General features: G+C 71.1%; 102 protein-coding genes, 2 tRNA genes and 4 pseudogenes (1 of these 108 only partly in view). 41 read left to right on the top strand and 67 right to left on the bottom strand.

Annotated features, from left to right (window positions below):
- On the bottom strand, positions 1-927 hold the 5' portion of the coding sequence (locus tag QMG73_RS18675; protein ID WP_281897291.1) for an NCS2 family permease. Its footprint begins 486 nt before the window's first position; only the first 927 of its 1,413 coding nucleotides appear in the window; it begins with the start codon at positions 925-927; the stop codon falls past the left edge of the window.
- Positions 928-1,075: 148 nt separating this feature from the next.
- Here QMG73_RS18675 and QMG73_RS18670 point away from each other — a divergent pair, with 148 nt between their 5' ends.
- Positions 1,076-1,282, top strand: coding sequence for a DUF2530 domain-containing protein (locus tag QMG73_RS18670; RefSeq protein ID WP_281897347.1), 207 nt, complete (start codon positions 1,076-1,078; stop codon positions 1,280-1,282).
- Between the two features lie 56 nt (positions 1,283-1,338).
- Here QMG73_RS18670 and QMG73_RS18665 read toward each other — a convergent pair whose 3' ends face one another.
- Entirely contained in the window at positions 1,339-2,157 is an 819-nt protein-coding gene (locus QMG73_RS18665) for a DUF3027 domain-containing protein (RefSeq protein WP_281897290.1), read from the bottom strand.
- A gap of 32 nt (positions 2,158-2,189) precedes the next feature.
- On the opposite strand from QMG73_RS18665, the gene QMG73_RS18660 reads away from it, so the two are divergent.
- A complete protein-coding gene (locus tag QMG73_RS18660) occupies positions 2,190-3,707 on the top strand; it encodes an MFS transporter (RefSeq protein WP_281897288.1) in 1,518 nt (505 codons plus the stop codon).
- Complete coding sequence (locus tag QMG73_RS18655; RefSeq protein ID WP_281897286.1) at positions 3,704-4,339, top strand: futalosine hydrolase; 636 nt, start codon at positions 3,704-3,706, stop codon at positions 4,337-4,339. The genes QMG73_RS18660 and QMG73_RS18655 overlap by 4 nt, the downstream gene beginning before the upstream one ends.
- Positions 4,340-4,786: 447 nt before the next feature.
- Here the strand turns inward: QMG73_RS18655 and QMG73_RS18650 are convergent, their stop codons facing one another.
- Together QMG73_RS18650 and QMG73_RS18645 are read right to left on the bottom strand one after the other, a co-directional pair.
- The gene (locus tag QMG73_RS18650; RefSeq protein ID WP_281897284.1) at positions 4,787-6,160 is read right to left on the bottom strand and encodes a cystathionine beta-synthase; all 1,374 of its coding nucleotides are present in this window, start codon (positions 6,158-6,160) and stop codon (positions 4,787-4,789) included.
- A gap of 4 nt (positions 6,161-6,164) precedes the next feature.
- Positions 6,165-6,518: a YkvA family protein gene (locus tag QMG73_RS18645; protein WP_281897282.1), complete on the bottom strand. Its 354-nt coding sequence runs from the start codon at positions 6,516-6,518 to the stop codon at positions 6,165-6,167.
- Between the two features lie 81 nt (positions 6,519-6,599).
- On the opposite strand from QMG73_RS18645, the gene QMG73_RS18640 reads away from it, so the two are divergent.
- From QMG73_RS18640 to QMG73_RS18630, 3 genes are read left to right on the top strand one after another with little or no spacing between them, the layout of a single operon-like run.
- The gene (locus tag QMG73_RS18640; protein ID WP_309299493.1) at positions 6,600-7,610 is read left to right on the top strand and encodes an SGNH/GDSL hydrolase family protein; all 1,011 of its coding nucleotides are present in this window, start codon (positions 6,600-6,602) and stop codon (positions 7,608-7,610) included.
- A 10-nt stretch (positions 7,611-7,620) separates the two neighbouring features.
- The gene (locus tag QMG73_RS18635; protein ID WP_281897280.1) at positions 7,621-8,409 is read left to right on the top strand and encodes an SGNH/GDSL hydrolase family protein; all 789 of its coding nucleotides are present in this window, start codon (positions 7,621-7,623) and stop codon (positions 8,407-8,409) included.
- Between the two features lie 26 nt (positions 8,410-8,435).
- Positions 8,436-9,680, top strand: a complete 1,245-nt coding sequence (locus QMG73_RS18630) for an acetyl-CoA C-acetyltransferase (protein ID WP_281897279.1) — start codon at positions 8,436-8,438, stop codon at positions 9,678-9,680.
- Here the strand turns inward: QMG73_RS18630 and QMG73_RS18625 are convergent.
- From QMG73_RS18625 to QMG73_RS18615, 3 genes are all read right to left on the bottom strand, one after another.
- Positions 9,675-9,995 (bottom strand): hypothetical protein, encoded by a 321-nt coding sequence (locus QMG73_RS18625; RefSeq protein ID WP_281897278.1) that lies wholly within the window; start codon positions 9,993-9,995, stop codon positions 9,675-9,677. The genes QMG73_RS18630 and QMG73_RS18625 overlap by 6 nt on opposite strands.
- Before the next feature lie 74 nt (positions 9,996-10,069).
- Positions 10,070-10,891 carry a Bax inhibitor-1/YccA family protein gene (locus tag QMG73_RS18620; RefSeq protein WP_281897276.1) on the bottom strand — a complete coding sequence of 274 codons (822 nt, stop codon included), beginning with the start codon at positions 10,889-10,891 and terminating at the stop codon, positions 10,070-10,072.
- A gap of 107 nt (positions 10,892-10,998) precedes the next feature.
- A tRNA-Leu gene (locus QMG73_RS18615) sits at positions 10,999-11,079 on the bottom strand.
- A gap of 90 nt (positions 11,080-11,169) precedes the next feature.
- Between QMG73_RS18615 and QMG73_RS18610 the strand changes: the two genes are divergently transcribed.
- Positions 11,170-13,011 carry a hypothetical protein gene (locus QMG73_RS18610; protein ID WP_281897274.1) on the top strand — a complete coding sequence of 614 codons (1,842 nt, stop codon included), beginning with the start codon at positions 11,170-11,172 and terminating at the stop codon, positions 13,009-13,011.
- On the opposite strand, the gene QMG73_RS18605 is transcribed toward QMG73_RS18610, so the two are convergent.
- From QMG73_RS18605 to QMG73_RS18565, 9 genes and pseudogenes are all read right to left on the bottom strand, one after another.
- Positions 13,008-14,333, bottom strand: a complete 1,326-nt coding sequence (locus QMG73_RS18605; RefSeq protein ID WP_281897273.1) for an NAD(P)/FAD-dependent oxidoreductase — start codon at positions 14,331-14,333, stop codon at positions 13,008-13,010. The two genes, QMG73_RS18610 and QMG73_RS18605, sit on opposite strands and share 4 nt — an antisense overlap.
- A gap of 78 nt (positions 14,334-14,411) precedes the next feature.
- A complete protein-coding gene (locus QMG73_RS18600) occupies positions 14,412-14,963 on the bottom strand; it encodes a hypothetical protein (protein WP_281897271.1) in 552 nt (183 codons plus the stop codon).
- Positions 14,960-16,324 (bottom strand): DUF58 domain-containing protein, encoded by a 1,365-nt coding sequence (locus QMG73_RS18595; protein WP_281897270.1) that lies wholly within the window; start codon positions 16,322-16,324, stop codon positions 14,960-14,962. The genes QMG73_RS18600 and QMG73_RS18595 overlap by 4 nt, the downstream gene beginning before the upstream one ends.
- A gap of 124 nt (positions 16,325-16,448) precedes the next feature.
- A pseudogene (locus QMG73_RS18590) lies at positions 16,449-17,432 on the bottom strand (AAA family ATPase); the annotation flags it as partial.
- Positions 17,429-18,019 carry a hypothetical protein gene (locus tag QMG73_RS18585; protein ID WP_281897268.1) on the bottom strand — a complete coding sequence of 197 codons (591 nt, stop codon included), beginning with the start codon at positions 18,017-18,019 and terminating at the stop codon, positions 17,429-17,431. The gene QMG73_RS18585 and the pseudogene QMG73_RS18590, both read right to left, overlap by 4 nt.
- The gene (locus QMG73_RS18580) at positions 18,012-18,710 is read right to left on the bottom strand and encodes a DUF4129 domain-containing protein (RefSeq protein ID WP_281897266.1); all 699 of its coding nucleotides are present in this window, start codon (positions 18,708-18,710) and stop codon (positions 18,012-18,014) included. Before QMG73_RS18580 ends, QMG73_RS18585 begins: the two co-directional genes overlap by 8 nt.
- A gap of 60 nt (positions 18,711-18,770) precedes the next feature.
- Positions 18,771-19,484 carry a uracil-DNA glycosylase gene (locus tag QMG73_RS18575; RefSeq protein ID WP_281897344.1) on the bottom strand — a complete coding sequence of 238 codons (714 nt, stop codon included), beginning with the start codon at positions 19,482-19,484 and terminating at the stop codon, positions 18,771-18,773.
- Positions 19,485-19,503: 19 nt separating this feature from the next.
- On the bottom strand, positions 19,504-20,196 hold the full coding sequence (locus QMG73_RS18570) for a dienelactone hydrolase family protein (RefSeq protein WP_281897263.1): 693 nt from the start codon (positions 20,194-20,196) through the stop codon (positions 19,504-19,506).
- A gap of 161 nt (positions 20,197-20,357) precedes the next feature.
- Positions 20,358-20,882, bottom strand: coding sequence for an LppU/SCO3897 family protein (locus QMG73_RS18565; protein WP_281897261.1), 525 nt, complete (start codon positions 20,880-20,882; stop codon positions 20,358-20,360).
- A 176-nt stretch (positions 20,883-21,058) separates the two neighbouring features.
- Between QMG73_RS18565 and QMG73_RS18560 the strand changes: the two genes are divergently transcribed.
- Entirely contained in the window at positions 21,059-21,490 is a 432-nt protein-coding gene (locus QMG73_RS18560; protein WP_281897259.1) for a hypothetical protein, read from the top strand.
- 61 nt (positions 21,491-21,551) lie between these two features.
- Here the strand turns inward: QMG73_RS18560 and QMG73_RS18555 are convergent, their stop codons facing one another.
- The 5 genes from QMG73_RS18555 to eno are packed head-to-tail and all read right to left on the bottom strand — an operon-like array spanning position 21,552 to position 25,383.
- Positions 21,552-22,454, bottom strand: a complete 903-nt coding sequence (locus QMG73_RS18555; RefSeq protein ID WP_281897341.1) for a Ppx/GppA phosphatase family protein — start codon at positions 22,452-22,454, stop codon at positions 21,552-21,554.
- A 19-nt stretch (positions 22,455-22,473) separates the two neighbouring features.
- Positions 22,474-22,980, bottom strand: coding sequence for an amino-acid N-acetyltransferase (locus QMG73_RS18550; protein ID WP_281897258.1), 507 nt, complete (start codon positions 22,978-22,980; stop codon positions 22,474-22,476).
- Positions 22,965-23,519, bottom strand: a complete 555-nt coding sequence (locus QMG73_RS18545; protein ID WP_281897256.1) for a DUF501 domain-containing protein — start codon at positions 23,517-23,519, stop codon at positions 22,965-22,967. The genes QMG73_RS18550 and QMG73_RS18545 overlap by 16 nt, the downstream gene beginning before the upstream one ends.
- On the bottom strand, positions 23,474-24,064 hold the full coding sequence (locus QMG73_RS18540) for an FtsB family cell division protein (protein WP_281897254.1): 591 nt from the start codon (positions 24,062-24,064) through the stop codon (positions 23,474-23,476). The genes QMG73_RS18545 and QMG73_RS18540 overlap by 46 nt, the downstream gene beginning before the upstream one ends.
- 32 nt (positions 24,065-24,096) lie before the next feature.
- Positions 24,097-25,383, bottom strand: coding sequence for a phosphopyruvate hydratase (gene eno, locus QMG73_RS18535; protein WP_281897252.1), 1,287 nt, complete (start codon positions 25,381-25,383; stop codon positions 24,097-24,099).
- A gap of 135 nt (positions 25,384-25,518) precedes the next feature.
- Here eno and QMG73_RS18530 point away from each other — a divergent pair, with 135 nt between their 5' ends.
- Both QMG73_RS18530 and nudC read left to right on the top strand, forming a co-directional pair.
- The gene (locus QMG73_RS18530; protein ID WP_281897250.1) at positions 25,519-26,211 is read left to right on the top strand and encodes a hypothetical protein; all 693 of its coding nucleotides are present in this window, start codon (positions 25,519-25,521) and stop codon (positions 26,209-26,211) included.
- A complete protein-coding gene (nudC, locus tag QMG73_RS18525) occupies positions 26,208-27,011 on the top strand; it encodes an NAD(+) diphosphatase (protein ID WP_281897248.1) in 804 nt (267 codons plus the stop codon). The genes QMG73_RS18530 and nudC overlap by 4 nt, the downstream gene beginning before the upstream one ends.
- On the opposite strand, the gene QMG73_RS18520 is transcribed toward nudC, so the two are convergent.
- Positions 26,979-28,598 carry a DUF885 domain-containing protein gene (locus QMG73_RS18520; RefSeq protein WP_281897246.1) on the bottom strand — a complete coding sequence of 540 codons (1,620 nt, stop codon included), beginning with the start codon at positions 28,596-28,598 and terminating at the stop codon, positions 26,979-26,981. The genes nudC and QMG73_RS18520 overlap by 33 nt on opposite strands.
- 128 nt (positions 28,599-28,726) lie before the next feature.
- On the opposite strand from QMG73_RS18520, the pseudogene QMG73_RS18515 reads away from it, so the two are divergent.
- Positions 28,727-29,533 (top strand): annotated as a pseudogene (locus tag QMG73_RS18515) (DMT family transporter); the annotation flags it as partial.
- 29 nt (positions 29,534-29,562) lie between these two features.
- Here QMG73_RS18515 and QMG73_RS18510 read toward each other — a convergent pair.
- Genes QMG73_RS18510 through mfd form a run of 3 tightly spaced genes read right to left on the bottom strand, consistent with a single transcriptional unit; the run spans position 29,563 to position 34,885 of the window.
- Complete coding sequence (locus QMG73_RS18510; protein ID WP_281897244.1) at positions 29,563-30,522, bottom strand: nucleoside triphosphate pyrophosphohydrolase; 960 nt, start codon at positions 30,520-30,522, stop codon at positions 29,563-29,565.
- Between the two features lie 15 nt (positions 30,523-30,537).
- A complete protein-coding gene (locus QMG73_RS18505; RefSeq protein WP_281897242.1) occupies positions 30,538-31,254 on the bottom strand; it encodes a hypothetical protein in 717 nt (238 codons plus the stop codon).
- Between the two features lie 13 nt (positions 31,255-31,267).
- On the bottom strand, positions 31,268-34,885 hold the full coding sequence (mfd, locus tag QMG73_RS18500; protein WP_281897240.1) for a transcription-repair coupling factor: 3,618 nt from the start codon (positions 34,883-34,885) through the stop codon (positions 31,268-31,270).
- Positions 34,886-35,120: 235 nt separating this feature from the next.
- Here mfd and ppc point away from each other — a divergent pair, with 235 nt between their 5' ends.
- A complete protein-coding gene (ppc, locus tag QMG73_RS18495) occupies positions 35,121-37,907 on the top strand; it encodes a phosphoenolpyruvate carboxylase (RefSeq protein ID WP_281897238.1) in 2,787 nt (928 codons plus the stop codon).
- 8 nt (positions 37,908-37,915) lie between these two features.
- Here ppc and QMG73_RS18490 read toward each other — a convergent pair whose 3' ends face one another.
- The 5 genes from QMG73_RS18490 to QMG73_RS18470 all read right to left on the bottom strand — a co-directional run bounded on the left by QMG73_RS18490 (position 37,916) and on the right by QMG73_RS18470 (position 42,069).
- Entirely contained in the window at positions 37,916-38,632 is a 717-nt protein-coding gene (locus tag QMG73_RS18490) for an ABC transporter permease subunit (RefSeq protein ID WP_281897236.1), read from the bottom strand.
- A 2-nt stretch (positions 38,633-38,634) separates the two neighbouring features.
- Positions 38,635-39,546, bottom strand: coding sequence for an ABC transporter ATP-binding protein (locus QMG73_RS18485; protein WP_281897233.1), 912 nt, complete (start codon positions 39,544-39,546; stop codon positions 38,635-38,637).
- Complete coding sequence (locus tag QMG73_RS18480; protein ID WP_281897231.1) at positions 39,543-40,406, bottom strand: ABC transporter permease; 864 nt, start codon at positions 40,404-40,406, stop codon at positions 39,543-39,545. The genes QMG73_RS18485 and QMG73_RS18480 overlap by 4 nt, the downstream gene beginning before the upstream one ends.
- Positions 40,399-41,313, bottom strand: coding sequence for an ABC transporter ATP-binding protein (locus QMG73_RS18475; RefSeq protein WP_281897228.1), 915 nt, complete (start codon positions 41,311-41,313; stop codon positions 40,399-40,401). The genes QMG73_RS18480 and QMG73_RS18475 overlap by 8 nt, the downstream gene beginning before the upstream one ends.
- 66 nt (positions 41,314-41,379) lie before the next feature.
- Positions 41,380-42,069 (bottom strand): B3/B4 domain-containing protein, encoded by a 690-nt coding sequence (locus QMG73_RS18470; protein ID WP_281897226.1) that lies wholly within the window; start codon positions 42,067-42,069, stop codon positions 41,380-41,382.
- Between the two features lie 121 nt (positions 42,070-42,190).
- On the opposite strand from QMG73_RS18470, the gene cysC reads away from it, so the two are divergent.
- Positions 42,191-43,720: an adenylyl-sulfate kinase gene (gene cysC, locus QMG73_RS18465; protein WP_281897225.1), complete on the top strand. Its 1,530-nt coding sequence runs from the start codon at positions 42,191-42,193 to the stop codon at positions 43,718-43,720.
- Here the strand turns inward: cysC and QMG73_RS18460 are convergent.
- Positions 43,677-45,623 carry a CBM96 family carbohydrate-binding protein gene (locus QMG73_RS18460; RefSeq protein ID WP_281897222.1) on the bottom strand — a complete coding sequence of 649 codons (1,947 nt, stop codon included), beginning with the start codon at positions 45,621-45,623 and terminating at the stop codon, positions 43,677-43,679. The genes cysC and QMG73_RS18460 overlap by 44 nt on opposite strands.
- A gap of 185 nt (positions 45,624-45,808) precedes the next feature.
- Between QMG73_RS18460 and QMG73_RS18455 the strand changes: the two genes are divergently transcribed.
- The 6 genes from QMG73_RS18455 (at position 45,809) to QMG73_RS18430 (ending at position 53,384) form a co-directional block, all read left to right on the top strand.
- On the top strand, positions 45,809-47,470 hold the full coding sequence (locus QMG73_RS18455; protein ID WP_281897220.1) for a Wzz/FepE/Etk N-terminal domain-containing protein: 1,662 nt from the start codon (positions 45,809-45,811) through the stop codon (positions 47,468-47,470).
- The gene (locus QMG73_RS18450; protein ID WP_281897218.1) at positions 47,467-48,801 is read left to right on the top strand and encodes an O-antigen ligase family protein; all 1,335 of its coding nucleotides are present in this window, start codon (positions 47,467-47,469) and stop codon (positions 48,799-48,801) included. Before QMG73_RS18455 ends, QMG73_RS18450 begins: the two co-directional genes overlap by 4 nt.
- On the top strand, positions 48,798-50,036 hold the full coding sequence (locus QMG73_RS18445; protein ID WP_281897215.1) for a hypothetical protein: 1,239 nt from the start codon (positions 48,798-48,800) through the stop codon (positions 50,034-50,036). Before QMG73_RS18450 ends, QMG73_RS18445 begins: the two co-directional genes overlap by 4 nt.
- Positions 50,033-50,914 (top strand): sulfotransferase domain-containing protein, encoded by an 882-nt coding sequence (locus tag QMG73_RS18440; RefSeq protein ID WP_407676821.1) that lies wholly within the window; start codon positions 50,033-50,035, stop codon positions 50,912-50,914. The genes QMG73_RS18445 and QMG73_RS18440 overlap by 4 nt, the downstream gene beginning before the upstream one ends.
- A 77-nt stretch (positions 50,915-50,991) precedes the next feature.
- A complete protein-coding gene (locus QMG73_RS18435; RefSeq protein ID WP_281897213.1) occupies positions 50,992-52,416 on the top strand; it encodes a lipopolysaccharide biosynthesis protein in 1,425 nt (474 codons plus the stop codon).
- On the top strand, positions 52,413-53,384 hold the full coding sequence (locus QMG73_RS18430; protein WP_281897211.1) for a glycosyl hydrolase: 972 nt from the start codon (positions 52,413-52,415) through the stop codon (positions 53,382-53,384). Before QMG73_RS18435 ends, QMG73_RS18430 begins: the two co-directional genes overlap by 4 nt.
- Positions 53,385-54,173: 789 nt before the next feature.
- Here the strand turns inward: QMG73_RS18430 and QMG73_RS18425 are convergent.
- Positions 54,174-54,944 (bottom strand): WecB/TagA/CpsF family glycosyltransferase, encoded by a 771-nt coding sequence (locus QMG73_RS18425; RefSeq protein WP_281897210.1) that lies wholly within the window; start codon positions 54,942-54,944, stop codon positions 54,174-54,176.
- Positions 54,945-55,002: 58 nt separating this feature from the next.
- Between QMG73_RS18425 and QMG73_RS18420 the strand changes: the two genes are divergently transcribed.
- Positions 55,003-55,938: a sulfotransferase gene (locus QMG73_RS18420; protein WP_281897209.1), complete on the top strand. Its 936-nt coding sequence runs from the start codon at positions 55,003-55,005 to the stop codon at positions 55,936-55,938.
- Complete coding sequence (locus QMG73_RS18415) at positions 55,935-56,840, top strand: glycosyltransferase family 2 protein (protein WP_281897208.1); 906 nt, start codon at positions 55,935-55,937, stop codon at positions 56,838-56,840. Before QMG73_RS18420 ends, QMG73_RS18415 begins: the two co-directional genes overlap by 4 nt.
- Here QMG73_RS18415 and QMG73_RS18410 read toward each other — a convergent pair.
- Both QMG73_RS18410 and QMG73_RS18405 read right to left on the bottom strand, forming a co-directional pair.
- Positions 56,837-57,853 carry an S-adenosylmethionine:tRNA ribosyltransferase-isomerase gene (locus QMG73_RS18410; RefSeq protein ID WP_281897206.1) on the bottom strand — a complete coding sequence of 339 codons (1,017 nt, stop codon included), beginning with the start codon at positions 57,851-57,853 and terminating at the stop codon, positions 56,837-56,839. The two genes, QMG73_RS18415 and QMG73_RS18410, sit on opposite strands and share 4 nt — an antisense overlap.
- A complete protein-coding gene (locus QMG73_RS18405) occupies positions 57,850-58,542 on the bottom strand; it encodes an SDR family NAD(P)-dependent oxidoreductase (RefSeq protein ID WP_281897203.1) in 693 nt (230 codons plus the stop codon). Before QMG73_RS18405 ends, QMG73_RS18410 begins: the two co-directional genes overlap by 4 nt.
- A gap of 115 nt (positions 58,543-58,657) precedes the next feature.
- On the opposite strand from QMG73_RS18405, the gene QMG73_RS18400 reads away from it, so the two are divergent.
- From QMG73_RS18400 to QMG73_RS18370, 7 genes are read left to right on the top strand one after another with little or no spacing between them, the layout of a single operon-like run.
- Positions 58,658-59,785, top strand: a complete 1,128-nt coding sequence (locus tag QMG73_RS18400) for a GAF domain-containing sensor histidine kinase (protein WP_281897201.1) — start codon at positions 58,658-58,660, stop codon at positions 59,783-59,785.
- Complete coding sequence (locus tag QMG73_RS18395) at positions 59,778-60,404, top strand: response regulator (RefSeq protein ID WP_281897198.1); 627 nt, start codon at positions 59,778-59,780, stop codon at positions 60,402-60,404. The genes QMG73_RS18400 and QMG73_RS18395 overlap by 8 nt, the downstream gene beginning before the upstream one ends.
- Positions 60,405-60,464: 60 nt before the next feature.
- A complete protein-coding gene (locus QMG73_RS18390; RefSeq protein WP_281897196.1) occupies positions 60,465-62,432 on the top strand; it encodes a beta-galactosidase in 1,968 nt (655 codons plus the stop codon).
- Positions 62,432-63,202, top strand: coding sequence for a DeoR/GlpR family DNA-binding transcription regulator (locus QMG73_RS18385; RefSeq protein WP_281897194.1), 771 nt, complete (start codon positions 62,432-62,434; stop codon positions 63,200-63,202). Before QMG73_RS18390 ends, QMG73_RS18385 begins: the two co-directional genes overlap by 1 nt.
- Positions 63,199-64,263 (top strand): galactose-1-phosphate uridylyltransferase, encoded by a 1,065-nt coding sequence (galT, locus tag QMG73_RS18380; RefSeq protein ID WP_281897193.1) that lies wholly within the window; start codon positions 63,199-63,201, stop codon positions 64,261-64,263. The genes QMG73_RS18385 and galT overlap by 4 nt, the downstream gene beginning before the upstream one ends.
- A 10-nt stretch (positions 64,264-64,273) precedes the next feature.
- Positions 64,274-65,107 carry an alpha/beta fold hydrolase gene (locus tag QMG73_RS18375; RefSeq protein ID WP_281897190.1) on the top strand — a complete coding sequence of 278 codons (834 nt, stop codon included), beginning with the start codon at positions 64,274-64,276 and terminating at the stop codon, positions 65,105-65,107.
- Positions 65,104-66,333, top strand: a complete 1,230-nt coding sequence (locus tag QMG73_RS18370; RefSeq protein WP_281897187.1) for a CysS/YqeB C-terminal domain-containing protein — start codon at positions 65,104-65,106, stop codon at positions 66,331-66,333. The genes QMG73_RS18375 and QMG73_RS18370 overlap by 4 nt, the downstream gene beginning before the upstream one ends.
- Positions 66,334-66,451: 118 nt before the next feature.
- On the opposite strand, the gene QMG73_RS18365 is transcribed toward QMG73_RS18370, so the two are convergent.
- On the bottom strand, positions 66,452-67,927 hold the full coding sequence (locus QMG73_RS18365; protein WP_281897185.1) for a BTAD domain-containing putative transcriptional regulator: 1,476 nt from the start codon (positions 67,925-67,927) through the stop codon (positions 66,452-66,454).
- A 122-nt stretch (positions 67,928-68,049) separates the two neighbouring features.
- Here QMG73_RS18365 and QMG73_RS18360 point away from each other — a divergent pair, with 122 nt between their 5' ends.
- The gene (locus tag QMG73_RS18360; protein WP_281897184.1) at positions 68,050-68,661 is read left to right on the top strand and encodes a DUF4352 domain-containing protein; all 612 of its coding nucleotides are present in this window, start codon (positions 68,050-68,052) and stop codon (positions 68,659-68,661) included.
- A 48-nt stretch (positions 68,662-68,709) separates the two neighbouring features.
- Positions 68,710-69,462, top strand: a pseudogene (locus QMG73_RS18355) (1,4-dihydroxy-6-naphthoate synthase); the annotation flags it as partial.
- Here the strand turns inward: QMG73_RS18355 and QMG73_RS18350 are convergent.
- Together QMG73_RS18350 and QMG73_RS18345 are read right to left on the bottom strand one after the other, a co-directional pair.
- Positions 69,461-69,847, bottom strand: a complete 387-nt coding sequence (locus QMG73_RS18350) for a cold-shock protein (RefSeq protein WP_281897179.1) — start codon at positions 69,845-69,847, stop codon at positions 69,461-69,463. The pseudogene QMG73_RS18355 and the gene QMG73_RS18350 sit on opposite strands and share 2 nt — an antisense overlap.
- A gap of 34 nt (positions 69,848-69,881) precedes the next feature.
- Complete coding sequence (locus QMG73_RS18345; protein ID WP_281897177.1) at positions 69,882-70,502, bottom strand: HAD family hydrolase; 621 nt, start codon at positions 70,500-70,502, stop codon at positions 69,882-69,884.
- Positions 70,503-70,564: 62 nt separating this feature from the next.
- Between QMG73_RS18345 and QMG73_RS18340 the strand changes: the two genes are divergently transcribed.
- Entirely contained in the window at positions 70,565-72,904 is a 2,340-nt protein-coding gene (locus QMG73_RS18340; RefSeq protein ID WP_281897174.1) for a helicase-associated domain-containing protein, read from the top strand.
- Between the two features lie 4 nt (positions 72,905-72,908).
- On the opposite strand, the gene QMG73_RS18335 is transcribed toward QMG73_RS18340, so the two are convergent.
- Positions 72,909-73,754 (bottom strand): L,D-transpeptidase family protein, encoded by an 846-nt coding sequence (locus QMG73_RS18335; protein ID WP_281897171.1) that lies wholly within the window; start codon positions 73,752-73,754, stop codon positions 72,909-72,911.
- Positions 73,755-73,888: 134 nt separating this feature from the next.
- On the opposite strand from QMG73_RS18335, the gene QMG73_RS18330 reads away from it, so the two are divergent.
- On the top strand, positions 73,889-75,529 hold the full coding sequence (locus tag QMG73_RS18330) for a DNA repair helicase XPB (RefSeq protein WP_281897168.1): 1,641 nt from the start codon (positions 73,889-73,891) through the stop codon (positions 75,527-75,529).
- A 246-nt stretch (positions 75,530-75,775) separates the two neighbouring features.
- Complete coding sequence (locus tag QMG73_RS18325) at positions 75,776-76,411, top strand: NYN domain-containing protein (protein WP_281897166.1); 636 nt, start codon at positions 75,776-75,778, stop codon at positions 76,409-76,411.
- Position 76,412: 1 nt separating this feature from the next.
- Here the strand turns inward: QMG73_RS18325 and ligD (QMG73_RS18320) are convergent, their stop codons facing one another.
- Entirely contained in the window at positions 76,413-77,312 is a 900-nt protein-coding gene (gene ligD / locus QMG73_RS18320; RefSeq protein ID WP_281897164.1) for a non-homologous end-joining DNA ligase, read from the bottom strand.
- On the bottom strand, positions 77,302-78,249 hold the full coding sequence (ligD, locus tag QMG73_RS18315; RefSeq protein WP_281897162.1) for a non-homologous end-joining DNA ligase: 948 nt from the start codon (positions 78,247-78,249) through the stop codon (positions 77,302-77,304). The genes ligD (QMG73_RS18320) and ligD (QMG73_RS18315) overlap by 11 nt, the downstream gene beginning before the upstream one ends.
- A 127-nt stretch (positions 78,250-78,376) precedes the next feature.
- Between ligD (QMG73_RS18315) and ku the strand changes: the two genes are divergently transcribed.
- Positions 78,377-79,378, top strand: a complete 1,002-nt coding sequence (ku, locus tag QMG73_RS18310; protein WP_281897160.1) for a non-homologous end joining protein Ku — start codon at positions 78,377-78,379, stop codon at positions 79,376-79,378.
- Between the two features lie 11 nt (positions 79,379-79,389).
- Here ku and QMG73_RS18305 read toward each other — a convergent pair whose 3' ends face one another.
- Positions 79,390-81,021, bottom strand: coding sequence for a fatty acid--CoA ligase (locus QMG73_RS18305; RefSeq protein ID WP_281897158.1), 1,632 nt, complete (start codon positions 81,019-81,021; stop codon positions 79,390-79,392).
- Positions 81,022-81,145: 124 nt separating this feature from the next.
- Between QMG73_RS18305 and QMG73_RS18300 the strand changes: the two genes are divergently transcribed.
- The gene (locus QMG73_RS18300) at positions 81,146-81,571 is read left to right on the top strand and encodes an NUDIX domain-containing protein (protein WP_281897338.1); all 426 of its coding nucleotides are present in this window, start codon (positions 81,146-81,148) and stop codon (positions 81,569-81,571) included.
- A 28-nt stretch (positions 81,572-81,599) separates the two neighbouring features.
- Here the strand turns inward: QMG73_RS18300 and QMG73_RS18295 are convergent, their stop codons facing one another.
- From QMG73_RS18295 to QMG73_RS18275, 5 genes are all read right to left on the bottom strand, one after another.
- A complete protein-coding gene (locus QMG73_RS18295) occupies positions 81,600-81,920 on the bottom strand; it encodes a type II toxin-antitoxin system PemK/MazF family toxin (RefSeq protein ID WP_281897156.1) in 321 nt (106 codons plus the stop codon).
- Positions 81,920-82,240 carry a hypothetical protein gene (locus QMG73_RS18290; protein WP_281897153.1) on the bottom strand — a complete coding sequence of 107 codons (321 nt, stop codon included), beginning with the start codon at positions 82,238-82,240 and terminating at the stop codon, positions 81,920-81,922. The genes QMG73_RS18295 and QMG73_RS18290 overlap by 1 nt, the downstream gene beginning before the upstream one ends.
- Positions 82,241-82,308: 68 nt before the next feature.
- Complete coding sequence (locus QMG73_RS18285; RefSeq protein WP_281897151.1) at positions 82,309-82,857, bottom strand: type 1 glutamine amidotransferase domain-containing protein; 549 nt, start codon at positions 82,855-82,857, stop codon at positions 82,309-82,311.
- A gap of 57 nt (positions 82,858-82,914) precedes the next feature.
- Positions 82,915-83,403 carry a DUF2231 domain-containing protein gene (locus tag QMG73_RS18280; RefSeq protein WP_281897149.1) on the bottom strand — a complete coding sequence of 163 codons (489 nt, stop codon included), beginning with the start codon at positions 83,401-83,403 and terminating at the stop codon, positions 82,915-82,917.
- A 132-nt stretch (positions 83,404-83,535) separates the two neighbouring features.
- A tRNA-Thr gene (locus QMG73_RS18275) sits at positions 83,536-83,612 on the bottom strand.
- Positions 83,613-83,709: 97 nt separating this feature from the next.
- On the opposite strand from QMG73_RS18275, the gene QMG73_RS18270 reads away from it, so the two are divergent.
- Positions 83,710-85,434 (top strand): metallophosphoesterase family protein, encoded by a 1,725-nt coding sequence (locus QMG73_RS18270; RefSeq protein ID WP_281897148.1) that lies wholly within the window; start codon positions 83,710-83,712, stop codon positions 85,432-85,434.
- A 12-nt stretch (positions 85,435-85,446) separates the two neighbouring features.
- On the opposite strand, the gene QMG73_RS18265 is transcribed toward QMG73_RS18270, so the two are convergent.
- A complete protein-coding gene (locus tag QMG73_RS18265) occupies positions 85,447-86,286 on the bottom strand; it encodes a PSP1 domain-containing protein (RefSeq protein ID WP_281897146.1) in 840 nt (279 codons plus the stop codon).
- A 128-nt stretch (positions 86,287-86,414) separates the two neighbouring features.
- Here QMG73_RS18265 and QMG73_RS18260 point away from each other — a divergent pair, with 128 nt between their 5' ends.
- The gene (locus QMG73_RS18260; protein ID WP_281897144.1) at positions 86,415-87,755 is read left to right on the top strand and encodes a hypothetical protein; all 1,341 of its coding nucleotides are present in this window, start codon (positions 86,415-86,417) and stop codon (positions 87,753-87,755) included.
- Positions 87,756-87,972: 217 nt separating this feature from the next.
- Here the strand turns inward: QMG73_RS18260 and QMG73_RS18255 are convergent, their stop codons facing one another.
- From QMG73_RS18255 to tmk, 5 genes are read right to left on the bottom strand one after another with little or no spacing between them, the layout of a single operon-like run.
- Positions 87,973-88,602, bottom strand: a complete 630-nt coding sequence (locus QMG73_RS18255; RefSeq protein ID WP_281897141.1) for a hypothetical protein — start codon at positions 88,600-88,602, stop codon at positions 87,973-87,975.
- On the bottom strand, positions 88,602-88,907 hold the full coding sequence (locus QMG73_RS18250) for a hypothetical protein (protein WP_281897139.1): 306 nt from the start codon (positions 88,905-88,907) through the stop codon (positions 88,602-88,604). Before QMG73_RS18250 ends, QMG73_RS18255 begins: the two co-directional genes overlap by 1 nt.
- 13 nt (positions 88,908-88,920) lie before the next feature.
- Complete coding sequence (locus QMG73_RS18245; RefSeq protein ID WP_407676820.1) at positions 88,921-89,247, bottom strand: YbaB/EbfC family nucleoid-associated protein; 327 nt, start codon at positions 89,245-89,247, stop codon at positions 88,921-88,923.
- 60 nt (positions 89,248-89,307) lie between these two features.
- On the bottom strand, positions 89,308-90,492 hold the full coding sequence (locus tag QMG73_RS18240) for a DNA polymerase III subunit delta' (protein ID WP_281897137.1): 1,185 nt from the start codon (positions 90,490-90,492) through the stop codon (positions 89,308-89,310).
- Positions 90,489-92,549 (bottom strand): dTMP kinase, encoded by a 2,061-nt coding sequence (tmk, locus tag QMG73_RS18235; RefSeq protein WP_281897336.1) that lies wholly within the window; start codon positions 92,547-92,549, stop codon positions 90,489-90,491. Before tmk ends, QMG73_RS18240 begins: the two co-directional genes overlap by 4 nt.
- A 215-nt stretch (positions 92,550-92,764) precedes the next feature.
- On the opposite strand from tmk, the gene QMG73_RS18230 reads away from it, so the two are divergent.
- Positions 92,765-93,967 (top strand): amino acid deaminase/aldolase, encoded by a 1,203-nt coding sequence (locus tag QMG73_RS18230; RefSeq protein ID WP_281897135.1) that lies wholly within the window; start codon positions 92,765-92,767, stop codon positions 93,965-93,967.
- Here the strand turns inward: QMG73_RS18230 and QMG73_RS18225 are convergent.
- Positions 93,962-94,600 (bottom strand): TetR family transcriptional regulator, encoded by a 639-nt coding sequence (locus tag QMG73_RS18225; RefSeq protein ID WP_281897134.1) that lies wholly within the window; start codon positions 94,598-94,600, stop codon positions 93,962-93,964. The two genes, QMG73_RS18230 and QMG73_RS18225, sit on opposite strands and share 6 nt — an antisense overlap.
- 83 nt (positions 94,601-94,683) lie before the next feature.
- Between QMG73_RS18225 and QMG73_RS18220 the strand changes: the two genes are divergently transcribed.
- Complete coding sequence (locus QMG73_RS18220; protein WP_407676819.1) at positions 94,684-96,018, top strand: D-arabinono-1,4-lactone oxidase; 1,335 nt, start codon at positions 94,684-94,686, stop codon at positions 96,016-96,018.
- A gap of 7 nt (positions 96,019-96,025) precedes the next feature.
- On the opposite strand, the gene topA is transcribed toward QMG73_RS18220, so the two are convergent.
- From topA to QMG73_RS18190, 6 genes are all read right to left on the bottom strand, one after another.
- On the bottom strand, positions 96,026-98,848 hold the full coding sequence (gene topA / locus QMG73_RS18215) for a type I DNA topoisomerase (protein WP_281897129.1): 2,823 nt from the start codon (positions 98,846-98,848) through the stop codon (positions 96,026-96,028).
- Positions 98,849-99,045: 197 nt separating this feature from the next.
- Positions 99,046-99,651, bottom strand: coding sequence for a hypothetical protein (locus QMG73_RS18210; RefSeq protein WP_281897127.1), 606 nt, complete (start codon positions 99,649-99,651; stop codon positions 99,046-99,048).
- Positions 99,642-100,172 carry a hypothetical protein gene (locus QMG73_RS18205; RefSeq protein ID WP_407676818.1) on the bottom strand — a complete coding sequence of 177 codons (531 nt, stop codon included), beginning with the start codon at positions 100,170-100,172 and terminating at the stop codon, positions 99,642-99,644. The genes QMG73_RS18210 and QMG73_RS18205 overlap by 10 nt, the downstream gene beginning before the upstream one ends.
- Positions 100,173-100,272: 100 nt before the next feature.
- Complete coding sequence (locus tag QMG73_RS18200) at positions 100,273-102,639, bottom strand: sodium-translocating pyrophosphatase (RefSeq protein WP_281897124.1); 2,367 nt, start codon at positions 102,637-102,639, stop codon at positions 100,273-100,275.
- A gap of 182 nt (positions 102,640-102,821) precedes the next feature.
- A complete protein-coding gene (locus QMG73_RS18195) occupies positions 102,822-103,259 on the bottom strand; it encodes an ATP-binding protein (protein WP_281897122.1) in 438 nt (145 codons plus the stop codon).
- Entirely contained in the window at positions 103,256-103,606 is a 351-nt protein-coding gene (locus tag QMG73_RS18190) for an STAS domain-containing protein (protein ID WP_265250553.1), read from the bottom strand. The genes QMG73_RS18195 and QMG73_RS18190 overlap by 4 nt, the downstream gene beginning before the upstream one ends.
- Positions 103,607-103,673: 67 nt before the next feature.
- On the opposite strand from QMG73_RS18190, the gene QMG73_RS18185 reads away from it, so the two are divergent.
- Positions 103,674-106,163: a DEAD/DEAH box helicase gene (locus QMG73_RS18185; RefSeq protein ID WP_407676817.1), complete on the top strand. Its 2,490-nt coding sequence runs from the start codon at positions 103,674-103,676 to the stop codon at positions 106,161-106,163.
- 191 nt (positions 106,164-106,354) lie between these two features.
- Here QMG73_RS18185 and QMG73_RS18180 read toward each other — a convergent pair whose 3' ends face one another.
- The 7 genes and pseudogenes from QMG73_RS18180 to ssd form a co-directional block, all read right to left on the bottom strand.
- Complete coding sequence (locus tag QMG73_RS18180) at positions 106,355-106,843, bottom strand: Rv3654c family TadE-like protein (protein WP_281897117.1); 489 nt, start codon at positions 106,841-106,843, stop codon at positions 106,355-106,357.
- Complete coding sequence (locus tag QMG73_RS18175; RefSeq protein ID WP_281897332.1) at positions 106,840-107,157, bottom strand: TadE family type IV pilus minor pilin; 318 nt, start codon at positions 107,155-107,157, stop codon at positions 106,840-106,842. Before QMG73_RS18175 ends, QMG73_RS18180 begins: the two co-directional genes overlap by 4 nt.
- A 128-nt stretch (positions 107,158-107,285) precedes the next feature.
- A complete protein-coding gene (locus QMG73_RS18170) occupies positions 107,286-107,414 on the bottom strand; it encodes a DUF4244 domain-containing protein (protein ID WP_407676823.1) in 129 nt (42 codons plus the stop codon).
- A gap of 68 nt (positions 107,415-107,482) precedes the next feature.
- Positions 107,483-108,133, bottom strand: a complete 651-nt coding sequence (locus QMG73_RS18165) for a type II secretion system F family protein (protein ID WP_281897113.1) — start codon at positions 108,131-108,133, stop codon at positions 107,483-107,485.
- A 188-nt stretch (positions 108,134-108,321) separates the two neighbouring features.
- Positions 108,322-109,050 (bottom strand): type II secretion system F family protein, encoded by a 729-nt coding sequence (locus QMG73_RS18160; protein WP_281897111.1) that lies wholly within the window; start codon positions 109,048-109,050, stop codon positions 108,322-108,324.
- Positions 109,047-110,235 (bottom strand): annotated as a pseudogene (locus tag QMG73_RS18155) (TadA family conjugal transfer-associated ATPase). Before QMG73_RS18155 ends, QMG73_RS18160 begins: the two are co-directional and overlap by 4 nt.
- Entirely contained in the window at positions 110,232-111,287 is a 1,056-nt protein-coding gene (gene ssd, locus QMG73_RS18150; RefSeq protein WP_281897110.1) for a septum site-determining protein Ssd, read from the bottom strand. The pseudogene QMG73_RS18155 and the gene ssd overlap by 4 nt, the downstream one beginning before the upstream one ends.
- A gap of 599 nt (positions 111,288-111,886) precedes the next feature.
- Between ssd and QMG73_RS18145 the strand changes: the two genes are divergently transcribed.
- On the top strand, positions 111,887-112,684 hold the full coding sequence (locus QMG73_RS18145) for an HAD family hydrolase (protein ID WP_281897108.1): 798 nt from the start codon (positions 111,887-111,889) through the stop codon (positions 112,682-112,684).
- A 272-nt stretch (positions 112,685-112,956) separates the two neighbouring features.
- On the opposite strand, the gene QMG73_RS18140 is transcribed toward QMG73_RS18145, so the two are convergent.
- The gene (locus QMG73_RS18140) at positions 112,957-113,439 is read right to left on the bottom strand and encodes a PH domain-containing protein (RefSeq protein ID WP_281897105.1); all 483 of its coding nucleotides are present in this window, start codon (positions 113,437-113,439) and stop codon (positions 112,957-112,959) included.
- Between the last annotated feature and the right edge of the window lie 216 nt (positions 113,440-113,655).

The raw sequence follows: 113,655 nt of genomic DNA, 5'->3' as shown, positions 1-113,655 counted from the left end.
AGGCATGCCGCGGTCGTCGAGCATGCCGCCCTCCTGGCCCACCGCGACCATCGTGCCCATCGTGTCGAAGAAGTCGGTGAGCAGCAGGGTGAACACGAACATCAGCGTGACCAGAACGCCGGCCCGGTCCCAGGCACCAAGCACGTTGAAGTTGCCGAGCAGCGACAGGTCGGGGGTCGCGTCCCAGGTCGACGGCCACTCCGGCACGTTGAGCGACCAGCCGTGCGGGTTGCCCTGCGGGCCGCCGGCCGGGCCGACGTTCGCGATCGCCTCCACGATGACGGCGAGCACCGTCGTGCCCAGGATGCCGATGAGGATGGCACCCTTCACCCGGCGTACGACCAGCACCAGCGTGGCGAGCAGACCGATCACGAACACCAGCGACGGCCAGGTCACCAGCAGGCCACCGATGCCGAGGCCCACCGGCGGCGTACCGGCGTTGCCCTTGACGAAGCCCGCGTCGACGAAGCCGATCAGAGCGAGGAACAGGCCGATGCCTACCCCGATCGCGGTCTTGAGCTCCGTCGGCACCGAGCGGAACACGGCGGTACGCAGCCCGGTGAGCACCAGGATCGCGATGATCACACCTTCGATCACCACCAGGCCCATGGCGTCGGCCCACGTCATCTCGGGCGCGATCTCGTACGCCACCAGGGCGTTGACGCCGAGGCCGGCGGCCAGCGCGAGCGGGAAGCGGGCCACGACGCCCATGAGGATCGTCATCACGCCCGCGACCAGCGCGGTCGCGGCGGCCACCGCGGGAATGGCGAGCTTGGCACCGTCGCCGTCAGCCGAACCGAACAGGATGAGCGGGTTCAGCACGACGATGTACGCCATCGTGAAGAAGGTGGCCAATCCGCCACGGATCTCCCGGGTCAGCGTCGAGCCGCGGGCGGATATCTCAAAGAACCGGTCGAAGCGGTCCATGGAACCTCACCTATGATCATGGATACGATTGCGCGCATCGTCCCAGATCACAAGGGCACCGAGGAAGCACCCTCGCGTTACAAAGCCGTACTCTTGGCTGGTGTCTGATCAAGACGAGCCGCGCCGGGTCGCGCCCCTCGACCCACCGATGGTGCCGTTCGCGGTCGCGGGCATCGTCATCTGGGCGCTGGCCGGCCTGGTACTGCTGATCTTCTTCCGCGACTGGCTGGCCGACCACGACCGCACCGATTGGCTGTGGACCTGCCTAGCGGGCTTCCTACTCGGCTTCCTGGGCCTGGCCGTGATGCTCCGCCACGACGCCAACCGCCGGCGCCGCCGTGCCGATCCTTCGTGATCAGGGCGTCCCTGAAGGCGTTAGAGCGACTTGAGGGACGCCCTGATCACGAAGTCTTAGCCGTGGCCGTAGTGCTCGGCGGGCTCGGTGGCCTCGACCGAGCCGGGCGCGCGGCTGACCGCGACCGCCTCGACCTCATTGTCGTCGTACACGGTCGGCAGTTCCTCGACCGGAGCCTCGGGCTCGCGAAGCGCCTCGGAGTGCGCGCCACAGCCGTGATCGACGCTGACGACACGCCCGTCATCAGGCGCGTACAGGTTGCCGCAAGCCCCGAACGACTGCCGGAGCGAACCGGCGAGCGGCAAATAGAACCCGCACGACCCGCACCGCGCCGTCCTCGGCGCCGCCACCGAGATCGGAGCCTCCGGCCCGGCGTCGCCGTCGTACCAGCGCTGCGCCGCGTCGAGCCGGCCCTCCAGGGACATCACCCGGGGACGGCCGAGGCCCAACTCCCAGGAGACCTCTTCGACGGCCGGGTCGTCGGACAGCGTGTATCCCGGTGCGAGCCGATCGTCGTCCGCTGGCGTCGGCAGCAGATCGCCCACGCCCAGGTCGCCCGGCTGCAGCCGCTCGTGCCACGGCACCCAACCCGGGGCCAGCAGCGCATCGGGGCCGGGCAGCAGGACGGTCTCGCACACGGTGACGTGCTTGCTGCGCGGCACCCGGGTCACGGTGACCGCCCACCGCCACCCGCGGTATCCAGCGAGGTGACACTCGAAGAAGTGGGTCACCAACCGGTCGCCCTCGGCCACCGCTTCCAGGTGGTCGCCCACGTCGGAAGGCTCGACTTCGGTGATGGCCCCGCGCGCCAGATCGACGGCATCGGCACATACCTGGTCGAGTCGGGCAGCGCGTGTGGCGGACGTCCTGGTCACTCGGACATTGTTTCATAGGCCAGAATGAAGAGATGCCGCTGTTGCCATCTGCCGGGCGAGCCGTCGGCTCGGCGATCCGGACGACACGGATGGCTGTCCGTGGATCGCTGACCGGCGGCAAATGGGTGACCCGCAAGGTCGGCCAGGTACGCGAAAAGGGTGCCGGTGGTGAGGTCGGCATGACCCGCCTGCTCGACCTGCACGCCGCCTCGTACGCGGGCGACACCCTTATCGCGATCGGGCTGGCCGGCACCATCTTCTTCAGCGTGCCGCTCGGCGAGGCGCGCAGCGGGGTCGCGCTCTACCTGCTGATCACGATGATCCCGTTCGCGCTGCTGGCACCCGTTGCCGGGCCACTACTCGACCATTTCCGGCACGGCCGGCGATACGCCCTCGCCGCCACGATGCTCGGCCGCGCCTTCCTCGCGTGGCTGATGTCCGACTACATCCACGGTTTTGGCCTGTACCCGGCGGCCTTCGGCGTGCTGGCCCTCTCCCGCGCGTACGGCGTGGCCCGCTCCGCGGCCGTGCCCCGGCTGCTTCCTGGCGGCATGGGGCTGTCCCAGGCGGCCGCCCGCGCCGGCGTGTACGGCATGATCGCGGGCGCCGTGGTGACACCGCTGGGGCTCGCAGCATTCAAGATCGGGCCACAGTGGCCACTGCGGGTCGCCTCGGTGATCTTCCTCGTCGGCATGGTGATCGCGCTTCGGCTCCCACCTCGCGCCGACTCCGATCCACCCGAGACCGTCCCGCCACGGTTCTCGATCATGGGCCTGCGGCGCGGCGAACGCGCCCTGACCGGCCGCCTGGTCACGTCGACGCTCGTCGGCAGTGCCGCGCTGCGCGCCATGCACGGATTCCTGTTGCTGTTCCTGGCGTTCGCGATCAAGGCTGGCGCCCTGACCACGGTCTTCCTCGGCCGCGACATCGGCGACGAGGCCGCGCTCGGTCTGGCCGGCGGCGGGCTCGTCATCGGCGGCTTCTTCGCCACCGCCCTCGGCACCCGCATGAACATCCACCGCCCCGCCGCGCTCCAGTCCAGCGGGATGATCGTCGTAGCCGGTGTGGCGGTGTTGACCACCCTCAAGTTCTCGCTCGCGATGGTGGTCCTGCTCTGCCTGGTGACCGGCTTCATGAGCGGCATCTCCAAGCTCGCGGTCGACGCCTCCATCCAGGAACGCATCGCCGACCGGCTGCGCGCCAGCGCCTTCGCGCGCTCCGAAACCGTGCTCATGCTCGCGTGGGTGGCGGGCGGCGCGGCGGGGCTGATCCCGTTCGGCGGCCGGGTCGGCATCGCGATCGCCACGGTGTTCGCGGTCGTGGCGGCGGTGCGGGCCGTGGTGGTGGCGGGCGCGCTGCGCAAGGAAAAGCTCAACGGCCGCTCATCCCACGACGAGCCCGCCGACCCCGAGCCGGAGCCCGCTCCCGCCGCGGCTCCAGCTCCATCTCCGGCGCCGGCCAGCAAGGAGCCCGAGAGCGACACGCCGGTCTCACCCACCCCACCACCGGGCTTCCACGTGTACCGGCCAACGTCCGGCCCGCCGACATGACGCTCCTGATCGTCACCGCCGTCGCCCCCGAAGCCGACGCCATCCGCGCCGCCGCAAACACAGGGTCCACAGTGGAGGCCGTCGGTGTCGGTGCCGCGGCCGCCGCAGCCGGCACGGCGCGGTTGCTCGCGCTGGCCGAGGCCGCCGGCCGTCCATTTCGGGCGGTCCTCAGCGCCGGTATCGGCGGCGGCTTCCCCGGCCAGGCCCCCGTCGGCAGCACCGTGCTCGCCGTCCGCAGCATCGCCGCCGACCTGGGCGCCGACTCCCCCGACGGCTTCATCCCGCTCGACGAGCTGGGCTTCGGCTCCGCGATCGCCACCGCCGACGAAACGCTGCTGGCGGCGCTCCAGGCGGCACTGCCGCACGCCATCGCCGGCGACGTCCTGACGGTCAACACCGTGACCGGCACGGCCGAGGGCGCCCAGGCACTTGTCGCCCGCTACCCGTCGGCCGTGGCCGAGGCCATGGAGGGATACGGCGTCGCCTGCGCCGCCACGGCTGCGGGCCTGCCGTTCGCCGAGCTACGCACGATCTCCAACCCGGTCGGCCCCCGCGACCGCGCCGCCTGGCGCTTGGGAGACGCCTTCGCGGCCTTGACGAAGGCCGCCGCCGCCCTCCCACCTACTCCCTAGACAGATCCATTCCAGAAGATTCCGAGCTACCGCGACGTCCGCGGTTCGATCTCTTCCCCGCGTACGTCCGCCCCCAGGCCAGCCCAGCACGGCGCGTCGCCACGCCCGTTGCGCCGATCAAGGGCGTATGCACGCGGTTTGATCGCATATCCGCGTGCATTCGCCCTTGATCCATGCGAATGGCCTTGATCGGCGCGCAGAGCACGGCGATACGCCGCCGCCAACCCGTCTAACCCGGCGGCTGGCCCTGGCCACGACGGCGCGTCGATCAAGGAGATCTCCATCGATCAAGGGCGAATGCACGCGAAAAGAGATCGAACCACGTGCGTTCGCCCTTGATCGGCGGAGAGAGGGGCGGCGCGCGGCCGGGCGCGGCGCAGGCGGCGCGGCCGGGCGCGAGCGCGGCGCGAGCGCGGCGCGGCGCGGGCAGCGGCGGGGCCAGGTGAGCTACGGGGTGGTGCCTAGGTGGGCTAGCAGGTCTTGGCGGGTTAGCACGCCGGTGGGTTTGCCGTCTACCAGGACCAGGGCGGCGTCGGCCTTTTCGAGCAGGCGGACGGCCTCGCCGACGGGCTGGCCGACGCCGATCATGGGCAGCGCCGGGCCCATGTGGCGCTCGATCGTGTCGTGCAGGTGTGCCCGCCCCGTGAAGAGCGCGTCGAGCAGGTCCTTCTCCGCTATCGAGCCTGCCACCTCACCGGTCACGACGGGCGGCTCCGCCTTCAGCACCGGCAACTGGGAGACGCCGTACTCGCGCATGTAGTCGATCGCATCGCGCACCGTCTCGGTCGGGTGCACGTGCACGAGCGACGGCATCCCGCCCGGCTTGCTCGACAGGGCGTCCGACACGGTCGGCTCGGCGGTGCCGGTCTCGAGGAAGCCGTACCGGGCCATCCACTCGTCGTTGAAGAGCTTCGAGAGGTACCCACGGCCACCGTCGGGCAGCAGGACGACCACCACGTCGTCGGGCGTGCCGCGGCGGGCCACCTCCAGCGCGGCGGCGACCGCCATCCCGCACGAACCGCCGACCAGCAGCCCTTCCTCGCGCGCCAGACGCCGGGTCAGCTCGAACGACGTCTTGTCGGAGACCTCGACGATCTCGTCGCACACCGTCCGGTCGTACGTCTCCGGCCAGAAGTCCTCGCCGACCCCTTCGACGAGGTACGGCCGGCCGGTGCCGCCGGAGTACACCGAGCCCTCCGGGTCGGCGCCGACGATGCGCACCGCGCCTCCGGAGGCCTCCTTCAGGTACCGGCCGACGCCCGAGATCGTGCCGCCGGTGCCGACCCCCGCCACGAAGTGCGTGATCCGGCCGTCGGTCTGCTTCCACAGCTCCGGACCGGTGGTCTCGTAGTGCGAGCGCGGATTGGCCTGGTTGGAGTACTGGTCGGGCTTCCACGCACCGGGGATCTCACGGGCGAGGCGGTCAGAGACGTTGTAGTACGAGCGGGGGTCTTCGGGAGCGACCGCGGTGGGGCAGACCACCACCTCAGCGCCGTACGCCCGGAGCACGTCCTGCTTGTCCTGGCTCACCTTGTCGGGGCAGACGAACACGCAGCGGTACCCGCGCAGCTGCGCGACGAGCGCGAGCCCGACGCCGGTGTTACCGCTGGTGGGCTCGACGATCGTGCCTCCGGGCTTGAGCAGGCCGGCCTGCTCGGCCTCTTCGACCATGCGCAGCGCGATCCGGTCTTTGACGGACCCGCCGGGGTTGAGGTACTCGACCTTGGCCAGCACGGTCGCCGGGATGCCGGCGGTCACGTTGCGCAGCTTGACCAGGGGAGTGTTGCCGATCAGTTCGACGACGTTGTCGTAGTAGTGCACCAGCTCAGAGTACGGTGCCCGGAATGACGCTCTCGCGGCGCGCCTCCCAGGTCAGGAACCGTTCGGTCTCGGCCAGCACGGCACCGGCCAGCCAGGTGATCACGAGAGCGTCGTCGGCGAGGCCGAGCACGAGCAGCAGCGCCTCGGGCACCGCGTCGATCGGGGATGCGACGTAGATCATCGCGGCCGACATGAGCGCCAGCCGGAGCCCACCGTCGTACTCGCCCTTCATCGTCGCTTTGATCATGCGTGGCAGGGCGGCCAGCCGCTTGCCGATCGACGGCCCGCCGCGCGCCCCCGCGGTGATCGCCCGCCCGAGCGCGCTGAACGCCGCGGCTCGCTTCAAGGTCCTACCCATGTCTCCCATGGTGCCCCGGCCGCGCAAGACTCAATCGTGTCGTGGCGTCGCGATAACCTCGTAAGCCACAGGGGGGCACAGATGAGTTGGACCGGTTGGCGGGTCGCCAAGGCGATGGCGGCCACCGCGGGGGTGGCCGTGGTGGCTACGGGAAGCGTGTTGGGGCTGCTCGCGGCGCAGGCGCAGCGCGCACGCCGGATCATTCCGATGGCGGAAGGGCCGCCGCCGCGCGGCGACGGTATCTACGGCGCCAAGCTGCCGGGTCCGCCGATCACACTTGTCGTGCTGGGCGATTCGTCGGCCGCCGGCTACGGCGTGCACCGGTCCCGGGAGACGCCGGGCGTGCTGCTCGCGATGATGATCTCGCGCCGGCTGCACCGGCCGGTGCGGCTGTACCGCTTCGCGGTGGTCGGCGTGACGTCCGCCGGCCTCCCGCCGCAGGTCGAGGCCGCGCTGGAGGTACGGCCAGATCTGGCGATCATCCTGATCGGCGGCAACGACGTCACGCACCGTTCATCGTTCAGCAGCGCTGTGCGCCATCTCGTCAACGCGGTACGCGATCTGCGTGCCAGCGGCGTCGAGGTGGTGGTCGGCACGTGTCCCGACCTGAGCACCATCCAGCCGATCAAGCCGCCGCTCCGGTGGCTGGCCCGGCACTGGAGCCGCCAGTTGGCGAGGGCGCAGACCGTGGCGGTGGTCGAGGCCGGCGCCCGCACGGTGTCGCTCGCCGACCTGCTCGGGCCCAAGTTCAGGGCCGAGCCGACCCGCATGTTCGCCTGGGACAAGTTCCACCCGTCGGCCGCCGGATACGCGGCAGCCGCCGCGGCGCTCCTGCCGACCGCGCTCGCGGCGCTGGGAGCCGGCGAGGCGCGGGCGCTCAGCCGGGATGAGGGCGTGCGCTCGCTGCCGCAGGCGGCTCAAGAGGCGGCCAAGCGCGCCGGCACCGAGGTCACCGGTGCGCGGGTCGCCGGGCGCGACCGCGGGCCAGCTGGGCGCTGGGCTGAGCTGCGCCGGCACACGCGTTGGTTCACCGAGCCCGAGACTTCCCTCGATGCGGCCGTACCCTTGGGTGAAACGCAGCGACAGGGGTGAGGTGACCCGGATGAGTTGGGCCCGGCACGCTGGCCGAGCCGCGGTGCTCACATTCGTCGCCGGCACGGTGGGTGGCGCCGCGGTGCTGGCCACCGAGGCGATCGTCGCCCGCAACCGGCGATACGCGAAGCCGGAGATGAGCCTCGCGCTGCGCACGACCATGGGGCCCGCCAGCGCACCGCCGCTGCGCCTGGTGCTGCTCGGCGACTCGTCGGCGCTCGGCGTCGGTGTGGAGCGGCTCGCCGACACGATCGGCGGGCAGCTCGCGCAGATGCTGGCCGACGGCACCACGAGCCTGTCACCGCGGCACGTCCAGCTCTCCTGTGTCGGTGTGTCCGGTTCCCGGTCGACCGATCTGGCGACGCAGGTGGCCCGGGCGCTGCTGGGTGAGCGTCCCGACGTCGCGGTCGTCCTGATCGGGGCGAACGACGCCACCAGCGTGCGGCGGCCCTCCGATGCCGCGGCATACCTGGGCGCGGCGGTCCGGCGGCTCCGGGACGCCGGTGTGGAGGTCGTGGTGGGCACCTGCCCGGATCTCGGCGCCGTGCGGGCCGTGGCTCCGCCGCTGCGCCAGGTGGTGGGCTGGCTGGGCCGGCAGATGGCCCGCGCTCAGGCTCGCGCGGTGCTCGCCGCGGGCGGCACGGTCGTCGACCTGGCGGCCGAGACGGGCGCGGTCTTCCGAGCAGACGCGGGCACGCTCTGCTACGACGGCTTCCACCCGTCCGCCGACGGCTACCGCGTCTGGGCACACGCCCTCCTACCAGCGGTGATCAGGGCAGCCGTCCCTACTACCCGCTGATATTACTGGCGAGTAGAGTCACGTGTATGCCTGAAGCTGTCATCGTCGCCACCGCCCGGTCCCCCATCGGCCGGGCTCACAAGGGCTCGCTGCGCGAGGTGCGCTCCGACGACCTGGCCGCCACGATCGTGCGGGCGGCGCTCGACAAGGTGCCGCAGCTCGACACCGCCGAGATCGACGACCTGTACCTGGGCTGCGGCCTGCCCGGCGGCGAGCAGGGCTTCAACATGGGCAGGGTGGTCGCCACCCTGCTCGGCCTCGACAAGCTGCCGGCCGCCACGGTCACGCGGTACTGCGCGTCGTCGCTCCAGACCACCCGGATGGCGTTCCACGCGATCAAGGCGGGCGAGGGCGACGTCTTCGTCTCGGCGGGCGTGGAGTGCGTGTCCCGATTCGCCCGGGGCAGCTCGGACGGGCTGCCGCCAGAGGCGCAGGCGGCTGTGGGCGGCGGCTGGCAGAACCCGCGGTTCGCCGAGGCCGAGCAGCGTTCCGCCGAGCGGGCGAAGGGCGGTGCCGACGTCTGGCACGATCCGCGCGCCGACGGCGAGTTGCCCGACATCTACCTGGCGATGGGCCAGACCGCCGAGAACCTCGCTCAGGTCTACGGGGTGACCCGCGAAGACATGGACGAGTTCGGGGTTCGCAGCCAGAACAACGCCGAGAAGGCGATCGCCGACGGCTTCTGGGCCCGCGAGATCACCCCGGTGACCGTGCCGTCTGGCCAGGTGGTCAGCACCGACGACGGCCCGCGTCCCGGGGTCACGATCGAGGGCGTCGCCGGGCTGAAGCCGGTCTTCCGCCCGGACGGCACGATCACCGCCGGCAACTGCTGCCCGCTCAACGACGGCGCCGCCGCAGTGGTGATCATGAGCGACACGCGCGCTCGGGAGCTGGGCATCACGCCGCTGGCCCGGATCGTGTCGACCGGCGTGACCGCGCTGTCCCCCGAGATCATGGGACTGGGCCCGGTCGAGGCGTCTCGCCAGGCGCTCAAGCGGGCCGGCATGACCATCGACGACGTCGACTTGGTGGAGATCAACGAGGCGTTCGCCGCCCAGGTCATCCCGTCGTACCGCGATCTGGACATCCCGGTCGAAAAGCTCAACGTGATGGGCGGCGCGATCGCTGTCGGTCACCCCTTCGGGATGACCGGCGCCCGGATCACCGGCACGCTGCTCAACGTGCTCGACTGGCACGACAAGACGGTTGGGCTGGAGACGATGTGCGTCGGCGGCGGCCAGGGCATGGCCCTGATCGTCGAGCGCCTATAGAGCGCCCTGGACGCTCCGCACGTCGTCGGCGGCGCTCGCCAGTACATCGTCGGCCGGCGCCGCCGCCAGCAGGTCGGCGGAGACCACCCGAAGCTGGTCGAGGAGGCTGGTGTCCACGCTCAGGCGTGGCACCTGCCTGCGGGGCTGGCCCTCGGCGTCGGCGGCACGGTCGGCCATCCGCTGGACGAGGCCGTGTACCACCTCGGCGCGGGTGCCCTCGGCGCCGAACGCCACGACGCCCCAGCGCGGCGCCTCCCAGTGCCCCACATGCCTGCTCAGCCGCTCGACCGCCTGGCTCAACTCCTGCACGCTCATCGCCAGGCAGCCTAGTCGCGAAACGCCCGCCCCCAGGATCGGGAGCGGGCGTTTTTCGCTAGCGGAGACGAGTGTCAGTCGTCGCCCTGGAAGTAGCTCAGCAGGCGCAGGATTTCGATGTACAGCCAGATGAGGCTCACCAGGATGCCGAACGCGGCCGTCCACGAGTACCGCTGGGGGAGCCCGAGCCGGACACCCTCTTCGACCTCGGCGAAGCTCAGGATGAAGCTCAGCGAGGCGACGACGATGCAGATCAGGCTGAACCCGATGCCGAGCGCGCCGTTGTCACGCAGGCCGGTGTGGACGCCGAAGAGCGAGAGCACGAGGTTGATCAGCATGACGGCGAACAAGCCCGCCATCACCGCGATCATGCCGCGAACGAACTTCGGCGTGGCCCGGATGACCCTGGCCTTGTAGAGCATGGCCATCACGAAGAACACGCCGAACGTGGCGACCACGGCTTGGAGGACGATGCCCTCGTAGCCGGCGATGACCTCGAAGAACTTGCTGACCATGCCGACGAAGACGCCCTCGATCACGGCGTACGTGACGACGAGCGCCGGGTTGGCCACCCGGGAGAACGAAATGACCAGACCGAGGACGAGGCCGACGAGCGCCGCACCGATCCACGCCGCACCCATGAGGGAGTCTGGGATGAGGACCCAGGCCGCCGCGGCGGAGGCGCCGACGATGGCCAGCAGCGTCACGGTCTTGACGACGACGTCGTCGACGGTCATGGCCTGCGTGGTGGCTGGGGCGACCGGGTAGCCGGTGGCGGTCTGGTGCGGATCGCCGTAGGCGGGTGCGCCGTATGGACCGGCAGGGGCATACCCGGCGGACCGCTCCCGCTCAGCCGCTTGGCCGAGCCGGCTCAGCACCGGGTTGGAAGTCTTCACGTCAAGCCTCCCTCGAAGGGTTGGGCACGGGTCAGATCTCGTGACCGTGCTCATCAAGGGTAAATGGCCGGAGCGAGATTGTGTGTGCAGGCTGTGCTGGGGATCTGTGCCCGGGGCGGGACTCGAACCCGCATGCCTTTCGGCAGCCGCTTTTAAGGCGGCCGTGTCTGCCGTTCCACCACCCGGGCAGGCGCGCGACCTGCGCGCAGATGCCACGGTAGCGGGTGGGTGCCCACCGGGGCGCACCTGGACGGGGCATCGGCACTAGGGTCAAGGCCGTGACCAGCACTGCCCGCGCCGCTCACTCCGACACCGGTGAGGCCGCCATCGAGGCCCCGGCCAGCACCGCCACCGATACGGCAGCCGGTGCGCCGTCGAGACCCGCGCGGCTCGCCGCTCGGGTCCGGCCGTACGCGCCGGACGCGCTGGTCATCCTGGTGTTTCTCGCGCTCGCCGGCTACGTCACGCACGGGCTCTGGCCCGACCCGGCGAGCCGGGTGATGGGGCTCAACCCCGAAGACCAGGTGCTGTACGAGTGGTTTCTGGCCGCCGATACGAAGTTCCTCTTCGGCGATCTGAGCCTGCTGACCGACCGCCTGAACGCCCCCGAGGGCGTCAACCTGCTCGCCAACACCACGGTCATCGCCCTCGGCACCCTCTTCACACCGGTCACCCTGATCTTCGGCGTACCGGTGACGTTCGCCCTGATCGCCGGCGGCAACCTGGCCGGCACGGCCGTCGCCTGGTACTTCCTCTACACCCGGGTGCTGGGCGCCCGTCGGTTCGCGGCGGCGGTCGGCGGCGGGCTGTGCGGCTTCGGGCCGGGCATCATCTCGCAGAACAACAGCCACCTCCACATGACCGCCCAGTGGCTGGTGCCGGTCATGGTCTGGCTGGTGGTCCGGATGGCGCGGGCGGCCGATCCGGACGACGTCGCGAGCCGGCGCAAGGTGATCACGTCGGGTCTCTGGCTCGCGGTGACGGTCGCCGTGCAGGTCTTCATCGGTGAAGAGGTGCTCTTCCTGACGGCCTTCACCTTGGCGATCATGGCCATCGCGTACGCCGTCACGAGGCGCAAGTGGGCCAGGCGGGTGGCCCCCGGCTTCCTCCGCGGCCTCGGCGTGACGGCGGCCACCGCGGCTGTGCTGCTGGTGTACCCGCTGTGGTTCCAGTTCGCCGGGCCGCAGAGCGTGCCCAACGGCGTGTTCAGCCCGCACTACTTCTCGGCCGACCTGGCCAGTTGGACGGCCATCTCACCGCTGTCCATCGCGGGCTCCGACGCGTCGAAGAAGCTGTCGACGGGCGCGGCGGAATACAACACGTTCCTCGGCTGGCCGCTGCTGCTCGTCGCGGTGGTGTACCTGATCTGGCAGATCCGCCGGCCGGTGGTCATCGCGTGCGCGGTCGCCGGGGTGCTGATGGCGTGGCTGTCGCTCGGGCCCGACCTCGTGCTCAACGGCAAGCGCCACGACATCCACGGTCCGTACTCGGTCCTGGTGGGGCTGCCCATCGTCGACGGCGCCCTGCCCATGCGGTTCGCCCTGGCGCTGCTGCCGCTGGTCGCCACCGTGCTCGTACTGGCGATCGACAAGGCGGTGCGCGACAGCTCCTGGACCATCCGGCTGGTCGTACCCGGAGCGATCCTCGCCGCGCTGCTGCCGATCTTCCCGGCGCCGCTGCCCACCGCCGAGCGCCCGGCCCTGCCGCAGTTCATCTCGGGTGGCCACTGGCGCGAGTGCGTACAGCCCGGCGGGGTGCTCGTGCCCGTACCGCTGCCGACCCCACCCCAGCCGTGGGCGATGCGCTGGGCGGCGGCCGCCGATGCTGAGTTCGGCATGCCCGAGGGCTTCTTCATCGGGCCGTACGGGTCGAGGGGCAAGGCGTCCATGGGCACCTTCAAGCGGCCGACCTCGCGGCTGCTGGAGCAGGTCGCCAAGGACGGCGGCGTGCCCGCGATCGGCCCCGATCAGCTGCGCGAGGCCAAGGAAGACGTCACGTTCTGGGGCGCCTCGTGCGTCGTACTCGTCGACGCCCCCCACCGCGACGACCTGCGCGCCACGCTCAATGCCCTGTACGGGCCGGGCACGCAGGTCGCCGACGCCTGGATCTGGAAGGTCTAAGGTGCGGGCACCTTCGGGGTCACCTCGGTGAACTCCTCACGCGGGTCGTGCAGCTGACCCAGCGCCACGACCTCGCGCTTGAGGAAGAACGCCAGCGTCCAGTCGATCACCACGCGCACCTTGCGGTTGAACGACGGGATCCGGCTCACGTGGTACGTGCGGTGCATGAACCAGGCGAGTGGACCGGTGAGCTTGATCCCGTACACCTGAGCCACGCCCTTGTGCAGGCCAAGGCTCGCGACGCTGCCGACGTGCTTGTGCTTGTACTCCGTGGGCGCCTTGCCCCGGATGACGTCGCGGATGTTGTCGGCCAGCCGCACCGCCTGGCGTACCGCGTGCTGCGCGCTCGGCGAGCAGTAGGCGCCCGGCGGCCCGGTGAGGTCGGGCACCGCGGCGCAGTCACCCGCGCTCCAGGCACCGTCGAGCACCCGGTCACCGTCGACCACCTGGAGGGTGGGCAGGCAGGTGATCCGGCCGCGCGGGTCGCGGGGCAGGTCGGTGTCGTCGAGCATCGGCGACGGCTTCACGCCCGCGGTCCACACGATCGTGTCGGCCGGGAAGCTGTCGCCGTCGGAGAGCTTGACCACGCCGTCGACACACGACTCCAGCCGGGTGTCGAGCCGGATGTCGAGGCTGCGCTTGATCAGCTGCTGCACGGTGTAGGCGCCCATGTCGCGGTCGACCTCGGGCAGCACCCGCTGGGTCGCCTCGACGAGCACCCAGTGCATGTCGGTCTGCTCGAGCTCGGGGTAGTACTTGAGCGCGTCGCGGGCCATGTCTTCCATCTCGGCCAGCGCCTCGATGCCGGCGTATCCGCCGCCGACGAAGACGAACGTCAGCGCCCGCCGCCGGGTCTCGGCGTCTTTCGTGGCGGCCGCCACGTCGAGCCGGTCGAGCACGTGGTTGCGCAGGTAGATGGCCTCACCGATGGTCTTGAACCCGATGCCGTGCTCGCGCAGGCCGGGGATCGGGAGGGTGCGGGAGACCGAGCCGGGCGCCACCACGATGTGGTCGTACTCGATCTCGCGGGCCGGACCGATGATCGGCTGCACGGTCGCGACCTTGCGCGCGTGCTCGATCCGGGTGACCGCGCCGGACACGATGCGACAGCGCCGCAGTTCGCGGCGCAACGGCACGACGGAGTGCCGGGGAGAGATGTTTCCCGCCGCCGCCTCCGGCAGGAACGGTTGGTACGTCATGTGCGGCTGCGGATCGACGACCGTAACCTCGGCCTCACGCCGGCGCACCTTGTCGGACAGCCGCAGGGCCGCGTAAAGCCCTACGTGGCCGGCCCCCACCACAAGAATCCGCTGCGGTTTCACAGCCTCCATCTTCCCCCTGAGACCGCCCTCACACAGTGTCGATGCGCCCAGCTGTGACGCCGGTGACGCTCGCAGTGATCAAGAACGGCGCAGGAGCCACGACAGCAGGGCCGAGGCGCCCACCGCGACCGCGAGGCCCGCGAGCGCCGCCAGGAGGAACGGCCGGTCACCGCCCAGGTCGGCGCCGCCCAGGACGAGCACGGCGAGCACCGCGGAGCCGAGCGCCACGGCGAGCGCCCGGGACATCCATCGGAAAAGCACCTCGGGCGCGACGATGGCGTCGTACGGCAGCGAGGACGCGAGCGCGGCGAGGCTGTGCGTCAGGTACAGGAGCGTCGCCAGGCCCACCAGCCGCCACAGCGCGATCGGCTCGTCGTACCAGATCGTCGAGACGCCCCAGCCGCCCACGGCGATGAGCAGCGCGATCGTGACCCAGGGACTGCGCGGCAGCACGGCCGCCAGGCCGGCCTGGAGGGTCAGGAGGCCGAGCATGTACCCGGTGAGCATCTCCGGCGAGAACGCGGTCACGAACGCCGCCATGGCGCAACCGAGCAGCATCGCGCGCACCAGCATCGGCGCGAACGTCATGCGGCTGACGAGCGTGACGAACCGCGTGATCGCCGCGTTCATCGCAGTACCGCCTTCGGTGCCGACGCCAGCCGGGCCACGTCGCGGAGCACGAGGTCGAGACTGCCCGCACCGGCCCAGCGCACCACGGGGACCCCGTGCTCGCGGAGCTGGCCGATCGTGTTGTCGCGCTCAAGCCGCCACAGCCCGTACGCCACGTCGGTCCAGTTGCTGCGGCGCGACGGCACCGCCCCGGTGGGCAGCGTGTCGACCGCGACCACGAAACGGCCGCCGCGGGCCAGCCGGGCGAGCATGGCCGCTGAGCGCCCGTCGACCAGCGGGGTCAGCACGACGACGAGCGCGTTCGAGGAGAGCAGGTGCGGGCCGAAGACCTGGTCGTACGGCTCGTACGGCGACGGCTCGGCGCGGACGTCGAGCAGCCACTCCAGCACTGTCAGATATTGCCGCCTGCCGGTGGCGGGGCGCAGCCGGCGGGCGGACGTGCCGTACTCCAGCAGCGAGACTCGATCGCCGCGGTGCAGGTAGTGCTCGGAGATCGCGGCAGCCGCCCGGACGGTCGTGTCCAGTACCGACGCGGTGCCCCCGATGCCGCCCGAGCGCCCGGCCTCGGCGAGCACGTCGAGCAGCAGTACGACCTCGGCGTCGCGGTCGGACAGGGTGGCCGCCACGTGGAGCTGGCGGGCGCGCAGCGACACCCGCCAGTCGATGCGGCGCAGCCGGTCGCCGGGGGCGAAGACGCGTACGCCGGCCAGTTCGCCGCCCTCGCCCGGGCGCCGCGACCGGTGGCCGCCCACCAGGCCAGCCGCACGGGGCATCGCCTCGTCGGCGTCGAAGGGCTCGGTGACCGGGTACACCTTGACGTCGTACGGGTCGGCGACCGACAGCCGGCTCGCCAGCAGCCCGTCGCAGGCCACCGCCTGCGCGACCGCCGGACCGAGCCGGTGGCGGCCCCAACGCACCGCCGGGCCCTCCAGCGGGATGTCGTCGACGGCGTCACTGGCCAGGGTCCGCACGTACGGCCGGTCGGCCTTCTCGATGCGCAGCCAGCGCGGCGTCTGCGCGCGAACCACCACGACGTCGTACGCCACCGGGGTCGCATTGCCGATGACGACCGCCGCCGACACGCCGTCGCCCTCGGCGAGCTGGGCGTCGTCCGCGGTGATCGCGATGCGGGGCCGCTCGTTGGGCCGGCGGCGCAGCGCGAAGGCGGTGCCGAGCGCGAACGGGATCGCCAGTACGACCAGGTCGACGCGGCCTAACACGACCCCTGCGATCAGCAGCAGTCCCGTGAGCAGCACGGCCCGCCCGAGCGCCTTGGTGGGCACCCAGTCGGGGCCGATGGGACCGGCGTCAACCGCGGCGACGTCGTCATCCACCGGCACCGCGGACCGCAGAGTGGTCATGCGCCGGCTCCCGCAGCCGCCACCAAGCGCATGCTCATGCGGGCGGTGACCCGTCGCGGTTGCCGACCTGGAGCGGTTGGGTGACCCGGTTGCCGCGCGGCGGCGGCGTTCCGTAGCCCTCACCCGCGTACGTGGGCATCGCGCCGCTGGCCGGGGCGGGCACGTTTTCCAGTACCTCGGCGACCACGAAGGACGGGTCGACCCGGCGCAGCCACATCTCCGGCCGCAGTGTGATCCGGTGCGCCAGCGCGGGTGCCGCGACGTCTTTGACGTCTTCGGGGATCACGTAGTCGCGGCCGGCGAGGGCGGCACGCGCCCGGGCGAGCAGCAGCAGCGCGAGCGAGCCACGGGGCGAGGCGCCGACAAGTACCGAGGCGTGACTGCGGGTGGCGGCGGTCAGCTCGACGATGTACCGGCCGATGGAGTCTTCGACGGCGATGTTCTCCAGCGCCGCCTGCATGCCGCGGAGCGTGCCGGGGTCGACCACCGGCTGGAGGTCGGCCTCTTCCTGGCGGCGGGACATCCGGCGGCGCAGCACCTCCCACTCCTCGTCCTGCGCCGGGTACCCGAAGGAGACGCGCAGCATGAACCGGTCGAGCTGGGCCTCGGGCAGCGGGTACGTGCCCTCGTACTCGATCGGGTTGGCGGTGGCGAGCACGTGGAAGGGTGCGTCGAGCCGGTAGGTGACGCCTTCGACGGAGACCTGCTTTTCCTGCATGGCTTCGAGCAGGGCCGCCTGGGTCTTCGGTGGCGTCCGGTTGATCTCGTCGGCCAGCAGCAGGTTGGTGAAGACCGGGCCGGCCCGGAACGTGAAGTCGGAACTGCGCTGGTCGTACAAGAACGAGCCGGTGACGTCGGCCGGCAGCAGGTCGGGTGTGAACTGGAGCCGCCGGAAGTCGAGCCCGAGCGCCTGCGCGAACGACCGTGCGGTCAGCGTCTTGCCCAGGCCGGGCAGGTCTTCGAGCAGCACGTGGCCGCCAGCGAGGATGCCGGACAGCACCAGCTCCAGCGCGCCACGCTTGCCGACCACCACGGTGCCTACCGTGTCGAGGACGGCATGAGCGAGGCGGCCTACCTCGTAGACCGGTACTGGTTCGACGTCCTTCATAGCTTCTCCAGGTGCGAGACGATTGCCGTCAGGTCGCGGAAATGGGGGGTGCGCTTGGGCGGCTTGGTGAGCAGCGTCCATAGTGGATCACCGAGCAGCGCACGCGCGCGCATAGGGTCACTGGTGGTCGTGAAGCCGTGCCGTTGCCGGAGCCGCTCGTCGACGATCTGCGCCAGCTTGGGCTGCGGCGAGCGGACGAACCGATCGGGCTCGCGGTCGGCCCAGGCGAGCCGGTTTTCCCACCGGCGCACCGCCGCGTTCAGGCCGTCTTCGCCTGCCGCCCAGTTGTAGTTGCCGTCTTCTTCGCCGGCTGGCCGCCGGACGAAGACCTTGACGGCCGCCGGCGCCGCGACCAGCGCGACCGCGCGGCGCAGGACGAGCAGCGCCATGAAGGTACCGAGCGCGAGCGGGATCGACAGGCCGTATCCGAACAGCCGGAACGCGAAGACCGCGACCGCCGCGAGCCCGGTCGCCACGAACGCCGTGCGTACCCACCAGCCGAGGCCGCTGACCTCGCGTTCCGGCTTGGGCGGTGGCTCGTCGTCGTGGCGGAGCAGGTCGTCGATGCTGGTGCTGGCGTCACTCATGGACGGCTCCCGCGGTCAGCTCGGCGCGCAGCCGCTGGAGCGCCTCGCGAGCCTGGGTGCGCATCCGCTCGTCGACGGTGTGCGTGGCGTACCGGGCCTCCCGGTACACGTCGGCGAAGCGGGCCAGCACGTCGGCGCTGATGTGGTGGCCGGCGAGCAGGCGGGTGACCAGGTCGGTCGGCGTGTCGGTGGCCTGTCTGGGCGTACCCGCGGCGGCGGCCGCCTGCTCCAGCCGCAGCCAGCAGGCGATCACCGCGCGGCGCGGGTCGCTGTCGGCGTCGGAGAGGTCGACCAGCCCGGCGTCGAGCGCCGCGACGACGTCCTGCGCGCTGGTCTGACCGGGCCGCGCCCGGCGCGCGGGCATGGCGCGCATGCGTCGCTTCTTGACCAGGTCACGCGCCAGCACCCAGACCATCATGCCGATGAGTACGGCCAGGAGCACGATGCCGATCGCCACGACGAGCTTGACGAGCCAGGACGGCACGGTAACGGACGCCGCGGCGAAGGGTTCGGCCGTTTCGCTGGGCTCGACCCGGATGCGTTCGGGCTCCTCCAGCGACGGCGCGGGGCCGGCCGGCGACTCGACCCGGCCCAATCGCACCGACGAATGGGCAGCCGCGACCGCGGCCAGCGTGAGCAAAACGGCGACCCCGGCCAGGGGCCACCATCTCCGCAAGAACCCGAAAACCATCTTTGGCGTTTTGTCCGAAATGTCAGGCTAATGGATGCACCATTAACCGTACCGGCACCTTCAGTCGATCCCCGCTAGTAACTTCGCTTCAGCGAACACCTCGTCCAGCATCGCGGGTGTGAGCCGTCCGGTAAAGGTGTTCTGCTGACTGACGTGATAACACCCCATCACAGTTGGTGTGCCGTTGCCCGTCCATCGCGCGCCGTGCCCGAACGGGGGACGCGGCACCGGCGGCCGGACCCCGTAGACGGCGGTCATCGCCGGCCACCATGCCGACCAGGCGAACGCACCCAGCGCCACGACGACCCGCAGCGCGGGCTTGATCAGCGCGAGCTCGCGGTGCAACCACGGTGCGCAGGTGTCGCGCTCCACCGGCGTGGGCTTGTTGTCGGGTGGCGCGCAGCGCACCGCCGAGAAGATCCGCGTGTCTCGCAGTGCCAGGCCGTCGTCGCGCCATACGCTCGTCGGCTGGTTGGCGAGGCTGGCCCGGTGCAGCGCGGCGAAGAGCACGTCGCCCGAGCGGTCACCGGTGAAGATCCGGCCGGTGCGGTTGCCGCCGTGGGCCGCCGGCGCCAGCCCCAGGATCGCGAGGCGCGCGCCGACTACACCGAATCCGGGCACCGGGCGCGTCCAGTACTCCTGGTCGCGGAACGACGCCCGCTTGACCCGCCCGACCTCCTCCCGCCACGCGACCAGCCGGGGGCAGGCGAAACAACCGGCAATGGCGCCGTCGAGGTCGGGCAGATCGGCCGCCCGCTCGGCGCGGGCGGCCACTTCGTCAGCGGTACGCGGATCAGCGGAGCTTGGCACGGAAGTGCACGAGGGTACGGGCCCATGCGCTGGCGGCCGAGTCCCGATCGAAGACCTCGGGGCGGTCGTCGTTGAAGAACGCGTGCTTGGTGCCGGGGTAGTCGTAGAGGACGCACTCACCGCCGGCTGCCTCGATCGAGCGACGGGCGACCTGCACGCCCTCGTCAGCCGACGTGCCGTCCGCCTCGGAGCAGTGGATCACCGCGGACTTGCCCGCGTATCCGGTCCACTCGGGACGCATCCGCTCCCAGGGCAGCTTCGGATAGAAGCCGACGGCCGCCACGATCTGGTCCGACAGCGTCGCCGACCACAGGGCCAGGCTGCCGCCCGCACAGAACCCGACCGCGCCGACCTTGCCGGTCACCTCCGGCCGCTCGGTCAGGTAGGCGGCGGCTCCCGCGATGTCTTTGGCCGCCTGATCCATCGCGAGGCCCATGAGCAGCTTGCCCGCCTCGTCCGGCTCGGTCGTGTGCAGGCCGTGGTAGAGGTCAGGAGCGAGCGCCACGAAGCCGGCATCGGCGAACCGATCGGCGAGCGCCTTGATGTGGGGCACGAGTCCCCAGTACTCCTGGATCACGACAACGGCCGGGACCGTCTGGTCGCTACCCGAGGTCGGAACGGCGAGATACCCCTCGCTGGTCCCCCCGTTGCTGCGATAGCTAACCATTTCCCCCATATGCCGTCCTCCTGTCGGTCAGTCATCGTTGGCTGGTCGCACAGTGGCGTCGTTGCGTGCCGGTAGCGTGTCACGCCGTCACGCGGGGGGAAAGCAGACGACGGCGTGGCGTACACCTCGTTGTTGCCTGGTGTACGCTGCGCCGCCGTTTTTGCGGTATATCAGGTGGGCTTGAGGCAGAGCACGTAGCCCTTACCCGCGGGCGGGATGCTGTAGAAGATCATCTCGGCGCCCTGCGCCACGAACGGCTGGCACACCCCGTCGGAGGATGCCTGCGCGGCGGTCAGGTTGTCGACGCGACCGACCACGGTGTACTTCGCCTCGGCCGTGCCGCACGTCACCGGCTTGGCGTTGTTGGCCTCGGCCTCCTCGCCCTCCTTGACGTCCGGCAGGTCGGCGATGCAGTCCCCCTGCTTGGCCTCGGCCGTCTTGTCCTCCTGCAGCGCACCGCGCGCGAACGCGAGGCCGCCCGCCACGACCAGCGCCACGACGAGACCGCCGACGATGCCGAGGATCTTCTTGCCGGCGCCGCTCTTCTTCGGCGGCTGGAGAGACGGCGGCAGTGGCGCACCGGCCGGGCCGAAGCCCTCGGTGTGCGGTGGAGGCGGCGGGGCCGCTCCCCAGCCCTGGTCCGATGGCTGCGGCTGCGGCGCAGCGCCCGGGTACTGGGGTGGCTGGTTCGTCACGACTTGGGTCCTCTCCCAGGTTTCTTTCAGCGGTTGACCTGCGCGACCGTAGCGGCCCTGGTCAACCCCCGCCACCCCAGTAGCTGGCGGTGGTCACCCAGTGGCAGAGGGCGTCGGAATCCGGCGGCGCGCACGCGGCGCAGGGTGTCGTAGCCGCGTGCGGATACTGTGTCGCCGTGCGTGCCAAGGAAGATGTGCTCGGGCGCCTCGCCAGCGCCGCGGGCGTGTACCGGGGACGCGGCGACGGCCCGGAGAGCGGACCGTTCGTCGCGCGGATGGCGGTGGCTACGGTCGTGCGCGGGCGCGCCGTGACCCTCGACTACGAGGCCACCAACGACCGCAACGGCCTCCAGCACGTCGAGCACACTGTCCTGGTCGCCGGCGAGGGCGGACGGCTGGAGCTGCACGTTGCCTGCCTGGAGCTGCCGGGCGTGGTGCGCTTCAGCGAGACCGGTCCGGGCGAGTTCACCGCGTACGAGGGCCCCCTAGTGGCCCGCATCGTGCTGGAGCTCCCCCAACCAGGCGCGATCAGCTATGCCTGGTGGTGGTCGCGAGACGAATCCGACCCCCGCGAACAATCAAGGGCCGACCTCCGCCGCACGCACTAACAGTTCCCTCAGTGATCAGAGCGTCCCTCAAGTCGCCCTAACGACTTCAGGGACGCCCTGATCACGAGGTGATGGACCAGGCTATGCCGTCTAGGATGTCGTGTTCGCTGGCCACCACGGACGACATGCCCGAGCGGTCCATGATGGTGCGGAGGATCAGGGCGCCCGCCGCGAACACGTCGGCTCGGCCCGGGTGCATCACCGGGATCGCCAAGCGCTGCTCAGTCGTCGATTCGAGCATGCGGGCGGTCACCGCCGCCACGTCGTCGTACGAGATGCGGGCGTGGTGGATGCGCTCCGGCTGGTACGAGGTCAGGCCCAGGGCGATCGCCGCCACCGTCGTCACCGAGCCGGCCAGCCCGACCAGGGTCGCCGCTCGGCCCCCGTCGACCGCGGCGAGCGCCCGGTCGACCGCCGCCGTGATGTCGGCCGTCGCCGCGGTGACCTCCGCCGAACCGGGCGGGTCGGTGTGCAGGTGCCGCTCGGTCATCCGGACGCAGCCGATGTCGACGGAGATGGCCGAGTCCACTGTGGATGCGCCGACCACGAACTCCGTGGAGCCGCCGCCGATGTCGACCACGAGATAGGGCGCCTCGGCGGACAGGCCGCGTACCGCCCCGGTGAAGGAGAGCCTGGCCTCCTCGTCGCCGGTCACGACCTCGGGCTCGACGCCGAGCGTCTCCTTGACCATGACCCGGAACTCGTCGGCGTTGGACGCGTCGCGCGTCGCCGACGTGGCGACCATCCGCACCCGCGACGCCTCGTGCTCGGCGATCTGCGCCGCGTACGACGCCAGCGCCACCCGGGTGCGTTCCAGGGCCTCCGGCGCGAGCCGCCCCGTGCGGTCGACGCCCTGGCCGAGCCGCACGATCTCCATCCGGCGGACGATGTCGACGAGCCCGTCGGGCCCTGGCGAAGCGATCAGGAGCCGGATCGAGTTGGTCCCGCAGTCGATCGCCGCCACCCTCTTCATGGCCGCAACCCTACAAGTGCAGCAGCATCCGGGTGTTACCGAGAGTGTTCGGCTTCACCCGCTCCAGGTCGAGGAACTCGGCGACACCCTCGTCGTACGAGCGCAGCAGCTGCTCGTACACCGGATGCGGCACCGGCGCGCCGTCGATCTCCTTGAAACCGAAGGACCCGAAGAACCCGGTCTCGAACGTCAGCACGAACACCCGGGACACGCCCACGTCGCGGGCCACCCCGATCAGCTCCGAGACGATCCGCTGGCCGATCTTCAGGCCGCGGCAGGAGGGGTCGACGGCCACCGTGCGGATCTCGGCGAGGTCTTCCCACATCACGTGCAGCGCGCCGCAGCCCACGACCACGTCGTCGGACACCCTGGCCGCCACCCAGAACTCCTGCACGTCCTCGTACAGCGTCACGGTGGCCTTGCTGAGCATCCGGCGCCCGCCGGTGTACATGTCGATCAGCTCGCGGATGCGCCGCACGTCGGTCGTGCGGGCGCGCCGGATCACGACGTCACGCATGGCCCGTCCGACCACCAGGGCGCGATGAGCTCGGCCGTCTCGTCTCCGAACGGGTTGACGCCCGGGCCCACGGCCAGCGAGTGAGCCAGGTGCACGTGCAGGCACTTGACCCGTCCAGGCATGCCGCCCGCCGACACGCCCTCGATCTCCGGCACCTGCCCGATCTTGTCGCGCCGCGCGAGGTAGTCCTCGTGGGCGGCGCGGTACTGCTCGGCCAGCTCTGGATCCGCCGCGAGCCGCTCGGCCATCTCCTTCATCAGGCCGGCGGACTCCAGGCGCGAGCACGCCGCGGTCGCGCGGGGGCAAGTCAGGTAGAAGAGCGTCGGGAAGGGCGTGCCGTCGGCGAGGCGCGGCGTGGTCTCGACGACATCAGGCAGGCCGCAGGGGCAGCGGTGGGCCACCGCTCGCGTGCCGCGCGGCGTCCGTCCGAGCTGCGCGGCCACCGCGTCGAGGTCGGCCTGCGTCGCAGGCTCACGCTCCGGTGGGGGTACCGTCAAGGCCGCGACCCCGCGTTGTTGGCCGCCTGGATGCTCGACCACAGCGTGTCGTACCAGGGGTCGGGCTTGGCGCCCTTGCCCGCCTTGGGGTCGATGCCGGCGTCGCGCGCCGCGCCCTCGGGGTCGCTGAGCACCACCAGGGGCGTCTCGCCCGGATAGACCATGTAGAACCGCTTCCGTGCCTGGATCTTGATGTACTCCTCGTCGCGCCACAGCGCGGCCTGCTCGCTCAGTTCGCCGATCCGCCGGCGCTGGGTCTCTTGCGCGGCCTCCATGCGAGCGATGTCGGACTGCTGCGTCAGGTACACGCGCACCGGGTACGTGTAGCCGAGGGCGAGCGCGATGAGCACCACGAGGAGCACGGTGGCCCGCCCGGTGAAGCGGCGCGGCTGTGGCGCGCTGGTGCGCCGCACCGGTGCGCGCCGGGCGGCCGCTGGCCGGTTGGCCGACCGCCCGGAGTCGCTGGCGTCTCGGCTCGCCTGACCGCGCTGGTCACGCTGCTCTCGGGCGATCGCGGGGCGTCGGGGGGCGGCACCGCGGGAACGCCGTGCGGGGCGCTGCCCGCTCGGCGTGAGCCGCTGTGTCATGTGGTGCCGCCCTCCTCCCCAGAAGCGCTTGGTCAGCTAGCCGAACGGTACCTCGGGAAGGCACCGGCACCCGCGTAGCGCGCCGCGTCGCCCAGCTCCTCCTCGATCCGGAGCAGCTGGTTGTACTTGGCCACCCGGTCGGAGCGCGCGGGCGCACCGGTCTTGATCTGGCCGCAGCCGGTGGCCACCGCCAGGTCGGCGATCGTGGTGTCTTCGGTCTCGCCGGAACGGTGGCTCATCATGCACTTGAAGCCGGACCGGTGCGCGAGGTCGACCGCGTCGAACGTCTCGGTGAGCGAGCCGATCTGGTTGACCTTGACCAGTACCGCGTTGGCGGCCTTTTCGGCGATGCCCCGGGCGATGCGCTCCGGGTTGGTGACGAAGAGGTCGTCGCCGACGATCTGGATCTTGTCGCCCACCGCGGCGGTGAACGCGCTCCAGCCCGCCCAGTCGTCCTCGGCGAGCGGGTCTTCGATGGAGACGATCGGGTACGCCTCGGCCAGCTTGCTGTAGTAGTTGATCATCTCGTCGGACGACTTGGCGGCGCCCTCGAAGACGTACGAGCCGTCCTTGTAGAACTCGGTCGCGGCCACGTCGAGCGCGAGCACGATGTCGACGCCCAGGCGGTACCCGGCCTTTTCGACCGCCTCGCCGATCAGGTCGAGCGCGGCGGCGTTGGTGGGCAGGTTCGGCGCGAAGCCGCCCTCGTCACCGAGGCCGGTGGACAGGCCCTTCTTCTTCAGTACCGACTTGAGCGCGTGGTAGACCTCGGCACCGGACCGCAGCGCCTCGCGGAAGGTCGGCGCGCCGATCGGGGCGACCATGAACTCCTGCACGTCGACGTTGGAGTCGGCGTGGGCCCCACCGTTGAGGATGTTCATCATCGGCACCGGCAGCAGGTGCGCGTTGGGGCCGCCCAGGTACCGGAACAGGCTCAGCTCGGCGCTGCCGGCGGCCGCCTTCGACACGGCGAGCGACACGCCGAGGATCGCGTTGGCACCGAGGCCCGACTTGTCGGATGTGCCGTCGATGTCCAACATCTTCTGGTCGATCAGGCGCTGCTCGCTCGCCTCGTACCCGATCAGCTGGTCCACGATCCGGTCTTCGATGTTGCTGACGGCCTTCTCGACGCCCTTGCCGCCGTACCGGTCAGCGTCGCCGTCGCGCAGCTCGATCGCCTCGAACGCGCCCGTGGACGCGCCGGACGGCACCGCGGCACGGGCGACCGTGCCGTCGTCCAGCCCGACCTCGACCTCGACGGTCGGGTTGCCGCGCGAGTCGAGAATCTCCCGGGCGACGATTCCCTCAATGGTGGCCACTGTGACGCTCCTCGTCTTGATCTTTCACAGGCCGCCGCGCTGCGGCCGACAGTTCGCCTTCTCCGCTTGCAGAGCGTATCCGGACGGACAGATCCGGCTTGCGCCGGCCGGACCTGATCGAGGAGGCTGGCCGTCATGTCCTTCGCCCGCCCACTCTTGGCGCTCGTTGTCGTGACCGTCCTCACGGGCGGGTGCCAGTCGATGGACGACGCCGGGCAGGTGATCGACAGAGCCAGCCTGGTCAACGACCTGGCGAGCCGGCTGGACGGCTCCGGCGAGCTCACCTACTCCGCCGACTACCAGCTCACCGGCGGTCGCGCCGCGACCATCGCGCAGGCACAGCAGCCGCTGCGGTCGGCCTATGTGTATCCGAACGGCAAGGTCACCGTCACCGCGGAGGCCACCACCGAGTGTCACACCGCCTCGGGTGGGACCACGTGCACGATGACCGCACCGCCCACGCCGGCCAACAAGCCGGCGGTGACGCTCTTCGAAAACGCGGGCGCGCAGGGCCTCGTCGCGCCGACGGTGGTGATCGGCCTGCTGACCGCCGCCGCGCTCGACACCGACGCGATCATCGAGCAGAGCGACACGACCGTCGCCGGCCGGCACGCGACCTGCGTCGAGGTGGAGCGGGTACAGAACGCGGCAGCCTCGAAGTTCAACGCCTGTATCACCACCGAAGGCGTGCTCGGCAGCTTCGCGGGTGTGGTCAACGGCTCAGCGGTCGACATCGCGCTGACCCGGTACCGTGACGCCGTGGACGCAGACGCCTTCGCCGTACCCACCGGCGCCACGATCGTCGACCAGCGCGCCGGCGCGAAGTGAGCCCGTTGTTCGTGCCGGGCGCCGTGGCTGACGCCCCGCCCGCGCCGGACGACTTCTGCCTCGTCGTAGACGGCCGCAGACTCATGCGCATGCCCGACGGTGGCTTTCCCCGCGTCCGCGACCTGCCCGAGGGCCTCGACCACGTGGTCCTGGGCACCCTGGACGGCGTGACGGTGTGGGCAGCCGCCGGTGAACGCGGTGACGTGGGCCAGTGGCGAAGCTGGCCAGCCCTCGCCGGTGACCTGGGCGAGCCGCTCGCCTCCCTGGCCGGCAGGGCACTCCAGGTGATCACGTGGCGGCGCACCCACCAGTACTGCGGCGCCTGCACCACGAAGCTCGACGACGTGCCAGGCGAGCACGCCCGGCGCTGCCCCGCTTGCGAGCTGTACGTGCCGATGCAGCTCTCCCCCGCCGTGCTCGTCGCGATCCGCCGGGGCGACGAGCTGCTGCTGGTGCGGCACTCGTACGGGCCGACGGAGCTGTGGGCGCTGGTCGCCGGCTTCCTGGAGGCGGGCGAGTCGCTGGAGCAGGCGGTGCACCGGGAGGTGCGCGAGGAGGTCGGGCTGGAGCTCGGCGAGCTGACCTACTTCGGCAGCCAGCCGTGGGCGATGTCCGGGCCGGGTGTGGTGCTGGCCGGGTTCACCGCCGAGTGCGCCGACCCGCATGCCGAGCCGGTGATCGACGGGCGCGAGCTGACGCAGGCGCGGTGGTTCCCCCTGGACGCCCTGCCGGCGGAGCTGCCGCCGGCGTACTCGATCTCCCGCTGGCTAATAGACGCCGCTCTCAAGCAGCGCGCGTAGGTGGCGCGGGGGCGGGGAGCCGTGCGCGAGCATGGCGTCGTGCCACTCCCGGAGGGAGACACCGGTGGGGCGTGCGGCGGCGATCTCGGCGACCTCGGTGTAGCCCACGAAGTACGTGGAGAGCTGGGTCGACGTGAGCAGCGCCCGGCGCCACTTGCCGGCCGCCTCGCCTTCCTCCTGGAAGCCCTTGCCGGTCATCAGCGCCATCGCGTCTGCCTCGGCCAGCCCTTCGCAGTGGACGAGCTGGTCGAGTATCGCGTTGATCGTCATGCGGAGCTGCATCTTGAGCTGCTGCAGCTTGATCGCCAGCCCGCCGAACCCCAGCGAGGTCATCAGCTCCTCGGTGTAGACCGCCCAGCCCTCGACGAACGGGCCAGAGTGGCCGAGTGCCCGTACCCGGGTGGCGCCCCGGTACCGGCGGGAGTGGGCGAGCTGCAGGAAGTGGCCCGGCATCGCCTCGTGCACCGTGAGGTTGCGGATCATGTGATCGTTGTACTCGCGGTAGAACGACTCCACGCGCTCTGCCGGCCAGTCCGCCGGGGCGGGCGCGATGCAGTAGAACGTCGGCACGTCCGCGGTCTCCAGCGGGCCGGGTGGGTCGCAGTACGCCACCGCCACCCCGCGCGCGAACTCGGGCATCTCCATGATCTCGCACGGGTCGTCGACGAGCGTCACGAGATCGTGCTCGCGGACGAACTCGGTCGCCTCGCCGAGCGTGACCTTGGCGAGGTCGACGATCGTGGCGTCGTCGGGGTGTTCGGCGCTGAGGATGCCGAGTGCTTGGCGTACCGTCTCGTCCGTCGCTGGGCCCCCGACCAGGGCGACGGCCGCCTCCCTGATCTCCTCGGTGATCCGGGCCAGGTTGGCCTCGGCGCGGGCGAGCACCTGCGCGGCGGGCAGCTCCGTGTCGAGCGTGTGCCACAGCCGGGCCTCCCACAGTCGCCGGCCGAGCCGAGGATCCCGGTCAGCCGTCTCGACCCTGGAACGCAGCCAGCCCGCGAACTCCTCCAGGGCGCTCACCGCCGCCTCGGCGAGCGGCGCGACGGTCGCCTCCCGCCCGGGGGCCTCCGCGAGCAGGCCGGGCAGCTCGTCCCGTACCAGCGCGGCGGCGCCCGCGAACTGGCCGGCGCCCGTCTCCAGGTGTATCCGCGGGCAGTCACGCAGCACCGAGCGGGCGGTGGCGAGCGCGTCCGGTATCGCGGCGAGCCGCCCTTCGAGGCTCGCCAGCCGCTCCTCGGCGGGCGCGAAGGGCCGGGCGATCAGCGCGTACAGCAGCGGGCCCGGGTTGTGGGCCAGCGGGTCCCACTCGTGCGACCGGACCTCGGTGGCTTCGAAGAGGCCGCGCTCGACCATGGCGGTCAGCATCGCGTGGTCGACCTGATCCTGCGGGTCGAGCGCGTCGGCGTCGACCTCGGCCAGGGCGTTGCCGGCATCGCGCAGCATGGCCACTTCGGCCGCCACGCCGCCGGCGGACAGGTCGGGCAGCTTGTGGTCGAAGCGGTGGTCGCCCGCGTAGGAGGCGAGCAGCGGGGAGCTTTCCAGGATCGCGTCGGCGATGCGCTCAGCGACCGGTACGAACTGCGCCATGCGAAGACGTTAGCGCTCTACCTGTTGGCCTCGCCTCCGGCTCGGCGGGCTCACGCGATTTATGGACCTGTCAAATGGCGTTGTGATGGCCCTGTTGGTGGGGCCAAAGCGGGCCTAGCGTCGGGTACATGCGACTCGGTGCCCTGCTCTGCGTTTTCGGGATGGCGATCGTCGGCAGCGCCGTCTCCCTGAGCCAGTTGATCGTCGACTTTCCGCACATGACCGGGCAGGCCGTCCGGTACGCGGTGGCGGCCGCGATCCTCTTCGCGCTGGTCCGGGGCCCCCGAGTCGTGCCCACCCGCCGCGAGCTGGGCATCCTCGCCCTGCTCGCGGCCACCGGCCTGGCCGCGTTCAACGCCCTCATCCTCATCGCGCTGCCGCACGCCGACGCGGCCGTCGTCGGCACCGTCATCGGCGCCGCCCCGCTCGGCATCGCCCTGCTGGCCCCGCTGATGCGCGGCGGCCGGCCGGCGGGACGGATCGTGGTCGCCGCCGCGGTGGTCGTGGCGGGCACCGCGCTGGTACAGGGCACCGGGCGCGCCGACATGATCGGGCTGCTCGCCTCGCTGGGCGCCCTGGCCGGCGAGATCCTCTTCTCGATGCTCGCCGCCGCCGTCCTGCCCCGCCTCGGCGCGGTACGCGTGGCGGGCTACAGCTGCGCGCTCGCCGTACCGCTGCTGCTGCTCGCCGCCGTGCCAGCCGGCGAGATCTCCCGGTTGCGGATGCCCACGGGTACCGAGGCGGCCACGCTGGCGTACCTGGCTGTGGGGATGACCGTGGTGGCGTTCGTGGCGTGGTTCACCGGCTTGCAGCGCCTGGGCGTCGAGCGGGCCGGGATGATCGTCGGCGTGATGCCGATCGCGACCCTGGTGACCGCCACGATCCAGGCGGGGCGGCTGCCCGAGGTGGGTCAGGCGCTCGGCGTGCTCGTCGTCGCCGTGGGGCTCGGTGTCGGCCTGACCGGTCAGGCTTCGGCGGCCCGCACCGCGTCGGCGAACTCCAGGGCCGCCCGGCGCAGCGCCGCCTCGGCGTCGAGCCCACGGCCACGGGCCGCCGCGACCAGCGCGAACAACGCGGCACCCAACTCGCCCTCGTTCTCCACAGTGGACGGCTGAGCGGGCGCGGGCACGTCGAGGCCGGCGCGCTCCACGCGTTCGAGGAGCTTCGCGGCGAGTGCCAGCGCCGGCTGGGCAAGCACGATCCCCTCGACCGCCGACCCGCGCGCCTTCTCGGCCCGCTTGATCCGCTCCCAGTTCTCGGTGATCTCCTCGATGCTGGACACGGTGACGCCCGCGAACACGTGCGGGTTGCGCCGCACCAGCTTCTCGACCAGGTCGCCGGCGACGTCGTCGACCGTCCACCGCTCGCCGTCCGGAAGCTCCTCGGCCAGCCGGGCGTGCAGCACCACCTGGAGCAGCACGTCGCCCAGTTCCTCGCGCAGCGCCGCCAGGTCACCGGCTGCGATCGCGTCGTACGCCTCGTACGCCTCCTCCAGCATGAACTGGGCCAGCGTCGCGTGCGTCTGCTGCCGCTTCCACGGGTCGCCCCCGGGCGACAGCAGCCGGTCCATCGCGCTCACCGCGTCGAGCAGCCGCGCGCCGGGCGGGTCCCAGGAGCCGTACATCAGCTCCAACTCGGCCAACCCCGGCTCGCGCGCGATCCGCATGCCCAGGGTGCGGGCCAACTCCTGATCGCCGGCCGGGCCGGCCAGCCAGACAGCGGTGCCGCGCTCGCGGGCCGCCGCCAGCAACGCGTCGACACCACCGATCGAGACCTCGACGCCCGCGGCGCGCACGGCCGCGACCTGCTCGCTCTCCGCGGCCGCGAAGACCTGATTTTCGCGTACCAGATCCCAGGCGGCCGCCGTCAACAGCCCGGCTGGGAGACGGGGTGACGTGACGAGGAGTACGACCCGAGCGGTCATAGCGACCCGACTCCGCTAGAGAGAAACGTCGGTCACCATGTCGGACGAGACATAGGGCAGCGAGTAGAAGACCGGGCCCTGCTGGGTGTTGACCGCGAGCGGGGCGCCGAGCGGCTGGTACTTCGGGTTGATCTCGGCGTCGACCTTTTCGACCTCGGCACCCAGCGAGGTGCTCACGAGCGTGGCGGCCTCCGCGAAGATCGCCGCGCCGAACGCCTCGCGCACCTGCGTGATGTTCATGCCGCCCTGGATGGCGTTGGAACGCACCAGCGCCTCGTAGACCTGCATGATCCCCTCGTCGGTCAGGCCGACGCGCGGGGTGTGCTCCACGATCGTGTTCTGCACGTCGAGCCAGGCGGCCCAGAGCTTGACGTACTCGCTCTGCGGCGGCGCGCCGAGCGCGGCGGCGATCTCCTCCGGGTTGGTGGCCTGCTCCGGGGCGGGGAACTTCTTCTCCTCGACGATCCGCCGGCCCAGCTCCAGGCTGACCAGCAGGTCGACGACCTTCTGGCGGCTGACCAACGGAGCGGCGGCCGGACCCGGGCTCGCGGACGGCGTCGGCTCGGCGGCGCTCGCCTGCTGCGCGCCCTCATAGATCTCGGTCACCTGGTCGTCGGTGAACGAGGTCCCGCCAATGATCGCCGCCTTGCCGCTCTCCACCTGGCACCCGGTGAGAACACCGAGGCCCAGGCACGCGACGACAGCGATGGATGCCAACCGACGAGCACGCATGGCGGCCACTCTCTCATGCCCCGCTGGCGGCGGCGGGCACGGGGTCGCCCAGCAGATCCTTCAGGAGCTGGGCGCACCAGTCCAACAGCGCCTGGTCGCGCAGGGGCTCGCCGCCGATCCGGCGGGTCGTCGGCCTCGGGACGCTGACCTGGTCGGTGGCGAGCTTGTAGACCGCGTCCGGGTGGTACCGCTTGAGCCGCAGCTGCTTCGAGTCGGGCAGGGCCAGCGGGGCGAACCGCACGTGCTTGCCCTGCACGGACACGTCGGTGAGCCCGTATGCGCGCGCCAGCAGCCGGAACCGGGCCACCGCCACCAGGTTGGACACCTGCTCCGGCGGCTCGCCGTACCGGTCGCGCATCTCCGCGACGGCCTCTTTCAGCTCGGCCTCCGAGCGGGCGGAGGCGAGCTTGCGGTACATCTCCAGGCGCAGCCGCTCGACGCCGACGTAGTCGTGGGGCAGGTGCGCGTCGACCGGGAGGTCGATCTTGACGTCTGGCTCCTCCTCGGCCGGCCGCTCGCCCTTGAACTGCTGCACCGCCTCGCCGACCATCCGCACGTACAGGTCGAAGCCCACGCCCTCGATGTGGCCGGACTGCTCACCGCCCAGCAGGTTGCCGGCGCCCCGGATCTCCAGGTCTTTCATCGCCACGTACATGCCGGCGCCCAACTCGGTGTGCTGGGCGATCGTGGCCAGCCGCTCGTGCGCGTGCTCGGTGAGCGGCTTGTCGCGCGGGTAGAGGAAGTAGGCGTACGCCCGCTCCCGCCCGCGCCCGACCCGGCCCCGGATCTGGTGCAGCTGCGCGAGGCCCAGCAGGTCGGCCCGCTCGACGATGAGCGTGTTGGCGTTCGGGATGTCGATGCCCGACTCCACGATCGTCGTGCAGACCAGGACGTCGTACTCCTTCTCCCAGAAGCCGACCATGACCTTCTCCAGGGCGTCTTCGCCCATCTGGCCGTGCGCCACCGCGACCCGCGCCTCCGGCACCAGCTCGCGGATGCGGCGGGCCGCCCGATCGATCGACTCGACCCGGTTGTGCAGATAGAAGACCTGGCCGTCGCGCAGCAACTCGCGGTGGATCGCGGCGGAGACCTGCTTGTCGTCGTACGCCCCGACGAAGGTCAGCACCGGGTGCCGCTCCTCCGGAGGGGTCGCGATCGTCGACATCTCCCGGATACCCGTGATCGCCATCTCCAGCGTTCGCGGGATCGGGGTAGCCGACATCGTCAGCACGTCGACGGCGGTGCGGAGCTGCTTCAGGTACTCCTTGTGCTCCACGCCGAAGCGCTGCTCCTCGTCGACGATGACCATGCCCAGCTGCTTGAACCGGGTGGCGGTCTGGAGCAGCCGGTGCGTACCGATCACGATGTCGGCGCTGCCGTCGGCCGCCTTGGCGAGCGTCTGCTCGGTCTCCTTCGGCGTCTGGAAGCGGGACAGCTGCCGGATCTCCAGCGGGAACTGGCCCATCCGCTCGGAGAACGTGTTGTAGTGCTGCTGGGCGAGCAGCGTGGTCGGCACCAGCACCGCCACCTGCTTGCCGTCCTGCACCGCCTTGAAAGCGGCCCGTACCGCGATCTCCGTCTTGCCGTACCCCACGTCACCGCAGATCAGCCGGTCCATGGGCGTGGGCTGCTCCATGTCCTGCTTGACCTCTTCGATCGCCGCGAGCTGATCGGGCGTCTCGGTGTACGGGAAGGCGTCTTCCAGCTCCCGCTGCCACGGCGTGTCAGGGCCGAATGCGTGTCCCTTGGACGCCTTGCGGGCCGCGTACAGCTGGATGAGCTGGGCCGCGATCTCGCGTACCGCCTTGCGAGCCCGCGCCTTCGCCTTCTGCCACTCGGCGCCGCCCATCTTGTGCAGCGCCGGATTCTCCCCGCCGACGTAGCGGGACAGCTGGTCGAGCTGGTCGGTCGGTACGAAGAGCCGGTCGCCCGGCTGGCCCCGCTTCGACGCCGCGTACTCGATCACCAGGTACTCGCGGGAGGCGCCGTTGACCGTGCGCTGCACCAGCTCCACGTACCGGCCGATGCCGTGCTGCTCGTGCACCACGTGGTCGCCCGCGCGCAGCTCCAGCGGGTCGATCGTGTTGCGCCGGCGGCTGGGCATCTTGCGCATGTCGCGGGTCGAGGCGCCCCGCCCGCCGGTGATGTCGTTGCCCGTGATCAACGCGAGACGCGACGTCTCGTCGACGAAGCCGTGGTTGAGCGCACCGCACGACACGACGATCTGGCCGGGCGTAGGCGGCTTCTCCACGGTCTCCACGAGGGCGGCGCCCAGACCGGCGTCGTGCAGCACCTCGACGGCCCGCTGCGCCGGTCCGTGCCCCTCGAAGACCAGCGCCACTGACCAGCCGTCGCCGGACCAGCGCTTGAGGTCGTCGACCACCCGGGCGGTCTCGCCGTGATAGAGCGGCACCGCCTGCGCGGCCAGCGCGATCGTCTCGCCCAGGTCGGGCGTGACCGTCACCTCGGGCAGCGGGTCTTCCCACGGCGCCGCCTCCGGGGCCGCCGGCTCAGCGGCGTCGAGCCCGAACGGCGCCACGGACCACCAGGGCATGCCCAGGTCGGTGGCGGTCGACCGTACCTCTGCCAAGGTTTTGAAGGCGGCGGCCCCCAGGTCGATCGGGGCCTGGCCCCCGACGGCGGCCGCGGCCCAGCTCGCTTCCAGGAACTCCTCGGAGGTGCGCACGAGGTCGTGCGCCCGGGTCCGGATGCGCTCGGGGTCGCAGAGCAGCACGTGGGTCTGTATCGGCATGCAGTGCAGCAGCGTCTCCAGCGACTCCGGGCCGAGCAGCGCGGGTGCGAGCGACTCCATGCCCTCGACCGGGATGCCCTCGGCCAGCTTGTCGAGGATCTCGATCAGCTCGGGATGCTCCTCGGCCAGCTCGGCTGCCTTCCGGCGCACGTCGGGGGTCAGCAGCAGCTCGCGGCACGGCGGCGCCCAGAGGTGGTCGACCGCGTCGATGGTGCGCTGGTCGGCCACCGCGAACGTGCGGATCTCCTCGACCTCGTCGCCCCAGAACTCGACGCGTGACGGGTGCTCGTCGGTGGGCGGGAACACGTCGAGGATGCCGCCCCGCACCGCGAACTCGCCACGCTTCGTCACCAGATCGACCCGCGCGTACGCCATGCCGGACAGCTTGCGGGCCACGTCTTCCAGCTCGGCCTCTCCACCCCGGCGCAGCTCCACCGGTTCGAGATCGCCGAGCCCGCGCAGCTGCGGCTGGAGGACCGAGCGCACCGGCGCCACCACCACGCGCACGGGAGCGCCCTCCGGGTGCGCGAGCCGCCGCAGTACCGCCAGCCGCCGCCCCACCGTGTCGGACCGCGGCGACAGGCGCTCGTGCGGCAGCGTCTCCCAGGCGTGGAAGACCGCGACCTGGTCGGCGGGGAGCAGGCTGCCCAGCGCCTCCGCGAGGTCGTCGGCTTCCCTGGTCGTGGCGGTGACGGCGAGTACCGGCCGGCCGGCTCCCTCACTCTCGGCCGCTACGGCAGCCACCACGAACGGCCGGAGCGCCGGCGGGGCGGTGAGATCCAACCCGTCCGCCGCGGCCCCGCCGGCCCGCGCGCGATCGCGCACCCGCGCGAGGGCGGGATCGGAGAGGGCGGCGGAGAGCAGACCGGTGAGCTTCATGGGATAACCCCTTTGGGCGCACGTCGAGGCCCCCGCGCCCAGCGAGGACGGGGGGTTGCTCCTTCAGCCTATCCCGCCGACCTTCTCGCCTGCCTTTGAGACATGACTCACCAGTTCGACCTGCACGCAACGTGGTCTCGGTAACATCCAAGGGTGTCGGACAGCGCCGTCCTTCGTACGCGCGTCAAGGAGCGCAGCAACTCCCGTAGCGCAGTACTCCCGTAAGGAGCGCATGGTGACCGACAAGCCCGACCACGACGGTCCCGATGCGGCTCTTCGTGCCGACATCCGCCGGCTCGGCACACTTCTCGGGCAGACCCTCGCCCGCCAGGAAGGCCCGCCGCTGCTCGACCTGGTCGAGGAGATCCGCGCGCTCGTGCGCACGGACGCGGAAGGGGCGGCCGACCGGCTCTCCGCGATGGACATCACCACCGGCACCAAGCTGGCCCGCGCCTTCTCCACCTACTTCCACCTCGCCAACATCACCGAGCAGGTGCACCGCGCCCGAGAGCTGCGCCGGCAGCGCGCCAGCCAGGGCGGATGGCTGGACCAGGCGGCCAAGCTGATCGCCGAGCGGGGCGTGCCCGCCGACGAGATCGCCGCCGCCGCGCGCCGGCTCGCGGTCCGGCCCGTCTTCACGGCGCACCCGACCGAGGCGGCCCGCCGCTCGATCCTCTCGAAGCTGCGCGCGGTCGCCGACGAGCTCGACGCCGAGACCGCGGCCGCGATCCTGTACGGGGCCAGCGAGTCCCCGCAGACCGAGCGGCGCCTCGCCGAGCTGATCGACCTGCTGTGGCAGACCGACGAGCTGCGCCTCGACCGGCCAGACCCGACCGACGAGGCGCGCAACGCGGTCTACTACCTGCGCGACCTGTACAGCGACGCGGCGCCGCAGGTGCTCGGCGATCTCGCCGACACGCTGCGCACCCTCGGCGTGGAGACCGCCCCGACGGCCCGCCCGATGACGTTCGGCACCTGGATCGGTGGCGACCGCGACGGCAACCCGTTCGTCACGCCCCGCGTGACCAGAGACGTTCTCATGATCCAGCACGAGCACGGCATCCAGGCCACCGAAGCGGCGCTCGACGCGCTGATCAACGAGATCTCGGTGTCCCGGCGGCTGCGCGGGGTGTCGCTCGACCTGTCGGCCAGCCTCGCCAAGGACCTCGACGCGCTGCCCGAGGTGCCGAAGCGGTTCCGCCGCACCAACGCCGAGGAGCCGTACCGGCTCAAGGCCCGCTGCATCAAGGCCAAGCTGGCCAACACCCGGCTCCGGCTGCGCCAAGGCACCGCGCACGAGCCCGGGCGTGACTACCGCGGCTCCGACGAGCTGCTCGCCGACCTCGAGCTGATGCGTGCCTCGCTCGCCCGCAACTCCGGCCAGCTCACCGCCGTGGGCCGGCTGGCCTCCGCGATCCGCACCGTCGCCGCGTTCGGCCTGCACCTGGCCACGATGGACGTCCGCGAGCATGCCGAGGCGCACCACACGGTGCTGGCTGAGATGTACGCCCGCATCGGCGAGGTCGCCGACTACGCCAGCCTCAGCCGCGCCGAGCGCACCAAGCTGCTGAGCGACGAGCTGACCGGCCGGCGGCCGCTGTCCAGCCCCGACACGCCGCTCACCGACGCCGCCCGGCGCACCTTCGACGTGTTCGGCACGATCCGCGAGGCGCAGGAGCGGTTCGGCCCGGAGGTCGTCGAGTCCTACATCATCTCGATGACGCTCGGCGTCGATGACGTGCTGGCGGCGGCTGTACTGGCACGCGAGGCCGGTCTGATCGACGTGCACGGACACCGCGCGCGCATCGGTTTCGTGCCGCTCCTGGAGACACCCGCCGAGCTCGACGCCGGTGGCGAGCTGCTCGACGAGATGCTGTCCCTGCCGGCCTACCGGGCGATCGTGGCCGCCCGCGGCGACGTGCAAGAGGTCATGCTCGGGTACTCCGACTCCAACAAGGAAGCCGGCATCACCACGTCGCAGTGGTCGATCCACCGGGCCCAGCGGTCGCTGCGTGACGCCGCCGCCCGGCACGGGGTGCGGCTGCGGCTCTTCCACGGGCGCGGCGGCACCGTCGGGCGCGGCGGTGGCCCCACGCACGAGGCGGTCCTCGCTCAGCCCTACAACACGCTCGACGGTGCCATCAAGGTCACCGAGCAGGGCGAGGTCATCTCCGACAAGTACACGCTGCCGGCGCTGGCTCGGGAAAACCTGGAGCTGACCGTGGCGGCGGTGCTCCAGGCCACCCTGCTGCACACCAGGTCACGGGTCTCCACCGATTCGCTCGCGCGCTGGGACTCGGCGATGGACACCACCTCGGCGGCCGCCTTCCGGGCATACCGGGAGCTGATCGAAGACCCGCAACTTCCGACGTACTTCTGGGCGTCCACCCCGACCGAGCTGCTCGGCGCGCTCAACATCGGCTCGCGGCCGGCCAAGCGCCCCAACACCGGCGCCGGGCTGGGCGGCCTGCGGGCCATCCCGTGGGTGTTCGGCTGGACCCAGTCACGGCAGATCGTGCCCGGCTGGTACGGCGTCGGCAGCGGTCTCGCCGCCGCTCGCGAGGCCGGCCTGTCCGACGTACTGGCCGAGATGCACACCAACTGGCAGTTCTTCCGCACGTTCCTGTCCAATGTGGAGATGATGCTCTTCAAGACCGACCTGAGCATCGCGCGGCGGTACGTGCAGACCCTGGTCTCGCCGGAGCTCCAGCCGATCTTCGACAAGATCGAGGCGGAGTACGCGTTGACCGTCCGCGAGGTGCTGGCGATCACGGGAGAGACCGAGCTGCTCGACGCGCAGCCGGTACTGCGTCGCACGCTGGCCGTCCGCGACACCTACCTTGAACCGCTGCACCATCTGCAGGTGGCGCTGCTGCGGCAGTACCGCGACTCGGGCGCCGCGAGCCGAGCGGTGGCCACGGCACCCGGCGCGAGGCGCGCCCCCGGCGATGGCACCGCCGTGGAGCGCGCTCTGCTGACCACGGTCAACGGCATCGCGGCAGGCATGCGCAACACCGGCTGACGGGTGGGTCAGCTGGTTTCGCCGGCCACCGAGAAGGAGCGGAGTCGGTCGATCGCCAGCGCGGTGAAGCCGACCGTAAACAGGGCCGACATCACCAGCGCCACCGGCAGCGACACCTTCGCCTCCAGCAGGGGCGTGGGCGCGATCTTGTCAGCGATCGTGATCACGTACTGCTGGATCGACAGGACGCGCGTGCCGGACACGAAGTTGCCGAGCAGGCCCTCCCACACCAGCACGTAGACCAGCCCGAGCAGCACCGGCCGCCGTGTCACCAGGCTGAGGGCCAGGAAGAGCGCGGAGTACGCCAGCGCGCCCACCGTGCCAGCGGCGGCCAGCGCCAAGCCGAGACCGACGGAGTCGGCGAGCACCCCGGCCACGTACAGCGGCACCGCGACGGACACCGCGGTGGCCGCCGTCGCCACGGCCAGCTTCGGCAGGACGATCTGCGAGCGCGGCAGCGGCTTGGTGAGGATGTGCACGATCGTGCCGTCGTCGATCTCGGAGCCGAGCACCCCGGTGCCGGCGATCAGGGCGATCACGGGCAGCACCACGGCCAGCCCGAGGCCCACCAGCACCGGCTCGCCCCAGTGCTCGGGCGCGACCCCGAAGCCCCGGCTGAGCACCGCGAGCCCGATCACGAGCAGCGGCAACGGCAGGAGCAGCAGGAACCGGCGCCGGCCGAAGAGTCCCCGCGCGGTGATCCAGGTGATCGTCTGGGTGACCATCTTTATGCCTCCACCAGGTAGGAGAAGACGCTCTCCAGGGACTCGTCAGAGGGCAGCAGCCGGCGCACCCGGATGCCCTCGGCTAGCGCGATCTTGGGTAGTGCGCGGGTGAAACTGCCGTAGTCGCCGGCCCGTACCGTCAGCCCGGCCTTGTCGATCTCGACGCCGGTGACCGAGGGCTGGCCGATCAGCGCGACCGCCAGCCGCCGGTCGTCGGTCGAGTGCACCGCGAAGACGTGCGGCCGGTTCGACATCAGCCGCCGGATCGCCCGGTAGTCGCCGGACGCCGCGAGCCGGCCCGCCACGATCACCTGTACCGTGCCGGAGACCTGCTCGACCTCTTCGAGGATGTGCGAGCTGAAGAGGATGGTGCGTCCGGAGGCGCCCAAATTGTGCAGCAGGTCCATCATGTGCAGCCGTTGCCGCGGGTCCATCCCGTTGAACGGCTCGTCGAGCAGCAGCACCTGAGGATCGTGCACGAGCGCGGCGGCCACCCGGGTGCGCTGCCGCATGCCCTTGGAGTACGTGCCGATGCGGCGGTTCTGGGCGTCGGTCATCTCGACCAGCTCCAGCGCGCGCTGCGCCGCCGCCGAAGGGTCGGGCAGCTTGTGCAGCCGCGCGCTCACCTCCAGGAACTCCCGCGCGGTCAGGAAGTCGTGCACCGCCTCACGCTCGCTGACCAGCCCCAGCCGCTCGTACACGGAAGGGTTGCGCCAGGCCGGCACGTCGCCGACGGTGACGGCACCCCGCGAGGGCGCGAGGAACCCGGCCATCATGTGCAGCACGGTGGTCTTGCCGGCGCCGTTCGGGCCGAGCAGCCCGGTCACACCGGGACCGAGCGTCATGGTCACGTCGTTGACGGCGACCACGTTGCCGTACCACTTGGAGACCCCATCGAGCACTACATCCGTCATGACGATGCGACCTTCCGGTAGCGGGCCAGCAGGAGCGCGACGCAGCCGGCGACGAGCCCGACCGCCACGGCCGCGTACAGGGGACCGAACGGGCCGATGTCGTCGTTGCCGTCGGGTGAGCCGAAGAGCCAGATGCCCACCCCGAACACGAGGCTGGACGGGCTGAACAGCAGCGCCAGCTCGTTGAGTGCCTTGGATGGCAGCACGGCGAATACCCCGACGATCGGCGTGGTCATGAGGAACACCGCGACGATCCCGCCGGCCGCGAAGGCCCGCTTGCCGGTCAGCGAGGCGACCAGCAGGCCGATGCCGGCGAAGACTCCCGCCCAGAGCAGCGCGTAGATCAGGCCGGGCACGAGGTCGCCCACCTCGGTCCAGACCGCGCTGAGGTTGTCGGCCGAGAAGGCGGCCACCAGGAACATCAGCAGCTGCGGCCCGCCGAGCAGGATCCAGACCGCGGTGGCCAGGGCCGCGAACTTCGCGTACACGTAGTCGCCCCGCGGCAGTGGCCTGGAGAAGTACAGCGGCAGCACGCCCGAGCGCAGGTCACGCGAGACCAGCTCGGGCGCGACCACCGCCACGAAGAAGATCACCAGCCAGGACATGGTGTCGGGGAACGCGTTGTACGTGACGACGACCTCGCCGAGTTGCGCCCGTACGGCCGCCAGGATCAGGCCCGTTATCGCCACGACGCCCAGCACGAACCACGGGAAGATCTTGGCTTTGGCGCTGCGCCCGAGCCCGAAGGCGGTGCGCAGGCCGTGCGTGTAGAGCGAGCCGAACACGTACCGGCGGCCCAGGCGAGGACCGGCGTAACGCTGGTATCCGATGTCGTGGATGACACCCGAGAGCTCAGACATGGGTCACCTCCCTGGTCGCGAAGAGCTCGGCGACGCGGTGACGCCGCTGGTCGAGGCGGTGCAACGGCAAATCAAGCTCGGCCACCGCGGTCAGGATGCGGTCGTAGGTCTCGTCATCCTCGAGGGGTACCAGCAACAGCCGGCCGTCTCTGCGTGCGGTCAGCCCCAGCATGTCGAGCCGGGCCGCCAGCTCGTCGAGGCCCTCGCTCACCTCGACGGCCAGTACGTCGGTGACCGTGGTCATCGCCGAGATGTTGTCGGAGCGGAGCAGCCGGCCGGCGTCGATCGCGATCAGCGAGTCGCAGATCCGCTCCACCTCGCCGAGCAGGTGCGAGCAGACGACGACCGAGATGCCGAACTCGGTGCCGATCCGCTGGATCAACGCCAGCATCGCATCGCGCCCCGCCGGGTCCAGGCCGTTGGTGGGCTCGTCGAGCAGCAGCAGGTCGGGGTCGTGCACGAGCGCCTGGGCCAGCTTGACCCGCTGCTTCATGCCGGTCGAGTAGCCGCCGATCTGGCGGTACCGCTCCTCGTAGAGGCCGACGTGGCGCAGCGCCTCGGAAGCGCGCTCGCGGGCGGCCGTGCGGGGCAGCCCGCTCATGCGCCCGAGGTGGGTCACGAATTCGGCGGCGGACAGGTCGGGTGACAGGCTGTCGTGCTCGGGCATGTATCCGACCCGCGCGCGTACCGCGGCGGCGTCGGTCGTGGGGTCCAGATCCAATACGCGTACCGAGCCGCTCGTCGGTGCGAGCAGCCCCAGCAGAATCTTGATCAAGGTGGACTTGCCGGCGCCGTTGGCACCGACCAGCCCCACGATGCCCGGCTCGACGCTGACCGTGAGATCGGCAAGCGCGGTCACCCGGCCGCCGTACGTCTTGGTGAGCGCTTGGGTCGCGATGAGGGTCACGGGGTCAGCGTATGGATCCGGTACCCCGGTTTCTATCCGGCCTTACCCTGGCCAAGCCCTTAGTTCTCAGGTTGCTCTCAGGTTTCTCGTGGTGAGGGTGACGCCCGGGCTGGTGGCCCGGAGCGTGGCCGTGAGGGCGTCGCCGGCGGCGGCGAGGTCGGCGTCGCTCATCGGCCCGAGCGCGTCGAGGATGAAGACGGCACGCGTCGTGGTGCTGGTGATTCGGGTACGCACGCACTGCCGCCAGTTCCAGCGGCGGCACGTGACACCGAGGTCGTCTCGCCAGACCACCTCGCCGGGGCTGGCGTGCTCAACCGCTGGCTCGCCGCCGGCCGTGGTGTCGAAGGGCTCGTCTCCGGTGGCGCGCACCAGCCGCAGCGGCCCCTGATAGCGGTCGACGTCTTCACCGCCGATCGGCACCACGTGCGCCACCGACACTGCGTTGTACGCGTCGGTGAGCCGATCGATCCTCGGCAACCCCTGAGGCGCCCGCCGGATGAGCGCGTCGACGCTCGGGCGGGTGCGCTGTGGCTTGGCGCCGAACCCGCGGAACGCGTCTCGCCAGGCGTCCAGATGGGGGTGTTCGGAGACCGCACCCTCCTCAGCCGAACGCAGCACCTTCTCGGTTGTGCCGTCGCTTGGTCCGGGCTGGAGGCCATCGGCGAGAATGAGGAGCGCGCGGTAGTCCGGCCGCAGTTCGAAGACGGCCGGCTCCACGTACGCAGCCGCGAGCCACCGGTCATCATCTTGTGCCATACGGTCACTATACCGACCGTGCTGGTCTCGGGTCCGGTAGCCGACAACACCGGGCCGTGGCACTCTCGACCGATGGGCGGGCGGCTGCGAAACTGTGGTCCGGTTCGCTGTTGGGGGTGTAATGAGCAACGGGTGGGTGCTGCCCGACGAGGTGCTGCGTGACGCGCCGGCGTATACGCCGCGCTCGTACGAACTAGCCGACCTCGAGTTGCTGCTCGCTGGGGCATACGCGCCGCTGACCGGCTTCCTCCACCGGGCCGATCTCGCGAGCCTCGCCCGGCGCGGACGCCTGGTCGACGGCACGCCCTGGCCCGTGCCGGTGACCCTGGAGGTCCCCGGTGATCTGGCCGCCGGCCTGCAGCTCGACAACCCGCTGCACCGGGCGCTCGTGATCACCGACCCGGAAGGCGCGCCGGTAGCCGCGGTCGACGTCACCGACGCGTGGCCGACCCGCGACGGGCGTTACGGCGTTGGCGGCACGGTACGCCGGCTGGGCGACGGCGGGCACGGCCCGTTCCAGCGGCTGCGCCGTACCCCGGAAGAGGTCAAGTCGCTGCTGCCGCCCGGCCGGGTGCTCGGCGTGGTGGCCGACCGGCCGCTGCACCGCCCGCAGCTCGCTCAGATCGCACACGCGGCCCGCACCCTCGCCGCACACCTGCTCGTGCTCATCCCGATCGCCGAGCCCGGCCCCGACGGGCTGCCGTCCGAGGTGCTGGTACGCGCGGTCTTCGCGGCCCGCGACCGGATGCCCCCCGCCACCCTGGTGGCGGTGCCGCTGACCCGGCGCGGCGACGAGATCCGCGACGCGCTGCTGCGCGCCAAGGTCGCCGCGGCGTACGGCGTGACACACCTGCTCTCGACCGGCGAGATGCTCTCCGGCGGCGGGCCTCGGGTGCTCGTGCCGCGCGAGCTGGCGTACGACAACCGCGACGGCCAGTGGCGCTGGCGCGACGACATCCCGCCTCGCAATCGGCGGCTCGCGCTGCGCCCCGACGAGATCAACGATCTGCTCGACCGGGGCTTTCCGCTGCCCGAGTGGCACACGCCGCCCGCGGTCGCCAAGGAGCTGACCCGGGCCCGCCCGCCGCGCCGCCACCGCGGCCTCGTGGTGTTCTTCACCGGGCTCTCCGGCTCCGGCAAGTCGACCATCGCGCGCGGCGTCGCCGACTCGCTGCGGGAGAGTGGCGACCGCACCGTCACCCTGCTCGACGGCGACGTGGTCCGGCGCGAGCTGTCCAAGGGGCTCGGCTTCGGCAAGGAAGACCGCGACACCAACATCCGCCGGATCGGCTGGGTCGCCGCCGAGGTGGCCAGGCATCGCGGCATGGCGCTGTGCTGCCCCATCGCGCCCTACGCCAAGGCGCGCGCCACCGCTCGCGCGATGGCGCAGACCGCCGGTGCCGGCTTCGTCCTCGTGTACATCAACACGCCGCTAGCCGTGTGCGAGCAGCGCGACCGCAAGGGTCTCTACGCCAAGGCGCGCGCCGGCCAGCTCACCGGCATGACCGGCATCGACGATCCGTACGAGGAGCCCACCGACGCCGACCTGGTGATCGACGCGAGCGAGGTCTCGATCGACGAGGCGGTGCGGGCGGTACTCGATCACCTCACGGAGACGGGCTGGGTCGAGCCGCGTCTTCAGCCGGCGTGACGCGCACCTGAAACATCCGTTCCTGCCCGAGCTGGCGATAGGCGTCGAGCCCCTGACGCGTACGGTCCACTCTGGAGTCGTTGCCGCGCTGGTCGGCCGGTGTGTCGAAGTACACGAGCGCCTTGACCCTCGGGAAGAGCGCCATCTGCTTGGCGACCGTGTCGAAGAAGTACGCCTGGTGGCCCGGGTTCTTCGCGGAGTGCCAGACGCCCCACTCGCCGAGCATCAGCGGCTTGTCGGGGTGTCGCGCGGCGGCCCAGTTGTAGAAGCCCGGCCATGACGGCTTGTCGCCGGAGCGGCGGTTCATCATCTCGGCGAAGTCGCCGTGGCCGTACCCGGGCTCGCTGTACGCGTACACGTCCCAGCCGACCCAGTCGACCACGTCGTCGCCCGGGTACAGGTCTTCGAACCACGGCTGGGTGGTCCACTTGACGTACGCCATGTGCACCATCACGGACACCATGTTGTCCACGCCGCGCTCCCGTAGACCGCTGATGACGTGCCGGAACATGGCCGCGTAGTCCTTCGCGGTGTAGCCGGAGCCTTGGCGCGACTGCACGTCGTTCTCCGGCTCGTGGTGCACGGTCAGGAAGAACGGTGCCGTCAGGGTGTGCCGGATGTGCATGGCGAGCCGGTCCAGGTACCGCTCGGTGGCGGGGTCGCCGGCCGCGATGCGGGCCCAGGACGCGCCGCGCGGCTTCCAGTTGAGGAAGAGGATGCGGTCACGGGCGATGGCCGTCTCCTCCGGGGTCGGGAAGAGTTCGGTGCCCCGGTGGTAGGCGTGGTAGACGGCCTGCGGGCGGCCGGTCTTGGTCTCGAAGTCGCGTAGCGCGAGGTGGCGCGGGGTGCTGGTGTGCGCGCCGGGTGCCACGCCCCAGAGGGCGCCGCACGTGGGCACCAGCTTGTCGCCGACGACGCACTCCGGGTCCGGATCGTCGGACGGCGACGGAGACGGCGAGTCCGATGGCGATCCGGACGGCACGCTGGGCGACGGCTCGCTAGGAGACGGCTCGCCGGGCGACGGCGACTCCGATGGGGACGGCGACTCCGACGGCTGTCCGGAGGGCGACGGCTGGCCGGACGGCTCACTGGACGGTGTTGGTTCGCTCGACGGCGAAGGCTCACTCGACGGTGTCGGCTCACCCGATGGCGAAGGCTCGCTCGACGGCGAAGGCTCGCTCGACGGCACGGGCGTGTCCGAAGGCGACGGGGAGTCGCCCGGCGACGGCGAGGCCGAGTCGGACGGTGACGGCGAGTCGGACGGAGATGGGGAGTCAGCCGGCGACGGGGAGCCAGACGGCGTCGCGGACGGCTCCGGCGCCTTGCCCAGCCACGACAGCCAGAGCGTCGGCTTGAAGTACCTGTCCCAGGCGCCGTCCGAGGCGAAGAAGTCCGCGAAACCCATCGGCGCGGTCACGCCGAACGAGTACGTGCCGGGACCGCGGATCTCGCGGGTGACGTCGAAGATCACCATGCGGTCCTGCGCGCGGGGGCGGGCGCTGGCCACCACCGCGCCGAGCGGAGGCGCCGACCGGGCGTTCAGGCTCGCTTCCCGCCAGCCGGTCGACGGTACCCGGGTCAGCTCGATGTGCTTGGGCAGGTCGCCCACGCGGCGGGTGAGCCGCACCTCGGCCCGGACCGGCGGCTTGCCGCCGCGGAGCCCGCGCACCGTGAACTTGAGGTAGGTGATCGCGGCACCGCCGCCCACTCCCCCGGCCATCAGCTCGGGGCGCCCGCCACCTGCGCGGTGCGGGTCGGCCGTGGCCGCGTACGTGTCTTCGGCGGCCGCGATCCGCTGGTCGGGCGCGGTACTGAACGAGCCACCGAGGTACCCGAGCAGGACGGCGAACGCCGTGGCGCCGGCCGCTATGCCGACGCCGGTCAGAATGCGTGCTCTGGCCATGGCAGTGCCGCCCTTCTCCGCGACCGCCTTCGTTACTGCCGATGCACTAGTGCCGGTTGGTGCTGAATATGCACTATAAAGCTTAAGTCCGTTTTGTGTGACCTGGTTTGGGAGTTACGTACCGGCCCAGCCGCCCGTTGACCCATTCAGATCCCCCAGCCCTCGCGAAAGGTCCCGCCCTCCCCATGGACGCCAGCCAAGCGGCACCGCGCCCGGCTCCGACCGACATTTCCGACTACTTCGTGATGCTGCGGCGGCACTGGTGGGTGTTATTCCTGCTGGTAGGCATCGGCATCGGCGGCGCGCTGCTCTACACCACGACCCAGCCGAAGCTCTACGAGTCGTCCACGTCGGTCCTGGTACAGCCGGCCGGGCAGGACACGAACGTCGTCGGTGGGCGGACCAAGGGCGACATCAACCTCGACACCGAGGCCCAGCTCGTGCGCTCCACCGCGGTAGCGGCCGGAGCCGCCGAGCTGATGCGCGCCACCACCGCCCCCGACGAGCTGGCCCGCAACGTCACCGTCGAGGTACCGGCCAACACCGCCGTCCTGGTGATCACGTACGGCGCGAGCGACCCGGCCGCCGCCCGCGCCGGCTCGCACGCGTTCGCCGAGGCGTACCTGCGCAACCGCGAGGAGAGCGCGAAGGCCGACATCGACGCGCAGATCGCGGCACTCAACGCCAAGGTCAAGCAGCTCAGCGGCTCGCTGACCCAGATCAACGGCCGGCTCGCCCGGCTGCCCGACAGCAACCCGCAGCGCCCCAACCTGGAGAGCCAGCGCTCGACCACCCAGAACCAGCTCAACAACCTCAGCGGCAAGCTGAACGACCTGACCACGGCAACGGTCACCGGCGGAAAGATCATCAGCGACGCCCGGCTGCCCGAGACGCCCAGCAAGCCGGACCGGATGCTCAACCTCGCGACCGGCGCCATGCTCGGCGTACTCCTCGGACTCGGGCTCGCCCTGGCCCGGGAGCGGCTGGACCGGCGGGTGCGCACCGCCGGCGACGTGGCCCGCCGCAGCCGGGTGCCGGTGCTCGCCGAGCTGGGCCAGGAGGAGGAGCCGCGGTTCGACGACGTCTTCCAGCCGTACGCCGCCGGCGGCCGCACCTTCAACCGCCTGCGCAACGAGGTCGTGGCGTCCCTCGGGCCGGACGACAAGGTGGTCGTCGTCGCCGGTGCCAGCCGCGGCATGGCGTCCACGCTGGTCGCCGCCAACCTGGCCGCCGCACTCGCCCGTACCGGCAGCGACGTGATCCTTGTCGGCGCGCACCAGCCGGACAGCGTGACCGACACGGCACCGCTCGCCTCGATCTTCGGGGTCGCGCCGACGCCCGGCCTCTCCGACGTGCTCGCCGGACGGGTGGGTCTCGCCGAGGCGGTACAGCCGGCGCCGCGGATCCCGTCGCTGCGGGTGGTCACCACCGGCGGTACCGCCAGCGCGGCGGGGCTCATGCAGTCGCAGGGACTGCGTGACGCGCTCGACCTGCTCAGCGCGCGGCCCGGGTACGTGGTGATCGAGGCGCCCTCCACCGCCAGCAGCGCCGACGCCCAGAGCCTCGCCAGCTTCGCCGACGCCGCGATCATCGCCGTCGAGCGGCGGCGTACCCGCCGGCCGGAGGTGACCGACGCGGCCGAGCAACTGCGGCGGGTCGGCACCCCGCTGCTGGGCGCCGTGGTGCTGCCCCGGCTCAACCTCGACCTCCAGAAGGACGTGCCAGCGATCGAACGCAAGCCCGCACGGGCGCTACCCGCGTCGCCGCCGCTCTCCGAGACCGAGGTGGACCTGTCCGCCGCCACCGCCGTGATCCGGGTACCCCCGCGCACCGGCCCCCGGAAGTGACGACCGCGCTCGCGGCCCGGCCGCGGACCGCCAGCCTCCCCGCGTGGCCGCTCGCCGGCCTGCTGCTGCTCTATCCACTGTGGTGGGCGCTGGGTCTTGGCGTACTCGGATTCGCGATCGTGGCGGTGCCGATGGCCGCCGCGCTGCTGCGGGCGCATCTCGCGGGGCGGCCGGTGCGCCTGCCACCCGGCTTCGGGCTGTGGGTCGTGTTCCTGGTGACCGTGGTCGTCGGTGTCACCGTCCTGGACGCCGAACCGGTCGGTGCGGTCGACGAGAGCGCCGGTGGGCGGCTGTTCGGGGTGGGCTTCCGGCTGGTCTGGTACGCCGCGCTGACCGTGATGCTCCTGTACGCCGGCAACCTCTCCGAGGCCGAGCTGTCGCGGGAGCGCCTGGTGCGGCTGCTGGCGTGGCTGTTCGCCGTGACCGTCGCGGGTGGGCTGCTGGGCGTGTTCGCCGGCCACTTCGAGTTCACGTCGCCGGTCGAGTTGCTGCTGCCGCACGGGGTACGCCAGAAGGGGTTCGTGCGATCGCTCGTGCACCCGTACGCAGCGCAGATCATGGACGTGGTCCGCGACTCCCATCCGCGTCCCGCGGCACCGTGGGGGTACACGAACACCTGGGGCAACAACTTCTGCCTGCTGGTCGTGTGGTTCGCGGCGTGGGCGTGGGGGTACGCCAAGGAGCGCCGGGCGCGCGTGCTGGCGGTGGCCTGCATCGCGGTGTCGGTCGTACCGGTGGTGCACTCGCTCAACCGTGGACTGTGGATCGGACTGGGCGTCGCGGCCGTGTACGCGGCGGTCCGGCTCGCGTTCGCCGGCCGGCTCTGGGCGATCGGCGCGCTGGCCCTCGCCGGTGTGGCCGTGGCCGGCGCCCTGGTGGCCACCCCCCTCGGCACCGTGGTCACCGCCCGCCTCGACGACGGCAAGTCCAACGGCGTCCGCTCGTTCCTGATGGAGCGGGCAGTCAGCGGGATGGCTGAGTCACCGGTCATCGGCTTCGGCTCGACACGGGACACGATGGGCGGCCGGAACTCCATCACGGTGGGCGAGAGCGCCGAGTGCGAGCGCTGCGGCAACTTCACGATCGGTGGCAACGGCCAGTTCTGGCAGCTCATCTTCGCGCACGGGATCGTGGGCACGGCCGGATATCTGGGCTTCTTCGGGTACGGGCTGTGGCGGTTCCGGCGGGACCGCAGCGCGATCGGCATCGCGGGCGGGTGCGCACTGTTCGGCACGTTCGCCGCGATGCTCTGGTACAACGCGCTTGTCACACCCCTCGCCTTCATGTTCTTGGCCTATGCGCTCCTGTGGAGGAACGAGGATCTGCGATGAGTCCAGTTAAGACCGCGCCGGCCAGCCTGAAGGTTGGCGACGCCGCGCTGCGGGCGCAGTACCTGCAAGAGGTGCTCGGCCTGCTCTATCCGGAACCGTGCACGACGACCCGGGGCGCCCGCACGCCGCTGGTCACCGAGTACGTGGTCGTGCCCGACGCGCGCCGCCCGCGCCTGCTGGTGCCGACCCGCAACCGCCGGATCGCCGCCGCGGCGGTGCGCCGGTACGCCGAACCGCAGTCGCGGGTGGCCCGGTGGAAGCGGGACGCCGTCGTGGCCGCCCTGCGCACGCCGGGTGCCTCGGCGGTGCTGCTGCGCCACCGGGTACGGGTGTGCGGCGACGCCGGCGACACGATCGACGGGTACCTGCGCGACGCGCTCGGCACCGACCTGGCCATCAGCGTCCACATCGGACCGGCACGGGCCAACCGCAAGCCGGTGCTGCAACTCATCGCGCCGGACGGCGAGACACTCGGCTTCGCCAAGATGGGCACCGGGCCGCTGACCCGCCGGCTGGTGCGCGCCGAGACCACCGCGCTCAACGCGCTGTCCCACGTGGGGTTGCGCGACCTGACCGTACCGAAGGTGCTGCACGCCGGGCAGTGGCGCGGCCACCAGGTACTGGTGCAGTCCGCCCTGCCGGTGTGGCGGCCCCGGGCCGCGCTCGCGCCGGACCGGCTGGTCGACGCGATGCGTGAGGTCTCCGGCTGCTGCGGCACCTCCCGAAGCTGGCTGGCCACCAGCCCGTACTGGGCGGAGCTGCGCGAGCGGCTGGACGCCGTGTCGGACCGGCCGGAGGGAGCCACGCTGCGTACGGCGGCACGGTCGCTCGTCGATCGGACCAGCGACGTCGACCTGCGGTACGGCGCGTGGCACGGCGACTGGGCACCGTGGAACATGGCGACGCTCGCCGACACGCTGCTCGTGTGGGACTGGGAACGGTTCACCACGGGCACGCCGCTCGGCTTCGACGCCGTGCACTACGAGCTCCAGCGCCGCATCCAGTCCACATCGGACGCCGGTGCGGCCGTGGAGGCGACGCTCAAGCTGGCGCCGGGGCTGCTGCGCCCGTTCGAGGTCACCGGCCACGCGGCCGGCATCACCGCCCTGCTGTACCTGGTCGACCTGGCCACCAGATACCTCGCCGACCGGCAGGCCGAGGCGGGCGCCCGGTTGGGCGTTCTCGGCACCTGGCTGCTGCCGGTCCTCATCCGCCGCGTGGAGGCGCTTTCATGATCAATTCTAGCCGGGTGCCCGCGCCGGTCAAGCGCGCCGTCCACTTCGGATCACGCTCGTACGGCCGGATCACCGCGCCGGCCCGGATGCTGCCGTCGTTTCTGATCTGCGGCGGCCAGCGCTGCGGCACCACATCGCTGTACCGGGCGCTCGCCGCGCACCCGGTGGTGCTCAAAGCCGTGCTGCACAAGGGCGTGCACTACTTCGACACGTCGTATCACCGGGGACCGGCCTGGTACCGGGCGCACTTCCCGCTGCAGCGCACGGCTCTGAAGGCGTCGCAGCGGTACGGGGCGCCGGCACAGACCTTCGAGTCCAGCCCGTACTACCTGTACCACCCGCAGGCGGCCGCCCGGATCGCCCGCGACCTGCCCGGCGTGCGGCTCATCGCCCTGGTCCGCGATCCCGTGGAGCGGGCGTACTCGCACCACGCGCACGAGCTGGCGCGCGGCTTCGAGTCGGAGACGTCGTTCGGGCGGGCGCTGGCGCTGGAGCCGGCACGGCTGCGCGGGCAGGAGGAGCGGCTGCGCGCCGAGCCCCGGTACTACAGCTTCGCCCACCAGCACCACGGGTACCGGGCGCGCGGCGAGTACGCCCGGTACCTCGCTGAGATGGCCGCGCACGTGGAGCGCGAACGGATCCTGGTGGTCGAGAGCGAGCGGTTCTTCGCGACGCCCGCCACGGTGTACGCGGAGGTGCTGGACTTCCTGGGCCTGCCGCATCTGGGCGATCCGCCGTTCCTGAAGCACAACGCGCGCCCGCGCGGCGCCGCGATGGACACCTGCGTGCGCCGCGAGCTGACCGCCCACTTCGCCGACCACGACGAGGCCCTGTCCGAGTGGCTCGGTCACGCTCCAACATGGACCACCGCCCGGTGATCAGGGCGTCCCGGAAGTCCCCGCCCACCTCCCCGACCACGGCACTTGAGGGACGCCCTGATCACGAGAAGCGGCGGGTGGCTCGCGGAGGGCTCGCCGGCATCGCCGGTGCCGGTGCCGCAGGCGCTTCCGGAGTCCTCGTGGCGTGGCTCGTCGCGCGGGTACTGGGTGCCGAGGGCGCGGGAGCGTTCTTCGCGGCCACCGCCGGGTTCGTGCTCGCCGGGGCGGTCGCGAAGCTCGGTACGCAGACCGGGCTCGTGTACTGGGTGGCGAGGCTACGGGCGCAGGACAGGGGACACCTGCTCGGCGCGTGCCTGCGGATCGGTCTCACGCCGGTCACCGCCGCGTCGACCGCGCTCGCCCTGGTGCTGTGGTTCGCCGCCCCGACGCCGCTCGACTGGCTCGCGCTCTTCCTCCCGCTCGCCACGCTCTCCGACACGATGCTGGCCGCCACCCGCGGGTACGCGATGATCCGGCCGACGGTGCTGCTGGAGCGGATCTGCCGGCCGGCGATGCAGCTCGCGGCGGTCGCCGGGCTGGCCGTGGCGGGTGTCCGGTCGCCCGGCGCCTACGCGGTCGCCTGGGTCGCGCCGTACATCCCCGTCGCGCTGCTGGCCGGGTACGCCCTGCGCGGCGCGTATCAGAGCGGGTCGACGAAACGGGCCGGGCACCGGGCGATGAGCGCGCTGCGGGCACAGTTCTGGCGGTTCACCGGGCCGCGCGCGCTCGCCAGCGTCGCGCAGCAGGCGCTGCAGCGGGTCGACGTGCTGCTGGTCGCCAGCCTCGGCGGGCTCGCCGCGGCGGCCACGTACGCGGTGGCGGGGCGCTTCGTCGTACTTGGACAGTTCGCCAACCAGGGCATCACCCAGAGCGTGCAACCCCGGCTCGCCGAGGCGCTGGCCAGGAACGAACGGGATACCGCCAACGCCTTGTACCAGACGGCCACCGGCTGGCTCGTGCTGCTCACCTGGCCCCTGTACCTGCTCGTCAGCACGTACGCGCCGGTCTACCTTGGACTGTTCGGCCCGGAGTACGCGGCCGGCGGGCCGGTCGTCGTGGTACTCGCCAGCGCGATGCTTGTCGCCACCGGCTGCGGCATGGTCGACGTCGTACTGTCGATGGCCGGCCGCACCCGCTGGAACCTCGCCAACGTCACCGCGGCGCTCGCCGCCATGGTGGCACTCGACCTGGTGCTGATCCCGCACTTCGGCGCGGTCGGGGCGGCCGCCGGGCTCGCGGTCGCGGTGCTGATCAACAACATCGCGCCGCTGGTCCAGGTTGGACGGTCGGTCGGGCTGCACCCCTTCGGCACGGGAACGATGGTGGCCAGCGGACTGGCGGTGGGGTGCTTCGGCGTACTCCCACATGCTGTAGCGGCGACGGCTGGCACCGGCCCGGCGGCGCTGATCGGCGCGCTGGCCGCGGCGATCCTGCTCTATGCCTATGGTGCCTATCGGCTGCGCGGTGTGCTGGCGCTGGACGCCCTGCGGGCCAAGCGGTGAGGCGCCTCGTCGCGCTGGTCGCCGCGCTCGCGCTCGCGGGCTGCGGCGGCACCGAGCCGCGGCCCGCTCCCGAGCCGGCGCCGTCGGTCGTGGCGACCGATCCCGGGCCGTTCCGCTCCGGCCCGGTCGCCGCGCCGCAGCGGGGTGCCCTCGTGGGCGCCTGGGTGCAGCCGGAGAGCTACCGCCAAGCGGGCCGGCTCGTCGCGATGGACGACCTCCAGCAACGCCTCGGGCGGCGGCTGGACATCGTCAACACGTACCGGCGGTTCGACCAGGAGTTCGGCACCGAGTCCGACGAGGAGTTCCTCCGGCAGGGCCAGACGATCATGTTGAGCTGGGCGTCCGGCGACACCCGCTCGATCACGTCGGGGCGGCACGACGCCCTGATCCGTGCGCAGGCTCGCCGGGTGCGGGCGGCGCGAGTGCCGATCCTGCTGCGCTTCCGCTGGGAGATGGACCGGCCGAACCTGCGCGCGACGATGTGGTCGGCGGCCGACTTCGTGGCGGCGTGGCGGCACGTCCGGCAGATCTTCGACGAGGAGCGGGCGCGCAACGCGTCGTGGGTGTGGTGCCCGACGGCCGAAGGGTTCGCGCGGGGCGACGCGCCGGACTTCTACCCTGGCGACGACGCCGTCGACTGGACCTGCGTCGACGTGTACGCCGCGAGCGACTTCCGGCCGCTGCGCGAGCTGATGGCGCCCTTCCTGCGGTGGGCGGCGGAGCGGCCCAAGCCGATCATCGTCGGGGAGTATGGTGTCGCGCGGGAGTGGGGCTCGGCGGCGCGGGCGGCGTGGCTGCGCGACGCGGCGGCCCTCTTCAAGGCGAACCCGCAGATCAAGGCGGTGTCCTACTTCGAGTCCGATCCCGAGGGCAACACGGGACCGAAGCAGCAGTTCCGCCTCGCGGACGACCCGTCGGCCTTCGCCGAGTTCCGGGCGATGGCCCAGGACCGCTACTTTCGGCCCTGATCCTCTCCCCTGGCGCCGCCGCCCGCCCGTGACGGCGTGTCGCCACACCCCGCACGCCTCCCGCCTCCCGCCTCCCGCGCGCCTCCCGCCTCCCGCGCGCCTCCCGCCTCGCGCCTCCCGCCTCGCGCCTCGCGCCGATCAAGGGCGAATGCACGTGGTTGGATCTCTATTTCCGCGCGCGTCGGCCCCAGGCCGGCCCGGCACGGCGTGTCGCCACGCCGCTTCCGTCGATCAAGGGCAAACGCACGTGGTTGGATCGCTTTTCCGCGTGCATTCGCCCTTGATCCATGCAAATGCCCTTGATCGGCGCGCACCGCGCACCGCGCACCGCGCAGGGCGCACCGCGCAGGGCGCGGCGACGCGTGCGCTCGCCACGCTGATCTTGCACTTGTCATGGCGGAATGCCCGGAATGGGACATGACCAGTGCAAGATCGGCGAGAAGGAGGGGTGGGAGCGCCGCCGCGTGACGCGGGCGGCGGTGGCCGCGCGAACCGCAGCGCCCGAACGGCGCCGATCAAGGAAAAGCGCAACGATCAAGGGCGAATGCACGCGGAAAAGCGATCCAACCGCGTGCGTTCGGCCTTGATCGGCGCAGAGGGGGTGGCGACACGGCGTGTCGCCGGGTGCGCAGCGAAATCCCCTGTCCGAGCGCCCATGAGGCGACAAGATCAGGGATTTGAGCGTGACTGGCGCGGAGGGTGAGGCTGCGGGAGCAACGGCCTGCGCCACGACGGGCGTCGCGGTAGCTCAGATCATGGGTTGGATCAGGTCTTCGTTGGAATAGGTCGTTAGCGGCCGGCGGCTTTGGAGGCGAGTAGGCGTAGGGCGTACGGGGCGTCGTGGCGCAGGTAGCGGCCGGCCAGCCGGCGTGGCTCGTTGCTCAGCCGGTGTGCCCACTCCAACCCGGAACGCTGCATCCACCGTGGCGCCCGCTCCTGGTCACCGGTGACGAAGTTGACCGCCGCACCGCACCCGAGGAACCACGTGAACGGCAGTTCCGGGCGCAGCAGCGAGATCAGCCACTCCTGCTTGGGAAAGCCGATACCCACGTACACGAGGTCGGGCTTGGCCTCGATCACCTCGCCGCACACCGAGGAGAGCGCGTACCAGTCCCGCTCGAACCCGTAGTCGGGGCTGCGCCAGCCGGCTATGCGCAGGCCGGGGGACGCGGCGGCCAGTTCGGCGGCGGCCCGCCCGGCGCCGTCGATGAACCCCGGATCGGCCGGCTCGCCGCCCAGCACGTAGACCGACCGGCCGTCCTGGCCGAGGCCGGCGGAGAGCGACCAGATCAGGTCGGAGCCGGCCACGCGTTCGGGCAGGGGCGTGCCGGCGAGCTTGCTCGCCCATACCAGCGGCGCGCCGTCGGCGACCACCACCGTGGCGTCGTCGAGATAGTCGCGCACCTCCGGGTCGGTACCCGCCTGCCGCAGGATGTCGACGTTGGGCGTGACGATCCGGCCGCCCTCACCCCGGTCCAGCGCCTCCCGGACCCGCGCGACGACCTCGCCTTCGGTGAGGGCGTCGATCTCGATGCCATCCAACACTATTCGCTCGGACATACCGGTCCTAGTCCTTGATCGTTCGTTATATGGACAGAACGAGCGAAGGTGGAGAAAAGTGGCACGGGTGCTGTATATCGGCGGGTTGGGCCGCAGCGGGACCACGCTGATCGAGCGCCTGCTAGGCGAACTTCCCGGGATGTGCGCGTTGGGCGAGGTCGTGCACCTCTGGCAGCGCGACATCCGCGACGACGAACGGTGCGGCTGCGGGGCGGCGTTCTCGGCGTGCGACTTCTGGGACGCGGTCGGCGAGCGGGCGTTCGGCGGTTGGCATCAGGTCGACGTGTACCGGGTCCTCGCCCTGCGGGAGACCGTCGAACGTACCCGCCACATCCCCCGGCTGGCCGCTGCTCGGCTGCCCGAGGACCACGTCGAGCTGATCGAGGAGTACGCCGGCTACTACTCCGCGATCTACGAGGCGGCGGCCACGGTGTCGGGGGCCAGCGTGGTCATCGACTCTTCCAAGCACAGCGCGCTCGCGCACTGCCTGCGCTGGTCCCGCGCGCTCGACCTGCGCGTCGTGCACGTGGTCCGGGACGCGCGCGGCGTCGCGTACTCGTGGACCAAGACCGTGGCGCGGCCCGAGGCCGGTGGCGGCGCCGAGATGACCCGGTACTCCCCCGCCCGCTCGGCGATGCTGTGGAACGCGCACAACGCGGCGTTCGGCCTGCTCTCGCGGCGAGGCGTGCCGGTGCGCCGGGTGCGGTACGAGCACTTCGTCGCCGACCCGCGCCGCGGGCTTCAGGAGCTGGCCGGGTTCGCCGGGCTGGACGTGTCGACCGCCGACCTCGACTTCGTCACCGAGGAGCACGCCGAGCTCAAGCCGGTGCACAGCGCCGCCGGCAACCCGATGCGCTTCACCGTGGGCCAGGTACCGCTGCGCCGCGACGACACCTGGCGCAGCGCGCTGCCGACGAGCCAGCGCAGGCTGGTGGGCGCCGTGTGCGCGCCGCTGCTGCGCGCCTACGGGTACCCGTTGAGGTCGAGCCGATGACACCCTCTGTCGGCGTCGTCATCCCGACCCGCAACCGCCCGAAGCTGCTGCGCCGCGCCCTTTCGAGCGTCCGGGACCAGAACTATCCGGGTCGGCTGCGCGTCGTCGTGGTACACGACCAGTCCGAGCCGGACTACCTGCTCTCCACCACCGAAGGCGTACCGGTGCTCGTCGCCGCGAACTGGCGTACGCCCGGCCTCGCCGGTGCCCGCAACACCGGCATCCTGGCCCTGGACACCGATCTCGTGGCGTTCTGCGACGACGACGACCAGTGGGCGCCCGACAAGCTGCGGCACCAGGTCGCGGCGCTCGGCGATGGCGAGTTTGCGACGTGTGCGATCGAGGTGGAGTACAACGGGCGGCACACGCCGCGCCTCGCCGGCTGCGACGCGGTGACCGTGGACCACCTCGCCCGCTCGCGGATGTCGATGCTGCACTCGTCGAGCTTCCTCATCCGGCGGAGCGCGCTGGTCGACTCCGCGCGGCTCGGCCTGGTCGCGGAGGATGCGCCGGGCAGCCAGAACGAGGACTGGGACCTGCTGCTGCGCGCCGCGCGGCGGTCGCCCATCACGCATGTCGACCAGCCGCTGGTACGGGTGCTGTGGGGGCGGTCCTCGCATTACGCGTACGAGTACGCCACGAAGATCTCGTCGCTGCGCTGGATGATGGCTCGGCACCCGGAGATCCGCGGCTGCCCGCCCGGCGCCGCTCGGGTCTACGGCCAGCTGGCCTGCTGGTCGGCGGCCACCGGCAACCGCTCGGCCGCCTGGCGCTGGACGCGGGAGGCGGTGCGCGCCAACTGGCGGGAGCCGCGGGCCGCCATCGCACTGGCCGCGATGACGGGCACGGTAAAGGTGGAAAACGTCTTGAACGCCCTCCACAAGAGGGGCAGGGGAATCTAGGGGAGGATCAGGTTGGTGTCGCCGAACTCGTGCCACAGGTAGCGGGATCGGAGTGCTTCCTCGTACATCGCGTCGAGCAGCGGGCTGCCGGCGATCGTCTCCAGCAGGTCCAGGTGCGAGGCGCGCGGCTCGTGGAAGCCGGTCAGCAGGCCGTCGACCACGCGCACCCCATGATCCACCGTCACCACGAGATCGGTCCAGCCGCTGGACGCGCGCGGTACCCCGTCCGCGCCGACCGCGCTCTCCAGCGCGCGTACGGCGGTCGTGCCGACCGCGATGATCCGGCGACCCGCCGCGCGCGCCTCGGCCACCACGCGCGCGGTCGTCGCGGAGACGTCGAACCACTCCGGGTACGGGCGTTCGTGCGCCTCGGGTGACGCGACGCCGGCGTGTAGGAGTACCGGTGCGATCAGCACGCCCGCCGCGACCAGCCGGGTCACGAGGTGCTCGCTGAAGGGGCGCGCGGCACTGGGCATCTCCGCGCTGCCCGGCTCGGTGGCGAACACGGTCTGGTAGTACGGGAGTGGCCAGGGGCGGGGCACGTAGGAGTACCGGATCGGCTGGCCGTACCGGCGCAGGAACGCCGTCACCGAGCCGCCGCCACTGTCCACTGTGGCTCGCCACAGCCGGTCCCGCGAGTACCGCTCCCGCAAGGTGACCGCCCCGCCGCCGGGCAACGGCAGTCGTTGCCCGGCGACGCCCCCGTGGTACGGCTTGCTGGCCTTGCCGTCCGTGCTGCGCAGCTCGACCAGCCACTCGCCGCCCGCCAAGCCGGTGGAGAAGTGCACGGCCAATCCGGCACCCACGACCTGTACCGCCGCCGGGAGCGTGCCGGAGGTGTTGACCACGAGCACGTCGCCGGCCCGCAGCACGTCCGGCAGGTCCGTGAACCGGTGATGGCTGATCGCACCGGTGGACACCTCGCCGACGAGCAGCCGTACGCCGTCGCGGGCCAGCCCGCGCGCCTCCGGCGGCTCGTGCGCCTCCAGGTCGGTGGGGAGCGTGAACCTCACAGGTCCGCCGGGGTGAACAGATCAGCCAGCTTTATCCGCCCCGACGGTGGCCGGTCCGCGAGCAGTCTGAGGAACGCGGGCACCACCGTGGCGGGTTCCGGGCGGTCGCTGATGTCTTCGCCGGGGAACGCCTGCTGGTGCATCCGGGTGCGCAGGTCGCCCGGGTCGACCCACCACACGCGCAGCGCCGGCTCTTCAGCGGCCAGCACCCGGCTCGCCTGCTCGACGGCCGCCTTCGCCGAGCCGTAGCCGCCCCAGCCGGTGTACCCCTCGACCGCCGCGTCGGAGGTGACGTTGACGATGGCGCCCTTGTGTACCCGCAGGCCCGGCAGGGCGAGCTGGGTGAGCGCGAGCGGCGCCACGACGTTGACCTCGTAGACCTCGCGCAGGGCGTCGAGCGGGTAGTCGGCGAGCGCCGGCTGCGGGCTCGGCCCGAGGATGCCGGCGTTGTTGACCAGGAGGTCCGCGCCTCCGATCCGGTGTGCGGCCTCGACCAGCGCGGCCCGGTGCGCCGGGTCGGTGACGTCGCCGGCCAGCGCGGTCACGTCGTGCGGGATGCCAGCGGCCGCCTCGGCCAGCGCGTCGGCGTCGCGGCCGTCGATGACCAGGCGCCATCCCTGCGCCGCGAGCCCGTGTGCGAGCGCCAACCCAAGCCCTCGGGAAGCCCCGGTGATGATTGCTCCAGCCATGTCAACGACGCTATGGCGGCCCGCGGGGCCCGCCATCGGGCCACGGACGGGCGCCGCCTAGGTCTTTAGCCCTAGGACCACGTACGCGGATCTTCACGGTGGGTAGCGTGGAGGCGTGCGCGATCGGGACGAGCTGCGCGAGGTCAGCGCCGCGGTGCTGGCGGTCACCGCCCATCTGTCGGTGCGCGAGGTGCTACAGACGATCCTCACCTCGGCGCGCCGGCTGCTCGACGCGCGGTACGCCGCGCTGGGCGTGCCGGACCGCAGCGGCGGCTTCGGTGAGTTCCTCGCCGACGGCCTCACCGACGAGCAGTGGCGCGCGATCGGCCCGCCACCCAAGCAGCACGGGGTACTCGGGCAGATGCTGTGCTCGCCGGAAGCGGTGCGGCTGGCCGACATCCGGACCCATCCGCAGTTCGGCTGGTGGCCGCGGGCCCACCCGGAGCTGACCGACTTCCTCGGCATGCCGATCGTGGACGGCGACGAGATCCTGGGCGAGATCTTCCTCGCCAACAAGCAGTCACCGGGCGGGTTCACGGCCGAAGACGAGGAGCTGCTGCGCCTGCTGGCCGGGCACGCGGCGATCGCGATCGTCAACGCGCGCCTGTACGAGCGCAGCCGCGAACTGTCCATCATGGAGGAACGCAACCGGATCGCGCGGGAGCTGCACGACGCGGTCACCCAGAAGCTCTTCAGCCTGCGGCTGACGGCGGAGGCGGCCGCCACCGTCGTGGAGCGCGATCCGGCGCGGGGCGCGGCGCAGCTCGCGACGGTACGCCAGCTCGCCGCCGAAGCCGTGGAGGAGCTGCACGCCGTCCTGATCGGCCTGCGCCCGGTCGACCTGGCCGGCGACGGGCTCGACGCGGCGCTGCGCAAGCAGGCGGACCTGCTGGATCGGGTGCACAAGGCGACCGTCACGTTCACGGGTACGCCGGTGCCGAGGCTCACCGCCGCGCGGGAGGAGACGGTGTACCGCATCGCGCAGGAGGCGCTGCACAACGCCCTCCGGCACGGCGAGCCCACCACGGTGTCGGTGGACTTGGCCGCTCGGGACGGGCGCGTCGTCCTGACGGTCGCCGACGACGGCCGCGGATTCGACCCGGGCGCCCGGGCGCAGGCCGCGCGCAGGCTCGGGCTCGCGTCGATGCGGGAGCGCGCGTCGGCCGCCGGCGGCAGCCTTCGCGTCAGGTCAGCACCGGGCTCGGGTACCACCGTGCGGCTGGAGGTGCCCGCCGGTGAGTGAGCCGATCCGGGTACTGGTGGTCGACGATCACCCCGTGGTCCGGCAGGGACTGCGGACGTTCCTCGACGTGCAGGACGGCATCCAGGTGGTGGGCGAGGCGTCCGACGGCGCCACGTGCGTGTCACAGGTCGAACGGCTGCGCCCCGACGTCGTGCTCCTCGACCTGCGCATGCCGGGAGTCGACGGCACCGAGGCGCTGCGGCGTGTCCGGGCGCTCCCCGATCCGCCGAAGGTGCTGGTCGTCACCAGCTTCACCGAGCCGTCGGCGGTACTGCCAGCCGTGCGAGCCGGCGCCGCCGGGTACGTGTACAAGGACGTGGACCCGTCCGCGCTGGCGGCCGCGATCCGGGCGGTACACGCCGGGCACGTGCTGCTGCACCCGGATGTCGTCCGGCTCCTCGCCGCCGGCGACGCACCGGCCCGCGAGCCGGCCCTGACCGCGCGGGAGCGGGAGGTACTGGCCGAGGTGGCGCGCGGCCGGTCCAACCGCGAGATCGCCCGTTCGCTGTCGCTCTCCGAGAAGACCGTGAAGACGCACGTGAGCGCAATCCTGGGCAAGCTGGACGTTCAGGACCGCACGCAGGCCGCCCTGTACGCCGTCCGCGCCGGCCTCGTCTAGAAGGGCTCACGTGCGGTACTGTTCGGGTCTGTTGGATTTAGTGCGGTGTGAGGAGAGCTGGTGGCGCTCCACTACGGCGGGGACTACAACCCCGAGCAGTGGCCCGAAGAGGTCTGGGCCGACGATCTCGCCCTCATGCGCGAGGCCGGGGTCAACCTGGTCAGCGTCGGCATCTTCTCCTGGGCATGGCTGGAGCCGGCCGAGGGGCGGTACGAGTTCGACCGCCTCGACCGCATCATCGACGGGCTGCACCGCAGTGGCGTACAGGTCAGCCTCGCCACCCCCACCGCCTCCCCGCCCGCCTGGTTCTCGCACGCGCACCCGGAGGCGATGCCCGTCGAGCGGGACGGGCGCCGGCTCACGTACGGCAGCCGCCAGACGTTCTGCCCCAGCTCCCCGGTGTACCGGCAGGCCGCCATCCGGATGACCGAGCAGCTCGCCCGGCGGTACCACGACCACCCGGCGATCGCGATGTGGCACGTGCACAACGAGTACGCCTGCGCCAACGCCCACTGCTACTGCGACGTGACCGCCGAGGCGTTCCGCGGCTGGCTGCGCGCCAGGTATCAGAGTCTCGACGGGCTGAACGATGCCTGGGGCACGGCGTTCTGGTCGCAGACGTACACCGACTGGGCCCAGGTGCAGCCGCCACGCGCCACCACCACGTCGTCCAACCCCTGCCAGGTGCTGGACTTCAAGCGGTTCAGCTCCGACGAGCACCTGGCCAACTTCATCGCCGAGCGCGACCTGATCCAGAAGCTCTCACCCGGCGTGACCATCACTACCAACCTGATGGCGTCGTCCTGCTTCAACCTCGACTACTGGGCCTGGGGGCGGGAGCTGACCGGCCCCGACCGGCTCGCGTCGAACGACCACTACCTGCTCGCCGACGACCCTCGCGAGGGGCCGGCGCAGGTGGCGTTCGCCGCCGACTTCACGCGTTCGCTGGCCGGTGGCGCGCCGTGGCTGCTCATGGAGCACTCCACGAGCGCGGTCAACTGGCAGCCGCACAACCTGGCCAAGGCGCCGCGCCAGCTGATCCGCGACAGCCTCGGGCACGTCGCGCGCGGCTCCGAGGGCGCGCTGTTCTTCCAGTGGCGGGCCAGCCGTGCCGGCTCGGAGAAGTGGCACTCGGCGATGGTGCCGCACGCCGGCACCGACTCGAAGGTCTGGCGCGAGGTGGTGACGCTCGGCGGGCACCTGGCCAAGCTGTCCGAAGTGGAGGGTTCGCGTACGGTCGCCGACGTGGCCGTGCTGCTGGACTACTCCAGCGCGTGGGCGCAGGAGGCGGAGAACCAGCCCAGCACCGCCATGGTCGCGTTCGCGGAGATCACTCGCTGGCACGCGGCGCTGTGGCGCGCCGGCATCACGGCCGACGTGGCGCAGCCCGGCGCCGACCTGTCCGGGTACCGGCTCGTGGTGGCGCCTTCCCTGTACGCGGTCACCGACAACGACGCCGCCAACATGCGCTCCTATGTGGAGGGTGGCGGCACGCTCGTCGTCGGACCGTACAGCGGGCTGGTGGACGAGTACGACAAGGTGCGGCCGGCGCCGCTGCCGGGGGCGTTCTCGGAGCTGCTGGGCGTGCGGGTCGAGGAGTTCTACCCGCTGCGCCCCGGCGACGAGGTGCGGCTCGATGACGGTACAGCTGGAGCCGTGTGGACGGAGGCCATGCACGCCGACGGCGCCGACGTGGTCGCACGCTACGCGGACGGCCCGGTGGCCGGCGGCCCCGCCGTCACCAGGCGCGGCGCCGCCTGGTACCTCAGCACGCGCCTCACCGACCCCGCGTTGGGCGCGCTGCTCGCCTCGGTGGCGGCCCAGGCCGGCGCCGCGCCGGCGCATCCGGTGCCGTCCGATGTGGAGGCCGTGCGTCGCCGGCACGCCGACGGCCGCTCGTACCTCTTCCTCTTCAACCACGGCGACGCGGTCGCGACGGTCGACGCGACCGGCACCGACCTGCTCACCGGCGCACCGTGGGCGGGCCGGCTCGACGCCGGATCCGTCGCCGTTCTCCGGGAGGGCTGATGCTGGCACCGCAGCGTCAGGCCGCCATCCTCGACCGCGTCCGGGCCACCGGCGGCGTGCGGGTCACCGATCTCGCCACCGAGTTCGGTGTCTCGGACATGACGATCCGCCGCGACCTGGAGGCGCTCGCCGACCGCGGCCTGCTCGCCAAGGTGCACGGCGGAGCCACGTCGATGCAGCCGGGCTCCACCGACGAGCCCGGCTTCGCGGCGAAGTCGATCCGGCAGCAGGCGGAGAAGGCCGGTATCGCCGCCCGAGCCGCCGAACTCGTCACGCCGGGCATCGCGATCGCGCTGTCGGCGGGCACCACGACGGCCGAGCTGGCTCGGCGGCTCACCGACGTGGCCGGGTTGACCGTGGTGACGAACTCGATCCCGGTCGCCGATATCTTCTACCGCTCGGGCCGGCCCGACCAGACCGTCGTGCTCACCGGCGGAGTGCGCACGCCGTCCGACGCTCTCGTCGGCCCGGTCGCCGTCGGCGCCATCCGCACGCTCCACCTCGATGTGCTCTTCCTCGGCGTGCACGGGATGAGCGAACGCGCCGGCTTCACCACCCCGAACCTCATGGAGGCGGACACCAACCGCGCCCTCGTCGGCGCGGCCGAACGCCTCGTGGTCCTGGCCGACCACACCAAGTGGGGCACGGTGGGCATCTCCTCGATGGCCGCACTGGAGGAGGCGCACACGGTGGTGACCGACGCCGGCCTGCCCGACGCGGGCCAAGCAATCCTGACCGAACATGTCGCGGAACTGGTGATCGTCTCATGAAGAGGCTGCCGACCACGCTGGCCGACGGGCGCCAGCTCATCTACTTCGACGAGCGGGACGACGCGGTACGCGACACGACCGACCGTCGCGACCTGCCCCCGCCGCCACCGGCGTCGCAGTTGCGGTACGACGCGCTGGTCGACGAGTGGGTGGCGATCGCGGCACACCGGCAGACCCGCACCCACCTGCCGCCCAGCGACGAGTGTCCACTGTGTCCGTCGCGGGGCGACCGGCTGACCGAGATCCCGTCGTCCGAGTACGACGTGGTGGTCTTCGAGAACAGGTTCCCGTCGTTCAGCGACCGGCCGGTCGAGCTGCCGCCGGACATCGTGGCGCGGCCGGCGGAGGGTCGGTGCGAGGTCGTGTGCTTCACGTCCGACCACAACGCCTCGTTCGCCAGCCTGCCACCGTCGCGGGTGCGCACCGTGCTGGAGGCTCAGATCGACCGCACGGTCGAGCTGTCGGCGCTGCCGGGCGTCGAGCAGGTCTTCTGCTTCGAGAACCGGGGCGTGGAGATCGGCGTGACCCTGCACCACCCGCACGGCCAGATCTACGCGTACCCCTTCGTCACCCCGCGGACCCGCTCGATGCTCGCCGCGGCCGGCGACCGCTGCGTGTACGCCGACATGCTCGCCGCCGAACGCGCCACGGGTACCCGGGTAGTCGCCGCCAACGAGCACTGGACGGCGTTCGTGCCGGTGGCCGCCCGCTGGCCGTTCGAGGTGCACATCGCGCCGCACCGCCAGGTACCCGACCTGCCCGCGCTCGACGACGCCGAGCGCGACGCCTTCGGCCCCCTGTACCTCGACGTGCTCCGCCGCTTCGACGGGCTCTTCGGCACCCCGATGCCGTACATCTCCGCCTGGCACCAGGCGCCGGTGCGGGTCGGGCGCGACGTCAGCTACCTGCACCTCCAGATCTTCAGCATCCGGCGCGCCGCCAACAAGCTGAAGTACCTGGCCGGCTCCGAGTCGGCGATGGGTGTCTTCATCAACGACGTCGTACCCGAGGAAGCCGCCGAGATGCTGCGTTCTCTGGAAGGTGTCGCACCCGGGGCCTAGATTGATCGGCATGGACCTTCGGGTGCCCGTCGCCAACGGGGTTACGCTGCGCGTTCGCCGGCACGAGGGCGAGCGCGCGCCGGCTTTCCTGCTCGTGCACGGGCTCGCCTCCAACGCCCTGCTGTGGGATGAGGTGGCCGCCGCGCTGACCGCGGCCGGCCACCCGTCGTTCGCGGTCGACCTGCGCGGGCACGGCGAGTCCGACCTGCCGGAGAGCGGCTTCGACACCGCTACCGCGGCATCCGACCTGGCCGCCGTGGCCACCGCCCTGGAGCTGCGCGACCTGGTCGTGGCCGGCCAGTCCTGGGGTGGCAACGTGGCCGTGCGGTTCGCCGCCGAGCACCCGGCCCTGGTGTCGGCGCTGGCTCTGGTCGACGGCGGATGGATCGACCTCGCGTCCCAGTTCGACTCGTGGGAGGCGTGCGCCCGAGCCTTGCGCCCGCCCGACGTCGACGGGCTGCGGGGCACCGACCTGCGGGCGCACCTGCGGCGCGCGCATCCCGACTGGTCGCCCGCCGCCATCGAGGCCACCGCGGCCAACCTGCGCGAAGAGCCCGACGGCACCGTGACGCGGCGGTTGCCGATCCCCCGGCACATGGAGATCGTCCGGAGCATGTTCGACGATCCGCCGCAGCGGTTCTACCCGGCGCTGTCGATGCCGGTGCTGCTGCTGCCGGCGCTGCCCGCCGGCCAGCCGGAGCGCGCGGCACAGGCCCGTGCGCGGGTGCGGGCCGCGGCCGGCGCGCTGTCCACGGCCAGCATCAAGGAGTACCCGGACAGCGACCACGACCTGCACGCGCAGCACCCGAAGCGGCTCGCCGACGACCTCCTGGCGCTCGCATGAGTGGCTTGCTGGTGATCATGGGGTCGGGTGAGACGGCGCCCACGATGGTCAAGCCACACCGGGCGATCCTGGAGCGGGTCGGCGACCGCAAGGCGGTGCTCCTCGACACTCCGTACGGCTTCCAGTCCAACGCCGACGACATCTCGGCGCGCGCGGTCAACTACTTCGCCGCCAGCGTGGGCCGCCATGTCGACGTGGTGTCGTGGCGCCGGCCGCCCGCCGACACGCTCGTGCGTGAGCGTGCCCTGTCGGGTCTGCGGGAGGCTGGCTGGATCTTCGCCGGGCCGGGCAGCCCGACGTACACGCTGCGGCAGTGGCACGACACACCCGTGCCCGACCTCATCGCCGGCAAGCTCGCCAACGGCACGGTCTGCTTCGCGAGCGCCGCCGCGCTGACTCTCGGCAGTCACACCGTGCCGGTGTACGAGATCTACAAGGCGGGCATCGAGCCGCACTGGGTGCCGGGGCTCGACCTCGTCTCGCCGGTGCTGGGGTTCCCGTCCGTGGTGATCCCGCACTACGACAACGCCGAGGGCGGCCACCACGACACCCGGTACTGCTACCTCGGCGAGGAACGGCTCACGGCCATGGAGGCCGAGTTGCCGGCCGACACGGTAATCCTCGGGGTTGACGAGCACACCGCGGTCCTGTTCGACCTGTCCACGCGCACGGCCACGGTCACCGGCAACGGCCGCTTCACCGTGCGCAGGCAGGGGCGCAGCGTGGTGCACCCGAGTGGTTCGGTGATCGAGTTCGCGGCGATCCCCGGTGGGGCGGCAGCACCGGCCGGCCCGGTCAAGGCCACGGTCGAGCCCGCCGTTCTCAGCCCCGATACCTCGCTCAAGGCGGCCGCCGACGCGCTCGACGACCGGTTCGGCGCGGCGCTGGCCGCCCGCGACATCGATGGCTGCGTCAGCGCGCTTCTCGACCTCGAGCAGGTGATCGTCGACTGGGCAGCCGACACCAACGTCTCCGACGAGGGCGAGCAGGCACGGGCGGTGTTGCGCTCGATGGTCGTACGCCTGGGAGAGCTGGCGCGGGTCGGGGCGCGTGACCCGCGCGCCGTGCTGGAGCCGTTCGTGTCGCTGCTGCTGGAGTTCAGGGCGAGTGCCCGAGAGGCGCGCGATTGGGCCACCTCAGATAGGGTCCGCGACCGCCTGGCGGCGGCTGGCGTCGAGGTCCGCGACACACCCGCCGGCCCGGAATGGTCACCGGCCGGCTTGTGAAAGGGAGGTGCGGGGGGCCCGGGACAGAGCCCCCCGCTGGGAAGGGACGGCAGGCTGTACGGCACAGCCAGTTCTCCTAACGACCGCCCCGACCAGCGGTGACGGGCTCTCCCAGCACCTAACGGACCACGATCAACACGTCACGCAGCGTGCGCAGTTCGCTCTGCTGGAGCAGCCCGGATTTCGCCAGCTCCCCCACCGACGCGAACCCACCGACCCGCTCCCGTTCCAGGACGATGCCGCGCGCCTGCTCGATGGTCAGGCCGAGGGCGGTGGTGAGCACGTGCTCCGGTACGCCGTTGACGTCGATCAGCCCGCCGTCGTCGTACTGCCTCGGCAGGTCGGGGCGGCCGATGCGCAGGTCACGGGCGAGGGACGGCTCGCGGCGGAGGAGTTCGAGCGCGCCTTCCCTGCGGTGGCGCCGCTGCCGGGCCATCGCGACGAGCGGGTCCGCCAGCGACTTACGCAGCCGCAACAACTTGGCGCGCAGATACACGGCGTGCGCGGTGCCGCCCATCCACCCGATCAGAAACAGCATGCTGAACACGAAGTCGGACAGGCCCGAGGCCCCCTGCGTGCTGAACACGAGGACCACGCCGGTGAGGAGCATGTAGACCGCCGCGATGGCACCGTGCACTCGGCTGCGGAGCCGCGCCGCGCCGTAGGCGGCCGGTATCCAGGCGAGGAGGCCGACGCTCAGGAACGGCACGAGAGGCAGCCACAGGCTGAGGAGGCGGTTCGTCCACGAGAGACCCGACGGCGGCGCCGGTGGGGCTGGGGCGGCCACCGCCATCGCCTGGGCCGCCATGGGCGAAGCCGGCGAGATCGGCGACTGAGCCGGTGACGAGGCGATCTGCTGGTGCAGCCTGCGCAGGTCCGCTCCGGGCTCGATGCCCAACTCGTCGACGAGCTGATCGCGGGCGTCCTTGTAGACGGCCAGCGAGTCGGTGACCCGGCCGGACTGGTGCAGCGCGCTCATGAGCAGGCCCCGCAGGCGTTCCCGCGACGGGTATTCGGCGACCAGGGCCTGGAGCTGGGGAACGAGCTGGACGTGGCGGCCCAGCCGCAGCTCCATCTCGACGGATTCCTCGATCGCGCTCATCCGCAGCTCAGTGAGGCGCTCGCGCTCGACTTCGAAGAACGAGCCGGAAAGGCCGGCGAGGGCGGTGCCGCGCCACTGTGAGAGGGCCGCGCGCAGCGTCTCGACGGCGTACGGCATGGCACCGGCGGCCCGCGCCTGGTACGCCTGCTCCACCTGCGCCCGGAACGCATCGACGTCCAGCGCACCCGCCTCCACCCGGATGGCGTACCCGGCCTCGGTCAGCGTCAGCAGTTGGCTGGGCAGGCGGGCCTGGCGGTCGGGCTCCAGCGCCCGACGAAGACCGGAGACGTGCTTCTGCACCACGTTCGGGCCGTTGCCGGGCGGTTCGTCGCCCCACACCGCGTCCACAATGGTGGCGACCGGGACCGGCTGGTTGGCGTTCAGCAGGAGTACCGCGAGAACCGCCCGCTGTTTGACAGGTCCGAGGTCGATCTCCGCACCGGAGTTCCATGTGCACACCGGGCCCAACAACCCGAAGCGCAGCGTCGTCACCTGCGGTTTCCTCCTCTGTTGGCATCGCTTCGGAAGCGGATGGCAGTCGGTGGCAGCGCTCTGGCAGCGCCAGGGCGGCCGGGTGGCAGCGTAGCGCCAGCGATCTAGCAGTGGGTGCCTCGATGCTTCTGGACGTCGGCGACCGCTGTGGTCGCCGCAGGAGGAAAGGACACCACCGCACCATGCGCAAGAGCATCGTGGCCGCGACATTCCTGCTGCTGACGCTTGCCGGATGCGGGGCCGGGGAGGCCGGTGCCGAAAAGCCCAGCGACTCGACGCAGACCGGGGCGGCGGCGAGCGAGGACAAGGGCGCGGACAAGGGCAGGAACGACACCACACAGGTCGGCAAGGCGCTGAACGTCAAGCTCCAGTCCGGCGCGAAGGCAGAGGTCACCGTGCTGAAGGTGACCACCGCCAAGGCGGGCAAGGGTGACATCGCCGAGAAGCCCAAGAACGGCCAGTACCTCATCGTCGACGTGCAGATCAAGGTGACGGACAAGCAGTTCGCGGTCAACCCGCTGTACTTCAAGTACCAGGCCGCCGACGAGAAGGTCTACGACAGCGGCGACGGCAACGCCATCTTCTCGGGGCACGAGCCGCAGCTCGAGTCCGGCGACGTGCCCTCGGGCCAGACGAGCCGCGGGCTCGTGGTCTTCGACACGCCGGCCGGTGCCGGTAAGCAGATCCAGCTCACGGACGAGCTCGGTTCGCCGATCGCGTTCTGGACGCTGTAAATAAACCATGACAAGTAGCCCGGCTTCGGCCGGGCTACTTTTGTGTACGTGGCGCTCTCCCTGGCGATCTCGCCCTGTCCCAACGACACGTTCGTCTTCCACGCTCTCGTGCACGGGCTGGTGCCCGGCGCGCCGCCGGTAGACGTGACCTACGCCGACGTCGACATCACCAACACCGCCGCCGAGAAGGGCGAGTACGACCTGGTGAAGGTGAGCTACGCGGCATTGCCGTGGCTGCTCGACAAGTACGAGCTGCTGCCCTGCGGCGGCGCGCTCGGCCGCGGCTGCGGGCCGCTCGTGGTCACTCGCGAGGGCAATTCAAACGTCAAGACGGTCGCGATCCCTGGGGAACGCACCACGGCGTACCTGCTTTTCCGGCAGTGGGCCGAAGGTAGGTCGTTCGAGACCGAGGTCGTGCCGTTCCACGAGATCATGCCGGGCGTCGCGGCCGGCCAGTTCGACGCCGGCCTGGTGATCCACGAGGCCCGCTTCACGTACCAGAGGCACGGGCTGACCGCGCTACAGGACCTCGGCGAGTGGTGGGAGGCGGAGACCGGGCTGCCGATCCCGCTGGGCGCGATCCTGGCCCGCCGCGGCGTCGTGGACCCCGCCGCGGCGGCGGAATGGATCAGGGCCTCGGTGCGGCACGCCTGGGACAACCCCGAGGCGAGCCGCGACTACGTGCTGTCGCACGCTCAGGAGATGGAGCGCGATGTCGTCGACCAGCACATCGCGCTCTACGTGAACGAATACACCGCGGACCTGGGAGACGACGGGCACGCGGCGGTCAAAGCGCTGCTCAGAGCTCAAGCTCACTAGCGACGGCGTGCACGACCTGCGCGACCGTCTGAGCCGTCTTCTTGTCGGGGAAGCGGCCGCGCCGCAGGTCGGGCATGACCTTCGCTTCCAGTACCTTGATCATGTCTTCGATGAGGCCATGCAGCTCCTCGGCGGGACGGCGCCGCAGCTCTGCCATCGACGGCGGCGCGTCGAGCACCTTGACGCCCATGGCCTGCGCGCCCTTACGGCTGTCGACCACACCGAACTCGATCCGCTGACCGCTCTTGAGGTCGGTGACGCCGCCGGGCAGCGCACCCTTGGGCAGAAACACGTCCCCACCTTCGTCGCTGGTGACGAACCCGTAGCCCTTCTGCGCGTCGTACCACTTCACTCGACCGGTAGGCACCGTTGACCTCTACTTCGTTGAGATTTGCTGATTCTCACAAGGCTAACTGGAGGAGGGCCGAGAGCGCCGCTGGGAATCGGGTCAGGTCGGTAAGGACCACATCCGCACCGGCGTCCGTCAGCTCCTCTTCGGTGCACGGACCAGTGGTGACGCCGATCGCGGGGATGCCCGCCGTGCGGGCGGCCACCATGTCAGCGACGTGATCGCCCACGTACAGCCGCACGCCATGGGCGGTCAGCGCGGTTGCCTTGCCTTCCGCGAAGAGATCGCCCGCCACGTGGTCGACCACCAGGCCGACGTGGTCGAGGTGCAGCTGGGCGAGCCGGCCGAGCTTCGACGTGACGACCACCACGCCACCGCCCAGGTCGCGCACCGTCCGCACGGCGGCCTCCGCACCGGGCAACAGGGCCGAGGGCGTGATCGCGTAGTCCGGGTAGAGCCCGCGGTACTCGGTGACCGCCGCCTCCACGTCCTCGGGCGGAAACCAGAGCCGCAGCTCGTGGCGCAGCGGAGGGCCGAGCCTCGCCACCGCCGCGTCGGCGTCGACGTGCACGCCGGTGCGGGCACTGAGTGCCCGAAACGCCGCCGCGATACCCGGCCGTGAGTCGATCAGGGTCATGTCCAGGTCGAATCCGACCACTAGCGGTTCAGTCACCCGGTCATTCCTCCCCATTGCCGTTACCGCGATCATCGTCGCACGGCTAGCGTTGAACGACGATGGCCACCACATTCGCCGACCACCTGCGGTCGCTGACCGACGCCGCGCTGGGCGAGCTGCTCCGGCTCCGCCCAGACCTGGTCATGCCCGTCCCGGCCGACCTGTCGGCGCTGGCTGTGCGCGCCCAGTCCCGGGTCTCGGTGGCCCGCGCGCTCGACGGGCTCGACCACTTCACCCTCCAGATCCTCGACGCCGCGCGGCTGACCCGCGACCCCGACGGCACGACCTCGGTCGACGCGGTACTCGCGATGGCCGCCCGCCCCGAGGCACGCGCCGCGCTGACCCGGTTGCGCGCCCTGTTCCTGATCACCGGCCCCGACGACGCCCTCCACGTCGTACCCGGTGTCGACGAGGTGTCGTCCCCGTACCCGGCCGGACTGGGCCGGCCGGCGGCGGACCTCGACGCCGGCACGGCGGCCCTGTGCGCCGACCCGGCGCGGCTGCGCCGGACGCTGCTCGCGGCCCCGCCGCAGGCCCGCGCGGTGCTCGACCGCCTCGCGGCCGGGCCACCGGTGGGCACCCTGACCGGCTCCGCGAACGCGCCGGTCACCTGGCTGGTCGACAACGCGCTGCTCGTGCGGATCTCCGACGAGGCCGTGGAGATGCCGCGCGAGGTCGGGCTGCTCCTGCGCCGCGACTCTGGCCCGCTCGGCGCGGTACGCCCGCAGCCGCCCGCGGTGACGGGCACGACCCGCGATCCGAAGACCGCCGACTCCGCTGGCGCCGGGCAGGCGATGGAAGCGGTACGGCTCACCGAGGCGTTGCTGGACGCGCTTGACGCCGAGCCGGCGGCGATGCTGCGCGCCGGCGGCGTGGGCGTACGCGACCTGCGCCGCCTCGCCAAGGCGATCGGGGTCGAGGAGCCCGTCGCCGCGCTCCTGCTGGAAGTCGCCAACGCCGCCGGCCTCGCCGGTGAGGCCGAACGGTCGTCCGGGGAGCCGCTGTTCCTGCCCACCGTCGCCTACGACGCGTGGCGCGGCCAGACGCTCGCGCCGCGCTGGGAACGGCTGGCCACCGCGTGGCTCGCGATGACCAGGCAGGCGAGCCTCGTCGGGCAGCGCGACGAGCGCGACCGCCCGATCAACGCGCTCTCCATGGATGTGGAACGCGCCGGCGCGCCGGCCGCCCGCCAGGCGGTGCTGGAAGTGTTGGGGGAACTGCCACCAGGCACCGCACCGGCGCCCGAGGAGGTGCTGGCGCTGCTCACGTGGCGGGCGCCGCGCCGGGCGAAGGGTCGCGAAAACGCCCATCGCGCGGTACTCGCCGACGCCGCCACGCTGGGCGTGACCGGGCTGGGGGCGGTCACCTCGTACGGCCGGCTGCTGGCGGCGACCGACGGCGAAGGCGGCGCGGCCGACAACGACCCGCTGGGCGTGCGCGCCGGCGGCGACAGCGAGTTCTCCGAGGTCGCCCGGCAGCTAGACGGGCTGCTCCCGGCACCCGTCGACCACGTTCTCGTCCAGGCCGACCTGACCGTCGTGGTGCCCGGCCCGCCCGAGCCAACCCTCGCGGACGAGCTGGAGCTGGTCGCCGAGCACGAGTCCGCCGGTGGGGCCAGCGTGTACCGGGTCACCGAGGCCAGCATCAGGCGCGCTCTCGACGCCGGGTACACGGCCGACGACCTGCACGCCCTGTTCCGCCGCCGGTCGCGTACCCCGGTGCCGCAGGGCCTCACCTACCTGGTCGACGACATCGCTCGCAAGCACGGCGGGCTGAGGGTCGGAGGCGCCGGCGCCTACATCCGCAGCGACGACGAGGCGCTCCTCGTGCAACTCCTCGCCGACCGGCGGCTCACCTCACTCGGGCTGCGGCGGCTGGCGCCCACGGTGCTGGCCACGCCGTACCAGGTCGGGCGGCTGCTCACCGCGCTACGCGAGGCCGGATACCCGCCCGTACACGAAGACGCGAGCGGCGCCGCCGTCGTGGCCCGGCCGAAGACCCGCCGAGCCGCGGTGCGCGCGGCCGCCGCTCTGAAGACGGAGCCGCCCATCCTCACCGCCCCGCGGCTCGCGGGCATCGTCGAGCACATCCGGCGGGGCGACGCGGCCGCCCGTGCCGCTCGCCGGGCGCCGGTCACCGTCCGCGCCGCCAACGGCCACGGCGTCGAGGGGCTCACGGCCGTCCAGGCGCACACGCAGGCACTCGCGGTGCTTCAGCAGGCGGTACGCGACAAGGCGCTGGTCTGGGTTGGATACGTCGACGCGCACGGGGCGACCGCGTCCCGGCTGGTGCGCCCGGTCTCCATAGGCGCGGGGTACCTGCGGGCCGAAGACGAACGCACGGAGATGCTCCACACGTTCGCACTCCACCGCATCACCGCGGCAGTGCTCGACTCTTAAGGCCCTAAGTGCCGGGCCGGTGTCCGAACACGTGCACCCGGGTGCCGATCTTGCCGAGCTTCCAGAAGGCGCGGGCGTCGGACGGAAGCAGGTTGGCGCAGCCGTGCGACCCGATCGACTTCACGTGGATGTACGTCGTGGTCTCGTGGAACCCGATCCCGCCGTTGAACCGCTGCCAGTACGGGAGCCACACCTCGTACGGGTTCGACCACTCCTTCAGTGCCCGGTTCTGCACCGTGTAGACGCCGGTCGGGGTGGCGAAACCGGACATCCCGGTACGCGTGACGGTCGGCTTCAGGACGACCTTGCCACCTTTCATCGCCCAGACCGTCTGGTGGGTCAGGTCGAGGCAGAACGTGGTGCCGCTGCCGCCCTTGCACTTGCGCGTATCGGTCGCGGCGAGCCGCTTCGCCACGTCGGCGGTGGTGGGGCCGGCTCGTCCGGCGGCCGGGGAGATGCCGTACCGCTGCTGGAACTTCTTGATCGCCGCGCAGTCGGCGGCCGACTGCTTGCCGTCGACGGTGATCGTGCCGAAGCCACCCAGCTTGGCCAGCGCCGTCTCGACCTCGCGCTGATTATCGCCCTGCGCACAGCCCGGCTTGGTCGTCTTCTTCGTCGTCTTCGTGGGTGTGGGAGAGACGGTCGTCTTGGGGCTGGTTGTCGCTTTGGGGCTGGGTGTGGGTGTTTCGACCGGACCGGGCGTCGCGCTCGCCCCCGTATTACCTTCTGCCGCACTCACCGGCTGGAGATCCGCTCCACGCTGGTCAGGCTGCGACTCGAACGCGCACGCTCCGGCGCCGATCAACGTGACAACTGCGACCGCGATCAAGCGCGAGCCTCTCCAAACCACGGCGCCCTCCCCAGAGCAGCTGTCCCTTCGTAGACGCACAGAGGTACCACCTCGGTTGCGTCAAATGAAATGTTTCTTCGGGAGTGTGACAAGGTCGTGCAACACTTGAGGGTCTTTTTGGGAGGGGCCCGGGCGTGAGTGGTGGACCACTGATCGTGCAGTCGGACAAGACCTTGCTTCTGGAGGTCGATCATCCCGACGCGCAGGCGTGCCGCATGGCGATCGCACCTTTTGCCGAGCTGGAGCGCTCGCCGGAGCACGTGCACACGTACCGGCTGACCCCGCTCGGCCTGTGGAACGCGCGGGCCGCCGGGCACGACGCGGAGGGCGTGGTCGACGCGCTGCTGCGTTTCTCCCGGTATCCCGTGCCGCACGCCCTGCTCGTCGACGTCGCCGAGACCATGGACCGGTACGGCCGGCTGCAGCTGCTCAACCACCCCACCGACGGGTTGGTGCTGCGCGGCCTCGACCGGGCCGTACTGACCGAGGTCAGCAAGTCCAAGAAGCTCGCCGGCATGCTGGGCGGCCGCGTCGACGACGACACGATCGTCGTGCACCCTTCGGAGCGCGGCCGACTCAAGCAGGCGCTGCTCAAGCTGGGCTGGCCGGCCGAAGACCTGGCCGGATACGTCGACGGCGAGTCCCACAAGATCGACCTGGCGTTCGACGGCTGGACATTGCGCTCGTACCAGCAGGAAGCGGTCGACGGCTTCTGGGCCGGCGGCTCCGGTGTCGTCGTGCTGCCGTGTGGCGCCGGCAAGACGCTCGTCGGTGCGGCCGCCATGGCCCAGGCGCAGGCCACCACGCTGATCCTGGTCACCAACACGGTCGCCGGCCGCCAGTGGAAGCGCGAACTGCTCGCCCGCACCTCCCTCACCGAGGAGGAGATCGGTGAGTACTCGGGCGAGCGCAAGGAGATCCGCCCGGTCACCATCGCGACGTACCAGGTGCTCACCGCCCGGCGCGGCGGCGCCTTCACCCACCTGGACCTCTTCAACGCCCGCGACTGGGGCCTCGTCATCTACGACGAGGTGCACCTGCTGCCGGCGCCGATCTTCCGGTTCACCGCCGACCTCCAGGCCCGGCGCCGGCTCGGGCTCACCGCCACGCTGGTCCGGGAAGACGGTCGGGAAGGGGACGTCTTCTCCCTGATCGGGCCGAAACGGTACGACGCGCCCTGGAAAGACATCGAGTCGCAGGGCTGGATCGCCCCGGCAGACTGCACCGAGGTCCGCGTCACCCTCACGGACGACGAGCGGATGGCGTACGCGACGGCCGACCAGGAGGAGCGGTACCGGTTCGCCGCCACCGCACGCAGCAAGCTGCCCGTGGTCAAGGCCCTCGTCGAGCGCCACAAGGGCGACCAGATCCTGGTCATCGGCGCGTACATCGACCAGCTCCACTCACTGGGCGAGGCTCTGGACGCGCCCATCGTGCAGGGCGCCACCACGACCAAGGAGCGCGAGCGGCTCTTCGACGAGTTCCGCTCCGGAGCCCTGAAGACCCTGGTGATCTCGCGGGTCGGCAACTTCTCGATCGACCTGCCCGAGGCGACGGTCGCCATCCAGGTGTCGGGGACGTTCGGGTCCCGCCAGGAGGAAGCGCAGCGCCTCGGCCGCGTACTGCGCCCCAAGTCCGACGGCCGCCAGGCGCACTTCTACACGGTCGTATCCCGCGACACGATCGACACCGAGTACGCGGCCCACCGGCAACGCTTCCTAGCCGAGCAGGGCTACGCCTACACCATCGTCGACGCCGACGACGTCCTCACCTGACGCCTTATCCCACAACCAGGACCGGACTTTGAGCTACCGCGGCGCCCGTCGCGGTAGCGACCGCTGCTCCCGCAGCCTCACCGTGCGCGATTCACGATCAACCCCGTGGTGCCTTATCGCACGACATGCCGATTGGGCGTTGCGTACCAACAACCCTTGGTGCATAAAGAGACGGCCCCTTGCGGGGCCGTCGGGCCGGAGATGCTATCTCCGGCGGGGTTGTCACAAGCGTACAACGCTCGCCCGGTGAACGGCAAGGAGGAACGCGTGCCGCGGATTTACGTGTACATCGACGGTTTTAATCTCTACCACGGAATGCGAACACAGTTCGGCCGATCCTTACATTGGCTTGATCTAGAAGCACTCGGCGAGTCTCTGCTCCGGCCTGGGCAACAGCTGGAGAAAGTGCGCTATTTCACCGCCAGGGTCCGCGACCAGGACGCGAGCCGGCGCCGGCAACTCGCCTACCTCGAAGCGCTCAAGGCGCACTGTGCACTTGTCGAGACGCACGAGGGACGGTTTCAGCGGAAGACGTGCACATGCTTTGTCTGCCGGGCGCGCTGGACGACGTACGAGGAGAAGGAGACGGACGTCAGCCTGGCCGTCGCCCTGGTGGAGGACGCCGCCCTCGATCGGTTCGACGTGGCGCTGATCATTTCTGCGGACAGCGACCTCTGCCCGGCCATACGCGCGGTCCGGCGAGTGCGGCCAAGCAGCAGGGTGATCGTGGTATTTCCACCCAGGCGTCATTCCGACGAACTCCGACGCACGGCGGACGCGGTTTATTGGTTGGGTCGGGACAAACTAAGCCGCGCGCAACTCCCTGCTGAAATCAATACACAGGCCGGCATCAAACTGAGCCGGCCGGCGTATTGGCGATGAATTAACTCGATGGGAGTTCGGGGCCTGGGGTTAGTAAGGGTTCCAGGAGGTCGCCGTGTTCTTCGATACGGTCGAGGACCTCGCCGGAGGTGAACGGGCGGGCGGCGCCGGCCTCGACCTCGTCCCAGGTCAACGGCGTCGACACGGTTGGTGTCGGCTGGGCGCGCAGGGAGTATGGCGCCACGGTGGTCTTGGTGGCGCTGTTCTGGCTCCAGTCGATGAAGACCTTGCCCGGCCGGAGTCGCTTGGCCATCTTCGAGGTGATCCCCTTCGGGTTACCGCGCTCCAGCTCCTCCGCGATCCGTTTCGCGTACCCGGACACCTCCTCAGCCGACTGCGTACCCGCGATCGGGCAACTGAGCTGCATGCCCTTCTTGCCGGACGTCTTCGGGTACGCGTCGAGCCCGTCCGCGGCCAGGCGATCGCGCATCAGCACAGCCACCGCGCAGCACTCCCGCAATCCGGCCGGCGCGCCGGGGTCCAGGTCGACGACCATCAGGTCGGGATCGGCGCCGACTCGCCACTGTGGAGTGTGCAGTTCGAGGGCGGCGAGGTTGGCGAGCCACACCAGGGTGGGCAGGTCGTCGGCGACCACGTAGTCGAGCATTTCGCGGGACTTCGTGGAGCCGGGTACCGGCAGCCGCTCCAACCGCACCCAGTCCGGCGTACCGGCGGGTGCGTTCTTCTCGAAGAACGATGCCCCGTCCACGCCGTTCGGGAATCTGATACGGGTGAGCGCCCGATCTCGCAGGTGCGGCAGCAGCACCGGCGCGATCCGCGTGTAGTAGTCGATGACCTCGCCCTTGGTGAAGCCGGCTGACGGATAGAGCACCTTGTCCAGGTTGGACAGCTCCAGGTTCCGCCCGTCGACCTCCACCCTGATCCGCTGCTCACGCGGCATCCGTCACGTCCTCCGGGGTCATGTCGGGGCGCAGCCGCAGGAAGCGGGGAAATCGCATCCGCCCATCCGGCGTGCGCTGCCCGTACTTCACCTCCACCACGATGTCCGGTCTTACCCAGATCGCGCCACGGGCATCCTCGCGCGGCACGCCTCCTACCGCGAAGGGTGACGCGGGTGCGCGCCTGGGTTCGAGCACGTCGAGGAGTGCCTGCTCGGCGGTCACCCCGATGCCGCCACCGACCCGCCCGCGAAAGTCGAGCCGCCCGTCCGGACGTGGTACCCCCACCAGCAGGCCGCCGATGCGGCGCGCGCCGGGTCGCCAGCCACCGACCACGAGCTCTGCCGTGACCTCTGACTTGATTTTCAACCAGTCGGGCGAGCGGGCGCCCGGCCGGTACACGGAATCGAGTCGCTTCGCGACCAGGCCTTCGAGCTGGTTTTCCTTCGCGGCCGCCTCGGTGGCGGGGCCGTCGGAGAAGCTGGGCGGCACGGCCCAGCGCGGGCCGGCCAGCCCGAGTGCCTCCAGTGCCGCCCGACGGTCGCGGTAGGGCCATCCGGTCAGGTCGGCACCGCGCCAGCGGAGCAGGTCAAAGATCATGTACGTCACCGGGATGCTCGCGGCGAGCCGGGCGGCGCGGGCGTGGTCGCGTACGTGCATCCGCTCGGCCAGCGCCACGAACGACGGCCGGCCCTTCTCGTCGAGGAGCACGACCTCGCCGTCGAGCACGGCGTCGTCGAGGACCCGGGCGAGCGGCGCCAGTTCCGGGTACGCCGCTGTCACCTCCGCGCCGGACCGCGCCCAGAACCGCGCGGACGCCTGACGGATATCGGCGATCACGCGGACGCCGTCCCATTTGAACTCGTACGTCCAGCCTTGCCCGCCCGGCAGCCGCTCGCTCGTAGTGGCGAGCATCGGCCGAAACGGCGCGCCTGGCACTTCCTCACCATAGATCGCCTGCGTAAACTCTCGCGTCCCGTTCCAACCGATGCGATGCTGGGGACAGCGGGCTGTTGCACGACGCGCGGCGGGGGTTCCTGACCAGCTCACGGGGTAGGGGAGCGACATGCGGGCAATCTGGAAGGGTGCCGTCTCGTTCGGCCTTGTATCGATCGCGGTCAAGCTGTATTCGGCAACGGAAGAGAAAGACATCCGTTTCCATCAGGTGCACCGGGAAGACGGCGGTCGCATCCGGTACAAGCGGACGTGCTCGGTCTGCGGTGAAGAGGTCACCTACGACGACATCGCCAAGGGGTACGACATCGGCGGCGGCGAGATGGTCATCCTCACCGACGAAGACTTCGCCGACCTGCCGCTGAGCACCTCGCACGCGATCGACGTGCTGGAGTTCGTGCCGGCCGACCAGGTCGACCCCATCCTGTACAACAAGGCGTACTTCATGGAGCCCGAAGGCGCCGCCACCAAGCCGTACGTGCTGCTCCGCGACGCGCTCACCGACACCGACCGGGTGGCGATCGTCAAGGTGGCCCTCCGCCAGCGCGAGCAGCTCGCCACGCTGCGGGTACGCGAGGGCGTGCTCCTGCTCAACACGATGCTGTGGCCCGACGAGATCCGTAAGCCGGACTTCGGGTTCCTCGACGAAGACATCCAGGTGCGGCCGCCCGAGCTCGCCATGGCCGGGTCGCTGATCGACTCGATGGCCGCCAACTTCGACCCGGGCGACTACACCGACAACTACCGCGAGGCGCTCCAGGAGGTCATCGACGCGAAGGTCGAGGGCCGCGAGGTCGTCCAGCCGGAGGAGGTCGAGGAGGCGCCGGCAGCGGCGGTCGACCTGATGGCGGCGCTGCGCGCGTCGGTCGAGCGTGCCAAGGCGGCACGCGGCGAAGGCGCGGGCGAGCCCACCCCGATCACGTCGGCCCGGTCGGCCAAAAAGGCCGCGCCAGCGAAGAAGGCACCCGCGAAGAAGGCCGCGGCGAAGAAGGCAGAGCCGGCGAAAAAGGCCCCTGCCAAGAAGACCGCGGCCGCCAAGAAGGCCGAACCAGCGAAGAAGACCGCGACCAAGAAGGCCACACCCGCCAAGAAGACCGCGCGCAAGTCCGCCTGACCGGTACTGGCCTACTCGACCTCGGTGACCTCCAGCTCACCGCTGGCGTAGTTCGACCGCACCACCTTCTTGTCGAACTTGCCCACGCTGGTCCTGGGCACCGCCTCGATGAACGCCCACCGCTCCGGCAGCTGCCATTTGGCGATCTGGGTGCCCAGGAAGTCGCGCAGGTCATCGACCGAGGCGGTCGCGCCCTCGCGGAGCACGACCGTGGCGAGCGGCCGTTCACCCCAGCGCTCATCGGGTACGCCCACCACGCACGCCTCCAGTACCGATGGGTGCGCCATGAGGGCGTTTTCCAGCTCGACCGAGGAGATCCACTCACCGCCGGACTTGATCACGTCTTTGGCGCGGTCGGTCAGCGTGATGAACCCGTCCGGCGACAGCGTGCCCACGTCACCGGTGCGCAGCCAGCCGTCCCGGAACTTGTCGGGATCGGGCTTGTCGTCGCCCAGGTACCGTGCCGTCGTCCACGGCCCGCGGACCTCGAGCTCACCGACGGACGTGCCGTCGGCGGGCATCACGTCGCCCAGCGGACCCACGATCCGAGCGGCGACGCCGACCGGCACCCTCCCCTGCGTGTACCGGTAGGCCCACGCGTCGTCGCCGGTAGCGCCCGCCGGCTCGCGTGACACCGAACCCAGCGGCGACATCTCCGTCATGCCCCAGGCGTGAATGATCTGGATCCCGTACCGGTCAGCGAACGCGTGCATCAGCGACGGTGGACACGCCGAGCCGCCGACGATCACCTCGTGGAGCGAGGAGACGTCCACGTCGTGGCTGTCGAGGTGCGCCAGCAGATCGGTCCAGATGGTGGGCACCGCACCCGCCTTGGTCGGGCGCTCAGCCGCGATCATCTCGGCTATCGGGGCGCCCTGCAGGAAGCGATCCGGCATGAGCAGCGACGCCCCGGACATGAACGCGGCGTACGGGATGCCCCACGACATCGCGTGGAACATCGGCACGATCGCCAGCTCGAGGTCGGTCGGGCCGAGACCGAACCCTTCCGGCGCGTTGATCTGCATCGAGTGCAGCCAGATCGAACGGTGCGAGTAGGCGACGCCTTTGGGGTTGCCGGTCGTGCCGGACGTGTAGCAGAGGGCGGCGGCGTCGCGCTCGTCGACCTCGGGCCAGTCGAACCGCGTCGGCTTGTCGCGCAGCAGGTCGTCCCAGCGGTGAACGCTCACCCGGTCGCCGAGCGGCGCCGCGTCACCGCCGCCCACCACCACGACGTGCTCCACGGTGGACATCTGGGGCAGCACCTTCGCCAGCAGCGGGATCAGCGTGCTGTCGACGATGATCACGCGGTCTTCGGCATGGTTGGCGATGTATGCCAGCTGGTCGGGGAAGAGGCGCAGGTTGAGCGTGTGCAGTACGGCGCCCATGCTCGGCACGGCGAAGTAGGCGACGAGGTGCTCGGCGTTGTTCCACATGAAGGTGCCGACCCGCTGGTCACCGGTCACGCCGAGATCGTCGCGAAGGGCGTGAGCGAGCTGCGCGGCGGCCGCCCCCACCTCCCGGTACGTCGTCCGCCGCCCCTCGGTGCCGGTCCAGGTGACCACCTCGGCGCTCCCGTGCACGGTGCTGCCGTGGTCGAGGATCCGGGAAACCAGCAAAGGGACGTCCATCATCGTGCTGCGCATGGTTACCGAATCTAGTGGCCCTCGTCACACTCCGGAAGAGATCTAGTATCTGTGCGTGGCGAGCATTTCGTGGGCGGACTCGTACCTTGGTCAACTGCGCGCGGTTGCCGGCGACCGCACGCTGATGTTCGTTGGCGCGCGCGGCGTCGTCCGCGACGACGAGGGCCGGCTGCTGCTGATCCGGCGCGCCGACAACGGCGTGTGGGCGATGCCGGCCGGTGCCATGGAGCTGGGCGAGTCGATCGCCGACTGCGCGGTGCGCGAGGTCTACGAGGAGACCGGCCTCCAAGCGGGCGCGGTCACCCCCTTTGGCCTGTACACCGGCCCGGCGTACACCTTCACCAACATGTACTCCGACACGTACCAGCTTTTCGTGATCGCGTTCCGGATCGACCAGTGGGCCGGCGAGCTGACCCGGGTCACCGACGAGACGACCGACGCCGGCTTCTTCACGCTCGACAGCCTGCCCGCGCCGCTCTCGTCGACCGTGACCGAGACGCTCGCCGACCTGGCCGCCTACGAGGGCACCGGCCAAATGATCCTCAAGTAGCTCAGCGTCCTCAAATAGCGCTGCGTCCTCAAATAGCGATGCCTAGCGCCACCCGCAGGGCGGCGTTGACCGCCAGCATCGTGCGGCCCGACAGGGCACCGGCGGCCTCGACGATCTCGTCGCGATAGACCGGCCCGAGGTCGTCGCAGACCACGTAGCCCACGAGCGGGTCGTCCTGGCTCAGCGGCACCACGGTGGGCATGCCGGCGTGCCGGTCGGTCGTGGTGATCCGGACCGCCAGGACGCTCTGCAGATGCTTGTTGCGACGGTTGTTGGAGACGACGAGCCACGGCTTGCGACCGATGCCGCCGACCTCAGCCCAGTAGACCTGGCCGCGCGCGGGATCCATCAACGGACCGCGTCTTCAACGGCCCAGCGCTCGGCCTCCTTGCCCACCCAACGGTCGCGGGCTGCCCGCCGCGGCGGGTCGGTGTCGACATACCACTCCGCCATCCGCGTGTAGCCGATGTCGAGCGCGCGCTCATGCAGCGCCTCACCCGCGACCTGGAGAAGCGTGCGGATGCGGCCGCCCTCGCTGCGAAGCACATCAACCGACTCGCCATGCGCCATGACCCACTCCTCCAGCAGCCGTCGCAGAGCCGTCTCGGCTCCGCTCTCCTCGACCACCCGCTCGGCTTCGCCGTCGAGGGTCACAGTGGTCCGCTTCACGCACATCAGCCTACGCATCAATCCTAGATGCGTCTACCTTCATCGGATTCGTCATCACTAAATGAGGGTCAGTGCTTGCCCTCGGCGATCTCCTCGACCATCTTCGAGCAGAACGCCGGCAGGTCATCGGGCTTGCGGCTGGAGACGAGCCCGTCGTCCACGTACACCTGTTCGTCGACCCACGTGGCGCCCGCGTTCGCGAGATCCGTCCGCAGGCTCGGCCACGATGTCAGCGTTCGCCCCTCCACGACGCCCGCCTCGATCAGCGTCCACGGCCCGTGGCAGATCACCGCGACCGGCTTGCGCGCCTCGAAGAACGCCCGCACGAACCGCACCGCGTCCGGGTCGGTGCGCAACTGGTCCGGGTTCGCCACCCCGCCCGGGAGCACCAGGGCGTCGTAGTCGTCCGGGTTCGCGTCGGCCACCGTGCGGTCGACCGGGTACGTCTTCGACTTGTCGAGATGCTGGAACGCCTGGATCTCGCCCGGCTTGATCGAGATCAGCTCGGGCTGGCCGCCGGCTCCTTCGACCGCCTCACGGGGCTTGGTGTACTCGTCCTCTTCCACGCCGTCCGTGGCCAGGAACGCGACCCGCTTGCCGTCCAGTGTCGTCGCCATCGGTGCGACCTCCTTCCGTCCCCGTCGTGGTGCCCGGGGCGCGGAAGGACAAACCCGTCACGGAGTCTGGCTCTCACCGAGCGCTTCGAAGGCGTCGAACTCGGGCTCGGTCTCGGCCACGACGCCGATCCGGAACTGGCGCACCAGCGTGGCGCCCAGCCACGCCCCGTATCCGCCCGCCGCCAAGGCGAGCAGTTCGAGCAGGAACGCGGCGGCTCCCGGGGCCCGGGTCTGGGTCTCCACCCGCACCATGCACACCAGCGCGTACAGCGCCACCATCACGAGGTTGACCAGCAGGTACGCCACCGACCGGCGCTTGCCGGCCCCGCCGGGCACATCCCAGAGGTCGACCATGCCGGCCCCCGCGGCGAGCACCGCCGCGAAGAGTCCGGCCACGATGGTCCAATATCCGACCTGACCGAGGAACGCGAGCCCGCCGATCACCGCGCCGAAGTCGAACAACGCGGCGCACACGAACAGCCCCAACGGCAGCGTCATCAACATCGGGTGCACCGGGTGTCCGGAAATCTTGAGCCGAGTCTCCATGGTGATTCGCTCCCTGCCTGGCCCGCTGGCAGGGTCAGCGGTACCCGGGTCGCTATCAACCAAACATACGCCGGGCGCGACGAGAGTCACGGAAAGCGATCAAGGCCCCGGAAACTGGGGCCTTGATCGGTATGGAGCCGCCTGACGGAATCGAACCGTCGACCTACGCATTACGAGTGCGTCGCTCTGACCGACTGAGCTAAGGCGGCAACGATCGTCAAGTGTACGGCACCCACCGTCCCCCGATCGAATCGGTTGCCCGCCCGGCCCGACAAATTGACAGCGGTCGCGACTACGCTGCCTCCCGTGACGGAAGACCTCGCCGCTCCGGTCGAAGCCGCACCCACCACCCGACCGCGCCCGCGCACCCTCGACCCGCTGGAGCTCGGCTTCACGCCCCGGCCACCCGTGCCCTGGCTCGCCCCGCTCCTGCTGTTGAGCACCGGGCTGCGCACGCTGCTGGCGATCCTCTTCGGGGCGTACCTGGACAAGCGCGAGCTGCAAAACGCCCTCCCGGGCAACGTCCACAAGGTCACGGGCACCGGCGACGAGGTCTGGCTCGACTACGTGGCCGACCTGGGCGACGGGTTCAACGCCACCTACTCGATCGCTTACCTGCTGGCACAGCGCGAGCTCGACGTCGACGGGCACCGGTTGCCGCGCGGCGACATCCTCGTCATGGGCGGCGACCAGGTCTACCCGACGGCGAGCGGCGCGGCATACGAAGACCGCTGCAAGGGGCCTTACCAGGCGGCGCTGCCGTGCCCGCCGGCGTCGGGGCCGCGACCGACGCTCTTCGCCGTCGCGGGCAACCACGACTGGTACGACGGGCTGACGGCGTTCCTGCGGCTCTTCGCCCGCCGCAAGGACGGCGCCATCGGCGGCTGGCAGACCGCGCAGCACCGGTCGTACTTCGCCACCGAGCTGCCCGGCGACTGGTGGCTGTACGGGATCGACGAGCAGTTCGGGGCGTACCTCGACGACCCACAGTTGATCTACTTCGAGCAGGCGGCGACACAGCTCCGGCCCGACCACCGGGTGATCCTGGTCGTGCCGGCGCCCGCGTGGGTCAAGGCCGTCGACAACCCTGAGGCATACGACGCGGTCGACTACTTCATCCGTACCGTCATCGCGCCGACCGGTGCCCAGGTGCGGCTGATCGTGGCGGGCGACCTGCACCACTACGCCCGCTACGAGGGAGCCGATCGGCAGCTCGTCACGTGTGGCGGGGGCGGTGCGTACCTGTACCCGACGCACAAGCTGCCCGGCGAGATCACGGTGCCGCCGCCAGACACCAAGGCCCGCCGCTCCAGCCGCAGCCGGCCGTACCGCCTCGCTGGCCGCTACCCGGACGCGGCGCGCTCCAGCCGGTACGGGTGGGGGATCTTCCAGCGGCTGCCGTTCCGCAACCCGGGCTTCTCCGTGATGCTCGGCATCCTGCACTCGATGCTGATGCTGGCGATGACCGGCGTGGCGTACCGCAGCGGCGCCCTCGAAGAGCGCCTCTTCAGCATCCCGCTGGCGCTCGTGCTGGTGCTCGTCATGGCGGGGTCGATCCTTTTCGCCAAGCCACCCGCGGCGGGCGGCAGACGGTCCACACGGCACTGGCTGCTCGGCGTCACGCACGGGTTCGCGCACATCGGCCTCGGCGCGGCGGGCACCTGGCTGTGGTTCCAGCTCCCGTTCGTCGACTGGCCCTGGCCGATGCCGGTGGTCGCCGCGCTGGTGGTCTACGGGCCGATCGTGGGGTTCGTGGCGAGTGAGCTGGTCGCGGCCTACCTGGTCGCCGCCGGCGCCATGGGCGTCAACCTCAACGAGCTCTTCGCCGGCCAGGGCATCGAAGACTCCAAGGCGTTCCTGCGGGTGCACGTCGGCGCCGATCGCACGGTCACGATCTACCCGGTGGCGGTTGACCGCATCTGCCGTTCGTGGCGCCCCAACCCGGATGGCCCCGCCGACTCGTCCTGGCTGGAGCCGAAGGAAGACCTGCGCGTGCGGCTCGCCGAGGAGCCGATCACGATCACGCCGTAGCAGCGCTCAGGCCTAGGTGTAGCGCTCCTCGTGTGCCTGGCGCGGGCCGCAGACCGACGCGCGGCTGCATGAGCAGCGCGAGCCGTCGGCGTCCATGCGCACGACCACGGAGTCGCGGGGCACGCTGTGGCCGACCACCCGTCCATCGCCCTCGGGCGTCGAGACGCGGGTGCCGATCGCGGGCGCCGATGCCTGGAACTTCTGGTAGAGCGGGTGCTCGTACTTCAAACAGCACATCAGCCGGCCGCACGCGCCGGAGATGCGCAGGGGGTTCAGCGGCAGGTCCTGGTCTTTGGCCATCCGGATGGTGACCGGCTCGAAGTCGGTGAGAAACGTCGCGCAGCACAGGTCACGCCCGCACGAGCCGATCCCGCCCTGCACCCGCGCGGAATCGCGAGCCGACAGCTGGCGCAGCTCCACCCGGCAGCGCAGCGTGGCACCCAGGTCGCGCACCAGCGACCGGAAGTCGACCCGGTGCGGCGCGGTGAAGTAGATCGTGGTGCGCGCGCCGCTGGTGCCGCCGCCGCCCTCCTGCACGTGGTCGATCGCGACGACCTTCATCGGCAGGCCGTGCTCGCGGATGAGCCGCTTGGCGGCCACCTTCGCCTCGGCCTTGCGCTTGCGCAGGGTTTCGTCTCGGCGCAGGTCCTTGTCGGTGGCCATGCCAGCCAGACGCGGAAAGCCCGCCGTTTCCTCGTCGACCCATTGGGCGGCCCACACGCACTCCGCGACCTCGGGACCGTCGTCGGTCGGCACCAGCACATGGTCGCCGACGTTGGGACGGAGGTCACCGGGGTCGAGGTAGTACAGGCGGCCGTACCGGTTGAAGCTGACCGCGCACAGCATCCCCATGCACCACACCCTACGACGCGCCAGCGGTTTGCCAGAAGGCGAGCCTTTCGGATATTCCGGCCGGTACGTACGAATAGGACAGGTCTACGTCCCGCAACACCCCTCGTCGGGCCTTCGTTGGGTCGCACATGCCGCTGGTCAAAATCGCCGCCGCTGTCGCTGTCGTAGGCGCCGTAGCCGTCGGGCCCGCGCCGGTCATGGCGGGCAAACCGTGCACGCTGCCGTACGCGGCGGGCGCCGGTGCCGAACTCGTCCGGCTCGACGCGCTCGACCTGCGCCCGCTGGGCCTGCCGACCGGGCCGGTCGCGGTCGTCCGGCTCGCGTCCGCCCGCTCCGGGATGGCAGCCAACAGCCGTGTCAACGCGGCGGCGTCCGCCCGGTACCTCGACGCGAAGCTGCTCGGGATACCGCTGCCGGCCGGGCCGCTCTCGACATCGGTGTACCAGGAAGCGCCGCCCCGTAACCCGAAGCCGGCCAAGGCGCATGCTCCCCGCAAGGACCTCGGTCTCGTCGAGGCTGGCGCCGGCAACCTGATCGCGCACGCCCGCGGCGCGTCATGCCACCCGCGGAGGGACGATGTGACGTCGTCGAGCACCCAGGTCGCGGGTGCGGACATCCTGCCGGGGCCGGGCGGCACCGCGTTGGTGCGCCTGCCCGCCAGCCTGCGCGGTCGCACCAGTACCGGCCTTGTCGAGCGGGACGGTGCCGTCCAGTCCACCGCGACCGCCGCGGCCGCGCTCGCCGATTTCCGCCTCTTCGCCGGCACGCCCACGGAGATCGCGATCAAGGTGATCAAGCCGCCCACGCTCACCGTGTCCACCGGCGGAACAGCGGCCACGACGGGCGTCCGGTATGCCTCGCCGCTGCTGGAGGTCTCCGGTCCCGGGGTGCCACCGCGCCGCATCGACGCCCCCGGTGAGACGGTCGACCTGGTACTGCCCCGCACGGCCGGCGGTGCCGAGGCGGCGCGAGCGGACGCCAAGGCGCGGCGACTGCCGCTCGTGGCCGGTGACCCGCTCGCCGAGACGCTGGGCGCGCTGCATCCGGAGCGGCTGCGGGGCGCCAGCGGAGGCGCGGAGGCCGGCCCCCTGACCCTGCCCGCCCTTTCCGGCCTGCCCAACCCCGGCGAACTCGTCGCGGGTGAGGCACTGCCGCCGCTCGGTGGGGATGCTTCGCTGGTCCGGATCTCGCTCGGCGACGCGCGGACCGAGATCGCCGACCGGTCGGTGCGAGCACGCGTCGCGTCGATCCGGATCCAGGTGGCCGCCGGGGCCAGCATCGCGGACATCGCCATCGGTGACCTGGATGCCGGCGCGTTCGCACCGGCTCCGGCTCGCGAGCCTGTGCTGCCGGGCGGCGGTGGACTGCCGATCACCGGACGGAATGTGGGGATCGTGGCCGCCGCGGGCGCACTCCTCCTGACCGCCGGTAGCGCCCTGATCGTGACGGCCCGCCGCCGCCACGGGTAGATCGGGGGTCGTGGGCTGGCCCAATCGGGTTGGGCCAGCCCACGGTTCGGACCATTCACGATCGCACTTACGGATGAATCATGGAACCGGCCCACGACAAACGCCACCTATGGGCGTTGAGTGGGATGTCCACAGACCTGCGGGGGGTGCAGGAAAGAGCCACGGCGCCGCGCCACTCTGTTTGAGCGCGGCGCCGTCGGCATCTCATCGGGCCTGGTCAGAGCCCTATTCGCGTGGTCAAGTCGATCGACGGCGCACCTGCCTCGGGCGGCCGGTAGGGCAGCTCGGCCAGCTCTACCTCCCAGTCACGCATCAATGCCTCAAGCCGGTCGTATGCCTCGTCGACGGCCACGAGCACCTCGGCCGCGATCTCCGCCGCCGCGATGGCCGACTCGGGACTCACCGGCTCGGTCGACACGGTGACCGCCTCGGCCGAGGCGAGCAACGGCACCAGCGCCGCGGCCACCGCGCCCCGGCTCTCCCGCACCCACCCGGCGACCGCCTCCCCGTATGCCTCGGTGGTCGACAGCTTGGCGGTCAGCCCGTCGAGGTGCCCGGACAGGGCAGCCTGGTGGGTCGCGAAGACCTCCGCACCCGCGCCCTCCCACGAGCCGCGCACCGAGATGGCGGTGCGCGTGTCCGCGTACACCTCAAGAAGGCTGTGGAAGGACGGCCGTGCCGGGCGCAGCGAGAGCACCGCCGTCAACGCCGCGCCGGGTAGTGCGCCGACGCGGCGCAGCAGCGGCCAGATCCGATGATCGGCGGGTGCGCCGGCGTGCGCGAGCACGCCGTCTACGCGGTCGAGCAGCCCGGCGGCCGCCGGTGCCACCTGGTCGAGCGCGTCCATCAGGGCACCTCCGGCTGGCGGCGGCGGGCCTCCTCGTCGATGCCGGCGTAGTCGGCGGCGACGACGCGCAGCGTGCCGGCCGCGTCAGCGATGCGCCCGCCGGTAGCCGCGGCCTCCCGCGCCCGGGCGGCCAGCGCGCCGACCCACTGGCTGTGCAGCGCGCGGCCCAGCTCACCGAGGCGACCGGGCGCTCCGGCGGCCACCGAGTCGGGTGGCGGCTCCAGGCCCGCCAGCCGGCCGCTGGCGGCGGTGAGCGACTCGGCGGCGGCGTCGAAACGGCCGGCTAGTTCGCGCAAAGCCTCCACGACCGACCTCCCCTCATGCCTCACCAAGGCGCCGGTAATCGGCGAACATCTCGGCGTGCAGCTTGTCGCGGGCCCAGCGCGCCGCGTCGGCGGCGGCCGTCACGGCGGCGTGAATCGATCGGGACAGCTCGGCGTTGCGGCGGCCGTCAAGGTCGCCGACGACGCGCACGTCGGTGATGTCGCCGCTCGCGGTCACGATGATCTCGACGAGGCCGTCGGGCGAGCGCACGGTCACCTCAAGCGCCCGCGCCGCCTTGTCGAACTCGGCACGCAGGGACTCGATGCGCCGGTAACGCTCGACCGCCTCTTCGATCCAGGCTTCGTCGATCTCCCGCGCCATCATCAGACCGTACCGGTCTCACCACTCTTCGCGCTGCCCCGCACAACCCCGCAGGGAAGGTCAGCCGCGCCACAGGGAGAGCATCATGGCCTCCACCGCGATGCGGGGCTTGACGTTCGCCTCGATGGCGTCGCGGCACGCGAGCACGGCCTCCAGCCGCCGCAGCGTACTCTCGGGTGTCCACTTCTCGGCCGCCGCCGACGCCAACTGCTCGGTGTCGGCGTGCACGACCGCGACCGGCGCGCGCATCTTCAGGGTCAGCACGTCGCGGTAGAAGCCCGCGAGGTCGACCAGCGCCCGGTCGAGCGAGTCACGCTGGGCCCGGGTCGCGCGCGACTTCTGGCGCCGCTCCAGGTCTTTGAGCTGCCCCGCCGCGCCCCGCACGGCGCTCGCGGCACCCCTGCCGGTGCCGCCGGCGCCGAGGGCGGTCTCCAGCGCGGCGCGTTCGGTGGCGTCGGTCTCGGCGACCGCCGCTTCGGCCTCGGCTTCGGCCGCCTCGATGAGAGCGGACGCCGCGTCGAAGCACGCGCCCACGCCGGTCAGGCGCCGCGGCACGGCGAGCACCGCCTCGCGGCGCTTGCGCGCCTCCGGGTCGCGGGCGAGCCGGCGTGCCCGGCCGACGTGCCCTTGCGCGGCCGACGCGACCCACTGGGCCACATCGGGCGAGACGCCGTCGCGACTGGCGAGCACGCTGGCGATGGCGGACGCCGGTGGCTGGCGCAGCGGTATCACGCGGCAGCGCGAACGGATCGTGACGGAGATGTCGTCGGGGTGGGTCGACGGCGTGCACAGGAGGAAGACGGTGCGCGGTGGCGGCTCTTCGATGGCCTTGAGCAGCGCGTTTCCGGCGGCTTCGGTGAGCCGGTCGGCGTCTTCGATCACCAGTACCTGCCAGCGCCCGCCCGACGGCGCGCTGGCGGCCCGCAGCACGAGCGCGCGCATCTCGCCGACGCCGATGGAGAGCCCCTCGGGCACGACGAACCGCACGTCGGCGTGGGTGCCGGTGAGAGTCGTGTGGCAGCCGTGGCAGTCGCCGCAGCCGACCCCGGTGGCGCACTGGAGGGCGGCGGCAAACGCCCGCGCGGCGACCGAGCGCCCGGATCCCGGCGGCCCGGTGAAGATCCACGCGTGCGTCATGCCCTGTCCGGGCGAGCCGTCGATGATGTGAGCGGCGGCGGCTGCCGCGTGGCGCAGCACGTCTACGGCCTCGTCCTGGCCCACCAGATCAGCAAAGACGGGACTCACGGCCGGTCGGCCTCCGCGAACGTGTTGAGCGCGTCGGCCACCTCTTCGGCCGGCGGGGGCGGCGGGGGATCGGGGAGGATGTCGCCGACCCGGTCGTGTACCAGGGCGGCGATCTCGCCGGTCGGCTGGGTCGCGTCGACGACCAGGTAGCGCTTCGGGTCGGCGTCGGCAAGATCGAGGAAGGCGTACCGCACGCGGTCGTGGAAGGACACCGACTCGCTCTCCAGCCGGTCGGCGCCCGCACCCCGGGCCGCCACCCGCTCGAGCCCGGCACGCGGGTCGATGTCGAGCAGTACCACCAGGTCGGGCTTGAGGCCGCCGGTCGCCCAGGAGGACAGCCACGACACCTCTTCGACCGGCAGTGTGCGACCGGCTCCCTGGTATGCCAGGGACGAGTCGACGTACCTGTCGCTGATCACCACCGCGCCTCGCCCGAGAGCGGGCCGGACGACGGTGGCCACGTGGTCGGCGCGGTCTGCGGCGTACAGGAGGGCCTCGGCACGCGGTGCGAGCCCGGCGCCGCTGTGCCGGCCGAGGACCAGGCTGCGGATGCGCTGCCCGACGTCTGTGGCCCCCGGCTCGCGGGTCACCACGACGTCGTGACCGTCGCGGCGCAGCGCATCGGCCAGCGCGGTGACCTGGGTGGACTTGCCGGCGCCCTCGCCGCCCTCGAAGACGACGAAGACACCCCGCGGCACGAACTTCTCGCCCGCCGACAGCGGCCGGCCGCGGATGGAGCCCCAGAGGTCGGGCAGTACCGGTACGCCCGGCTTGTCGTCCATCTGGCGGAACGCGCTGATGCCCGTGAAGATCCCGAACAGGCCGGCGGCGAGCAGCAGCAGCCGGGTCGACGAGATGGAGATGCCCAGGTCGGCGATGGTGAGCTGGCGCGAGCCGCCGAGGCCCACCAGGCTCGACGAGAGCGCGATGGCGAGCATGAGCACGACCCGCACGGCGGTCTGCACGAAAGCGAAGACCCGGCCGCGCACGTCGTCGCCGACCTCGCCGCCGAGCAGTGTCACGCCCGACAGGAACGCCATGCCCGCCCCGGCGCCGACGAGCAGCGCACCGAGAAGGGCCATGGTCAGGTGGATCGACGCGGCCAGTACCAGCACCGAGGCGCCCGCCAGCACGATGCTCATGCCGAACCAGCGCCGGCGGGACAGGTCGCGGACCACCGCTGGGCCGACCGCGATGCCGACGCCCAGCCCGACGAAGAGGGTGCCAAAGAGCAGGTAGAACGCGGCGTCACCGGCGTTGAGCGACTTGGCGAAGAACTGCGCGGTGCCGATGACGATGCCGCCGCCAGCGAACGCGCCGAGGATGCCGAACACCAGCCCGCGCACCAGAGGCGTCTTGCCGACGTACTTCCAGCCCTCGACGAACTGCCGCAACATGCTCTGGTGCTCGGTGCGCGGCCCGACCGCCCGGCCGCTGATCTCCTTGATGCCGACGAAGACCACCAGGGCCATCGCGAGGCGGGAGAGCGCGTTGAAGTACAGCGCCAGGTTGGAGGCTTCGGCCCACTCCGGCGGTGTGGTGCCGCCGGCACGGGTCACCCGGTCGAGGGCGGCGATGCTGAGGCCGGCGAGCACCGGCGTGATGCCGTACGTGGTGATCAGCGTGAGCTGGTTGGCAATCTCGAGCCGGGCCTTCGGGATCAGGTTGGGGACCGCGGCCTCCTTGGCCGGTATCCACATCAACGTGACCGTCTCGATGAGGAACGTCGCGATGGCCGCCCAGCCGATCGTGATCTCCGGGGCCTCCGTGAAGAGCGCCACCGCGGGGATCGACGCGAACAGCACGAACCGCAGCAGGTCGCAGATCACCATCGTGAGGCGCCGGTCGAAGCGGTCGGCCATCACACCGGCCACCGGACCGAGGACGAGGGCGGGCAGGAGCCGGACCGCGATCACCGAGCCGAACGCGAGGCCCTTTGCCGCGCTGCCGCTGACCTGTGCCGACGCGAACGTAGCGGTGGCCAGCAGGCCGAGCCAGTCGCCCAGGGACGCCACGCCGGTGACGACCCACAGCCGCCGGAACGGCCGGATGCGCATTACCGACCGTAGGGCCTTGAAGCCGGACAGGTCGACCTGTGTGGCGGACGCCTTCTTCTTGCGCGCGCCGCCACTCTCCGTACCGGAATCTGTGTCGATGGCCCCGCTCCTTCGCTGCCGGCTCACACTCTAAACGCGGTACCTGACGGGTTGACTCCTGCCACCATTACGCGAAGGTATTTCGCATTAGCGCCTACTCCCAGTAGCGTGCTGGTGTGACATCGGAACGCGCCGCCCTCCGCGACCGCCTCGATCGGGCGACCGCGCACCTCGATCCGCCGTTCGCGGTCATCGACCTGGACGCGTTCGACGCCAACGGGGCGGCCATCGCTCGCCGGGCCACCGGCAAGCCGGTGCGCGTGGCGAGCAAGTCCGTGCGGTGCCGCGCCATGCTCAGCCGGGCGCTCGCCCAGCCGGGCTGGCACGGGGTGATGACATTCACACTGGCAGAGGCCATCTGGCTGGTCCGCACCGGGGTTACCCGGGACGCCCTGGTGGCGTACCCGACAGCCGACCGCAGCGCCGTCGGCGAGCTGGCCAAGGACGACGAGTTGGCCGCGGCGGTCACCCTGATGGTCGACTCGCCCGCCCAGCTCGATCTGATCGACGCGGTGGTCGCCCCCGACCGGCGCGCCGAGATCCGTGTCTGCCTCGAGCTCGACGGTTCCTGGCGGCCGTTCGGCGTGCACGTCGGGGTGCGTCGGTCGCCCGTGCACACCGCCGCCGAGATCGGAGCGCTCGCCGCGCACGTGGCCGGGCGGCGCGGATTCCGGCTGGTGGGCCTGATGGCGTACGACGCGCAGATCGCGGGCCTTGGCGACGCACCGCACCGGCAGGCGGTACGCGGTGCGGCGATCCGCGCGATGCAGCGCCGCTCGTACCTCGACCTGCTGCGGCGGCGCGGCGCGGCCCTGGCAGCCGTACGCCAGCACGCCGACCTGGAGTTCTTCAACAGCGGCGGCACCGGCAGCGTCACCGCCACCGGCGCCGACCCGGCAGTGACCGAGGTGACCGCCGGCTCCGGTCTCTACGGGCCGGCCCTCTTCGACGAGTACCGGGTGTGGCGCCCCACACCGGCGGCGTTCTTCGCACTGTCGGTCGTACGCCGTCCGGCAGCCGGCATCGCGACGCTCGCCGGTGGTGGCTGGGTCGCGTCGGGCCCGCCCGTGCGTGGCCGCCAGCCATTGCCGTGGCTGCCCGAAGGGCTGCACCTGACCGGATCGGAGGGCGCCGGCGAGGTGCAGACCCCGGTGCGCGGTCGGGCAGCCGCCGACCTGAAGGTGGGCGACCGGGTGTGGCTACGCCACGCGAAAGCCGGCGAGGTATGCGAGCACGTCAACGAGCTGCACCTCGTGCGTGATGGCGAGGTCGTCGACACCGTCCCCACGTACCGTGGTGAGGCGCAGGCGTTCCTATGAGGGCGGGGTGTCGACGTGCCTGTGCAGGTACTCCCGGATCAGCGTCTTGGACTCGTGCAGCACCGCCGCGTCGCCGTCCAGGTCGCGCCGGAACGCCAGCTTGATCAGCGCGTCGGCCGCCTCGACGGCGATCTCCAGCGCGAACCGCAGCCGTGGCTCGTCGGTCACCCCGAACTGACCCACCAGCACCTGAGCCAGCCGCTCGGCGATCACGGCGTTGTTGTCACGCTCCTCGTCCAGCAGGTGGACGTCGACCACGTCGCCGAAGTGCAGCGTGCGGAACCCGGGCACCGTGCGGTGCATCGCGATGTACTCGTCGATCGCCGCGTCGACGCCGTCCCACCAGTGGTCGAACGACGCGTCAGCCCAACGGGTGGCGAGCCGCTCAAGGTACGCCTCCATGTTGCGGAGCGTGAGCGCTTGGACGATCGCGCGCTTGTCGGGGAAGAACTGGTAGACGGAGCCGATGGCGACCTCGGCACGCTCAGCGAGCAGCGTGGTGGTCAGACCCTCGTAACCCACCTCATCGACCAGCTCAGCGCATGCGTCGAGCATGCGCTGCACCCGTGCGACGCTGCGCCCCTGAACCGGTACCCGGCGCAGCGGCCCACTGGTGACGGCTGATGTCGACACTCGGCGCCACTCCCTTTCAACGGTGAGAACCTTACTCAAAATAACGAGCGAGGCGTTTACGCAGTGTCGCTGCGCTGATATGAATGTTACTCATATTTGTGAGGAGGGCCACACGCATGACGGAGACGGTCTGGCGGAACTGGGCCGGCAACCAGAGCGCGACTGCCGTCACGGCGTTACGCCCCACGAGCGCCGATGAGGTAGCGGCCGCCGTTCGCGAGGCCGCCGGCAGCGGACGCAGGGTCAAGCCGGTAGGCAGTGGTCACTCTTTCACCGATATCGCGGTGGCTGAAGACATCCGCCTGGACCTGTCTGACCTGCTCATCACACCATCGGTCGACGCCGCCGCCAAGCTGGTCACCGTGCCGGGTGGCATGCCGCTGCGGCAGCTCAACGCCCTGCTCGCCGGGCACGGGCTCGCGATGCCCAACCTCGGCGACATCGACGCGCAGACCGTCGCGGGCGCGATCTCCACCGGCACGCACGGCACCGGCGCCGGGTACGGCTGCCTGTCCACCTTCGTGGCCGGCCTCACCCTGGTCACCGGCACCGGGGAGATCCTGCGCTGCTCCCCCGACGAGCACCCCGATGTCTTCCAGGCCGCCCGGGTCGGCCTCGGCGCGCTCGGCGTGATCACCGAGATCACCCTGCGCTGCGTCGACGCGTTCGTGCTGCACGCCGACGAGCGCCCCATGCCGCTCGTCGACGTGCTCGCCGGGCTCGACGGGTTCGTCGCCGACAACGACCACTTCGAGTTCTTCTGGCTCCCGTACACCGGTCGCACGCTCACCAAGCGCAACAACCGCGTCGAGACCGACGACCGCCCGCTCTCGAAGCTGCGCGCTTGGTGGGACGACGACTTCCTGCAGAACACCGTGCTCGGCGCGCTGTGCCGGGTCGGTCGCGCGGCGCCCGCGCTGGCACCGGCCATCTCGCGCGCCGAGGCCCGCGTGCTGTCACCCCGCGTCTACACGGCCCGGTCCGACGCGGCCTTCGTGAGCCCGCGCCGGGTCCGTTTCACGGAGATGGAGTACGCCGTGCCGCGTGCCGCCCTCCCGGAGGCTTTCGCCGGGCTGCGCCGGGTCGTCGACACGCTCCCGTTCAAGGTGCTGGTGCCGGTGGAGGTACGGTTCACCGCCGCGGACGACATCTGGCTGTCGCACGGCTTCGAGCGCGACTCGGCGTACATCGCGATCCATCAGTTCGACGGCGCGGAGTACGAGCCGTTCTTCCGGGCGTTCGAGCAGGTGGCGCAGGGGCTCGGCGGCCGGCCCCACTGGGGCAAGCTGCACTACCGCGACGCGGAGTCACTCCGGCCGGAGTACCCGAGATTCGACGACTTCCTGGCGGTCCGCGACCGCCTGGACCCGGACCGCCTCTTCCAGAACCCCTACACCAGCCGCGTCCTCGGCCCGTAGAACCCGACTACTCCGCGGACCCCGTGGCCTTGCGGGCGGTCGCCTTCTTCGGGGCCGCCTTCTTGGCCGCGGTGGTCTTCTTCGCCGCCGTCGCCTTCTTGGCCGTGGTCTTCTTGGCCGCCGTCTTCTTCGCCGCGGCCTTCTTGGCCGGGGCCTCACCGTCGGCGGGAGCCGCCTTCTTGGCCGCCGCCTTCTTGCGCGGCTTCGCCGGGCCCCGGGCACGCCGGTCGGCCAGCATCTCCGACGCCTGCTCGATGGTCAGGTCTTCGGGCGTCTGGTCGCGGCGCAGCGACGCGTTGGTCTCGCCGTCCGTGACGTACGGCCCGAAGCGCCCGTTCTTGATCACGAGTGGCTTCTCGGTGAGCGGGTCGGTGCCCATCTCCCGCAGCGGCTCGGCGGCGGCCCGGCGCTGGCGCGTCTTCGGGGCGGCCAGCAGCGCCAGCGCCTCTTCCAGCGTGACGGTGAAGATCTTGTCTTCGGAGTCGAGGGACCGGTAGTCGTCGCCGCGCTTGACGTACGGGCCGTACCGGCCAGCGGCGGCGAGGATCTCCGCGCCACCGTCTGGGTCGACGCCGACGACACGGGGCAGCGTCAGCAGCTTGAGCGCCTCTTCCAGGGTCACCGAATCGGGTGACTGGGACCGGAGCAGTGAGGCGTTCCGGTCGCCGGTCGACACGTACGGGCCGAACCGGCCGGACTTGAGCACGACAGGCTCACCGGTTTCGGGGTGTTCACCCAGCTTGCGCTCGCCGCCACCGCCGAGGAACAGCTCGTTGACCTTGTCTGGGGTCAGCTCGTCGGGCGCCAGCCCTTCGGGGATGGAGACCCGGTCGTCGCCGTTTTCGCCCGAGTCCGAGGCGTCGGGCAGGGCGCGCTGCAGATACGGCCCGTACCGCCCGACGCGCACGACCACGTCGCGCCCCTCGTCGTCGCGGAAGAGCGGGATCGAGTTGACGCTGCGCGCGTCGATGTCGCCGAGGTTCTCGGTGACCATCTTCTTCAGGCCGCCCGAGCGGGCGATCGACTGGTCGTCGCCGGTGGGCGCGCCGAAGTAGAACGACGTCAGGAAGTCGATGGCGGCGCCCTCGCCAGCGGCGATCTCGTCGAGCTCGTTTTCCATCGCCGCGGTGAAGTTGTAGTCGACGAGGCGCGGGTAGTGCCGCTCCAGCAGCCCCACGACCGCGAACGCCAGGAAGCTCGGCACCAGCGCCTGACCACGCTTGGAGACGTAGCCACGCTCCTGGATGGTGGCCATGATCGACGCATAGGTCGACGGCCGCCCGATGCCCAGCTCTTCCATCTGCTTGACCAGCGACGCTTCGGTGTAGCGGGCCGGCGGCTGGGTGGTGTGCCCGACGGCGGCCAGCTCTTCGGCGGTCAGCGGCTGGTCCTTGACCAGGGTGGGCAGGCGCCGCTCCTGGTCCTCGGCCTCGGCGTTCTCGTCGTCGGAAGACTCGACGTAGGCACGCAGGAAGCCGGGGTCGGTGATGGTCTTGCCGGTGGCGCCGAAGTCGGCCTCTTCACCAGCGGTGGAGACGGCCCGGATGCGCACCGACACCGATGAGCCGACCGCGTCGGTCATCTGGGAGGCGATCGTGCGCCGCCAGATCAGCTCGTAGAGCTTGAACTGCTCGGCGGGGAGCTCGTTGGCGACCTCGCCCGGGGTGCGGAAGTTGTCGCCGGCGGGCCGGATCGCCTCGTGCGCCTCCTGCGCGTTCTTGGCCTTTCCTGTGTACCGGCGGGGCTGCGGCGGGACGCTGCTCTCGCCGTACAGCTCGGCGATCTGGCGGCGCGCAGCGGCCAGCGCGGTTTCCGACAGGTTCACCGAGTCGGTACGCATATAGGTGATATAGCCGTTTTCGTACAGCTTCTGCGCGATGCGCATCGTGTCCTTCGACGGCAACCGCAGCTTGCGGGCGGCCTCCTGCTGAAGGGTCGACGTGATGAACGGCGCATACGGCTTGCGGCGGTAGGGCTTCTCCTCGACGCGGGTCACAGTGAACGGCCGCCCGTCGAGGCGGGCGGCCAGGCCACGGGCGCCGTCGGCGTCCAGGTGGACGACCGCAGCCCCCGGCTTCACCTGCCCCGTGGTGGGCTCGAAGTCCTTGCCTGTGGCGATGCGGTCACCGTCGAGCGCGATCAGCGTCGCCCCGAACGTGCGCGCCCCCTCGACCTTGCCCTGAACGGCCAGCGTGGCGGCGATGTCCCAGTACTCCGCGGAGCGGAACGCCATCCGCTGGCGCTCGCGCTCCACCACGATGCGGGTGGCCACCGACTGCACCCGGCCGGCGGACAGGCCGGAGCGCACCTTCTTCCACAGGACCGGCGAGACCTCGTACCCGTACAGGCGGTCGAGGATGCGGCGGGCCTCCTGCGCGTCGACCAGGTCGCGGTCGATCTCGCGCGGGTTGGCGATGGCGGCCTGGATGGCCGGGCGGGTGATCTCGTGGAAGACCATCCGGCGCACCGGCACCTTGGGCTTCAAGATCTCCATCAGGTGCCAGGCGATGGCCTCGCCCTCGCGGTCCTCATCTGTGGCGAGGAAGATCTCGTCGACGTCCTTGACCAGTGATTTCAGCCTGGTGATCTGCTTACGCCGGTCAGGCGAGACCACGTAGAGCGCGGCAAACCCGTTGTCGACGTCGACACCGAGCCGCGCCCACGGCCGGTCCTTGTAGCCGGCAGGCACCTCGTCCGCGTTCTTCGGAAGATCGCGGACGTGCCCGATGCTGGCTTCCACGACGTATCCCGGACCGAGATAGCCCGAGATCGTCTTGGCCTTCGCCGGTGACTCGACGATGACCAGACGGCTGCTGGCGTTGCTCGGCACTTCTCTCCTGACCTTGACGAATAGTCTCCGCCCTCCGGTATCAGAACCGTGGGCCAGATGTCCAACGTAACTCGCCGTCCGCCCGACGGGTTGCGCGGACCAGACGGCGACACGGTACACCGAACTGCAATAGTGACGTCGAACACCGCACCGGGCAAACAGCCGCACTTCAGTGGCGTGCCTCAATCTGTCGTAGATCAGACAGGCCATTCGGCCTGCGGCGCTGGCGCCGGCCGGTCCCCCACGAGCTCCGCGAGGCGCGCCAGCCGCCGCCGGCCGGTTATGCGGTACGCCGGACCGCCCGCCCGCGGTCCCAACAGCGCGGCGGCCAGCCCCACCCCGGCGAGCGCGGCGCCCACCGCGTCCCAGCACGCCTCGTCGGCCTCGCCGAGCCGCAGCACGTACCCGGACGCGTCCGGACGCCCGGCGCCGACCACCCACATCCGCAGCCGTGGACCGCTCAGGAAGAACCCGGCCGGTGGGCGCTTGGCCCCCGTTCGCAGCCAGGCCGTGGCCAGCGGCGCCAGCGCCGACGTGTAGGCCGTACGCACCGCGAGGTGCCCCTCGGCCGTCGCGGCCTCCCAGGTGGCCGCCAGGCCGCGCAACGCCAGCTCCGCGGCCAGCACGTGTACTCGCCAGGCCCCGTCCACCACGACCGAGACGCGGGCGGTGCCGCCCATCCGGACCACCTCACCCGTACCGGCGAGAAGTCCCGCCAGATCGGCCGGGGTGGGGTCGTGGGCTTCCACCCCGAAGAGCGAGAGCTGCCGGGAGCCGTCGGACGCGCCGGGGCTCAGCGACACTCCGGGACCTCGTCGAAGGCCTTCTTCAGCTCGGGCGAGTCCAGCGAGCTGGTGTCGAGGGCGCTGCGGTTGTACTCGGTGTTCAAGGTGTTCATGACCGTCTCGACCCCGTCGTAGAACGGGTCGGCGTTGCCCGAGTCGAGCTGCTCGATGCCCTGCTTCGCCTTGCCGTACGCATCCCGCACCGCCGTCAGCGAGTCGACGAACCCGCCGGCAACCCGGTCACCGTCGTCGACGTCGGGGACGCCCGCCTGCTTGACCTGGCTGCGGGCCTTCTCGCTGGCCGCCTCGGCCCCGCCGAGCAGGCGTACCAGGTTCTCCTTGGCCTGCGCGGGGGTGGTCTTGGCGGTCATCTGCTGCTGCGTACTGCTGGTCAGATTGCTGATCTCGGCCCGCCACGGCCCGAGCGCCTGGCACACCGAGGCTGCCCACACCTGAGGCGTCGGCCCGCCCGCACAAGCCCCCAGCAGGAGCGCGAGCGCCATCGTGGCGGCCGCGAAAACGGCACGGGGCGTACGCATGCGTTGCAGCGTAGCGGTTTTGCAAGGTCACCTCGTCATCCGTTTTTGAACGGTAAGGGCCCCCTCCGCCAGCGGAGGGGGCCCTTACCTTGGCACGTGATCAGGCGTTCACGGTCTCCGGCTCGTGGTCCGGGGAACCACTACCGGCTTTTCCCGAGTCAGCACCCGGGCCGTCGCCCATGGCGATCGGCTTGCGCTTGCTGAACATCACGGCCGCCACCACGATCGCGGTCGCCACCAGGGCGATCGCGATGCGCAGCGGGTCGTTCTCGTCGTTGCCGACGGTCCAGGCCACGACAGCCGGGGCGATCAGCAGCGAGACCAGGTTCATCACCTTGATCAGCGGGTTGATGGCCGGGCCAGCGGTGTCCTTGAACGGGTCACCGACGGTGTCGCCGATGACCGTCGCGGCGTGCGCGTCGGAGCCCTTGCCGCCGTGCGCACCGTCTTCGACCAGCTTCTTGGCGTTGTCCCAGGCACCGCCCGAGTTGGCCAGGAAGACCGCCATGAGCACGCCGGTGCCGATCGCGCCGGCCAGGTACGAGGCCAGGGCGCCGGCACCGAGGCCGAAGCCCACCGCGATCGGGGCCAGGATGGCGAGCAGGCCGGGGGTCATCAGCTCGCGCTGCGCGTCCCGGGTGCAGATGTCGACCACGCGGCCGTACTCGGGGCGCTCGGTGCGGTCCATGATCCCGGGGTGCTCCCGGAACTGCCGGCGGACCTCCATGACGACCGCGCCCGCGGAACGGGAGACCGCGTTGATGGCGAGGCCGGAGAAGAGGAACACCACCGCGGCGCCGATGATCAGGCCAACCAGGTTCTTCGGGTTCGCGACGTTGAGCGCGTCCTGCAGGTAGTCGACCGGGTCAGCCACGCCGGCGTCCGACAGCGCGGTGCGGATCGTGTCGGTGTACGAGCCGAACAGCGCGGTCGCCGCCAGGACGGCGGTGGCGATCGCGATGCCCTTGGTGATGGCCTTGGTGGTGTTGCCGACCGCGTCGAGCTCAGTGAGCGTGCGGGCGCCCTGCTCGTCGATGTCGCCAGACATCTCGGCGATGCCCTGGGCGTTGTCGGAGATCGGGCCGAACGTGTCCATGGCCACGATCACACCGACCGTGGTCAGCAGGCCGGTGCCGGCGAGGGCCACCGCGAAGAGCGACAGCGTGATGGAGCCGCCACCGAGCAGGAACGCGCCGAAGACGCCCGCCGCGATGAGCAGCGCCGAGTAGACCGCCGACTCCAGGCCGACGCTGATGCCGGCGAGGATGACGGTGGCCGGGCCGGTCTCGGAGGTCTTGCCGATGTCGCGCACCGGACGCCGGGTGGTCTCCGTGAAGTACCCGGTCAGCGCCTGGATGGCGGCGGCGAGCACGATGCCGATGACGACCGCGCCGATGGCGATCACCCGGGGGTTGCCGTCGAGGTCCGCGACGCCGTTGCCGAACTCCGAGAAGTCGCTCGGCAGGTAGGTCCAGGCGGCGATGGCCACGAGGATCGCCGCGATGCCGGCGGAGGCGTAGAAGGCCCGGTTGATCGCCACGAGACCGTTGCGGTCGGAGGCGCGCAGCCGGGTGATGAAGACGCCGACGATGGCGATGAGGACACCGATACCCGAAACGATCAGCGGGAAGACCAGGCCGTCCTCACCGAATGCCGCACGGCCGAGGATGAGCGCGGCCACCAGGGTGACGGCGTACGACTCGAAGAGGTCGGCGGCCATACCGGCGCAGTCACCGACGTTGTCGCCCACGTTGTCGGCGATCGTGGCGGCGTTGCGCGGGTCGTCCTCGGGGATGCCCTGCTCGACCTTGCCGACCAGGTCGGCGCCCACGTCCGCGGCCTTGGTGAAGATGCCGCCGCCGACCCGCATGAACATCGCGAGCAGCGCGGCGCCGAAGCCGAAGCCCTCCAGCACCGTCGGCGCGTCGCCCTTGTACATGAGGACGACGAGCGCGGCACCGAAGAGGCCGAGGCCGACGGTCAGGAAGCCGACCACGCCGCCGGTGCGGAACGCGATCTGCATAGCGGCCTCGCGGCCGCCCTCGCTGGCCCGGGCCGCCGCCGCGACGCGCAGGTTGGCGCGGGTCGCGAGCGCCATGCCGGCACCGCCGATGAACGCGCTGAACAGCGCACCCACGACGAAGAACGCCGACCGGCCGACCTTGACGAGCGTCTCGTTGCCGTCGGTGTCGTGCACCGGCAGCAGGAAGAGCAGCACCACGGCCAGCACGACGAAGATGCCGAGGGTTTTGAACTGGCGGAACAGGTACGCCGACGCGCCTTCCTGCACGGCGCCGGCGATCTCCTGCATGTTGTCGGTACCCTTACCGGCCGCCAGCACCGCTTTGACCAGCGCGGCGGCGAAACCGAGCGCCACCAGCGCGATCACAGCCGCGACGATGACGAACGTAAGGTTGGTGTCGGTAAGGGACAGACCGCCGCCCTCGGCGGCCAAGGTCCGGGACATCTATGTCCTCCTGTGCCGTTACGATCAGCGCCCGCCGGCGGACGAACCAGCGAAGCGACACCTGGGCGCCCGCGCGCCAGGGCTAATGAGCAGGTAACCCGGGTACTCTAACGGCACGTCGTGTTCATGGTCACACCGCCTACCGGGTGTGTGACTGTGACGAGCGCCGTTGTGTTAGCCCGTTACCTGTCGACGGGCCACACCATCCGCACCACGGTGCCGATTCCCTCGTCTACGGGACGCACCTGCAGATCATCGACGAACCCCGCGAGCAGGGCAAATCCGACACCCACCGCGAGCTGGTCGCCGGGAAGCCATTCATTGGTCAACTCGTCTGGCGGCAGCGCCGCGATGCCGAGCCCGGCCTCGATCGGCGCCCGGTCGATGACGCGGACCGTGTACTGCTCCTCGTCGCTCATCTCGACCGTCACGAGGTCGGAGAGGCCGTACTGCCGGTGCAGGGCGACCGCCCGCGTGCACGCCTCGCCGATCGCCAGGCGCACCTCGTCGAGCAGTTCTTCGGCGACCCCGGCACGGCGCGCGACCGCGACACCGACCAGCCGGGCGGTGCGCACGTGCACGGGCGCTGGTGTGAACGCGAGCCGTACGGTCGACATCACGCCTGCGGACCGGTCGCTTCCGTCGCCGCCTTCACCGAGGGGTATAGAGGAAACACCTGGTCGAGTGCGGTGATCCGGAAGATCTTCAGCAACGGTTCCTTGTCGCAGGCCAGCGCGAAAGTGCGGCCAGTGTTGCGCAGCTTCTTGTGCGCCCCGACCAGCACGCCGAGCCCGGTGGAGTCGAGGAAATCAACGCGGTTGAGGTCGACGATCACATGAGGCGCCCCGCCATCGATCAACTCGACGAGCCGCTCGCGCAACCGCGGTGCGGTATAAACGTCGACCTCGCCGCCGACCTCGAGCACCGTATGCTCGGCGATGGTGCGGGTCGCCAGCGACAGCTCCATCGGTACTCCTCCTGGCGGACAGCTTCTGGGGGGAATCTAACCATTGACCGGTGCGTGATGCTGCGCCATGGGTCGGTCGTTTGGGATTTCCGCACACCAGTGCGAGAGTGCTGGGGTGACACTTGTCGCCGAGCCGGCCGAATTGCTGCGTCGGTTGCGCTCCGACGCCGTCACACACGTCGAGCGTGTTCCGGCCAGCGCCGGCGAGTCCACACCGTGGCCCGACTGGGTGCCGGCTCCGCTGCGGGAGGCGTTCGCCGCGCGCGGGGTCACCGCACCCTGGCGCCACCAGGCCGAGGCGGCCTCGCTGGCGTACTCGGGCAAGCACGTCGTCGTCGCGACCGGCACGGCGTCCGGCAAGTCCATGGCGTACCAGCTGCCCGCGCTGGCGACCCTGCTGGCCGACCCGCGCGCCACCGCGCTTTATCTCGCGCCGACCAAAGCACTCGCCGCGGACCAGTTGCGCGCCGTCGCCGCGCTCGACGTCGACGGTGTACGCCCAGCGTGCTACGACGGCGACACGCCGCGCGAGGAGCGGGAGTGGGTACGCCAGCACTCCCGTTTCGTCCTCACCAACCCCGACATGCTGCACCACGGCATCCTTCCGGGGCATGCGGCGTGGTCCACGTTCCTGCGGCGGCTCGCGTTCGTGGTGATCGACGAGTGCCACACCTACCGGGGCGTCTTCGGCTCCCACGTGTCCCACGTACTGCGCCGCTTGCGCCGGGCCGCCGCCCGGTACGGTCGCGCCCCGGTCTTCGTCCTGGCCTCCGCCACCTCGGGCGACCCGGCGTCCTCGGCCGAGCGGCTCACCGGCCTGCCCGTCACCGCGGTCACCGACGACGCGTCTCCGCGCAGCGGGGTCACATTCGCGCTGTGGGAGCCACCGCTGCTCTCCTCCTCTTCTTCTGGGGAGGACGCGGCTCCCGTCCGGCGCTCGGCGCTCAGGGAAAGCGCCGACCTGCTCACCGAGGCGGTCGTCAACGGGATACGCACGCTGGCGTTCGTGCGGTCCCGGCGCGGCGCCGAGGTCGTGGCCACCACCGCCCGCCGCTCCCTCGACGAGGCAGTGCCCGGGCTCGGCTCCCGAGTCGCCGCCTACCGAGCTGGCTACCTGCGCGAAGAGCGCCGCTCGCTGGAAAACGCGCTGCTGTCCGGAGAGCTGCTCGGCCTAGCCTCGACAAACGCGCTGGAGCTGGGCGTCGACCTGGTAGGGCTAGACGCGGTGGTGATCTGCGGGTACCCCGGCACCCGCGCGTCGCTGTGGCAGCAGGCCGGACGCGCCGGCCGGTCGGGGCGTGAGGCGCTGGCCGTACTGGTCGCGCGCGACGACCCGCTCGACACCTATCTCATCCACCACCCCGAGGCGCTCTTCGGCCGGCCCGTCGAGGCGACCGTGCTCGACCCCGGCAACCCGTACGTGCTGGCGCCCCAACTGTGCAGCGCCGCATACGAGGCCCCGCTTACCCGAGCCGACCTAGCCCTCTTCGGCCCGTCCGCGCCTGACGTGGTGGCCAACCTGGTGGCCTCCGGCACCCTGCGGCAACGCCCCAGCGGCTGGTACTGGACCCACAAGCAGCGCCCCGAAGTCGACCTACGCGGCACCGGCGGCAACCCCATCTGCGTCGTCGAGTCGGCGACCGGCCGCCTACTCGGCACCGTCGACCCCGGCTCGTCGCACTTCATGGTCCACCCCGGCGCCGTGTACCTGCACCAGGGCGTGTCCTATGTGGTCGACGATCTCGACCTCGACGATGCGGTAGCGCTGGTGCATCAGGAAGAACCAGACTGGTCGACGCACGCCCGCGACGTAACCTCGCTGTCCGTCGTATCGGTCCGCTCCTACGTCGACGCCGGACCCGTCGGCCTGTTCTTCGGCGATGTCGACGTGACCAGCCAAGTAGTGTCGTACCAGCGCCGCAAACTCGGCACCGGCGAGGTCATCGACACCCGCCCGCTCGACCTGCCAACCCGTGAGCTGCGCACGACGGCGGTATGGTTCACCCTGTCACCGGCTTCTCTCGACAGGGCCGGCATCGAAGATGTACCAGGCAGCCTCCACGCGGCCGAACACGCCGCGATCGGCCTGCTTCCCTTGGTCGCCACCTGCGACAGATGGGACATCGGCGGGCTCTCCACCGCCTCACACGCCGACACCGAGGCACCCACCGTCTTCGTCTACGACGGTCACCCGGGCGGCGCCGGTTTCGCCGAGCGGGCGTACGGGATCGCCGCGTCGTGGCTCAGCGCCACCCGCGACGCGATCGCCGGATGCGCCTGCGAGACCGGCTGCCCGTCGTGCGTCCAGTCCCCCAAGTGCGGCAACGGCAACAACCCCTTGGACAAGGCCGGCGCCGTAAACGTCCTGAACGTAGTCCTAGCGTCCCTCCCCCCACCGTCTCCCCCCACGCCGCCCACTCCCCCCACGCCGCCCACTCCCCCCACGCCGCCCACTCCCCCCACGCCGCCCACTCCCCCCACGCCGCCCACTCCCCCCACGCCCTCCGCGCCGCCCGCGCCCCCTTCCGCCGATCAAGGGCGAATGCACGCGGTTTGATCTCTTTCCGCGCGCATTCGCCCTTGATCGATGCACATCTCCTTGATCGGCGTGGCCGGATCGCGCGGCCTCGCCGTGGTGCGTGCGGCCAGGCCGCAGTGCGCGCGGCCAGGCCGCGGCTCGCGCAGCAAGGCCGCGGTTCGTAGAGCTGGCGCGGGCCCGGCTTTGCCGAGGCCGGTGCGGGCCGCGCGCTACCGCGCGCTCGTCCGCACCGGGCCCGCTCGGGCGTCCTGCCGGGCGGTGCGGGTTATCCCCGGCAGCGGCGTGACCTTTACCTCCGCCGTGACGATCAGGTCGAGCCCGTCGACGACGCAGCGGGTCAACCGGCCACCGTTGCGGCGGACCAGATCGGCGGCACGGCCGCACGCGGCCTCCTCGCCCTCGAAAACCTGTGCGGCACCGGCGAGCGCGCCCAGATCAGCGGCGGTGCGGGCCTGGTGCTTGGCTACCCGTGCGGCCCCGACAGCCGCGCCACCAAGGCCAGCGATGACGAACACGAGTCCAATGGTCAGTACCCACACCGTGGCGGCACCAAGATCCCGTCTGTCTCGCGCCGTCGTCCTTGCCGCAGGCGGGCACGCCGGGCCAGTTGTCGCCGGGCCGGTTGTCGCCGGGCCGGTCGTCGCCGGGCCGGCCGTCTGGCCGGTCGTCGCCGGGCCGGGAGGATTGAGGTGGCTCATGGGCCGGCTTCCAGAGGACCGGGTTCCAGTACGGCCGTCGCCGTGGCGGTGATGGTCGTGCTGGGCAGGTGAGCACCCAGCGCCCGCACCGAGGCACGCACGGTGGCGACGACCAGGTCTCCGTCCACAAAGATCGTGACCGTCGCGTCCGGTGGTCCGGTACGTTCGCCGGCCACCACGCCGGACTCGCCCCGGGCGGTGGCGAGCGCGGCCTCACGTGCCGCGTCGACGCACTGCGCCTTTGTGGTCACCGCGCCCACAGCGGTGAGCCCGACGAACAGCAGCAGCATCAGCGCCGGCAGCCCGGCCGCCAGCTCAGCGGTGAAGGAGCCACGCTCGTGGCGGCCGCCCCGGCAGCGGCAACCGTGCCGACCGCCGGTGCGGTGGCGGCCGCCGTGAACGGGGCACCTGCCGTTGGGGCGGCCGGACCGCCGGCGCCGGCTCACTTCAGCGCCCGATCGACCATGGTGGTCAGAGCGTTCTGGACAGGCTCACTCGTCAGCACCTTGAGCAGAATCCCGGCAAAGCCGACGGCGGCGAGCATTCCCACGGCGTACTCCGCCGTTGTCATCCCGTCGTCTCCTCGTAGCCGGACCAACAGTCTGCGCACGACGGCTTCCCCTTTGTCTCGAGTGGTTTTCACAGCACGTCACCGAGCACGGCGACGATCACCGGCACCAGACCGGCGAGAATGAAGGCGGGCAGGAAGCACAGCCCCAGCGGCAGCACGATCAGTACGCCGGCGCGGCGTGCCGCTTCCTCGGTTGCGACCGCGCGGTCGGCCCGCAGGTCGTCGGCCAACCTGGTCAGCGCACCGGCGAGGGCCGCGCCGCTGGCGGCCGCGCGCACTGCGGCACCCACCAGGCGGTCGGCACCGGCCACAGTGGATAGGTGTGCCCACGCCTCAGCCGGCTCAGCGCCCAGCCGCAGCGACCGGGACACCATCGCGAGGCGTTCGCCAAGTGGGCCTCCGATCGCCTCGGACACCGCCGCGACCGCCCGGTCTACCGGTGCGCCAGCGCGGAGCCCTGCGGCCATCAGGTCTGCGGCCAGCGGCAGATCGGCCACTTCCCGGAGCCGGCGGATACGTACAGCGGCCGGTTCGAGCCGGTGCAGGAGCCGTACCAGCACCGCTACGGTCACGCACCCGGCAGCCACACCGACCCAGCCACCGATAAAGATCGTGACCACGATCCCGCCAAGGACGGCTCCGGCCCAGACCTTGCGATCGGGCTTGGCCGATGCCGCGCGACCCGACCCATTTCCCGCCTCGGTGCGGTCGAGGACCATCACCGGCTGCCGCGCAGGGCGAGGCCGGCCATCCGCTCGGCCCAGGTCAGGCTCGCTGCCTGTCACCGTCTGCCGCGCCGAGCGAGGCCGGCCATCCGCTCGGCCCAGGTCAGGCTTTCGATGTGTCACCGGCTGCCACGCCGAGCGAGGCTGGCGATTCGGTTGGCCCAGGTCGGGCGCCCGACCTGTCACGGGGTGCCGCGCAGGGCGAGTGGGCTGGCGAGGCGGTCGGCCCAGGTCAGGCCCCCGACTTGGAGGACGATCGCGCCTGCCGCGCACGCGGCGCCGACCGGCGTGTGCAGCAGGATCGCGAGCGGATCGACACCGATCCCGTAGCCCAGGGCGATGCCGCCGATGGGCAGACCGGCAAGCAGCCACGCGGTGGCGCGAGCGCCCGCGGCCTGGGCAGCGGCTGACGATTGGGCCCGACCGGCGGCGCGCACGTCGGCTTCGATGCGCTCGACCAGGTCGGCAAGTGGAGCGCCGGTCTGTTCGGCGAGGGTCCAGGCGGCTCCTGCCAACTCGGCAACGCGTGGATCGTCGAGAGCCGCCGGAGCGGTGGCGGCAGGAGGCAGGCCGGCCCGTAGATCAGCTGCGAGCCCGCACAGGGCGTCGACCGCGTGTGCTCGCTGGCGGACGGCGGTCTGAGCGGTGCGGCGACGATCGAGTTCCCGCGCCGCCAGGGCCCCGTATGCGCCGAGAGCCAGCGCGGCGACCGGACCGGCCAGTACTACGGTGCCGGCCGCGCCGACGACGATGTATCCCGCGAGGGCTCGGCCACTGGGCAACGTCGGCGACCACTTGAGGCCGTCACGGCGCACGCCGACAAGCCGTGTCCACCGGGCCGGCTGCGGCAGACTGACCACTACGGCTGCCAGCGCCAGGCACCCGGTCACCACCCACCATCGCGGCGTCATCCCGCGCCTCCGCCCGAGAGCACGGGCGGTACAGCCACCGATCGAAGGGCGAAGAGGCGGGCCAGTGCCGGGGCGGCTGGAGCGAGACCATATCCGCGGCGCCATGCCGGCACGACGGTGACCAGACGGTCGGCACCGGTCGGTGTGAGCAGGCAGACCTCGTCCAGTACTCGGCCGCGGGCGGTGCGGCGGACGTGCAGGATCACCTGCAGCGCCGCCAGCACTTGCGCGTGCAGAGCCGCCCGGGGCAGGCCGCCGAGCAGTCCGAGCGCCTCCAAGCGGGCGGGGGACGTCACCCGGTGAGTTGGCGTGCAGAGTGCCGGCACCGCCCTCGTGGCCGGTATTGAGGGCACCCAGCAGGTCGACCACCTCGGCTCCACGACACTCGCCGACCACCAGCCGATCGGGGCGCATCCGGAGTGCTTGCCGGACGAGGTCGCTCAGGCCAATCGAGCCAGCGCCCTCCACATTGGATGTGCGCGCTTGCAGGGCGACCACGTGCGGGTGGACAGGGCGCAGCTCGGAGGCGTCTTCGACCACCACGACGCGCTCGGTGATCGGTACCAGGCCGAGCAGGGTGTTGAGCAGCGTCGTCTTTCCCGAGCCGGTGCCGCCTGTCACCAGGTATGCCAGACGGGCTGCCACGATGCCTGCCAGCAACGGCGCGACCGCCCGCGGCACGGTGCCCTGGTCGACCAGCTCGTCGAGGCGGAACGGGCGCTGCCGGAACGTGCGCAGCGACAGGTAGGGACCGGTGGTCGCGACCGGAGGAAGCACCGCGTGCAGGCGGGTGCCGTCGGGCAGCCGCGCGTCGACGTACGGGCATGCGTCGTCGAGCCGCCGGCCGCAGCCCGCCGCGAGCCGCTGCGCCAGCCTGCGCACCTCGTCGGTGCCACCGATCACCGAGGACACCCGTTCCAGCCCGGCGCCCCGGTCGATCCATACGTCACGGCCGTTGACCAACACGTCGGTGACCTGAGGATCGGCGAGGAACGGCGCGAGTGGGCCCGCTCCGACGAGATCACTGTGGACTCGGGTGGCGAGCCGCAGTACAGCTGAGTCGCCAAGCACCGCGCCACCCGGCTCCTCGCGCACGGCCGAGACGACCGCGGCGCGCGTCGCGTCGACGCCCTCAACAGCGAACCGGCGGCGCACCCGGCCCGCGAGATCACCCTGGCTCGTCATGCGCTGGCCTCGCGCGCCGGACCCATAAGGTCGGCCACGATCCGCCGGCAAAGGCTCGCGAGTGGCCCTCGCCCGCTCGACGCCGGCGCCTCACCACGCTCCAACGCGCGAACGATCGCCGGCTCAGGCCGCAGGATGCCGGCCAACGGCACATGGAGCTGCTCCACCAGGTCTTTCGCCTTGAGCCGGCCCGGTGACGGCCCGCGCACGATCAAAGAAAGGTCGACGCAGTGCATCTGGACGGCAGCCACCACCCGGGCGGCGGCGAAGGCGGCGCGCAGCTCGGCCGGTACGACAAGGAAGGTGCGGACGGCGGCCTGCAGCGCCATTACTGCCGCGTCGTCGAGTTGCCGGGGCAGGTCGACCACGACCAGATCGCACGCGCGGCGACCAGCATCGAGGATCGCGGCCATGGCTTCGCCCGGCAGGGCAAGCAGTTCGCCGCGATCCCACGACAGCACGATGAGCCCGCCTCGGTTGGGAAGCGATCCGATGAGCGCCGCGGCATCGATGCGGCCGTCGGACTGGCTCAAGGCCGGCCACCGAAGCCCGTCGATCTCCTCCCAGCCGAGGACGAGATCGAGGCCGCCACCCATCCGATCGGCGTCGACAAGCAGCGTGCGCAGCCCCGCCTTCTTCGCCGTCACCGCCAACCCACCAGCGAAAACGCTTGCTCCGGCACCACCCCGACCACCCACCACCGCGACAACTGCACCCCGCGGCATGGCGTCCAGCGTGCTGGCCGGCTGAGAGAAGCGGTCGACCAGCCACGGCTCGGCGGACGGCAGTACAGCGACATGCTCGACACCGAGCGCCTCGCTCAGGTCCCACGCGGCGCCCGCGTGGTGCGGCGCGGAAACAATGACGACGCGCGGGCGGCGCGGTAAGCGCGCCTGCACGCACGCCTTGGCCTGATCAACCCCGATCAGGACGAAGGGCGCCGCCGAATACCTCGGGCGCGCGTTTGCCGGATCGGGCGCCAGGTCGACCTCGCTCCCGCCTGCGGCGGCCAACCGGAGCAGGTCGTCGAGCAGATCGTCGTCGCTGGTCACCACCAGCGGACGGCGCGGGACGAAGGTCGCTGGCATCGTGCCTCCCACGGCGGGTGTCGGGTACGGCACACACCGTGGCGCAAAAGACGATCCGCACTGATGCCAAAACCAACCGCCTGTGGACGACCGAGCCAGCTGTGGAAAACAGCCACACTGCTTGTGGATCTGCTATGTCAACCGGCACAAAGCCGGGCGCACCACCGGGCGCAGCACGAAGATCCACTTCGACCGGACGATGAGGAGAGACGCTGCTCAGAAGGGGACGACCCCCGCCGGGGGGAGGCGGGGGCCGTCTGGGGTCCGGCTCCGGGGGGGTCGAGCCGAACCCACTCAGCGGTCACGGGGGGTGCAACCGCCGAGAGCAGCCGAGGGTTCACGTCGTGTAGGGACATGAAACCGCGTCGTAAACACAAGCATGCCTGAGCACCCGGGCGCGCGTCGAGTGGCGTTTGCCGCAACTCTTGCGACACGCCGATCAAATATGGTGATCCAGGTCGCCGTCAGGCTGATCAGCGGCTCAGAACCGCAGGTAAGCGGGGCGTGCGACTCGCCAGGCGAGCGCGGACCAACTTTAGCCCCTCCGACTAGACTGGCGGCTCGTGGGCCGAAGTGCCGCCTTTTTTGACCTAGATAAGACCGTCATCGCAAAGTCTAGTGCGCTGGCGTTCGGCCGGCCGTTCTATCGGGACGGCCTTATCACCCGGCGAGACGTCGTCAAGTCCGCGTACGCCCAGTTGATGTTCCGGCTGGGCGGCACGGACGAGCAGACGATGGCACGCACCCGCGATTATCTCGCGCAGCTCTGCAAGGGCTGGCGGGTCGACCAGGTGCGTCAGATCGTCGCGGAGACGCTGCATGAGCTGATCAATCCGTACGTGTACGCCGAGGCGGCCGCCTTGATCGAAGAGCACCAGGCAGCGGGGCGGGATGTGGTGCTGGTCTCCGCGTCAGGTGAGGAGATGGTGCGGCCGATCGGCGAGCTGCTCGGCATCACCGACGTGATCGCCACGCGCATGACCATCGAAGACGGGCGGTACAGCGGCGAGGTCGAGTTCTACGCCGCCGGGTCGAGCAAGGTGGAAGCGGTCCGCGAGATGGCCAAGGAGCGCGGTTACGATCTTGAGGAGTCGTACGCGTACTCCGACTCGTTCAGTGACGTCCCGCTGCTGGAGTCGGTTGGTCACCCGACCGCCGTCAATCCGGGCCGCGCGCTGCGCCGGCTGGCCACGGAGAACGCCTGGCCAGTACTGGAATTTCGGCATCCCATCCCATTGGGCAAGCGATTGCGGGAACGACCGGCGGTGCCGGTAGCGGCGGCCGCGATCGGCGTCGGCGTGGGTGTGGCGATCGGGATTGCCTGGTACGGCAGGCGACGTGGGCGTGGCCGCAGCGCGTAGACGTACCAGTAATCACCGACAGTCACACAATCCCGAAGAGGGCTAGCGATCTAGGCCGGTGCGGCGTAGAACAGAGGTGCGGACCCCGCCAGACGGGCTCCGTGCACGGCCACCGGGCACCCACGCGCGACCAGCCGCGGCAGGCGCGTTGCGGCGGCACCCTAGAGGACCGCTGACAACGACATGGAGGTGCACGCTTGGTAACCCGGATGGACGTGTGTGACGGCGCCTCAACAATGAGGCGCCGTCCACGTGTCTAGGGCCTGTGGGCGCTAAGCCGGGGCCAGGCGGGCCAACGCGTGACGGTCGCGCAGGTCCTGGTACACGGACCGGAAGAGACCTGGGCGGCGATGGAAGTCGATGCCCTGAGCCCACAGGGGCGTCTGCACGTGGCCGCCGTCGCGCCGTTCGATCAGCACCGTCATCCCGCTCGGTATCTCGAACCGCCCCAACCGGTGTGACGCCTGGTGCAGCCGGATGTGCTCCACGTCCTGCCAAGCCAGGGTCTGGGTGCGAAACAGGCCGCGCACGCGCACACCGTATCCGCTGACGTACACGCCCATGCGCATGATCCGGAACGCGCCGACCACCCAGACGACGCCGAAGCCGATCGCGAGCGCCAGGAATGCCGTGCCGGCCAGCCGGAACAGGTTTTCGGTGGCGCTGCCGAGGATGGCGAGGGCGACGAGTTCCCAGCCAATCACCAGCCATCGGCCTCGGCCAGGTGTGTACGGCCGAAGCCACTGCGTAGTCACGCGGGCAAGGGTAGCCCGGTCCGCCAAGCGGCCACCGCCTCCACGGCGGCAAACCTCACTGCCCGACCAGCGGAAGCGGCCCGATCAAGGGAAATCGCATCGATCATGGGCAAACGCACGCGGAAAAGAGAGGCGGTTTCAGGGGGTCAGTGCAACGAGGTGCTGGTTGAGCTTCTGGGCTGGAGTATGCCAGTTCAGGGTTTGTCGTGGCCGTCG

The organism is Phytohabitans aurantiacus (genome assembly GCF_027923225.1).
GTDB lineage: Bacteria > Actinomycetota > Actinomycetes > Mycobacteriales > Micromonosporaceae > Phytohabitans > Phytohabitans aurantiacus.
Note: the sequence above shows the minus strand (reverse complement) of the source record. Positions and strands in the feature narration are given on the sequence as shown.

Coding starts and splice junctions, on each gene's coding strand:
- QMG73_RS18405 (WP_281897203.1), bottom strand. CDS start 58,542: ATGGCTGGAGCAATCATCACCGGGGCTTCCCGAGGGCTTGGGTTGGCG.
- QMG73_RS18630 (WP_281897279.1), top strand. CDS start 8,436: ATGCCTGAAGCTGTCATCGTCGCCACCGCCCGGTCCCCCATCGGCCGG.
- QMG73_RS18480 (WP_281897231.1), bottom strand. CDS start 40,406: ATGTCTGAGCTCTCGGGTGTCATCCACGACATCGGATACCAGCGTTAC.
- cysC (WP_281897225.1), top strand. CDS start 42,191: ATGAGCAACGGGTGGGTGCTGCCCGACGAGGTGCTGCGTGACGCGCCG.
- QMG73_RS18385 (WP_281897194.1), top strand. CDS start 62,432: ATGCTGGCACCGCAGCGTCAGGCCGCCATCCTCGACCGCGTCCGGGCC.
- QMG73_RS18170 (WP_407676823.1), bottom strand. CDS start 107,414: ATGACAACGGCGGAGTACGCCGTGGGAATGCTCGCCGCCGTCGGCTTT.
- QMG73_RS18570 (WP_281897263.1), bottom strand. CDS start 20,196: ATGGGGGAAATGGTTAGCTATCGCAGCAACGGGGGGACCAGCGAGGGG.
- QMG73_RS18660 (WP_281897288.1), top strand. CDS start 2,190: ATGCCGCTGTTGCCATCTGCCGGGCGAGCCGTCGGCTCGGCGATCCGG.
- QMG73_RS18540 (WP_281897254.1), bottom strand. CDS start 24,064: ATGACACAGCGGCTCACGCCGAGCGGGCAGCGCCCCGCACGGCGTTCC.
- QMG73_RS18360 (WP_281897184.1), top strand. CDS start 68,050: ATGCTTCTGGACGTCGGCGACCGCTGTGGTCGCCGCAGGAGGAAAGGA.
- QMG73_RS18305 (WP_281897158.1), bottom strand. CDS start 81,021: ATGCGCAGCACGATGATGGACGTCCCTTTGCTGGTTTCCCGGATCCTC.
- QMG73_RS18530 (WP_281897250.1), top strand. CDS start 25,519: ATGTCCTTCGCCCGCCCACTCTTGGCGCTCGTTGTCGTGACCGTCCTC.
- QMG73_RS18595 (WP_281897270.1), bottom strand. CDS start 16,324: ATGACCACTCTGCGGTCCGCGGTGCCGGTGGATGACGACGTCGCCGCG.
- QMG73_RS18550 (WP_281897258.1), bottom strand. CDS start 22,980: ATGCGTGACGTCGTGATCCGGCGCGCCCGCACGACCGACGTGCGGCGC.
- QMG73_RS18265 (WP_281897146.1), bottom strand. CDS start 86,286: ATGGGGATGCTGTGCGCGGTCAGCTTCAACCGGTACGGCCGCCTGTAC.
- QMG73_RS18340 (WP_281897174.1), top strand. CDS start 70,565: ATGGCCACCACATTCGCCGACCACCTGCGGTCGCTGACCGACGCCGCG.
- QMG73_RS18220 (WP_407676819.1), top strand. CDS start 94,684: ATGTTACTCATATTTGTGAGGAGGGCCACACGCATGACGGAGACGGTC.
- QMG73_RS18445 (WP_281897215.1), top strand. CDS start 48,798: ATGAGTCCAGTTAAGACCGCGCCGGCCAGCCTGAAGGTTGGCGACGCC.
- QMG73_RS18655 (WP_281897286.1), top strand. CDS start 3,704: ATGACGCTCCTGATCGTCACCGCCGTCGCCCCCGAAGCCGACGCCATC.
- QMG73_RS18460 (WP_281897222.1), bottom strand. CDS start 45,623: ATGGCCAGAGCACGCATTCTGACCGGCGTCGGCATAGCGGCCGGCGCC.
- QMG73_RS18300 (WP_281897338.1), top strand. CDS start 81,146: ATGTTCGTTGGCGCGCGCGGCGTCGTCCGCGACGACGAGGGCCGGCTG.
- QMG73_RS18375 (WP_281897190.1), top strand. CDS start 64,274: ATGGACCTTCGGGTGCCCGTCGCCAACGGGGTTACGCTGCGCGTTCGC.
- QMG73_RS18625 (WP_281897278.1), bottom strand. CDS start 9,995: ATGAGCGTGCAGGAGTTGAGCCAGGCGGTCGAGCGGCTGAGCAGGCAT.
- QMG73_RS18635 (WP_281897280.1), top strand. CDS start 7,621: ATGAGTTGGGCCCGGCACGCTGGCCGAGCCGCGGTGCTCACATTCGTC.
- QMG73_RS18180 (WP_281897117.1), bottom strand. CDS start 106,843: ATGAGCCACCTCAATCCTCCCGGCCCGGCGACGACCGGCCAGACGGCC.
- QMG73_RS18200 (WP_281897124.1), bottom strand. CDS start 102,639: ATGTCCCGGACCTTGGCCGCCGAGGGCGGCGGTCTGTCCCTTACCGAC.
- QMG73_RS18160 (WP_281897111.1), bottom strand. CDS start 109,050: ATGACGCCGCGATGGTGGGTGGTGACCGGGTGCCTGGCGCTGGCAGCC.
- QMG73_RS18255 (WP_281897141.1), bottom strand. CDS start 88,602: ATGGACGCGCTCGACCAGGTGGCACCGGCGGCCGCCGGGCTGCTCGAC.
- QMG73_RS18205 (WP_407676818.1), bottom strand. CDS start 100,172: ATGCGTACGCCCCGTGCCGTTTTCGCGGCCGCCACGATGGCGCTCGCG.
- QMG73_RS18510 (WP_281897244.1), bottom strand. CDS start 30,522: ATGACCGCTCGGGTCGTACTCCTCGTCACGTCACCCCGTCTCCCAGCC.
- QMG73_RS18645 (WP_281897282.1), bottom strand. CDS start 6,518: ATGGGTAGGACCTTGAAGCGAGCCGCGGCGTTCAGCGCGCTCGGGCGG.
- QMG73_RS18285 (WP_281897151.1), bottom strand. CDS start 82,857: ATGGCGACGACACTGGACGGCAAGCGGGTCGCGTTCCTGGCCACGGAC.
- QMG73_RS18585 (WP_281897268.1), bottom strand. CDS start 18,019: ATGAGTGACGCCAGCACCAGCATCGACGACCTGCTCCGCCACGACGAC.
- QMG73_RS18640 (WP_309299493.1), top strand. CDS start 6,600: ATGAGTTGGACCGGTTGGCGGGTCGCCAAGGCGATGGCGGCCACCGCG.
- QMG73_RS18415 (WP_281897208.1), top strand. CDS start 55,935: ATGACACCCTCTGTCGGCGTCGTCATCCCGACCCGCAACCGCCCGAAG.
- QMG73_RS18600 (WP_281897271.1), bottom strand. CDS start 14,963: ATGAACGCGGCGATCACGCGGTTCGTCACGCTCGTCAGCCGCATGACG.
- mfd (WP_281897240.1), bottom strand. CDS start 34,885: ATGAAGCTCACCGGTCTGCTCTCCGCCGCCCTCTCCGATCCCGCCCTC.
- QMG73_RS18440 (WP_407676821.1), top strand. CDS start 50,033: ATGATCAATTCTAGCCGGGTGCCCGCGCCGGTCAAGCGCGCCGTCCAC.
- QMG73_RS18245 (WP_407676820.1), bottom strand. CDS start 89,247: ATGGCGCGGGAGATCGACGAAGCCTGGATCGAAGAGGCGGTCGAGCGT.
- QMG73_RS18670 (WP_281897347.1), top strand. CDS start 1,076: ATGGTGCCGTTCGCGGTCGCGGGCATCGTCATCTGGGCGCTGGCCGGC.
- QMG73_RS18165 (WP_281897113.1), bottom strand. CDS start 108,133: ATGGTCCTCGACCGCACCGAGGCGGGAAATGGGTCGGGTCGCGCGGCA.
- QMG73_RS18455 (WP_281897220.1), top strand. CDS start 45,809: ATGGACGCCAGCCAAGCGGCACCGCGCCCGGCTCCGACCGACATTTCC.
- QMG73_RS18185 (WP_407676817.1), top strand. CDS start 103,674: ATGGGTCGGTCGTTTGGGATTTCCGCACACCAGTGCGAGAGTGCTGGG.
- QMG73_RS18470 (WP_281897226.1), bottom strand. CDS start 42,069: ATGGCACAAGATGATGACCGGTGGCTCGCGGCTGCGTACGTGGAGCCG.
- QMG73_RS18520 (WP_281897246.1), bottom strand. CDS start 28,598: ATGGCGCAGTTCGTACCGGTCGCTGAGCGCATCGCCGACGCGATCCTG.
- QMG73_RS18425 (WP_281897210.1), bottom strand. CDS start 54,944: ATGTCCGAGCGAATAGTGTTGGATGGCATCGAGATCGACGCCCTCACC.
- QMG73_RS18490 (WP_281897236.1), bottom strand. CDS start 38,632: ATGGTCACCCAGACGATCACCTGGATCACCGCGCGGGGACTCTTCGGC.
- QMG73_RS18485 (WP_281897233.1), bottom strand. CDS start 39,546: ATGACGGATGTAGTGCTCGATGGGGTCTCCAAGTGGTACGGCAACGTG.
- ku (WP_281897160.1), top strand. CDS start 78,377: ATGCGGGCAATCTGGAAGGGTGCCGTCTCGTTCGGCCTTGTATCGATC.
- QMG73_RS18370 (WP_281897187.1), top strand. CDS start 65,104: ATGAGTGGCTTGCTGGTGATCATGGGGTCGGGTGAGACGGCGCCCACG.
- QMG73_RS18280 (WP_281897149.1), bottom strand. CDS start 83,403: ATGGAGACTCGGCTCAAGATTTCCGGACACCCGGTGCACCCGATGTTG.
- tmk (WP_281897336.1), bottom strand. CDS start 92,549: ATGCGCATCCGGCCGTTCCGGCGGCTGTGGGTCGTCACCGGCGTGGCG.
- ligD (WP_281897164.1), bottom strand. CDS start 77,312: ATGCCGCGTGAGCAGCGGATCAGGGTGGAGGTCGACGGGCGGAACCTG.
- QMG73_RS18190 (WP_265250553.1), bottom strand. CDS start 103,606: ATGGAGCTGTCGCTGGCGACCCGCACCATCGCCGAGCATACGGTGCTC.
- QMG73_RS18295 (WP_281897156.1), bottom strand. CDS start 81,920: ATGGATCCCGCGCGCGGCCAGGTCTACTGGGCTGAGGTCGGCGGCATC.
- galT (WP_281897193.1), top strand. CDS start 63,199: ATGAAGAGGCTGCCGACCACGCTGGCCGACGGGCGCCAGCTCATCTAC.
- QMG73_RS18580 (WP_281897266.1), bottom strand. CDS start 18,710: ATGGTTTTCGGGTTCTTGCGGAGATGGTGGCCCCTGGCCGGGGTCGCC.
- QMG73_RS18505 (WP_281897242.1), bottom strand. CDS start 31,254: ATGCGTGCTCGTCGGTTGGCATCCATCGCTGTCGTCGCGTGCCTGGGC.
- QMG73_RS18260 (WP_281897144.1), top strand. CDS start 86,415: ATGCCGCTGGTCAAAATCGCCGCCGCTGTCGCTGTCGTAGGCGCCGTA.